103 protein-coding genes and 1 pseudogene (1 of these 104 running past the window's edge) are annotated in these 113180 nt (G+C 68.1%); 45 read left to right on the top strand and 59 right to left on the bottom strand.

Going from position 1 to position 113180, the window contains the following annotated elements:
* Positions 1-1054 carry the 5' portion of a peptide ABC transporter substrate-binding protein gene (locus C4B30_RS13420; protein WP_027781696.1) on the bottom strand. 560 nt of this gene lie to the left of the window's left edge, so 1054 of the gene's 1614 nt are visible here — the first part of the coding sequence; its start codon is at positions 1052-1054; its stop codon lies beyond the left edge, outside the window.
* A 179-nt stretch (positions 1055-1233) separates the two neighbouring features.
* Entirely contained in the window at positions 1234-1812 is a 579-nt protein-coding gene (locus C4B30_RS13415; RefSeq protein ID WP_027781697.1) for a cupin domain-containing protein, read from the bottom strand.
* 497 nt (positions 1813-2309) lie between these two features.
* Here C4B30_RS13415 and C4B30_RS13405 point away from each other — a divergent pair, with 497 nt between their 5' ends.
* On the top strand, positions 2310-3827 hold the full coding sequence (locus tag C4B30_RS13405) for a peptide MFS transporter (RefSeq protein WP_027781698.1): 1518 nt from the start codon (positions 2310-2312) through the stop codon (positions 3825-3827).
* Between the two features lie 120 nt (positions 3828-3947).
* Positions 3948-4154 (top strand): hypothetical protein, encoded by a 207-nt coding sequence (locus C4B30_RS13400; RefSeq protein WP_027781699.1) that lies wholly within the window; start codon positions 3948-3950, stop codon positions 4152-4154.
* A gap of 43 nt (positions 4155-4197) precedes the next feature.
* On the opposite strand, the gene C4B30_RS13395 is transcribed toward C4B30_RS13400, so the two are convergent.
* The 3 genes from C4B30_RS13395 to C4B30_RS13385 all read right to left on the bottom strand — a co-directional run bounded on the left by C4B30_RS13395 (position 4198) and on the right by C4B30_RS13385 (position 6944).
* Entirely contained in the window at positions 4198-5322 is a 1125-nt protein-coding gene (locus C4B30_RS13395) for an OpgC domain-containing protein (protein ID WP_027781700.1), read from the bottom strand.
* Between the two features lie 409 nt (positions 5323-5731).
* Positions 5732-6631 carry an EamA family transporter RarD gene (gene rarD / locus C4B30_RS13390; RefSeq protein ID WP_027781701.1) on the bottom strand — a complete coding sequence of 300 codons (900 nt, stop codon included), beginning with the start codon at positions 6629-6631 and terminating at the stop codon, positions 5732-5734.
* Positions 6632-6647: 16 nt separating this feature from the next.
* Complete coding sequence (locus C4B30_RS13385; RefSeq protein WP_027781702.1) at positions 6648-6944, bottom strand: acylphosphatase; 297 nt, start codon at positions 6942-6944, stop codon at positions 6648-6650.
* Between the two features lie 152 nt (positions 6945-7096).
* On the opposite strand from C4B30_RS13385, the gene hpnA reads away from it, so the two are divergent.
* Both hpnA and C4B30_RS13375 read left to right on the top strand, forming a co-directional pair.
* A complete protein-coding gene (gene hpnA / locus C4B30_RS13380) occupies positions 7097-8104 on the top strand; it encodes a hopanoid-associated sugar epimerase (protein ID WP_011659815.1) in 1008 nt (335 codons plus the stop codon).
* Positions 8105-8212: 108 nt separating this feature from the next.
* A complete protein-coding gene (locus C4B30_RS13375; RefSeq protein WP_027781703.1) occupies positions 8213-9619 on the top strand; it encodes a hypothetical protein in 1407 nt (468 codons plus the stop codon).
* A gap of 109 nt (positions 9620-9728) precedes the next feature.
* Here the strand turns inward: C4B30_RS13375 and C4B30_RS13370 are convergent, their stop codons facing one another.
* The gene (locus C4B30_RS13370; protein WP_027781704.1) at positions 9729-10916 is read right to left on the bottom strand and encodes a glycosyltransferase; all 1188 of its coding nucleotides are present in this window, start codon (positions 10914-10916) and stop codon (positions 9729-9731) included.
* Between the two features lie 401 nt (positions 10917-11317).
* Here C4B30_RS13370 and ispH point away from each other — a divergent pair, with 401 nt between their 5' ends.
* Positions 11318-12259: a 4-hydroxy-3-methylbut-2-enyl diphosphate reductase gene (gene ispH, locus C4B30_RS13365; protein ID WP_027781705.1), complete on the top strand. Its 942-nt coding sequence runs from the start codon at positions 11318-11320 to the stop codon at positions 12257-12259.
* 12 nt (positions 12260-12271) lie between these two features.
* Positions 12272-13432 carry an adenosyl-hopene transferase HpnH gene (gene hpnH, locus C4B30_RS13360; protein WP_027781706.1) on the top strand — a complete coding sequence of 387 codons (1161 nt, stop codon included), beginning with the start codon at positions 12272-12274 and terminating at the stop codon, positions 13430-13432.
* A 149-nt stretch (positions 13433-13581) separates the two neighbouring features.
* Here hpnH and C4B30_RS13355 read toward each other — a convergent pair whose 3' ends face one another.
* The 3 genes from C4B30_RS13355 to C4B30_RS13340 form a co-directional block, all read right to left on the bottom strand.
* Positions 13582-13842, bottom strand: a complete 261-nt coding sequence (locus C4B30_RS13355) for a hypothetical protein (RefSeq protein ID WP_027781707.1) — start codon at positions 13840-13842, stop codon at positions 13582-13584.
* 165 nt (positions 13843-14007) lie between these two features.
* Positions 14008-14487, bottom strand: a complete 480-nt coding sequence (locus C4B30_RS13350) for a hypothetical protein (RefSeq protein ID WP_027781708.1) — start codon at positions 14485-14487, stop codon at positions 14008-14010.
* Positions 14488-14710: 223 nt separating this feature from the next.
* Positions 14711-15088, bottom strand: a complete 378-nt coding sequence (locus tag C4B30_RS13340; RefSeq protein WP_027781709.1) for a hypothetical protein — start codon at positions 15086-15088, stop codon at positions 14711-14713.
* A 495-nt stretch (positions 15089-15583) separates the two neighbouring features.
* On the opposite strand from C4B30_RS13340, the gene C4B30_RS13335 reads away from it, so the two are divergent.
* From C4B30_RS13335 to C4B30_RS13325, 3 genes are all read left to right on the top strand, one after another.
* Positions 15584-15937 carry a DOPA 4,5-dioxygenase family protein gene (locus C4B30_RS13335; RefSeq protein ID WP_027781710.1) on the top strand — a complete coding sequence of 118 codons (354 nt, stop codon included), beginning with the start codon at positions 15584-15586 and terminating at the stop codon, positions 15935-15937.
* A 119-nt stretch (positions 15938-16056) separates the two neighbouring features.
* On the top strand, positions 16057-16500 hold the full coding sequence (locus C4B30_RS13330) for a nuclear transport factor 2 family protein (protein WP_027781711.1): 444 nt from the start codon (positions 16057-16059) through the stop codon (positions 16498-16500).
* A complete protein-coding gene (locus tag C4B30_RS13325) occupies positions 16497-17909 on the top strand; it encodes an MFS transporter (protein WP_027781712.1) in 1413 nt (470 codons plus the stop codon). The genes C4B30_RS13330 and C4B30_RS13325 overlap by 4 nt, the downstream gene beginning before the upstream one ends.
* 59 nt (positions 17910-17968) lie before the next feature.
* Here C4B30_RS13325 and trhA read toward each other — a convergent pair whose 3' ends face one another.
* From trhA to C4B30_RS35840, 4 genes are all read right to left on the bottom strand, one after another.
* The gene (trhA, locus tag C4B30_RS13320; protein ID WP_027781713.1) at positions 17969-18589 is read right to left on the bottom strand and encodes a PAQR family membrane homeostasis protein TrhA; all 621 of its coding nucleotides are present in this window, start codon (positions 18587-18589) and stop codon (positions 17969-17971) included.
* 208 nt (positions 18590-18797) lie between these two features.
* Positions 18798-19004 carry a YbdD/YjiX family protein gene (locus C4B30_RS13315; RefSeq protein ID WP_027781714.1) on the bottom strand — a complete coding sequence of 69 codons (207 nt, stop codon included), beginning with the start codon at positions 19002-19004 and terminating at the stop codon, positions 18798-18800.
* A 12-nt stretch (positions 19005-19016) separates the two neighbouring features.
* Positions 19017-21095 carry a carbon starvation CstA family protein gene (locus tag C4B30_RS13310; protein ID WP_027781715.1) on the bottom strand — a complete coding sequence of 693 codons (2079 nt, stop codon included), beginning with the start codon at positions 21093-21095 and terminating at the stop codon, positions 19017-19019.
* A gap of 133 nt (positions 21096-21228) precedes the next feature.
* The gene (locus C4B30_RS35840) at positions 21229-21492 is read right to left on the bottom strand and encodes a hypothetical protein (protein WP_230469105.1); all 264 of its coding nucleotides are present in this window, start codon (positions 21490-21492) and stop codon (positions 21229-21231) included.
* On the opposite strand from C4B30_RS35840, the gene dapF reads away from it, so the two are divergent.
* From dapF to C4B30_RS13275, 7 genes are all read left to right on the top strand, one after another.
* On the top strand, positions 21385-22176 hold the full coding sequence (gene dapF, locus C4B30_RS13305) for a diaminopimelate epimerase (protein WP_230469048.1): 792 nt from the start codon (positions 21385-21387) through the stop codon (positions 22174-22176). The two genes, C4B30_RS35840 and dapF, sit on opposite strands and share 108 nt — an antisense overlap.
* Positions 22173-23057, top strand: a complete 885-nt coding sequence (locus C4B30_RS13300) for an RNA polymerase sigma-70 factor (RefSeq protein WP_027781717.1) — start codon at positions 22173-22175, stop codon at positions 23055-23057. The genes dapF and C4B30_RS13300 overlap by 4 nt, the downstream gene beginning before the upstream one ends.
* A 191-nt stretch (positions 23058-23248) precedes the next feature.
* The gene (locus C4B30_RS13295) at positions 23249-23728 is read left to right on the top strand and encodes a carboxymuconolactone decarboxylase family protein (protein ID WP_027781718.1); all 480 of its coding nucleotides are present in this window, start codon (positions 23249-23251) and stop codon (positions 23726-23728) included.
* A gap of 64 nt (positions 23729-23792) precedes the next feature.
* A complete protein-coding gene (locus tag C4B30_RS13290; protein WP_027781719.1) occupies positions 23793-24197 on the top strand; it encodes a cupin domain-containing protein in 405 nt (134 codons plus the stop codon).
* 110 nt (positions 24198-24307) lie between these two features.
* Positions 24308-25312: a LysR family transcriptional regulator gene (locus tag C4B30_RS13285; RefSeq protein WP_027781720.1), complete on the top strand. Its 1005-nt coding sequence runs from the start codon at positions 24308-24310 to the stop codon at positions 25310-25312.
* 205 nt (positions 25313-25517) lie between these two features.
* Positions 25518-26273 (top strand): SDR family oxidoreductase, encoded by a 756-nt coding sequence (locus tag C4B30_RS13280; protein ID WP_027781721.1) that lies wholly within the window; start codon positions 25518-25520, stop codon positions 26271-26273.
* 25 nt (positions 26274-26298) lie between these two features.
* Positions 26299-26814, top strand: coding sequence for an Ohr family peroxiredoxin (locus tag C4B30_RS13275; RefSeq protein ID WP_027781722.1), 516 nt, complete (start codon positions 26299-26301; stop codon positions 26812-26814).
* 61 nt (positions 26815-26875) lie between these two features.
* On the opposite strand, the gene C4B30_RS13270 is transcribed toward C4B30_RS13275, so the two are convergent.
* From C4B30_RS13270 to C4B30_RS13255, 3 genes are all read right to left on the bottom strand, one after another.
* Positions 26876-27304: a PRC-barrel domain-containing protein gene (locus C4B30_RS13270; RefSeq protein WP_027781723.1), complete on the bottom strand. Its 429-nt coding sequence runs from the start codon at positions 27302-27304 to the stop codon at positions 26876-26878.
* Positions 27305-27747: 443 nt separating this feature from the next.
* On the bottom strand, positions 27748-28878 hold the full coding sequence (locus C4B30_RS13260) for a 3-deoxy-7-phosphoheptulonate synthase (RefSeq protein ID WP_027781724.1): 1131 nt from the start codon (positions 28876-28878) through the stop codon (positions 27748-27750).
* A gap of 194 nt (positions 28879-29072) precedes the next feature.
* Positions 29073-30389 carry a lipase family protein gene (locus C4B30_RS13255; RefSeq protein WP_027781725.1) on the bottom strand — a complete coding sequence of 439 codons (1317 nt, stop codon included), beginning with the start codon at positions 30387-30389 and terminating at the stop codon, positions 29073-29075.
* A gap of 403 nt (positions 30390-30792) precedes the next feature.
* Between C4B30_RS13255 and C4B30_RS13250 the strand changes: the two genes are divergently transcribed.
* Both C4B30_RS13250 and C4B30_RS13245 read left to right on the top strand, forming a co-directional pair.
* On the top strand, positions 30793-31347 hold the full coding sequence (locus C4B30_RS13250) for a hypothetical protein (RefSeq protein WP_027781726.1): 555 nt from the start codon (positions 30793-30795) through the stop codon (positions 31345-31347).
* Between the two features lie 31 nt (positions 31348-31378).
* Positions 31379-31801, top strand: coding sequence for a hypothetical protein (locus C4B30_RS13245; protein ID WP_027781727.1), 423 nt, complete (start codon positions 31379-31381; stop codon positions 31799-31801).
* A 77-nt stretch (positions 31802-31878) separates the two neighbouring features.
* Here C4B30_RS13245 and C4B30_RS13240 read toward each other — a convergent pair whose 3' ends face one another.
* A complete protein-coding gene (locus tag C4B30_RS13240) occupies positions 31879-32586 on the bottom strand; it encodes a YceH family protein (RefSeq protein ID WP_027781728.1) in 708 nt (235 codons plus the stop codon).
* A gap of 402 nt (positions 32587-32988) precedes the next feature.
* On the opposite strand from C4B30_RS13240, the gene C4B30_RS13235 reads away from it, so the two are divergent.
* Positions 32989-33750 carry an SDR family oxidoreductase gene (locus tag C4B30_RS13235; protein ID WP_027781729.1) on the top strand — a complete coding sequence of 254 codons (762 nt, stop codon included), beginning with the start codon at positions 32989-32991 and terminating at the stop codon, positions 33748-33750.
* 17 nt (positions 33751-33767) lie between these two features.
* Here C4B30_RS13235 and C4B30_RS13230 read toward each other — a convergent pair whose 3' ends face one another.
* The 3 genes from C4B30_RS13230 to C4B30_RS13220 are packed head-to-tail and all read right to left on the bottom strand — an operon-like array spanning position 33768 to position 36195.
* Positions 33768-34472, bottom strand: coding sequence for an MOSC domain-containing protein (locus C4B30_RS13230; protein WP_027781730.1), 705 nt, complete (start codon positions 34470-34472; stop codon positions 33768-33770).
* A complete protein-coding gene (locus C4B30_RS13225) occupies positions 34469-35365 on the bottom strand; it encodes a dihydrodipicolinate synthase family protein (protein ID WP_027781731.1) in 897 nt (298 codons plus the stop codon). Before C4B30_RS13225 ends, C4B30_RS13230 begins: the two co-directional genes overlap by 4 nt.
* A 47-nt stretch (positions 35366-35412) precedes the next feature.
* Entirely contained in the window at positions 35413-36195 is a 783-nt protein-coding gene (locus C4B30_RS13220; RefSeq protein WP_105132658.1) for an aldolase, read from the bottom strand.
* 133 nt (positions 36196-36328) lie between these two features.
* Here C4B30_RS13220 and C4B30_RS13215 point away from each other — a divergent pair, with 133 nt between their 5' ends.
* Both C4B30_RS13215 and hutC read left to right on the top strand, forming a co-directional pair.
* Positions 36329-36871 (top strand): helix-turn-helix domain-containing protein, encoded by a 543-nt coding sequence (locus tag C4B30_RS13215; RefSeq protein ID WP_027781733.1) that lies wholly within the window; start codon positions 36329-36331, stop codon positions 36869-36871.
* Positions 36872-36902: 31 nt separating this feature from the next.
* Complete coding sequence (gene hutC, locus C4B30_RS13210) at positions 36903-37640, top strand: histidine utilization repressor (protein ID WP_027781734.1); 738 nt, start codon at positions 36903-36905, stop codon at positions 37638-37640.
* Between the two features lie 78 nt (positions 37641-37718).
* Here the strand turns inward: hutC and C4B30_RS13205 are convergent, their stop codons facing one another.
* Positions 37719-38567, bottom strand: coding sequence for a phytanoyl-CoA dioxygenase family protein (locus C4B30_RS13205; RefSeq protein WP_027781735.1), 849 nt, complete (start codon positions 38565-38567; stop codon positions 37719-37721).
* A 39-nt stretch (positions 38568-38606) separates the two neighbouring features.
* Positions 38607-39410 carry an ABC transporter substrate-binding protein gene (locus tag C4B30_RS13200; RefSeq protein ID WP_027781736.1) on the bottom strand — a complete coding sequence of 268 codons (804 nt, stop codon included), beginning with the start codon at positions 39408-39410 and terminating at the stop codon, positions 38607-38609.
* A 544-nt stretch (positions 39411-39954) separates the two neighbouring features.
* Between C4B30_RS13200 and C4B30_RS13195 the strand changes: the two genes are divergently transcribed.
* Positions 39955-40818, top strand: coding sequence for a LysR family transcriptional regulator (locus C4B30_RS13195; protein WP_027781737.1), 864 nt, complete (start codon positions 39955-39957; stop codon positions 40816-40818).
* 54 nt (positions 40819-40872) lie between these two features.
* On the opposite strand, the gene C4B30_RS13190 is transcribed toward C4B30_RS13195, so the two are convergent.
* The 3 genes from C4B30_RS13190 to C4B30_RS13180 form a co-directional block, all read right to left on the bottom strand.
* A complete protein-coding gene (locus C4B30_RS13190; protein ID WP_027781738.1) occupies positions 40873-41346 on the bottom strand; it encodes a nuclear transport factor 2 family protein in 474 nt (157 codons plus the stop codon).
* Between the two features lie 56 nt (positions 41347-41402).
* Positions 41403-42587 carry an amidohydrolase family protein gene (locus C4B30_RS13185; RefSeq protein WP_027781739.1) on the bottom strand — a complete coding sequence of 395 codons (1185 nt, stop codon included), beginning with the start codon at positions 42585-42587 and terminating at the stop codon, positions 41403-41405.
* A gap of 67 nt (positions 42588-42654) precedes the next feature.
* Positions 42655-43854 (bottom strand): amidohydrolase family protein, encoded by a 1200-nt coding sequence (locus C4B30_RS13180; RefSeq protein WP_027781740.1) that lies wholly within the window; start codon positions 43852-43854, stop codon positions 42655-42657.
* A 538-nt stretch (positions 43855-44392) separates the two neighbouring features.
* On the opposite strand from C4B30_RS13180, the gene C4B30_RS13170 reads away from it, so the two are divergent.
* Positions 44393-45043 carry a glycine zipper 2TM domain-containing protein gene (locus C4B30_RS13170; protein ID WP_027781741.1) on the top strand — a complete coding sequence of 217 codons (651 nt, stop codon included), beginning with the start codon at positions 44393-44395 and terminating at the stop codon, positions 45041-45043.
* A gap of 266 nt (positions 45044-45309) precedes the next feature.
* Positions 45310-45819 carry a GNAT family N-acetyltransferase gene (locus C4B30_RS13165; RefSeq protein ID WP_027781742.1) on the top strand — a complete coding sequence of 170 codons (510 nt, stop codon included), beginning with the start codon at positions 45310-45312 and terminating at the stop codon, positions 45817-45819.
* Between the two features lie 63 nt (positions 45820-45882).
* Here C4B30_RS13165 and C4B30_RS13160 read toward each other — a convergent pair whose 3' ends face one another.
* A complete protein-coding gene (locus tag C4B30_RS13160; RefSeq protein ID WP_027781743.1) occupies positions 45883-47880 on the bottom strand; it encodes a glycoside hydrolase family 28 protein in 1998 nt (665 codons plus the stop codon).
* A gap of 357 nt (positions 47881-48237) precedes the next feature.
* Here C4B30_RS13160 and C4B30_RS13155 point away from each other — a divergent pair, with 357 nt between their 5' ends.
* Positions 48238-49596, top strand: coding sequence for an aspartate aminotransferase family protein (locus C4B30_RS13155; protein WP_027781744.1), 1359 nt, complete (start codon positions 48238-48240; stop codon positions 49594-49596).
* A 55-nt stretch (positions 49597-49651) separates the two neighbouring features.
* On the opposite strand, the gene C4B30_RS13150 is transcribed toward C4B30_RS13155, so the two are convergent.
* Complete coding sequence (locus tag C4B30_RS13150) at positions 49652-50836, bottom strand: M20 aminoacylase family protein (RefSeq protein ID WP_027781745.1); 1185 nt, start codon at positions 50834-50836, stop codon at positions 49652-49654.
* Positions 50837-50865: 29 nt separating this feature from the next.
* Positions 50866-52098: a diaminopropionate ammonia-lyase gene (locus tag C4B30_RS13145; RefSeq protein WP_027781746.1), complete on the bottom strand. Its 1233-nt coding sequence runs from the start codon at positions 52096-52098 to the stop codon at positions 50866-50868.
* A gap of 178 nt (positions 52099-52276) precedes the next feature.
* Here C4B30_RS13145 and C4B30_RS13140 point away from each other — a divergent pair, with 178 nt between their 5' ends.
* Positions 52277-52753 carry an Lrp/AsnC family transcriptional regulator gene (locus C4B30_RS13140; protein ID WP_027781747.1) on the top strand — a complete coding sequence of 159 codons (477 nt, stop codon included), beginning with the start codon at positions 52277-52279 and terminating at the stop codon, positions 52751-52753.
* Positions 52754-52816: 63 nt separating this feature from the next.
* Here C4B30_RS13140 and C4B30_RS13135 read toward each other — a convergent pair.
* The 15 genes and pseudogenes from C4B30_RS13135 to C4B30_RS13065 form a co-directional block, all read right to left on the bottom strand.
* Positions 52817-54543, bottom strand: a pseudogene (locus C4B30_RS13135) (tannase/feruloyl esterase family alpha/beta hydrolase).
* 33 nt (positions 54544-54576) lie between these two features.
* The gene (locus tag C4B30_RS13130; protein WP_027781749.1) at positions 54577-55725 is read right to left on the bottom strand and encodes a porin; all 1149 of its coding nucleotides are present in this window, start codon (positions 55723-55725) and stop codon (positions 54577-54579) included.
* Between the two features lie 61 nt (positions 55726-55786).
* Positions 55787-56992 (bottom strand): 3-(3-hydroxy-phenyl)propionate transporter MhpT, encoded by a 1206-nt coding sequence (mhpT, locus tag C4B30_RS13125; RefSeq protein ID WP_027781750.1) that lies wholly within the window; start codon positions 56990-56992, stop codon positions 55787-55789.
* A 221-nt stretch (positions 56993-57213) separates the two neighbouring features.
* Positions 57214-59133 carry a feruloyl-CoA synthase gene (locus C4B30_RS13120; protein ID WP_027781751.1) on the bottom strand — a complete coding sequence of 640 codons (1920 nt, stop codon included), beginning with the start codon at positions 59131-59133 and terminating at the stop codon, positions 57214-57216.
* The gene (locus C4B30_RS13115) at positions 59130-60578 is read right to left on the bottom strand and encodes an aldehyde dehydrogenase (RefSeq protein WP_027781752.1); all 1449 of its coding nucleotides are present in this window, start codon (positions 60576-60578) and stop codon (positions 59130-59132) included. The genes C4B30_RS13120 and C4B30_RS13115 overlap by 4 nt, the downstream gene beginning before the upstream one ends.
* A 71-nt stretch (positions 60579-60649) precedes the next feature.
* Entirely contained in the window at positions 60650-61480 is an 831-nt protein-coding gene (locus C4B30_RS13110) for a p-hydroxycinnamoyl CoA hydratase/lyase (protein ID WP_027781753.1), read from the bottom strand.
* Between the two features lie 232 nt (positions 61481-61712).
* Complete coding sequence (locus C4B30_RS13105) at positions 61713-62216, bottom strand: MarR family winged helix-turn-helix transcriptional regulator (RefSeq protein WP_105132594.1); 504 nt, start codon at positions 62214-62216, stop codon at positions 61713-61715.
* A 178-nt stretch (positions 62217-62394) separates the two neighbouring features.
* Entirely contained in the window at positions 62395-63297 is a 903-nt protein-coding gene (locus tag C4B30_RS13100; RefSeq protein ID WP_105132593.1) for an SMP-30/gluconolactonase/LRE family protein, read from the bottom strand.
* A gap of 48 nt (positions 63298-63345) precedes the next feature.
* A complete protein-coding gene (gene araH, locus C4B30_RS13095) occupies positions 63346-64365 on the bottom strand; it encodes an L-arabinose ABC transporter permease AraH (RefSeq protein ID WP_105132592.1) in 1020 nt (339 codons plus the stop codon).
* A 30-nt stretch (positions 64366-64395) separates the two neighbouring features.
* Positions 64396-65943: an L-arabinose ABC transporter ATP-binding protein AraG gene (gene araG / locus C4B30_RS13090; RefSeq protein ID WP_027781757.1), complete on the bottom strand. Its 1548-nt coding sequence runs from the start codon at positions 65941-65943 to the stop codon at positions 64396-64398.
* Positions 65944-65964: 21 nt separating this feature from the next.
* On the bottom strand, positions 65965-66969 hold the full coding sequence (locus C4B30_RS13085; RefSeq protein WP_027781758.1) for an arabinose ABC transporter substrate-binding protein: 1005 nt from the start codon (positions 66967-66969) through the stop codon (positions 65965-65967).
* A 93-nt stretch (positions 66970-67062) separates the two neighbouring features.
* Entirely contained in the window at positions 67063-67992 is a 930-nt protein-coding gene (locus C4B30_RS13080) for a Gfo/Idh/MocA family protein (RefSeq protein WP_027781759.1), read from the bottom strand.
* 25 nt (positions 67993-68017) lie between these two features.
* Positions 68018-68947 carry a dihydrodipicolinate synthase family protein gene (locus C4B30_RS13075; RefSeq protein ID WP_027781760.1) on the bottom strand — a complete coding sequence of 310 codons (930 nt, stop codon included), beginning with the start codon at positions 68945-68947 and terminating at the stop codon, positions 68018-68020.
* Positions 68948-68996: 49 nt separating this feature from the next.
* Positions 68997-70355, bottom strand: a complete 1359-nt coding sequence (locus C4B30_RS13070; protein ID WP_105132591.1) for an MFS transporter — start codon at positions 70353-70355, stop codon at positions 68997-68999.
* Between the two features lie 182 nt (positions 70356-70537).
* Positions 70538-72289: an IlvD/Edd family dehydratase gene (locus C4B30_RS13065; RefSeq protein WP_027781762.1), complete on the bottom strand. Its 1752-nt coding sequence runs from the start codon at positions 72287-72289 to the stop codon at positions 70538-70540.
* A gap of 114 nt (positions 72290-72403) precedes the next feature.
* Between C4B30_RS13065 and C4B30_RS13060 the strand changes: the two genes are divergently transcribed.
* Positions 72404-73354, top strand: a complete 951-nt coding sequence (locus tag C4B30_RS13060) for a LysR family transcriptional regulator (RefSeq protein ID WP_027781763.1) — start codon at positions 72404-72406, stop codon at positions 73352-73354.
* Positions 73355-73372: 18 nt separating this feature from the next.
* On the opposite strand, the gene C4B30_RS13055 is transcribed toward C4B30_RS13060, so the two are convergent.
* On the bottom strand, positions 73373-73849 hold the full coding sequence (locus C4B30_RS13055; protein ID WP_105132590.1) for an OsmC family protein: 477 nt from the start codon (positions 73847-73849) through the stop codon (positions 73373-73375).
* Between the two features lie 130 nt (positions 73850-73979).
* Here C4B30_RS13055 and C4B30_RS13050 point away from each other — a divergent pair, with 130 nt between their 5' ends.
* Complete coding sequence (locus tag C4B30_RS13050) at positions 73980-74621, top strand: GntR family transcriptional regulator (protein ID WP_199779069.1); 642 nt, start codon at positions 73980-73982, stop codon at positions 74619-74621.
* A gap of 108 nt (positions 74622-74729) precedes the next feature.
* Here the strand turns inward: C4B30_RS13050 and C4B30_RS13045 are convergent, their stop codons facing one another.
* The gene (locus C4B30_RS13045; protein ID WP_105132588.1) at positions 74730-75764 is read right to left on the bottom strand and encodes a LacI family DNA-binding transcriptional regulator; all 1035 of its coding nucleotides are present in this window, start codon (positions 75762-75764) and stop codon (positions 74730-74732) included.
* A gap of 189 nt (positions 75765-75953) precedes the next feature.
* Here C4B30_RS13045 and C4B30_RS13040 point away from each other — a divergent pair, with 189 nt between their 5' ends.
* The 5 genes from C4B30_RS13040 (at position 75954) to C4B30_RS13020 (ending at position 82304) form a co-directional block, all read left to right on the top strand.
* Positions 75954-77111: an ABC transporter ATP-binding protein gene (locus tag C4B30_RS13040; protein WP_089500834.1), complete on the top strand. Its 1158-nt coding sequence runs from the start codon at positions 75954-75956 to the stop codon at positions 77109-77111.
* An 8-nt stretch (positions 77112-77119) separates the two neighbouring features.
* Entirely contained in the window at positions 77120-79111 is a 1992-nt protein-coding gene (locus C4B30_RS13035) for a beta-galactosidase (protein WP_105132587.1), read from the top strand.
* A gap of 61 nt (positions 79112-79172) precedes the next feature.
* Positions 79173-80432: an ABC transporter substrate-binding protein gene (locus C4B30_RS13030; protein ID WP_027781769.1), complete on the top strand. Its 1260-nt coding sequence runs from the start codon at positions 79173-79175 to the stop codon at positions 80430-80432.
* A gap of 54 nt (positions 80433-80486) precedes the next feature.
* A complete protein-coding gene (locus tag C4B30_RS13025; RefSeq protein WP_105132586.1) occupies positions 80487-81431 on the top strand; it encodes a carbohydrate ABC transporter permease in 945 nt (314 codons plus the stop codon).
* 21 nt (positions 81432-81452) lie between these two features.
* Positions 81453-82304, top strand: coding sequence for a carbohydrate ABC transporter permease (locus C4B30_RS13020; RefSeq protein ID WP_027781771.1), 852 nt, complete (start codon positions 81453-81455; stop codon positions 82302-82304).
* A gap of 190 nt (positions 82305-82494) precedes the next feature.
* On the opposite strand, the gene C4B30_RS13015 is transcribed toward C4B30_RS13020, so the two are convergent.
* Positions 82495-82893, bottom strand: a complete 399-nt coding sequence (locus C4B30_RS13015) for a nuclear transport factor 2 family protein (RefSeq protein ID WP_199779068.1) — start codon at positions 82891-82893, stop codon at positions 82495-82497.
* An 82-nt stretch (positions 82894-82975) separates the two neighbouring features.
* Here C4B30_RS13015 and C4B30_RS13010 point away from each other — a divergent pair, with 82 nt between their 5' ends.
* Positions 82976-83917: a LysR substrate-binding domain-containing protein gene (locus C4B30_RS13010; RefSeq protein WP_105132585.1), complete on the top strand. Its 942-nt coding sequence runs from the start codon at positions 82976-82978 to the stop codon at positions 83915-83917.
* 79 nt (positions 83918-83996) lie between these two features.
* On the opposite strand, the gene C4B30_RS13005 is transcribed toward C4B30_RS13010, so the two are convergent.
* The 4 genes from C4B30_RS13005 to glcC form a co-directional block, all read right to left on the bottom strand.
* Complete coding sequence (locus C4B30_RS13005) at positions 83997-84380, bottom strand: ATP-dependent protease (protein WP_105132655.1); 384 nt, start codon at positions 84378-84380, stop codon at positions 83997-83999.
* 174 nt (positions 84381-84554) lie between these two features.
* Positions 84555-85997: a DEAD/DEAH box helicase gene (locus C4B30_RS13000; protein ID WP_105132584.1), complete on the bottom strand. Its 1443-nt coding sequence runs from the start codon at positions 85995-85997 to the stop codon at positions 84555-84557.
* Between the two features lie 35 nt (positions 85998-86032).
* Positions 86033-87535: a nitronate monooxygenase gene (locus tag C4B30_RS12995; protein WP_105132583.1), complete on the bottom strand. Its 1503-nt coding sequence runs from the start codon at positions 87533-87535 to the stop codon at positions 86033-86035.
* Between the two features lie 196 nt (positions 87536-87731).
* A complete protein-coding gene (gene glcC / locus C4B30_RS12990) occupies positions 87732-88502 on the bottom strand; it encodes a transcriptional regulator GlcC (protein ID WP_027781777.1) in 771 nt (256 codons plus the stop codon).
* A gap of 223 nt (positions 88503-88725) precedes the next feature.
* On the opposite strand from glcC, the gene glcD reads away from it, so the two are divergent.
* The 8 genes from glcD (at position 88726) to C4B30_RS12950 (ending at position 99500) form a co-directional block, all read left to right on the top strand.
* Positions 88726-90225, top strand: coding sequence for a glycolate oxidase subunit GlcD (gene glcD, locus C4B30_RS12985; protein WP_027781778.1), 1500 nt, complete (start codon positions 88726-88728; stop codon positions 90223-90225).
* Positions 90225-91301, top strand: a complete 1077-nt coding sequence (gene glcE / locus C4B30_RS12980) for a glycolate oxidase subunit GlcE (RefSeq protein ID WP_027781779.1) — start codon at positions 90225-90227, stop codon at positions 91299-91301. Before glcD ends, glcE begins: the two co-directional genes overlap by 1 nt.
* Positions 91302-91325: 24 nt before the next feature.
* Positions 91326-92546, top strand: a complete 1221-nt coding sequence (gene glcF / locus C4B30_RS12975; protein WP_027781780.1) for a glycolate oxidase subunit GlcF — start codon at positions 91326-91328, stop codon at positions 92544-92546.
* Positions 92547-92568: 22 nt separating this feature from the next.
* Complete coding sequence (locus C4B30_RS12970; protein WP_027781781.1) at positions 92569-92973, top strand: GlcG/HbpS family heme-binding protein; 405 nt, start codon at positions 92569-92571, stop codon at positions 92971-92973.
* Between the two features lie 39 nt (positions 92974-93012).
* Positions 93013-95187 (top strand): malate synthase G, encoded by a 2175-nt coding sequence (locus tag C4B30_RS12965; RefSeq protein WP_027781782.1) that lies wholly within the window; start codon positions 93013-93015, stop codon positions 95185-95187.
* A 541-nt stretch (positions 95188-95728) separates the two neighbouring features.
* On the top strand, positions 95729-97294 hold the full coding sequence (locus C4B30_RS12960) for a sensor domain-containing diguanylate cyclase (protein ID WP_027781783.1): 1566 nt from the start codon (positions 95729-95731) through the stop codon (positions 97292-97294).
* 144 nt (positions 97295-97438) lie between these two features.
* Positions 97439-98824: a cache domain-containing protein gene (locus tag C4B30_RS12955; RefSeq protein ID WP_027781784.1), complete on the top strand. Its 1386-nt coding sequence runs from the start codon at positions 97439-97441 to the stop codon at positions 98822-98824.
* Between the two features lie 31 nt (positions 98825-98855).
* Positions 98856-99500: a response regulator gene (locus C4B30_RS12950; protein ID WP_027781785.1), complete on the top strand. Its 645-nt coding sequence runs from the start codon at positions 98856-98858 to the stop codon at positions 99498-99500.
* 87 nt (positions 99501-99587) lie between these two features.
* On the opposite strand, the gene C4B30_RS12945 is transcribed toward C4B30_RS12950, so the two are convergent.
* Positions 99588-100184: an MlaC/ttg2D family ABC transporter substrate-binding protein gene (locus tag C4B30_RS12945; protein ID WP_027781786.1), complete on the bottom strand. Its 597-nt coding sequence runs from the start codon at positions 100182-100184 to the stop codon at positions 99588-99590.
* 326 nt (positions 100185-100510) lie between these two features.
* Between C4B30_RS12945 and C4B30_RS12940 the strand changes: the two genes are divergently transcribed.
* The gene (locus C4B30_RS12940; protein WP_027781787.1) at positions 100511-103144 is read left to right on the top strand and encodes an MMPL family transporter; all 2634 of its coding nucleotides are present in this window, start codon (positions 100511-100513) and stop codon (positions 103142-103144) included.
* The gene (locus C4B30_RS12935; RefSeq protein ID WP_027781788.1) at positions 103137-104141 is read left to right on the top strand and encodes an MlaA family lipoprotein; all 1005 of its coding nucleotides are present in this window, start codon (positions 103137-103139) and stop codon (positions 104139-104141) included. The genes C4B30_RS12940 and C4B30_RS12935 overlap by 8 nt, the downstream gene beginning before the upstream one ends.
* Before the next feature lie 114 nt (positions 104142-104255).
* Here the strand turns inward: C4B30_RS12935 and C4B30_RS12930 are convergent, their stop codons facing one another.
* The 5 genes from C4B30_RS12930 to C4B30_RS12905 form a co-directional block, all read right to left on the bottom strand.
* Positions 104256-104912 carry a phosphorylase gene (locus tag C4B30_RS12930; protein ID WP_051421306.1) on the bottom strand — a complete coding sequence of 219 codons (657 nt, stop codon included), beginning with the start codon at positions 104910-104912 and terminating at the stop codon, positions 104256-104258.
* Positions 104913-104966: 54 nt separating this feature from the next.
* Entirely contained in the window at positions 104967-106940 is a 1974-nt protein-coding gene (shc, locus tag C4B30_RS12925; RefSeq protein ID WP_027781790.1) for a squalene--hopene cyclase, read from the bottom strand.
* A 12-nt stretch (positions 106941-106952) separates the two neighbouring features.
* Positions 106953-108206: a hydroxysqualene dehydroxylase HpnE gene (gene hpnE, locus C4B30_RS12920; RefSeq protein WP_027781791.1), complete on the bottom strand. Its 1254-nt coding sequence runs from the start codon at positions 108204-108206 to the stop codon at positions 106953-106955.
* 12 nt (positions 108207-108218) lie between these two features.
* On the bottom strand, positions 108219-109067 hold the full coding sequence (hpnD, locus tag C4B30_RS12915; RefSeq protein ID WP_105132582.1) for a presqualene diphosphate synthase HpnD: 849 nt from the start codon (positions 109065-109067) through the stop codon (positions 108219-108221).
* A 258-nt stretch (positions 109068-109325) separates the two neighbouring features.
* Positions 109326-109658 carry a hypothetical protein gene (locus C4B30_RS12905; protein ID WP_027781793.1) on the bottom strand — a complete coding sequence of 111 codons (333 nt, stop codon included), beginning with the start codon at positions 109656-109658 and terminating at the stop codon, positions 109326-109328.
* A gap of 190 nt (positions 109659-109848) precedes the next feature.
* Between C4B30_RS12905 and C4B30_RS12900 the strand changes: the two genes are divergently transcribed.
* Complete coding sequence (locus tag C4B30_RS12900) at positions 109849-110733, top strand: alpha/beta fold hydrolase (RefSeq protein WP_105132580.1); 885 nt, start codon at positions 109849-109851, stop codon at positions 110731-110733.
* Positions 110734-110751: 18 nt separating this feature from the next.
* On the opposite strand, the gene C4B30_RS12895 is transcribed toward C4B30_RS12900, so the two are convergent.
* From C4B30_RS12895 to C4B30_RS12885, 3 genes are read right to left on the bottom strand one after another with little or no spacing between them, the layout of a single operon-like run.
* Positions 110752-111690, bottom strand: a complete 939-nt coding sequence (locus C4B30_RS12895; RefSeq protein WP_027781795.1) for a GGDEF domain-containing protein — start codon at positions 111688-111690, stop codon at positions 110752-110754.
* Positions 111687-112313: a chemotaxis protein CheC gene (locus C4B30_RS12890; RefSeq protein WP_027781796.1), complete on the bottom strand. Its 627-nt coding sequence runs from the start codon at positions 112311-112313 to the stop codon at positions 111687-111689. The genes C4B30_RS12895 and C4B30_RS12890 overlap by 4 nt, the downstream gene beginning before the upstream one ends.
* Entirely contained in the window at positions 112306-112674 is a 369-nt protein-coding gene (locus C4B30_RS12885) for a response regulator (protein ID WP_011548759.1), read from the bottom strand. The genes C4B30_RS12890 and C4B30_RS12885 overlap by 8 nt, the downstream gene beginning before the upstream one ends.
* Positions 112675-113180 lie beyond the last annotated feature (506 nt).

The raw sequence follows: 113180 nt of genomic DNA, 5'->3' as shown, positions 1-113180 counted from the left end.
ATTCCGGCGTGAACGGCTGCACGCCCTTCGTGCCGTTCGGCATCAGCCCGTACATCGGCTTCTCGCCGGCCTGCGTGAGCTTCGACGTGAGCACGTCGCGATCGATCACCATCGACAGCGCCTGGCGCACGCGCTTGTCCTTCAGCGCCGCGTCGCTGTTGTTCAGGTAGTAGTAGTAGGTCGCGAGCTGCAGGCCCGGGCGCAGTTCGCCGCCGAACTGCTTGCTCACCTGCTGGAAGATGCCCGACGGAATCGAGTAGCTGTAGTCGATCTGGCCGGCCTGGTACATGCGCATCGCGGTTTCGTCGCTTTCGATCGGCAGGTACGTGACCTTGTTGATCACGACCTTCGACGCGTTCCAGTACTTCGTGTCCTTCGTCGCCACGATGCGGTTGTTCGGCTGCCAGTCGACGAGCTGGTACGCGCCGTTGCTGACGATGTTGCCCGGGCGCGTCCATGCGTCGCCGAACTTCGCGACCACGTCCTTGTTCACCGGCGCGAGCGGCGCCATCGCGGTCAGCTCGGGGAAGAATGCGACGGGCACGTCGGTCGTCACCTCGAGCGTGTACGGATCGACGGCGCGCACGCCGAGCGTCGACGATGCGGCCTTGCCGGCGATGATGTCCTTCGAGTTCTTGATGAACTCGACGAGGATCGTGTATTTCGAGCCCGTCTTCGGATCGACGAGGCGCTGCCACGAATAGACGAAATCGGCGGCCGTCACCGGCTGGCCGTTGCTCCACTTCGCGTCGCGGCGAAGCTTGAAGATCCACGTCTGCGGCGTCTTGCGTTCCCACGACAGCGCGACGCCCGGCACGACCTGGCCGGCCGCATCAATGCGCGCGAGCCCTTCGAACAGGTCGAGGCCGATCGTGTTGCCGGTCCACGATTCGATGTGCGCCGGATCGAGCGACTCGACTTCGGCCGGCACCTGTCGCGTCAGGTCCTGTTGCGGAGCGAGCGCGACGTTCGACGGAACGGTTACGGCGTGGGCGACGGGCGTCGTCAGGGCGAGCGCGGCCAGCACGGCCGACATGGCATGCAAGGATTTCATCGTGGCAGTCTTGAGAAAGTGTGTTCGGTGAGCGTCGCGCGGCGGATGCCGCGGATTACGCGTGAGACGCTGACGGGTGCAGCGATCGAGGAGGCCCGTGGTTCTCGTATTGCATGTTAGTATTCCTTACGTTTCTTTCGACAGGCATCCCGTCGAAGAAACGAAGGAATACCCGTGCGTTAGAACAGTCGCGGCGTACCGACCCAGACCACCACCGACTCGATCTTCGCGGTGTTGACCCAGCTGTGCGGCACCGTCGACTGATAGTGCGAACTGTCGCCGGCCTGCAGGACGAACGTCTTGCCTTCCAGCGTCAGCGACACTTCCCCTTCAATCACGTACAGGAACTCCTCTCCTGCATGTGTCGTCACCTCGGACCGTTTCTGCCCCGGCGGCATCCTCACGAGGATCGCCTCCAGCTGGCGCCCTTCGGACACGTTCGTCAGCCGCGCGAACAGGTTCGCCGAATCGGCAAACCCGAAGAAGCGCAACTGATCGCCTCGGCAAACCGAGCGTTCCTCGCTCGGCGTATCCACGAAGTACTGCACCGTCACACCGAGCGCGTGTGCGATACCGGCCAGCGACGTCAGCGACGGCGACGCGAGCCCGCGCTCGACTTGAGACAGAAACGGCTTCGAAATCCCCGCGGCGGTAGCGGTGTCGTCGAGCGTGCGCTTCAAACGTTGGCGCAACGCGCGAATCTTGCCGCCAAGTGCGACAGCGTCTGCCGATCGCGAGTTTTCAGTGGGGGGAACCATAGCAGGCCGAAAAGTGGTCGTCAAAAAATGTTTGATGGAAAGTAACTAAGTTAATTCGAGATAGCTTAATCTTCGGGTTCGCACACGTCTTCGGCATTGAGCCCGGTGCACTAAACAGGGCCCGAAGCGAGCGAAACGACGCGCTATCTTGCCAGACTCGCCGGCTTCACAGGCAAGCTGCAAGCGGCTCTCCGGGAATCTGCGGAGAACGGGCGTCAAGCTTACAAGTAAATGATGAGACGAATATTCCTGAAAGCTGCTGCCATATCGGGAGTTTCCCTGAGTGGCGCGCACCTGACGCACCGGACCGGCAAACGTTACCATTCGCGCGCCGGTCGGGGCCTCGCTCCGCCTCGTAGGGCGGAGTCCGTCCCCGGCCCGGGCTAACCGCCCGACTGCTCCATCGCCGACGCAAGCCTATCCGGCCACAGTGTTCCGGCGCCAGTTCGACCCCCAAGGCGACGCGCGATCCGCGCCGTCCGTTTCAAACGAGATTGATGATGCACGCACCTGTTTCACAGACCCGATCGTTTACGACGGTCTTCCTCATCGAAATGTGGGAGCGCTTCGGCTACTACGGCATGGCCGCGCTCCTGGTCCTCTTCATGGTCGACCGGCTCGGCTTCACCGACAGCCACGCGAACCTGACCTGGGGGGCATTCACCGCACTCGTCTACGCCGCGCCGTCGATCGGCGGCTGGATCGGCGACAAGGTGCTCGGCGCGCGCCGCACGATGATCATCGGCGCGTCCGTGCTGTGCGCCGGCTACCTGATGCTCGCGGTGCCGAACGATCACCTGACGTACATGTACGCGTCGCTCGGCGTGATCGTCGTCGGCAACGGCCTGTTCAAGGCCAACGCGGCAAACCTCGTGCGCCGCATCTACGAAGGCGACGACGCGCGCATCGACAGCGCGTTCACGATCTACTACATGGCGGTCAACATCGGCTCGACGGTGTCGATGCTCGCGACGCCGTGGATCAAGGATCACTGGGGCTGGCACACCGCGTTCGCGGTCTGCTGCGGCGGCATGCTGCTCGCGATCCTCAACTTCATGCTGATGCACCGTACGCTCGCGCACGTCGGCTCGCAGCCGGATGACGAACCGATCCGCTGGAAGCGCCTCGGCGCGGTCGCGGCCGGTGGCGTCGCGCTCGCGCTGATCACGCTGTACGTGCTGCAGCACAAGCAGCTCGCGGTCGCCAGCGTGTGGACGGCCGCGTTCGCGATCCTCGCGATCTTCGCGTACATGATCGCGAAGTCGGAGCGCTCGGAGCGCGCGGGCCTGATCGCGGCGCTCGTGCTGATCGGCCAGGTGATCCTGTTCTTCATCTTCTACGTGCAGATGTCGACGTCGCTGACGCTGTTCGCGCTGCGCAACGTCGACCCGCGCTTCATGCTGTTCGGCACGACGCTGTTCACGTGGAGCGCCGCGCAGTTCCAGGCGCTGAACCCGATCTGGATCATGCTGCTGAGCCCGGTGCTCGTGTGGGTCTACAACGCCGTCGCGAAGGGCGGCCGCGACCTGCCGGTCGCCGCGAAGTACGCGCTCGGTTTCGGTGCGGTCGCCGCGGGCTACCTGGTGTTCACGATCAGCGGCCGCTACGCGGTCGACGGCCGCGTGTCGTCGTGGTTCATGGTGTGGGGCTACGGCCTGTACTCGCTCGGCGAACTGCTGGTGAGCGGCCTCGGCCTCGCGATGATCGCCCGCTACGTGCCGGCGCGCATGAGCGGCTTCATGATGGGCGCGTATTTCGTCGCGACGGGCGTGTCGCAGTATCTGGGCAGCGTCGTCGCGAACTTCGCGCAGATGCCGTCGCACGAACTGCCGGCCACCGAATCGCTGCCGCTCTACCTGTCGCTGTTCGAGAAGCTCGGCTGGCTCGCCGCGATCGGCATGCTGCTCGCGCTGCTGCTGCTGCCGCTGATGAACCGCCTGTCGCGCCAGCATCAGCGCTGCGTGGAAGAGCGCCGCGACGAAGCGCTGCAGGCGCAGGCCGCCGCCGCGCAGTAAGTACTATCCCTCGGCGTGCGGCTTGCACGCCACATTCTCCCGCCAGGCGCGCGAACGCGTCCTACACTGGTTGCAGGCAATGCATCCGCTTCGCGAGATGCGCACTGGCTGGAGAGCACGATGAAAAACAAGACGACGCGGCTTTTGAGGATCCTGTCGGACATCCGGCATGCGCAGCGCTGCACCGCGATGCGCGCCGCCCGGGCCGCGGCCGAAGCCGATGCGGTCCTCGCGGAGCGCGACGACCCGGCGCAGGACGAACGCGACGACGCCGAAGCCGACGACGCCACCGCCACGCCCCGCTCCCGTATCGGCTCACCTCACTGATGCCGCGCGGCGCCTGCCGCGCCGCCTGCCCCCTCGCGCGCGCCTATGCCGCCGCGCCGCGCCATCGCGCGAACCACGTTCCCGAACCGGCCACCGCCATCATCAGCCCGACCGCGCACGCGTCGGCCGCGAGGCCCACGCCGACATGCCGCAGATCGGCGCTGCGCACGACCGGATGCAGCAGCGAATCGATCACGAGCGAAATCGCCGCGCCCGCGACGAAGCAGATCAGCCCGCGCTGGCCGACCGCCACGATGGGCCGCACGCCCTGCGCGATCCGCGCGATCCAGCCGAAGCGCACGCAATCGGCCATCAGCCACGCAACGGCCGCGAAGCTCACGACGCGCGGCAGCGCGAGATCCCGCTTGAGCACGCCTTCCGGCACCGGCAGCCCCGAGAACAGCTTGTAGCTCGCGCAGCCGAGCACGATCGCGAACGCGAGCCCGGTCGCGGCGGCGCCCCAGCGGCCGAGCGCGATGCGCCGGTAGAACGGCTGGCAGCGTGCAAGCACGCCGGCGACGAACATCAGTTGCCACGCGAACGGGTTGAAGCTCCAGCGGAAGCCGTCGGTGTCGAGCAGCTCCGGGCCGAGCCAGCCCGCGGCGAGCCACGACGCGGCGCTGACCGCGACGAGCAGCCACGGATGGCGCCGCGCGAACGGCACCAGCACCGGCGACGCGAGCGCGAACAGCACGTACATCGGCAGCACCGACGCGAGATACGGCTGGCGCTGGAACGTCAGCAGCTCGGCCGCGCCCGTGAGCGGCGACGCGAGCATCACGCTGACGTCGTCGAGCGCGAGGTTCGGCGCATCGATTCCGTAGTGGTCGAGCACGGCCGACACGACGAGCATCAGCGTCGACGTCGCGAGAAACGCGCGGTAGATCTGCATCGCGCGCCGCACGAAACGCCGCTGCGCGGCGCGTGCGCCGTGCCGCTCGGCGATCGCGCCGTACGCGCTCGCGGTCGCGAAACCGCCGAGGAACACGAACACCTCGGCCGCATCGCACAGCGCGAACGCGTGCAGCGTCACGCGCGACAGCACGCTCGCGCCGATGTGATCGACGACGATCATCAACAGCACGAGCCCGCGGAAGAAATCGATTTCGATCAGGCGGCCGCCGCGCGACGGCGGCGCCGTGGCGGAAGGCAGCGGGCTCAACGACATGAGCGCACCTGTGCGGCGGCGGTGCGACGCGCACCGGGGAAGGAATCGGGAACAAGCAGGCGAGCGCGATCGGCGGCGATACGCGTATGCTCGCATCGCGCCAACCCGGCCGGCCCGGCACGGAGATGACCGTTCATTGAAAAGCTGCATACGAAGGGAAGTCGGTCAGCTCAGTCTAATGGCCGATCAGGGGTGACCCTAAGTAACAAAGTGCAACCGAATCTTCTCTTCGATTACAAGCGCGAGCGTTGCGCGGAGAAGCGGGCAGCGTCGCCAGATTCGCGTCAGCGCCGCGCCAGTTGGCGGTCAGTATCGAGGGATTCGGCAGAGAAACGAGCGCGGTTGGATGGTCGCTGATGCACGCGATGCGCGGCACGTTCCGCACGGCCGGCGCATCGCGATGGCGCGGCTATTTGCGCGCGGGCAGGCGCCGCATCAGCATTGCGCTGTGCCACGCGGTCAGCGCGACGGCGACCCAGATCGGTCCGTACGTCGCGAGCTGCGCGACGCTGAGCGTCTCGCCGAGCAGCAGCAGCGACACCACGACGAGCAGCACGGGCTCGACGTAGCCGAGAATTCCGAACAGCGCCATCGGCAGCATCCGGCTCGCCTTCAGGTAGCTCGCGAGCGCGAGCGTGCTGAGGATGCCGAGCCCCGGCAGCAACGCGGCCCACAGCAGCGGATGGCCGGCGACACGCGTCGTGCTCGTCGCGACCATCGCCAACGCGATCGGGCACAGCAGCACGATCTCGATCGCGAAGGCGGCCAGCGAATCGGCGTTGATGCGCCGGCGCAGCACGAAATACGGCGGATAGCCGAGCGCGACGACCAGCGTCGGCCACGCGAACGCGCGCGTCGCCCACACCTCGTGCGCGACGCCGAGCGCCGCGCACGCGACCGCAGCCCACTGAAGCGGGTCAAGCCGTTCGTGATAGTAGAAGCGGCCGACGAGCACCATCGTCAGCGGCAGCAGGAAATAGCCGAGCGACACTTCGAGCATCCGGCCGTGCAGCGGCGCCCACAGGAACAGCCACAGCTGCACGCCGAGCAGCGCCGCGCTCACCGGCAGCGCGATCAGCAGGCGCCAGTCGCGCGCGCTGCGCCGCGCAAGCTCGACGAGCGCCGGCCAGCGGCCGCGCAGCGCGATCAGCGCGAGCGCCCCCGGCGCGGTCCACACGACGCGCCACGCGAAGATGTCGAGCCCCGTGAGCGGCGCGAGCAGTTTCGCGTAAGCCGACATCAGCGCGAACAGCGTCGACGCCATCACCGACAGCATGAGGCCGCGCCCGGCTTCCGGATACCCCGTCATGATCGTTCCGTGCCGCTTACTGCTGCTGGAAGCGCTCGAAGCGCCGCTCGGTCCGGCGTTCCTCGAATGTCACCTCGGTCACGCGCGCGGCGGGCGGCCCGTGACGCAGCCACGCGAGCATCCGGTCGATCTGCGCGCCGGGGCCCTGGATCATCGCCTCGACGGTGCCGTCCTCGAGATTCGCGACCCAGCCGCGCAGCTTCAGCGCATGCGCTTCGCGCACCGTCGCATGACGAAAGCCGACGCCCTGCACGACGCCGCGCACCCGCACGTAGTAGGTCTCGATCCGTTCGTCCAGTTCATTGCGGCTCATCGCGTCGCCCTCCCGTTGCATTCAAGCCCGGCATTGTAGTCGGGTCGGCCGCTTCGCACACGCGCCGGCCGGGCGTCGCCGCGCGCGCCGACCACGTACAATCTCGCCGATGCCCAACCGCCGCGCCGCCCGCGTGGCCCCGAAGGAAACGCATGACTGATACTTCCCGCGATCTCGTTCTCGTCACCGGCGCGTCCGGTTTCGTCGGCTCGGCCGTCGCGCGCATCGCGCAGCAGAAAGGCTATGCGGTGCGCGTGCTCGTGCGCCCCACCAGCCCGCGCACGAACGTCGCGGATCTCGATGCCGAGATCGTCACCGGCGACATGCGCGACGAGGCGTCGATGCGCGCCGCGCTGCGCGGCGTGCGCTACCTGCTGCATGTGGCGGCCGACTACCGGCTGTGGGCGCCCGACCCCGACGAGATCGAGCGCGCGAACCTCGAAGGCGCGGTCGCGACGATGCGCGCCGCCCGCGCGGAAGGCGTCGAGCGGATCGTCTACACGAGCAGCGTCGCGACGCTGAAGGTGACGAGCGCCGGCGACCCGTCCGACGAGAACCGGCCGCTCACGGCCGAGCAGGCGATCGGTGTCTACAAGCGCAGCAAGGTGCTCGCGGAGCGCGCGGTCGAACGGATGATCGCCGACGAAGGGCTGCCCGCCGTGATCGTCAATCCGTCGACGCCGATCGGCCCGCGCGACGTCAAGCCGACGCCGACCGGCCGCATCATCGTCGAGGCCGCGCTCGGCAAGATTCCCGCGTTCGTCGACACGGGGCTGAACCTCGTGCACGTCGACGACGTCGCGCACGGCCACTTCCTCGCGCTCGAGCGCGGCCGGATCGGCGAGCGCTACATCCTCGGCGGCGAGAACCTGCCGCTGCAGCAGATGCTCGCGGACATCGCGCAGATGACGGGCCGCAAGGCGCCGACGATCGCGCTGCCGCGCTGGCCGCTGTATCCGCTCGCGCTCGGCGCCGAAGCGGTCGCGAAATTCACGAAGAAGGAGCCGTTCGTCACCGTGGACGGGCTGCGGATGTCGAAGAACAAGATGTATTTCACGTCGGCGAAGGCCGAGCGCGAGCTCGGCTACCGGGCGCGCCCGTATCGCGAAGGGCTGCGCGATGCGCTCGACTGGTTCGGCTCGGCGGGCTACCTGAAGTAACACAAAGCGGCGCACCTCGCGCCGCTTCGCGCACTTTGTTACACGTCGCGCACGGACCGGCATCGGCGCAGCGGTTAAAATCGCGGGTCTTACGCAGAGAAGACACGCATGAACCTGAACGATCAGATCGCTTCGCTCGCCACGGGCGTCGATCAGCTCCTCCACGATCACCACGCCGCGCAACAGGCGGCACGCAGCGCGGAAGCCTTCGCGCGCGCCGCGGCAGCGGAAGCCCGGGCCGCGGCCGAGCGTCACGCGGCGGCGGAAGCCGAAGCGCAGGCCGCCGCGCAGCGCCACACGGCTGCTGCCGTCGACGCCGAAGCCGCGCAGCGGCGCCACGCCGACGCCACCGCCGCCGCCGAAGCAGCCGCCCAACGTCATACGGATGCGGCCACGCAAGCCGAAGCCGCGTCGCAGCGCCATGCGGAAGCCACCGCGCTGACCGAAGCGCTCGCGCAACGTCACGCGGATGCCGAAGCCGCATCGCAGCGCCACGCGGCGGCGATCGCCGAAGCCGAGGCCGCCGCGCAGCGTCATCATGCCGCCGCGACCGAGGCCGAAGCGGCCGCGCAACGTCATGCCGCGGCGACCGTCGAAGCCGAAGCCGCCGCGAAGCGCCACGCGGAAGCGACCGCCGAAGCCGAAGCCGCCGCGCAACGCCACGCGGCCGCGATCGCCGAGGCCGAGGCGCTCGCCCGGCGTCACACGCAGGCGCTGGCCGACACGCAGGCCGCCGCCCAGCGCCACGCCGAAGCCACCGCGGAGGCCGAAGCCATCACGCGGCGTCACGCCGAAGCGATCGCCCAGGCCGAAGCCGCCGCGCAACGCCACGCCGAAGCCACCGCCGAGGCCGAAGCCATTACGCAGCGCCATACCGAAGCGATCGCCCAGGCCGAAGCGGCCGCGCAGCACCACGCCAAGGCCATCGCCGACGCCGAAGCGCTGGTCGAGGCCGTCGTCAAGGAAGCCGCGACGAGTGCGGCGGCGACCGCCGTGGCGGCCGAAGCCGTAGAACCGGCACCCGCGGACACGCCGGCGGTGGAGCCGGCCGTACACGCGGTCGCACCGGTTGCTGCCGAAGCAGCCGAGGTGTCGACCTCAGCCGCCGACGCCGAAACCGCGATCGTCCCGGCGGCGCGCACCGACTCCGCGGCTGAAACCGACACCGATACCGCCGCCGCGCCGGCCGACAAGGCGACGCTGCATGTCGCGCGCCCGTCCCAGAACGAACTCACGCTGACCATCAACGGTGAGTCGATCACGCTGCATCCGGAGCAACTGGGCCAACTGATCGAGGAACTCGCGCACGCGCGCGCCTCGATGCAGCCGGAGCCGCCGCCCGGCATTCCGGCCGGCTGGCGTTTCGTGACGACGAAGAACCCGATGATGGCCGTGCAGAAGCAGGCGAACGGCGACCGCCTGCTAGTCGCCCGCCATACGGGCTACGGCTGGGTGCCGTTTACGTTCTCGCCGGACGTCGTGATCCAGATGTACATGATGCTGACGCAGCGGTAAGCGCCGGCATCGGCAAACGACGCCGCCGAAAACGAAACAGCCCGATCGGTCCGCACCGATCGGGCTGTTTGCTTTCCGGCTGCCGGGAGGCACGCCTCCCGGAACACACTCAGCGCTCCACCGGCGCCTGCACGCGCGCCTTCCACTGGCCGCCCTTGCCGCGCCAGTAACGCCATGCGGAAGCGAACGTCGCGCCGACGTAGAACAGCGCGACGAGCGGCAGCGCGGGCGCCCACAGCGGCGAGCGACGGTAGTAGCGCAGCATCGGCGCATAGGCGGCGCACATCGACGCCCACGCGAGCCACGCCGGCCACGCGCGCGCGCCGTAGGCGAGCGCGGCGACGGGCGGCGCCAGGTAGATGATCGTCATCCCGAGCAGCGTGCCGGCCAGCAGCAGCGGCGAATAGTGCAGCTGGGTGAACGCGGTGCGCGCGATCATGTTCCAGATGTCGCGCCAGCTGTCGTACGGGCGCAGCGACACGCTGCGATCGGCGAGATCGAGCCGGATCGGATGGCGGCCGGTGCCGCGATGCTTGATCTGCGCGGCGAGGCTGCAGTCGTCGATCAGCGCGCCGCGAATCGATTCAATGCCGCCCGCTTCCTCGAGCGCCGTGCGCTTCACGAGCATGCAGCCGCCCGCCGCGCCGGCCGTCCGGTTGCGCGGATTGTTGATCCACGAGAACGGGTACAGCTTCGCGAAGAAGAACACGAACGCCGGGATCAACGCCTTTTCCCAGAACGAGTCGCAGCGCAGCCGCACCATCAGCGACACGAGATCGCGATTCTCGGCCTGCGCGCGCGTGACGAGCTGGGCGACGGCGTCGGGCGGATGGCCGATGTCGGCATCCGTCAGCAGCAGGTAATCGGCCGGCAGGCCGAGCGTCTGCACCGCCGCGATCCCCTGCGACTGCGCCCACACCTTGCCCGACCAGCCGGCCGGCAGCGGCTTCGCGGTCAGCACCGTCAGCCGGTCGGCGCGGTTGATCGCGAGCGCGGCCGCGCGGGCCGCGTCGGCGGTGCCGTCGTCGCTGTGGTCGTCGACGATGATCAGATGGAAGTCGCCCGGATAGTTCTGCTCGAGCAGCGAAGTCGCCGCGCGGGCGATCACGTCGGCTTCGTTGCGCGCCGGCACGACCGCCACGACGGCAGGCCAGCCGGCTTCGGCCGCGGCGCCGCGCGCATCGGGCGGCAGCGGCCGCGCGGGCTGCGCGCGCCAGAAGCCGCCGCGCGCGACGAGCAGCACGATCCAGATCACCAGCGACAGGCCGGACACCAGAAAAGCGATCGCCAGCATCATCGGCATGCCTCCTGCCGTGCGCCAGCGCATTCGGTATGAATAGGGGTCAGAAACGAAACACCCGACGCCGCATGGTCGGACGGGCAATACGCGTAAGAATCGACGGTCATCGAATGGCCTTGAAATGAGCGCGATGGCGGGCAGCCGGAGCGGCCGACCGCGAAACCGCGCAGTTTACCGGGTTCCGCGCGCGCCAGCGCCGACGCGGCTCTCCCGCAATTGCAACGATGCCGATACGGCACCGAAGCAAGGACGGCGCGATAGGGTTAAAATGCGCGATTAATTCGGGGTTCCGGGGCCTGGCCGGCCGGTTCGTTCCTGCCTTCATAACATCAAGCCGGGGCGAGCGAGCAGTGCCAGCTCCTCGAACCCCGGTATCTGTCGTCGGAGTTCGCTCACTTATGCGAGTCATCCTTGCCCAGCCCCGCGGCTTCTGTGCGGGGGTTGTCCGTGCGATCGAGATCGTCGATCGCGCGCTGCAACAGCACGGTGCGCCGGTCTATGTGCGTCATGAGATCGTGCATAACCGGCATGTCGTCGAAAATCTGCGAAATAAAGGGGCACGATTCGTTGAGGAACTCGACGAGGTGCCGCACGGCGCTGTCGCGATCTTCAGCGCGCACGGTGTCGCCCAGACGGTCGAGCACGACGCGCAAGCGCGCGGGCTCGACGTGCTCGACGCGACCTGCCCGCTCGTCACGAAAGTGCACGTGCAGGGCCGCCAGTATGTCGCGGCGGGCCGCCGGCTGATCCTGATCGGCCACGCGGGCCACCCGGAAGTCGAGGGTACGATCGGCCAGATTCCGGCCGAGGTGATCCTCGTGCAGAGCGAAGCCGAAGTCGATACGCTGACGCTGCCCGTCGATACGCCGGTCGCGTACATCACGCAGACCACGCTGTCGGTCGACGACACGCGCGGCATCATCGAAGCGCTGCAGCGCCGGTTCACCGACCTCGTCGGCCCGGACACGCGCGACATCTGCTATGCCACGCAGAATCGCCAGGCCGCCGTGCGCGAGCTGAGCGAACAGGTTGACGTGCTGCTCGTCGTCGGTGCGACGAACAGTTCGAACTCGAACCGCCTGCGCGAGATCGGCACCGAAAGCGGTGTGCCGAGCTATCTCGTCGCCGACGGCTCGGAAGTGAAGGCCGAATGGTTCGCGGGCGTGCAGACGGTCGGCCTGACCGCCGGCGCGTCGGCGCCCGAGGAAATGGTCGAGGATGTAATCGGCGCGCTGCGCGCGCTGGGGCCCGTCGATGTCGCGACGATGGCGGGCCGTGAAGAAAAAGTCGAATTCAAGTTGCCGGCGAAGCTCATGCAAGCTGTCGCCCGCGAAGTTTAAGGAGGACATACCTTGTCTATTCCGCTGCTCCAGCAAGTTCGTGTCGGCGCCTACATCGTGCGCCAGCACCTGTCCGGCAACAAACGCTATCCGCTCGCGCTGATGCTCGAGCCGCTGTTCCGCTGCAACCTCGCGTGCAACGGCTGCGGCAAGATCGATTATCCGGATCCGATCCTGAACCAGCGTCTTTCCGTCGAGGAATGCCTGCAGGCCGTCGACGAGTGCGGCGCGCCCGTCGTGTCGATCGCAGGCGGCGAGCCGCTGCTCCACAAGGAGATGCCGGAAATCGTCAAGGGCATCACGAAGCGCAAGAAGTTCGTGTACCTGTGCACGAACGCGCTGCTGATGGAAAAGAAGATGGACGACTACGCGCCGAGCCCGTATTTCGTCTGGTCGGTCCACCTCGACGGCGACAAGGAAGCACACGATCACTCGGTGTCGCAGGAAGGCGTGTACGACAAGGCCGTCGCGGCGATCAAGGAAGCGAAGCGCCGCGGCTTCCGCGTGAACATCAACTGCACGCTGTTCAACGATGCGGTGCCGGAGCGCGTCGCGAAGTTCTTCGACACGCTGGGCCCGATCGGCGTCGACGGCATCACCGTGTCGCCGGGCTACGCGTACGAGCGCGCGCCGGATCAGCAGCACTTCCTGAACCGCGACAAGACGAAGAACCTGTTCCGCGAAATCCTGAAGCGCGGCGAAGGCGGCAAGCGCTGGTCGTTCAGCCAGTCGTCGCTGTTCCTCGACTTCCTGGCCGGCAACCAGACGTACAAGTGCACGCCGTGGGGCAACCCGGCGCGTACGGTGTTCGGCTGGCAGAAGCCGTGCTACCTGGTCGGCGAAGGTTACGTGAAGACCTTCAAGGAACTGATGGAAACGACGGAGTGGGACAACTACGGCGTCGGCAACTACGAGAAGTGCGCCGACTGCATGGTCCACTGCGGCTTCGAGGCCACGGCCGTGATGGACACGATCTCGAACCCGCTGAAGGCGCTGCGCGTGAGCCGCAAGGGCATCAAGACCGACGGCCCGTTCGCACCGGACATCTCGATCGCGAAGCAGCGTCCGGCCGAGTACGTGTTCTCGCGCCACGTCGAGATCAAGCTCGAGGAAATCCAGCGCGCCGGCAAGGGCAAGCTGCAGAAGCCGGCGAAGTCGGCGACGGCGGCTTAAGCGCGTTTCGCCGCGCGAAGGTTCACGCCTTCAGCGGCCACGCATCGAAAAAGCGCCACGGGGTTCGCTCCGCGGCGCTTTTTGTTTTGATGGACGCCGTGTGACGCATCGCGCTTGCGCGCCTGCGTGCGGGGGCGGCCGTCGGTTGCCTAGCTTCGCGATTCCGCCGCGGCAATGAGTTGCCAGGCAGTCGGCCCCCGATCGAGCAGCGGGTCGGACGGCGGATCGAGATCGTGCGGATGCGCTTCCTCGGCCGGCAACGTCTGCGATTTCGCAATACCGATTTCGTCGCCGCACACGGTGCATCGATAGATGCCCGCCACCGTCACCTTGCTGCCCGGCGGCAGGTTCTCGCTGAATGCGCGGCCACTTCCGCACGTGAAGTAGCCACCGCTCCTGTATAGCGCCATCGCTCCTCCTGACTGAAATGCGCTCGCGTCGACATGCACGTTCGCCGCCAACGCGACGATGGATCGTCGTCGCCCGGACTCGCCGGGTTCCAGTCATGTCATTAGACGGTGCACGGCCGCGCGATGGAATGGGACGCGTACGAAACACGGCCCACCGGCAGCCATTCAGTGCAGAACGGCCGGCTCTTGCATCTTCGCCGCGGCCTGCGCGACCAGCCCCGGCTGTTCGGCGCAAGCAAACGTGCAGACATGACGCCACAATTCCGCCAGCCGATGCCGCGTGAGCGTCGCGACGCATGCGTCGTGCGCGGCGAGCACGCGTTCGAGCACCGCGCATTCGTCGTCGTGCAGCGTCCAGGCACCGGTTTGCGCGGCGCGCGCCACGCTCGCGTCCAGCACGCGCTCCGCGTCGACGCACAGGTCGATGGTCGCGTCGGGGGAGACCGCATCGTCGAGCGCGAGGAACACCAGATACGCGCTCGTGCGCAGCCGCATCAGCAAGGTTTCGCTACCGTGCCCGCCGCGCAGCGCGACCAGCGCCATATGGCATTTCAGCGAGATGTCGCGTGCATGCGCGGGCGGCAGCGGCAGCAGCCATTCGCGTGTCAACGGCGGATGGCGACGTCCTTTTCGGGTAGCTTTCATGATTCGCCCTCGTTCGCGGACGCGTCGTCCTCCGCCGCCCCGGGCCACCCACCGCGGCACATGACGGCGCTGCGGCCCGCGTCGCTCAATGTGTTCGCCCGGCGTCGCATGCCGTGCACATCAGCGCGCCGTCGCGCCGCACACGTCTCGGGCAGCCTGCGTATCGGCGACGCACGTAACACGCGGGACCATCGGTCGGGGCATGCCATGTTCGTCTCCTGCATCAAAACGTGTTCTCGCCCTTCAGGTAGTACGCGGTTTTCACGAAGAACGCCTTCACCGGATGGCCGCTCCGCGCGTCGCGGGCCGCCCGCGCTTGCATCGCGGCCTTGTCGTCGCGCCACCGGTCGGGTATCGGGTTGTTCACGCGCTCGAGCGCCCGCTGCATCGCGAGCGGATAGTTCTGGTTGCCGGCCGTCGTCGCGCGATAGCCGGCACGCGTCATCTGCATCAGTTGCACATTGGTTTCGGCACGCGCCGCCGCCCAGGTCAACGACGCGGCATGCGGCGTGCCGCCGGCACCGCTCGACTGCGCGAAGCTGACGGCCGGCAGCGCAGCGAGTGTGCAGGAAAGAACGGCAACGGGAACGAGGGATCGCATAATGGCCTCCAGATGGTTGTCCCCGCATCGATCCATCATCGATGCGTTGAAATCATCGTATGTCGCGCCACATGCCGCTTGAATAGCCGAATCCGCAATTATTATTTTCAGCCGCGCATTCGGTGTGCGAACGGCGCCATTCGCGAATCCCTTCGCAATGGAATTTCTTTATTTCATTCAACGATCTGATCGGATTTTTACCAGCGATCCGGTGAGATGCTCACCCCGCTCTTTCAATTTCCGAAACGACGTGTTGCCTGTTCGGTTCCGGTCAGCGCACCTGCCCACAAGGCGCCGACGTGATATCGCGCACGCGGATACCGGAATACCGCCGAAACGGCTTCATCGGATCGGCCGATTCTTCCGATATAGGACAAGTCATCGCATCGGCTTGCCGGATTGAGACACGACGCAATCGGCAAGGACGCGCGATAATCAAGCATCGGCCGTTTCGCACGGCATCTCAGGCATTCCCCTTTTTAATCGAGTCTTCCCATGGCCGCCCTCGACACTACCTCCATCGACAGCTGGCACGCGCACGTCTATTTCGATGCGGCGAGCCGCGACGCGGCCTGGGCGTTTCGCCAGGTCGTCGACGCGCGGTTCGGCGCGGTCATCGCACTCGGCCGCTTTCACGAACGCCTCGTCGGCCCGCATCCGGCCTGGTCGTACCAGATCGCGTTCGACGCCGCGCGATTCGACGACATCGTGCCGTGGCTCGTGCTGAACCACGGCGCGCTCGACATCTTCCTGCATCCGAATACCGGCGACGACCTGCGCGATCATCGCGATTCGGCGGTGTGGATCGGCAAGTCGTATGTGCTGAATCTCGACGCGCTGGCCGGCTGAGGGGCGAACGCCCGAACGCCCTTGCCGCGACGAGGCATCCACGTTTCGGGTCGACGTGAAACGTCTCGCGGCGGCGCGCCCCTACAGTGGTTTCCGTGATCCCCCTCCGGAAACCCGCCATGACACCCGCAGATACCGACGCCGACGCCGACGCCCGGCGCGTCCATCAAGACTGGCACGCGGCCGTCGGCGCGCGCGACCTCGACGCACTGATGGCGCTGTATGCCGACGACGCGGTGCTCGAAACGCCGCTCCTCGTCGCCACGCTGCCCAAGCACGGCTCGGGCGTGCTGCACGGCAAGGCCGCGATCGGCGCATTCTTCGCGGCCGGCTTGCGCAATCCGCAAAACAGGCTCGGGCGCTGGTACCGGACCGGGCTGTTCTTCTCGAACGGCCGCCAGCTCGCCTGGGAATACCCTCGCGAGACGCCGGACGGCGATCAGGTGGATCTCGTCGAAGTAATGGATCTCCGCGACGGGTTGATCGCGCATCATCGTGTGTATTGGGGATGGGTCGGCTTTCTCGCGCTGCAGGCCGCCGCGTCGGCGTCCGACCACACATGACAGCCGCCGCGCCGAACCGGTCGGCGGGCCGCCGCGTGCTCGCCACGACCTGCGTGAGCTACACGCTCGTGCTGCTCGACGCGTCCATCGTCAACGTCGCGCTCACCGACATCGCGCACACGTTCGGCAGCCACGTGGCCGGCTTGCAATGGATCGTGAACGCGTACACGCTGGCGTTCGCGAGCCTGCTGATGACGGGCGGCACGCTCGGTGACCGGCTCGGCGACCGCACCGTCTATGTCGCGGGGCTGGCGGTGTTCGTCGCCGCGTCGACGCTGTGCGGCGTCGCGCCGACTCTCGCGGCGCTTGCCGCCGCCCGTGCACTGCAAGGCGTCGGCAGCGCGATGCTGGTGCCCTGCTCGCTCGCGCTGATCAACCGCACCTTCCCCGAACCGGCCGCGCGCGCGTCGGCGATCAGCGTGTGGATGGGTTGCGGCGGCATTGCGATGGCGTCGGGCCCGCTGATCGGCGGCCTGCTGATCCATCTGTTCGGGTGGCGGAGCCTCTTCTTCGTGAACCTGCCGCTCGGGCTCGCCGGCATCTGGCTCGGCCGCACGGTCGCACGCGCCGCCGTCGACGTCGACGCATCGCGGCATGTCGATTGGGGCGGTCAGGCGGCGGCCATCGTCGCGATCGCGGCGCTGATCGGCACGCTGATCGAAGGCCCGTCGCTCGGCTGGCGCTCGGCGCCGATCGTCGGCGGCGCGGTGACGAGCGTCGTCGCGTGGATCGCGTTCATCGCGATCGAAGCGCGGCGCCGCGAGCCGATGCTGCCGCTCGCATTCTTCCGCAATCGGCTGTTCGCGGGATCGACGTTCGTGTCGATGGCATCGGCATTCGTGTTCTACGGATTGCTGTTCGTGCTCAGCCTGTTCTATCGGCAGATTCGCGGCGCCAGCCCGCTCGACACGGGGCTCGCGTTCCTGCCGATGACCGCGATGGTCGCGCTCGGCGGGCTGTGCTCGGGGCGGGTCGTGGCGCGCTTCGGCGCGCGCGGAACGATGTGTGCGGCGTTCGGGCTCTATGCGGCCGGCGCGCTCGGCATGACGAGCATGGGTGCGACGACACCCGCGTGGCTCGCCGTCGCGCCGATGCTCGCGATCGGCTTCGCATCGGGGTTCATCTCGCCGGCCGCGACGTCGCCGGCGCTCGGGACGGTCGACCGGCGCCGCGCCGGCGTGGCGGCGGCCGCGCTGAACGCAGCGCGGCAGAGCGGGTCGGCGCTCGGGGTGGCGATCTTCGGTGCGTGCATCGCGACGCTGCAGCCGTTTCCGGCCGCCATGCGGGCGGCGCTGGGCATGGCGACCGGCGTGTCCGCGCTCGCCGCGGCGACGTGGTGGATCACGGCTCGGGCGACATCGGCAACCGGCGACCCGGACGCGCACCTGCAGGCCGCCACGCGCCGGTAGCGAATGCGTCGGCAGACGCGCGCATGGCGCGTCGTCAGAGGGTCAACGCCGCATTCCCTTCACGCGACATACATCGCCACACTGACGAACTGGCACAGGCTGCCGGCCAGCACGAACAGATGCCAGATGCCGTGCCCGTGGCGAATGCGTTCGTCGTTGATGAAGAAGTAGATCCCCGCGCTGTAGATCACGCCGCCGGCCACGAGCCATGCGGTGCCGGTCGGGGGCAGCGCATGGATCAGCGGCCGCACGGCGACGAGCGCGAGCCAGCCCATCAGCACGTACAGGATCATCGACAGCAGGCGCGTACGGCGCCCGAGCGTGAGCTCCTGCACGATGCCGAACACGGCGAGCCCCCAGCTCACGCCGAACAGCGACCAGCCCCACGGGCCGCGCAGCGTGACCAGCGTGAACGGCGTGTAGCTGCCGGCGATCAGCAGGTAGATCGCCGAATGGTCGCATTTTTGCAGGATCGCCTTCAGGCGCGGGTTGCGCACGCTGTGATACGCCGTCGAGATCGCGTAGAGCAGGATCAGCATCGCGCCGTACACGCTGAAGCTCACCACCTTGTACGGATCGCCTTCGAGCGCGCCCATCGTCACGAGCGCGACGAGACCTGCCACCGACAGCACCGCGCCGACGAGATGGGAAATGCTGTTGAAACGCTCACCGACATGCACGACGTGTTCTCCTGCGGTCCATCGGGAAAAGAAATAGCCCTCATGATACCGGCGGCCGGATGCGGCCGTGCCGCGCCTGGGCAAACGGCGCGCGGGCGCCGCGCGATGCGCGCGGCCGGCCCGCCAAAGAAAAAGCGCCGCGATGGCCATCGCGGCGCTTTCCGTTTCGATACCGAACCGATTCGTCAGTTCATTGCGACGGCCCGGTTCAGCAACACTTCCCTGCTCCCGACCCGTACCGCGCATTCTGACGCTCGCGGAAGAATTCCTCGTACGTCATCGGCTCGCGGTCCGGATGGGTTTCGCGCATGTGCGCGACGTAGGTATCGTAGTCGGGCAGGCCGACCATCAGCCGCAACGCCTGCCCGAGGTAACGCCCCGCGCTGCGCAGGTCGCTGCCAAGATCGGTGAACATCGCGGCCTCCCCTTAACGTCCGCTGCCGAGCGCCTGCGCGGCCGGCATCGCTTCGTACGGCGTCTCGCGCACGGTCGGCTTCGACTCGCGGCGCGCGCGCAGCACGGCGATCACGCCGTACACCGCGATCGCCACGACGACGAAGATAAACAGCCCGGCCAGCGCCGCATCGATGTAGTCGTTGAAGATGATGCGCTTCATCTGCGCGATCGACTTCGCCGGCGCGAGCACCTTGCCTTCGTCCACCGCGGCCTGCAGCTTCGCGGCATGCGCGAGGAAGCTGACCTTCGGGTTCGCGTCGAAAATCTTCTGCCAGCCGGCCGTCAGCGTGCAGATCAGCAGCCACACGGTCGGCACGATCGTCACCCACGCATAGCGCTCGCGCTTCATCTTGAACAGCACGACGGTGCCGAGCACCAGCGCGATCGCGGCGAGCATCTGGTTCGAGATGCCGAACAGCGGCCACAGCGTGTTGATGCCACCGAGCGGATCGACCACGCCCTGGTACAGGAAGTAGCCCCACGCGGCCACGCACAGCGCGGTGGCGACGAGGTTCGCGGGCAGCGACTCGGTGCGCTTGAGCGCCGGGTGGAACGTGCCGAGCAGATCCTGCAGCATGAAGCGGCCCGCGCGCGTGCCTGCATCGACGGCCGTCAGGATGAACAGCGCCTCGAACAGGATCGCGAAGTGATACCAGAACGCCATCATCGCTTCGCCGCCGATCACCTGATGCAGGATGTGCGCCATGCCGACGGCCAGCGTCGGCGCGCCGCCCGCGCGCGCGATGATCGTCGTTTCGCCGACGGCCTTCGCGGTCTGCGTGAGCATGTCGGGCGTCAGCACGAAGCCCCATTGCGTGACGGTGTTCGCGACGGCTTCCGGCGTCGAGCCGAGCACGGCGGCCGGTGCGTTCATCGCGAAGTAGATGCCCGGCTCGATCACGCACGCGGCGACCAGCGCCATGATCGCGACGAACGATTCCATCAGCATCGCCCCATAACCGATGAAGCGCGCGTTGGTTTCGTTGTCGATCAGTTTCGGCGTCGTGCCCGACGAGATCAGCGCGTGGAAGCCCGACACCGCGCCGCACGCGATCGTGATGAACAGGAACGGGAACAGGTTGCCCGACCACACCGGACCCGTGCCGTCAACGAACTTCGTCAGCGCGGGCATCTTCAGTTCCGGCGCGACGACCAGGATGCCGATCGCGAGGCCGAGGATCGTGCCGATCTTCAGGAACGTCGACAGATAGTCGCGCGGCGCGAGCAGCAGCCACACCGGCAGCACCGACGCGACGAAGCCGTAGCCGATCAGGATCCACGTGAGCTGCGTGCCGTTGAACGTGAACCATGCGGCGAGCGCCGGCGAGTCGTGCACGGTCTGGCCGAACGCGATCGACGCCATCAGCAGCACGAAGCCGATGATCGATACTTCGCCGATGCGGCCCGGGCGGATGTAGCGCGTATAGATGCCCATGAACAGCGCGATCGGAATCGTCGCGGCGACGGTGAACGTGCCCCACGGCGAATTGGTCAGCGCCTTCACGACGATCAGCGCGAGCACCGCGAGGATGATCACCATGATCAGGAACGCGCCGAACAGTGCGATCACGCCGGGCACCGTGCCGAGCTCCATCTTGACGAGGTCGCCGAGCGAACGGCCGTCGCGGCGCGTCGAGATGAACAGCACGATGAAGTCCTGCACCGCGCCGGCGAACACGACGCCGGCCAGGATCCACAGCATGCCGGGCGTGTAGCCCATCTGCGCGGCGAGCACGGGGCCGACGAGCGGCCCGGCGCCGGCGATCGCGGCGAAGTGATGGCCGAACAGCACGTACTTGTTGGTCGGCACGTAGTCGAGGCCGTCGTTGTACTTGACCGCCGGCGTCATCCGCAGCCCGTCGAGCTGCATGACCTTGCTGGCGATGAAACGGCTGTAGAAGCGATACGCGATCAGATACACGCAGACTGCGGCGATCACGATCCAGAGGGCACTGACGCGCTCGCCGTGCGCGAGTGCGATCGTGCCGAATGCGAACGCGCCGAGCAGCGCGACCGCGATCCAGAGCAGGGTACTGGAAGCCCGATTCATGGCGTCTCCTGGTCTCCAATGTGTTTTTGAGTGGATGCGGCGAAGGGCCGAACCCGCGTGACGTCGATGCGTCGAACCGCGTCTCGTGGAAGCCGCGGCGGTGGGCCGTAGTATTCCGCGCGACGGGGGAGGCTTACAAGCGCACAACTACGTACGATGAGCTACGTAGAATTACGTAGATGCCTGTCGCCTGCACGCCATCAGGCCGCGATTGCTCGCGATCGGCGAGCCACGTACAGTATTCGCCTGCCTCCATTCCGGAACCGCCATGCCGATCGGATTTCAAAAGATGAACGCGAATGGCGATGACTTCGTCATCGTCGACCTGCGCGGTCGGGAAAGCGATCCAGCGTTGCGCATCGATCGCGATCTCGTGCGGCGCATGGGCGATCGGCATCGCGGCATCGGCTTCAACCAGCTCGCGGTTGTGTCGGACTGTGACGAGGCAGCCGCGCGCGTCGCGTTCTGGAATCCCGACGGCTCGGCGCTCGATACCTGCGGCAGCGCGACGCGCGGCGTCGCATGGAAGCTGATGCGGGAAACCGGTGCGGCGTCGGTCGTGCTGCGCACGAATCGCGGGCGGCTGCACTGTGCGCAGCAGGCGGACGGGCTGATCACCGTCGAGATGGGCGCGCCGGGGCTCGACTGGCAGGACGTGCCGGTCGCGGAAGCCGTCGACACGCTCGCGCTGCCGCTGCCCGGTGCGCCGGCCGCATGCAGCATGGGCAATCCGCACTGCACGTTCTTCGTCGACGATGTCGCCGCGCTCGACATCGAAGCGCTCGGCCCGGCGATCGAAGCGCATCCGCTGTTTCCGCTGAAGACCAACGTCCATTTCGTGCAGGTCGTCAGCCGCACGCACATTCGTCTACGTATCTGGGAACGCGGCGGCGGCGTGCCGCTCGGCTCCGGCTCGTGTTCGTGCGGCGCGGTGGTCAACGGCATCGGGCGCGGGCTGCTCGACGACACCGTGCGGGTGACGTGCGATGGCGGCGACGTCATCGTTCGATGGGACGGCGCCGGCAGCGCGTTCCTGAGCGGGCCCGTGACGTTCGGGTTCAGCGGAGTATGGCTGCGATGACCAACGACGCACAAATTTTCCACGCGCTGCGCCCGCGCCTGCAGAAGATCGCGTACCGGATGCTCGGCTCCGTCGCGGATGCCGAGGACATCGTGCAGGACGTGTGGCTGCGCTGGCACGACGCGGCGCGCGACAGCATCGAGAACGCCGAGGCGTGGCTCGTCGCGGTCACGACGCGGACGTCGATCGATCGCCTGCGCGCGGCGAAGCTCCGGCGCGAGCACTATGCGGGTATCTGGCTGCCCGAACCGGAGCTCGGCGAATCGCCCGCGACGCCCGAGGAAATGACGGAGCGCGCGAACGACGTGTCGGTTGCGTACCTGCTGTTGCTCGAACGGCTGACGCCGGAAGCGCGCGCGGCGTTCCTGCTGCATGAAGTCTTCGAGTTCGACTACGACCGGATCGCCGACGCGATCGGCAAGACCGAAGCCGCGTGCCGGCAGCTCGTCAGCCGGGCCCGGGCGCGGCTGCGCGACGATACCCTGCCGCGGCACGCGGTGCCGCACGAAACGCATCGCCGGCTGCTGAAGACGTTCACGCAGGCGCTGGCGCAAGGCGACTTCCCGTCGATCCAGGCGCTGCTCGCCGAAGACGCAATACTGATCGGCGACGGCGGCGGTCACGTCCAGAGCTTCCCGAAACCGATGGTCGGCGGCCGGCGGATCGCTCAACTGTTCTATGCGACGTGGTTGCGGTGCGGCAGCGGTGTCGAGATGCGGCCGGTCGTGCTGAACGGCCAGTGGGCGATGCTGCGCTTCATCGGCGGACAACTCGAAGCGGCGATGTCGTTCGAGACCGACGGTACGTGCATCGGCCGGATTCTCGTGCAGCGCAACCCCGACAAGCTCGCCCGGATCGCGACCGCCTGCGCGGCCGGCTGACGCGCGCATCGCACGCCGGCGCCGGCCGCGGCCGCGGTCGGGCGCGGATTGGTGCAGCGCGCGCAACACGATGCGTCCCTGTGCGTGGCTACCGCGCACCGGCGCACACTCCTAAGATGATTTCGCGCGGCGCCCTGCCGCCCACGACACCCGCGCAGCGCGGGCCAGCCTCTTCGTCGCCAGGAGAAATCATGACGCAGCGTATCAACTACATTCAACAGTCGCCCGAGCTGTTCCGGAAATTCCTCGAACTCAGCAACCAGCTGCGCAGCAGCGCGATCGAGGAATCGATCCGGGATCTCGTGTCGCTCCGGGCGTCCCAGATCAACGGCTGCGCGTTCTGCGTCGACATGCACGTGAAGGAAGCGCGCATCCACGGCGAGCGCGAGCTGCGCCTGCACCATCTGGCGGCGTGGCGCGAATCGACGCTCTTCTCGCCGCGCGAGCGGGCCGCGCTCGCATGGACCGAAGCGCTGACGACACTGGCCGCGCACGGCGTGCCGGACGATCTCTACGACCGCGTGCGCGGCCAGTTCTCCGAAAAGGAATTGTCGGACCTGACGTTCGAAGTGATGGCGATCAACGGCTGGAACCGCGCGAACGTCGCGTTCCGGACCGTGCCGGGGTCGTCCGACAAGGCGTTCGGCCTCGACAAGGCGAACCTCGCCTGACGACCGCCCACCGCCCTCCCTTCGCTGCCGGCCGTCGGCCGGCGGCCCACCGGAAGCCACCACCATGATTCGCATGAAACACGTGATCGCGTCCGCGCTCGTCGTCGCGGGCGCCGCGATCGGCGCCGTTCGCGCGGCGCCCTCGGCCGTCGTCACGCCGCTGATGACGAAGCCGCTCGACGCATACCCGGGCAAGGAAGCGCTGATGATCTCGGTCGAGTATCCGCCCGGCGCGGTCGACCCCGTCCACCGCCACCACGCCGAAGCGTTCGTCTACGTGGTCGAGGGTTCGATCGTGATGCAGGTGAAGGGCGGCGAGCCCGTCACGCTGAAGCCGGGCGAGACCTTCTACGAGGGCCCGAACGACCTGCACACGGTTGGACGCAACGCGAGCCGGACCCGGCCCGCGAAGTTCATCGTGCTGCTGTTGAAGGACAAGGGCGCGCCCGTGCTCGTGCCGGAAAAATAGCCGGCCCGCACGCCGCCCACGCCTTTTTTGAAAAAATGCGGCGGGCGGTGTCACAGGCGGCAGCGCTGAAACGTCTAGTCGCATACGGACACTACGATTCCAGCGCCCCCATGCCCGACACCTCCATTCGCCGCCCCGATGCCGACGATCCGTTCGCGCGCAGTTTTTCGACCTGCTATGCCGGCGTGGTCACCTTTCTGGCCGTCGTCACCGAGGGCAGCTTCGCGCGCGCCGCCGATCGCCTCGGCGTCGGACGCTCGTCCGTCAGCCGCCACGTGCAACGGCTCGAGGACCGGCTCGACGCACGCCTGTTCCAGCGCACGACCCGCAGCATGTCGCTGACGCGCGAGGGCGAGCTCTTCTACGAAAACTGCCGGCCCGGCATCGAGCATCTGGCGCAGGCGCTCGACGACATGCGCGAGCTGCGCAGCGGGCCGCCGAGCGGGCACCTGCGCATCGGCTCGACGCCGGGCTTCGGCCGCAAGGTCATCGCGCCGCTGCTGCGCGATTTCCATGCGCAATATCCGGACATCACGCTCGACCTGCTGTTGAACGACCGGCCGGCCGACTTCTCCGCCGATCGCATCGACGTCGCGTTTCGCGACGGCCGCATGGAGGACAGCGCGATCGTCGCGCGCCGGCTGATTCCGATGCAGATGATCGTCTGTGCGTCGCCGTCGTACGCGCACCGGTACGGCTTGCCGCGCCACGTCGACGACCTCGCCCGGCATCGCTGCATCAACCTGTGCACCGCGTCGGGCCGCGTGACGGAATGGGAATTCAGGATCGACGGACTGACGCAGCAGCGCCAGCTCGCCGCGCATCACACGTTCAACGACATCGATCTCGTCGTGCGCGCGGCGCTCGACGGGCTCGGCATCGCGCAACTGCCCGCGTACCAGGTGTGCGACCTGCTCGCCGACGGTCGGCTGGTGAGCTGTCTCGGCCAGCACGCGCCGGACGACGGCGGCCACTATCTCTGCTACCTGAGCCGCAAGCACCTGCCCACGCGCATCCGCGTGTTCATCGACTACATGATCGAACAGACGCGTGCGCGCGACCTGCAGTGCCTGACCACGATGACGACGATGGCGCCGCTGGAGACGGTCGATTGATGCATTCGCGGCAACATGGTGAGGGCTTGCAGGCCTCTACCGGATCACGCGACGCACGCCTACGATGCGGGCTGTTCGATAGACACGCGAATACGGCGCCGTTCGGCAAGGTACGGGCCCGATCGCGCGAGCGCGATGAGCGCCGGTTTCGGCAGGTTCAGTTAAAGCGGCGCGCATGTCGCGCGCCCGTTCAAGGAGAGCAATCGTGAAGATCGTCGTGATTGGTGGTACCGGCCTGATCGGCAGCAAGGTCGTCAGGAACCTGATCGCACGCGGCCACGACGCGGTGGCGGCCGCGCCGTCGACCGGCGTCGATACGATCACGGGCAAGGGACTGGACGACGCGCTCGCCGGCGCGGACGTCGTCGTCGATCTCGCGAATTCCCCGTCGTTCGAGGAAGCGGCCGTGAAGGCATTCTTCGAGGCGTCGGGGCGCAACCTGTTCGCCGCGGAGCGCGCGGCCGGCGTGCGCCATCACGTCGCGCTGTCGGTGGTCGGCACCGACCGGCTGCAGCAGAGCGCGTATTTCCGCGGCAAGATCATTCAGGAAAACCTGATCCGCGAAGCAGGCGTGCCGTACACGATCGTGCGCTCGACGCAGTTCTTCGAATTCGTCGGGGCGATCGCGCAGGCCGGCGCGCAAGGCGATACGATCCGGTTGAGCACCGCGCACTTCCAGCCGATCGCATCGGACGACGTCGCGGCCGCCGTGACCGACTTCGCGCTCGACGCGCCGCGCAACGGCATCGCCGAAATCGGCGGCCCCGAGCGCGTGCGGATCGCGGATCTGGTCGAGCGGTTCCTGTCGGCCACGCACGACGCGCGTACGGTGACGCCCGATGCGGGCGCCGACTACTTCGGCGCGGTGCTGCAGGACGACACGCTCGTGCCGGCGCCCGGTGCACGGCTCGGCGCGACGACCTTCGACGCGTGGTTCCGGCAGAACGCGCTCGTGCGCTGAACGCCGCAGCCGGATCACGCACGCCATGACGCCGCTGCACCCGCCGCCGCTGTCGCTGCTCGACCGGTATCGCGGCCGGGAACCGCAGACGCTGTACTCGACGACCGTGACCGTCACGGGCGGGGCGGCGGAGCACGGCCGCGCATCGGGCGTCGCGCGTTCCGACGACGGGTGCCTGGATGTCGAGCTCCGCCTGCCCGCCGCGCTGGGCGGGCCCGGCGACGGCCCGAACCCGGAGCAGTTGTTCGCCGCCAGCTATGCGGCGTGCTTTCACGGCGCGCTGAGCCTGCTGGCTGCACGGGCGGGCGTGTCGGTCGCCGGCGCGTCGGTAGCCGCATCGATCGACTTCTGTCGCGATCCGGTGGACGGGCTGTTCATGCTGAACGCGAACATTCGCGTACGGCTGCCGGGCGTCGAACGCGCGGTGGCGGAAGAGCTCGTTCGCAATACGGAGCGTTTCTGTCCGTATACGAAGATGGCGCATGAAGGGATTCGCCACATCGTCGCGCTCGCGCCGGCGGACGACACATCGAAGCGTTGAGCGAAAATGACAATGCGGCGCCCGCCGCATCGCGCAACGGGCGCCGCATCGATACGACGGATCAGTGCTTTTCGTCGAGCTTCTTCGGCTTCGGCGGCGACGGCACCTTCGCGTACTGGAACGCCGGCGTGGCCTTCAGCGCATCCTTGGTCGCACCGGGCAAATAGATGTTGCCGTTGCGCACGTCGAGCGATGCGATCGGCACCGCGACGTCGTGCGCGGCCACGCCGAGGAAGCCGCCGGCCGACACGATCGCGGCCGACACCGAGCCGTCCGGCGCGACGATCAGGTCGCGCACCTTGCCGACTTTCTGGTTCTCGTCGTTGTACACGGTCTTGCCGAGCACGCTCTTCTTCACGCTCCAGCCTTCGAGCAGCGCCTGCGATTGCTCGACGGTCACGCTGATCGGCTGCGCGCCCGCGATCTGCGCGTGCGCGCTGACGCTCGAGGCGAGAACGGTTGCTGCGAGAAGGGTCTTGTAGAACTTCATGTGGAATGCACTCCGGTTCGGTTGTTGTTGATTTCGGGAGCGAAGCGACGCAGGCGCAACGGCTGATCGGTGAGCGCCCCGCGGATGGCCGCCCCGCGGATGGCCGCCCCGCGGATGGCCGCCCCACGGATGGCCGCCCCGCGCTTCGTCGGTCGCGTGGCGGACGGCCGCGCCGCCACGGCGTGTATGCGTGGCGGACCGGCGTGGCCGGGCCGCGGCGAGCAACACGTGTTCATGGTAGCGGCATTCGCCGGATCGTGCGTTGAGCGTGCGACGTGGCAACCGGGGCGACCCGATCGGGATCAATGATCGTGCAGACGGTTGGGGCGCGCGGCGCGAAAAAAATGGCGCCGCCGACCATCGATCAGGACAACCTCACGGACGAGCACCCGATCTTCTCGGTACATCGAACGATGCGGCGAGCTGCGTGCCGCCCCGCCGCGTCATGCATTCCGCGAATACACCCTGCGATGCCGCACCGCTTCCGCCAGCACGTCGAGCACGGGCTCCGTCTGCGTCCAGCTCAGACACGCATCGGTAATCGACACGCCGTACTGCAACGGCACGCCCGGCTTCAGATCCTGGCGCCCGGCCTCGAGATGGCTCTCCACCATCACGCCGACGATCCGGTGCTCGCCCTGCGACAGTTGCCGTGCGAGATCCTGCGCCACTTCGATCTGCCGCTCGTGCGACTTGTTCGAGTTCGCATGCGAGCAGTCGACCATCACCTGCTCGCGCAAGCCGGCCTTGCGCAGCACCGCGCAGCTCGCTTCGACGTGCTCCGCATCGTAGTTCGGCCCGTTCTTGCCGCCGCGCAGGATCACGTGCGCATCGTCGTTGCCGCGCGTCTCGAAGATCGCGGCCATCCCCATCTTCGTCATCCCCATGAAGGCATGGCTCGCGGCCGCGGCGACGATCGCGTCCGACGCGACCTGCACGCCGCCGTCGGTGCCGTTCTTGAAGCCGATCGGGCAGCTCAGGCCCGACGCGAGCTGGCGATGGCTCTGGCTCTCGGTCGTGCGCGCGCCGATCGCGCCCCACGCGATCAGATCGGCGATGTACTGCGGGCTCAGCAGGTCGAGGAATTCGGTCGACGCCGGCAGACCGAGCGCGTTGATGTCGAGCAGCAGTTGCCGCGCGGCGCGCAGCCCTTCGTTGATGCGGAAGCTGCCGTCGAGGCGCGGATCGTTGATGTAGCCCTTCCAGCCGACCGTCGTGCGCGGCTTCTCGAAGTAGACGCGCATCGTGATCAGCAGGTCGTCCTTCAGCGCATCGGCCGCAACTTTCAGGCGGCGCGCGTAATCGAGCGCCTGGTCGTGATCGTGGATCGAGCACGGGCCGACGACGAGCAGCAGCCGGTCGTCGCGGCCGTGCAGGATATCGCCGATCGCGCGGCGCGTATCCTCGACGAGCGTCTGCGTGCCGGCCGGCACCGGCAGTTCGTCGAGCAGCAACGCCGGCGAAATCAGCGGACGCACGGCGCCGATGCGGACGTCGTCGATGCGCGCGGTGTCCTGCGTCGCGTCGGCGCTGCCTACCTCGCGATCGTGGGAAGGATTGTCGAGGTTCTGCATGGTGATTCTCCGGGGGACGTCTATCTGGAATGATGGCCAGGCTCGATTATGGCACCGGGGAGAGGTGGTAGCCGGGTACGGCGGGGATGCGGGGCGACTGCGGTCAGGTAAATCCGACAGACGGAGAAACGCGGGATGAAAAAAGGGCGATCCGCGGCGGATCGCCCTGCCCTCCATTGCGCCGCCCGGCGCGTCTAGTGCGGCGTCTCGGGCGCCAGCGAATTGCTCGGCAGCAGCGCCGTCAGCCAGCAATTGCTCGGCGCGGCTTTCCCGTTGAAGCGGTCGTAGAGCCACGGCAGCATGCCGGCCACCCAAGGCGCGATCGCGCCCACATGTTCGAGCGGATACTCGGTGTACGTGACCGGCGTGCCGCTGGCGCAGAACTTCTGCGCCAGCGCGCGCACGTCGTACGCCAGCATCACGCCGTCGCCCACCTGGCTGCCGAACGTGCCGTCGAGCGCGCCCGCCGTGCCCTGGCCGATGAACATCGGGATCGTCGGCGACGCGGCCAGCCCCGCATTCACCTTGTTCGCGTACGTCACATACACCGGAATGCCGTTGATGTCGTTCGCGTATTGCGGCTTGAACAGCGTCGCCCAGTGCAGGCCCGTGTACTTCGGCAGGATGTACGCGAGCGACTGGCTCTGGATGTCCTTGAACACGGCAACGCCGGTGTCGCTGAGATAGGGTGTCAGGTCGAAGCCGTAGCCGCGCGACAGCCCGGCGAGCGCGGCCGCGGCGACGCCGCCCCAGACGATACTGCCGTCCACATAGCGCAGATTGTGTGCGGGGTCGACCAGCACGCCGCCTTCCGCCGCGCCGACGAGTTGCCTGTTGACGTCGGGCGCATAGCTCGGCGCGAGTTGCGCGGCCCAGTTCGTCGCGATCGCACCGCCGGAATAGCCGATCATCGCGATCTTGCTCGACGGATTCAGGCCGGTCGATGGCGTATTGAGCGCCGCGCGGATCGAATCGAGCGTCGTCATCCCGTATTCGGGGCCGGCGGCGAAGTCTGCCGTCTGGCCTTCCGTATCGGGCACGATGATGTTGTAGCCCAGCAGCAGCAGTGTCGACAGCGGAACCGATTCCGCGCTGTAGAGCAACGTGCCGACGTTGACGACCTTGGTCACGTTGCGGTCGCCGGCGATCACCTGCGACGGTTCGTCGTACGGGTTCAGCGAATCGTAGGCCGACTGGTACGAGATGGCCTGGCCGTTGCTGACCTGACTCCGGATCACGGACGTCACGTTGACGACGGGCTGGTTCCGCGCGTCGTTGGTGCGATACAGCAGTTGCTGCGCGGTCAGCGCGGTCGGAATGCCGGCCACGTGATAGGTGACATTGCGCGTCTTCAGCACCGTGCCCGGTGAAATCGATGCCAATGGCGTGGCGCCGGTGTACGTATAGAACGGATCGGACACGGCCGGCGCGCCGGCGCTGGCCGGCGGAGCAACGATGCCCAGCGCGGCGGACACGGCAGCCGCGGCAATCATCGAACGTCTGGAGGACATGGGTGGGGGCCCCTTGGATAACCTGCTTTCATCGAAGGAAGTTCGGCGGTGTTTCAGACCATCGCGATTGCCACTTCAAAAGCGTTTCCGTGCCATCGACTGTCTCCTGTGAATGAATGATCCGGCTTGTTCTGAATCTGTAATTTAGTAGGAGTACAAACCGGATGAATTGAAGCACAACGAGAACGCGTTCGATGCACGTTTTCCGTTGTTTGAAGGTAAACGTCTAAAGCCGCCGCAACGCGATGCGGCCGCCCCGGCCGTTCGGCCGACTGCCCGCCTCCGGATGAAGTACCGTACGATCACGGCTGTCCGTTACCGAAGCGGCCCGTCTTGCGAGGCGGGCCGCGCGGCCCACCGCCTGCCTGCGACCGATCGTTTCCTGCTCAACCGACACGCCACGATGACCGTATCCGAACTGCTCCGTGCCATCCGCCAACCCTATATCGACCTGCTCGCGCAAGCGGCAGCGCAACCGGCGGTGACCGTCGAACCGGCCTACCGGCAGGCCGACGGCGCGCTGGCCGCCGAAGGGCCGCTCGCGCTGCCGTGCCGGGCCGACACGATCCCGGCCGAAGGCGACGCGGCGGGCCAGCCGTCGATGGTCGATTCGACCTCGCAACTGGATTTCGAATCGTTCGCGTTCGACCTCGAAACGGCGGCCGTGTCGATCCGCCCGTTCGTGTGGGACTGGGCCGCGATCGAGGCCGACGGTCTCGACGAAAGCGCAGCGGTCGACGCTTTCAAGACGTGGTTCCTCGCGTGGTTCGATGTGGACGACGAGAATACGCCGGCCGAAGACGGGCTGCATGGCGTCGTCCACTACCTGTCGGAACCGGTTCGCACGGAACAAGGGTGGCGCGTCAATGCCGACCTCGGCTCCGCGCCCGAGACGGCCGTCGAGGATCTGCTGTTCCGGCTCGTCGATGCGGGGGCTACGCGGATCAGTGTCGGTTGAAATGTCGCTTTATCTCTTGCACACCACCCTCATGAAAAAAGCACTTGCCGTGGTACTGCTCTGTATTTCGTTGCCGGCGCTCGCCAAGGTTTCCACCGACGTGTTCTGCTTCAGATCGGATGGCGACAAACCCGTGCGCTTCGAGATGCGCACCTACTACGACGATGCGGTCGATTGGACGGGCGGCATGGTCCGGTATGCGAAATCGAAAACGGCCCTCCCGCTGGTGATCGAACACGAAGAGGACGAAGTGCTCGCCGAAGATCGTCCGCATCAGTTCACGACGACCTGGGTCGAAATGGTCGACGGCAAGATCAACGGGAGATACGAAATGATGTCCCAGGGCGCCAACGTCTATTCGATGACGTACACCAATGCGCGCACCGGCAAGAAAACCGCGTTCGGCAGGGCGGTGGATGTCGACGTTTCGCCGCAATCGGGGTGCCGCTGGTAGCGATGACGTCGCGGCGCCCGATGCCCGCTGCGCTGCGCGCGTGCACGCGTCGGCACCGCGTCGCATCGCCCCGTGGATCAGCCCGCGTCGCCCGGCACGTCGACGTCGATCCCCAGTTCGCTGGCCATCCGCTGAACCAGCGCATTCAGCCGCGCCACTTCATCCGCGAGGCGCTTCTGTTCTGCCTTCAGCGCTTCGAATTCGGAAGGCGGCACCGAATCCGCGCCGCCGGCATCCGCGCTCGCGAAGTCGGCCAGGTTCACCTCGCCGCACATCAGGTGCATCCAGCGATTCTCGCGCGCGCCCGGTGCACGCGGCAGCCGGACGACGAGCGGCTGTGCGCGCGCCGCGAGTTCGTCGAGAAACGCCTCGACCGACGAGATATCCGCGAAACCATGCAGGCGCGCGCTGTTCAGGCGCAGCTCGGCGGCCGTCTGCGGGCCGCGCAGCAACAGGATCGTCAGCAGCGCGATTGCCTGGCTCGGGATGCCGAGCACGCGGTTCATGTTGTGCTCGAAGCGCGGCACGCGGCTGCTGCTGCCCTCCATCACGAGACTCAAGTGCTTCAGCCCGTCGAGCGCGGTCGTGACTTCGTCCTCGCTGACGTTCATCACCGGCGCGCGCGCGGTTTTCTGGTTGCAGCCCGCGGTCAGCGCGTTCAGCGACAGCGGGTAGGTATCCGGCACCGTGTGCTGTTTCTCGACGAGCACACCGAGAATGCGGGCCTCGAGGGGCGTGAGTTCGCGAAGGGTGCGGGGCGTGGGCGTATCCGGCGTGGTGTTCATGATGGCTTCGCAGCGTGCAGCAAATGAGGGGAAACGGTCGCGGCCCGTCCGGCGTCGCGAACGGGGGAGCCATATGATAGCTCGCGAAGCATGGCCCGGCGCCGCTCGCCGCACCGAAGTGCGCACTTGTCGCAGCGGGCTTTCGTCCGACGTAGCAGCGCGCCCGGCAGCACGCGGCGCAACGCGGCGATGCATGCACGCGCTGCGAATTCCTCCCGCACGCACGCCCCGGCGTTTGCGCGATGCACATGCCAGCGCTACGATATACGTTCGTCCCGATATCCGCGGCGCCGCGTGCGACCTCTTCGCACGTCGATACCACGCATCACCCGCCCTGAATGCGCTGCCGCCGTGCGTGCGCGCCGCTCGTCAACTCCGTTCACTCCTCATCGGTTCACCACCATGACTGCATCTTCTACCGCACCCGTGCGCGCCATCGTCACCGGACACACGCGCGGCGTCGGCGCGGCGCTCGCCGAACACCTGCTGCAGGAAGGCATCGCCGTGCTCGGCGTGTCGCGCAGCCGTCATCCGTCGCTCGGGTCGCAGGCCGGCGAACGCTTCGCCGAAGTCGAACTCGACCTGTCGGACTCCACGGCCGTCGCCGCCTGGCTGGCCGGCGACACGCTGCGCCGCTTCGTCGACGGCGCGTCCCTCGTGCTGCTGTTCAACAACGCGGGTATCGTCGATCCGATCGGCCCGCTCACCGCGCAGGATCCGGCGATCGTCGCCCGCGCGGTCGGCCTGAACGTCGCCGCGCCGCTGATGCTGTCGGCCGCGCTCGCACAGGCCGCCTCGGCCGCGACCGAATGCCGGATCGTGCACCTGTCGAGCGGCGCTGCCCGCAACGCGTATGCGGGCTGGAGCATCTACTGCGCGACCAAGGCCGCGCTCGATCACCACGCGCGCGCCGTCGCGCTCGACGCGAACGGCGCGCTGCGCATCTGCAGCGTCGCGCCGGGCGTCGTCGATACGGGCATGCAGGCCACGATCCGCGCGACCGACGAAGACAATTTCCCGATGCGCGAGAAGTTCGACCAGTTGAAGTCGAGCGGCGCACTCGCCACGCCCGAGGCAACCGCCCGACTACTGATCGGCTATACGCTGAGCGACGCGTTCGGCACCGAGCCGACGGCCGACGTGCGCAACCTGCCGACGAAGTAAGCGTCGGACGCGGCCCGTCATCCTTCGAGCCGCTTCGTCAAGTCTTCGACCTGCCGCTCCGTCCGGCGCTTTTCGAGCATCTTGCGCCAGGCGGGCGGCAGCACCGGCACGTCGCACAGCGCATCGAGCGCGGCCATGTCGAGCGTGCGTCGATACAGCACGTCGAGCACCGTCGACAGCGGCCATTGCGGGTGGCGGCGCTCATGCAGCGCGAGCACGTCGCCCGCCCCCACCCAGCCTTCCTGCAGCACGCGGTAGTACCAGCCGGTCCGGCCGCTTTGCTGCACGAGCGCCGCCATCCGCGGATGATCGAAACGCGCGTTGAGCTTCCAGCACGGCTGCCGCGACTGCGAGACCTGGAGCACCGCACCGCCCAGCGTGAACACGTCGCCGAGACACACGTCGTGTTCGGTGATGCCGCGTGTCGACAGGTTCTCGCCGAACGCGCCCGGTTGGGCGAGCACGTCGCGCGCGCCGATCTGCGCGGCCCACCATGCATAGTGATCGTGTGCATAGTGGTGAACGGCCTTGTCGGGACCGCCGTGATGCCGCGCATCGGCCTGGGCGTCGCCGGCAAAGCCGAGCGCGCCCAGCCACAGGCGTGTATCCACCGGCTGCTTGTCGATCGCGCTTGCGTGCGGCGTGCCGGCGAGCGGCCGGCTCGTGCCGATCCGCACCGCGCTGATGGCAGCCGCGATCGCAGGCCGGGCGTCGTCGCTCATGCGGCCACACCGTCCGGCAGCGCCGCGAGCAGTTGCTCGAGTTCGCGCGTGCGTGCATCGCCGAGCGGCAGCAGAGGCCGCCTCGGTTCGCCGGCGTCGAAGCCGCGCAGTCTCAGCCCGGCCTTCACGGTCACCGGCAACCCGCCGTTGACGATGAACTGCAGCAACGGCAACTGCGCGTGAAAGACCGATCTGGCGCGTGCGAGGTCGCCGGTGCGCATCGCGTCGAACAACGCGAGCGGCAACGCGGCGTTCAGGTTCGGCGCGGCCGTGCACCATCCGGACGCGCCCGCGGCCAGCGCGGCGAGCGCCATCGGATTGCTGCCGTTGTAGAACGGGATCGTCCCGTCGCTCAATTGCGCGAGCCGGTGCATCCGGCCGATGTCGCCGGTGCTCTCCTTGACCATCGTCACGTTGTCGACTGCGCGGCAGATCGTCGCGATCAGGTCCGGCGACATGTCGACGCCGCTCGTCGCCGGATTGTTGTACAGCATGATCGGGATGCCAATGGCGTCGCCGATCGCGCGATAGTGCGCGACGATCTCGTCGTGGCCGAGCTTCCAGTACGACACCGGCAGCACCATCACCGCATCGGCGCCGGCCTGCTCGGCGAAGCGGGCACGGCGCACCGCGCCCGCCGTGGTGAGATCGGAAATCCCGACGACGGTCGGCACGCGCCGGCGCACCGCGCGAATCGATGCGGTGGCGACGGCCTCCCATTCGGCGTCGGACAGGTAGGCGCTTTCGCCGGTACTGCCCAGCGGCGCGATCGCGTGAACGCCGCCGGCGATCAGGCGCTCGATCAGCGCATCGAGCGCTTTCAGGTCGACGCCGCCGTCGACGGAGAACGGCGTGACGGGGTAGGCAATGATGCCCTTCAGAAGGATGGACACGATTTGTATTCCTCAATGATTGTCCGACAACATCGGAACGGCACGACTTATGCGACGCAGTCCCGATGCGTGCGCAACGCGCGGCGCGCGTAGTAGTCGAACGTCACTGCATCGCGCTTCGGTTTCGAGATCCAGTCGTGCGCTTCTCGCGCGAGCGCCGGCGGCACCGGCTTGATCTCGCCGGCCGACATCGCGAGCAGTTGCAGCTTCGCGGCGCGCTCGATCAACAGCGCGAGAATGCAAGCCTCCTCGATCGTCTTGCCGACCACGAGCTGGCCGTGATGCGACAGCAGGATCGCGCGCTTGCTGCCGAGCGCCTTCGAGATGATCTCGCCCTCCTCGTTGCCGACCGGCACGCCCGGCCAGTCCTTCAGGAACGCGCAATCGTCGTACAGCGGGCAGATGTCCATGTGCGACACGACGAGCGGCTGCTCGAGCATCGACAGCGCCGCGACATGCGCCGGATGCGTGTGGATGATGCAGTTCACGTCCGGGCGCTCGCAATAGATCCACGTATGGAACCGGTTGGCCGGGTTCGGAATGCCTTCGCCATCGACGACGTCGAGATCCTCGTTGACGCGCAGCAGGTTCGCGGCCGAGATCTCGTCGAAGCCGAGCCCGAGCCGCTGCGTGTAGTACGTGCCGGCCGCATCCGCGCGGCAGGTGATCTGCCCGGCCAGGCCCGAGTCGTGGCCGGCGTCGAACAGGATCCGGCACGTCAGCGCGAGCTTTTGCCGCGCGGACCAGCCGCTGTCGCCCACTTCGTTTTCAAGACGCCGCTCCGCCAGCGCGACCAGCGCTTCCTTCGTCAAATTCAGCGTTTCCGCCATGTTCGCCTCCTGAATGAACCGGGCCTGCCGCGCCGTCCGCAGCCGTTTGCCCGTCGCACGTGACACACGATACACCGAATGACACTTTGTGTCATGCGTTACAATCGGTTTTTCGAAGGACACCCGGCGCCCCATGACGATTCGCCTGAAGCTGCTCAGAAAACAGAAAGGCTGGACGCTCGACGTGCTGGCCGGCGAGACCGGCCTCACCAAGAGCTATCTGTCGAAAGTCGAGCGCGGCCTGAGCGTGCCGTCGATCGCGGTCGCGCTGAAGCTGTCGAAGGCGCTGAACGTCGACGTCGAGCAACTGTTCTCGGAAAGCCGCAACCGCGAGCTGATCGCGATCACGCGCGCCGGCGAGCGCACGGCGATGGGCGGGGCGGCCGACAGCCACGCGCACCGTTTCGAAAGCATCGCGGCCGGCGTCGCGCCGAAGAAGATGCTGCCGTTCGTCGTGCATCCGCCGCACGAATTCGTCGCGTCGACGTTCCGCGAGCACGAAGGCGAGGAATTCCTGTTCGTGCACAAGGGGCGCGTGGAAATCGAATTTCCGAACGAGACGGTGCAACTCAGGGCCGGCGATTCAGTCTATTTCAACGCACTCATCCCCCACCGCACGCGCAGCCTCGGCACCGCGCAGGCGGAGATCCTGGTCATCGTCAGCCACGACGACTAGCCTCGTCACTTCTTCGCGCAAGGATCTTCCGATGGTCACCAAGGCCACCGCACCGTTCCAGCAGATCAAGACGCTCGTTCGCCAGAACGTCGAATCCGGCGACTGGCGCCCCGGCGACCGCATCCCGTCCGAACTCGATCTCGCCGCCCGGTTCGGCGTCGCGCGCATGACGGTCAACCGCGCACTGCGCGAGCTGACCGAGGAAGGCGTGCTGAAGCGCATCGCGGGCGTCGGCACCTTCGTCGCGGAGGTCAAGCCGCAGTCGAACCTGCTGATGATCGCGCATATTCGCGACGAGATCCGTGCGCGCGGGCACGAGTACCGCTGCCGCGTGCTCAGCCGGTCGCGCGAGCCCGCGTCGTTCGACGTCGCGGCCGCGTTCGGCCTGCCGGTCAACACGCCGGTCTTTCACGTGGTGTGCGTGCACGAGGAAAACGGCCGCCCGATCCAGCTAGAGGATCGCTACGTGAACCCGGCGGCCGCGCCCGGCTTCATCGATCAGGATTTCCAGACCGAACCGCCGTCCGAGTACCTGTACAACAACGTGTCGCACTACGAACTGGAAATCGAGCACGTCGTCGACGCGTCGCTGCCGACCGGCGAGCAGGCGCGGCTGCTCGACATGCGCGCCGACGAGCCGTGCCTCACGCTCACGCGCCGCACGTGGACGGACGGGCTGCCCGTCACGTTCGTGCACTTCCTGCACCCGGGCAACCGCTACCGGCTCGGCTCGCGCTTCAAGCCGGGCGCGGGGCGCCACCCGACCTGATCGTTCGTCGCACGCCCCCGACACGCACGGCGGCCGTTTCGTCATGAAACGGCCGCCGTGTTCATTCGTTACGTCGGGTCAGATCGCCCCAACCTGCCCCGCGTCGCGCGACCATACGACCGGAAACAGCGGGTGATCGAGCGGCGCGCCGTCGGCGAGCTGTTCCGCGAGCCCGGGAAAATCGGGCGACGTTTTCCAGCGGCGCGGCGCGTGACGGACATCGTCGCCGACGAAGCGGATCGAGAACGCGCGCCGGCGGTTCTGTGTGCCGCCCGACGCGTGCAGCGTAAGCATCCGGAAGCACACCATGTCGCCGGGTTCGAGCGCCCAGTGGCGGATCGGGAAGGCCGTGCGGTCGGCTTCGATGTCGGGCAGATCGGCGAGGCTGCCTTCCGGAAACCACTTCGCCTCCTTGTCCATGAACGTGCGCGGCATCAGCCACGGCCCGCGATGCGAGCCGGCGACGAATTCGAGCGTCGATTCGAGCGGCACCGGATCGACCGGAATCCACATGCTGACGTTGTCGTCGCCTTCGATGTTGTAGTACGGCTGGTCCTGGTGCCACGGCGTACGCTGCCGCGTGCCGGGCTCCTTCACGAGCAGGTGGTCGTGATGCAGCCGCACGTTGTCCGTGCCCATCAGCGCGGCGGCGACCGACGGCGCCGGCGAGCGCACGATGAAGTCGCGATACGCGTCGTTGTGCTGCCAGTTGCAGAAATCCTCGAAGAACCAGCCCGGATCGTCGGGCCGACTCGCGACTTTCGCGCGTTCGCTCGGCTGCGCGAGGTTCGCGTCGATGCCGGCCCGCAGCGCGGCCACTTCGTCGGGCGAAAAGATGCCCTTGATGCAGACCGCACCTTCCTCGCGGAACGCGGCGATCAGTTCGGGCGTCACGGCTTGCGCGACGCGCTCGTGGATACTCGTCATGGTGTGCCTGTCGATCGAATGAGTCACGGAATCACGGAATCACGGCGCCGAAGTCAGTTGCTGCTTCGCGCCGTAGATGTCGAAGTCGAAGTACTTCGCGGCGATCTTCTGGTACGTGCCGTTCGCGCGAATCGCGACGATCGCGTCGTTCAGCCGCTTCTTCATGTCGGCGTCGCCCTTGCGCAACCCCATCGCGACGCCGTAGCCGGTGATCCGCACATCGGTCACGTCCGGGCCCGCGAACGCGTAGCCCTTGCCGCGCGGCGTCTTCAGGAACGAGTAGCCGGCCTGCGTCTTGTCCTGGAAGGTCGCGTCGAGGCGACCGTTGACGAGATCCTGATACACCTGGTCCTGATTCTGGTACGAGACGATCGTCACGCCCTTGGTCGCCCATTCGGCCTTCGCGTACGCCTCCTGCGTCGTGCCCTGGTCGATCCCGACGCGCTTGCCGGCCAGCGACGCCGCGGTCGGCAGCAGCTTCGAGCCGACCGGCGCGACGAGCGCGCCCGGCGACGCATACAGCTTGTTCGAGAAGTCGATCTGCTTGAGCCGCTCGTCGGTGGCCGTCATCGCGGACATGATCACGTCGAACTTGCGCGCGCGCAGCGCCGGAATCATCCCGTCGAAGCCCTGCTCGACCCACACGCACTTCGCACGCAGTTGCTCGCAGATCGCATTGCGCAGGTCGATGTCGAAGCCGGCGAGCGAGCCGTCGGGCTGCTTCGCCTCGAACGGCGGATACGTCGGATCGATACCCCAGCGGATCGTCGACGTGTCCTGCGCGAACGATGCGAGCGGCGCGAACGCCAGCGCGGTAACGAGGAACTTGGCAGTACGGTTCATGGCGTGTCCTTGTGGTCTCGACGCGGCGGGGAAGCGCCGGCGTCCGGTGGGGAGCGTCGTGCCGGCATGCCCGGCGCGGTACGCGAAAGACGGGACTTCGATGAAACTGCGGTGCAGTCTAGACCGCTAGATTTTCGAGCGCAAGCGGGGGTATGACGGAGTGCGGCGGATTGAAGAGAGGCGGGAGACGGGAGGGCGGGCAGATGCCTGATCCACGGCCTTTTTACGGGGTTTTCAGGTGTTTACCCTGCGCGACGCACGTTTGCCACAGAGCGTGTTTTTCCGGATGTTCGTGAAATGTAGAGGTCTATACCGGAAGCTACGGCGACGTGTCGCCCGATCTTCCACCGACCGTACGGTAATGCGCCCCTGGCGTGCCCGCGCTCGCCGCTGCGCGGCCGATAAGATGCGTCACGCGCTTCAAAGGCGCCGCGCGACGCCGCGCCGAATCCGGCGAAACCGCGATTGCCCGCGGCGTCCGGCCATGTTAAAAGTCGCCGCACGCATTTGGAAATGAAATGATCGAATCCACAGAAGTGCAGAAATGAATAGACCCCTGTTCGACATCGACCTGCTGCGCGCGCTGGTGATGGTCGCCGACTGCGGCAGTTTCACGACGGCTTCCGCGCGCCTGCATTCGACGCAGTCGACCGTCAGCCAGAAGGTGCGCCGGCTCGAGGAAATCGCCGGCCACCGCCTGCTCGACCGCGGCGCGCGCGACGTGCGGCCGACCGACGCGGGCGTGACGGTGCTCAGCTATGCGCGGCGCATGCTCGCGCTCAACGACGAGATGCTGGAGGCGCTGTCGGGCGCGACGGTCGCGCTGACGATCCGGCTCGGCGTGCCCGACGATTTCGCGGCGGGTCGCACGACGCACGCGCTCGCGGCGTTCAAGCGCGAGCATCCGCAGGTGAAGCTCGAAGTGACGTGCGGGCTGAGCCGCGACATCAGCGCCGCGTACGATCGCGGCGAACTCGACCTCGTGCTGATCAAGCAGCGACGCGACAGCCGCGAGGCGGTCGTGCGCTGGCCCGAGAAGCTGCGCTGGATCGACAGCGCGAAGCATCCGTCGATCGATCTCGACCCGGTGCCGATCGTCGTGTTCCCGCCGCGCGGGCTCTACCGCGACGACATGATCAAGGCGATCGAGGAGCGCGGCCGCCGCTGGCGGATCAGCTTCACGACGTCTAGCCTGAGCGGGATCCAGGCGGCCGTCGCGGACGGGCTCGGCATCAGCGTGCTGCCCGCGCGCGTGGTGACGGACGAGCATGTGGTGCTGACCGCGAAGCAGGGCTTCGCGCCGATCGAGCACATGGACATCGCGATCCTGCACCGGCCGACGGCCGACCCGATGGTCAGCGAACTGACGAAGACGCTCGCGGCGATGCTGGAACTCGAAGGGCGGTAAGCGAAGCGGGTTTCATCCGCAGCAGGGAACGGGGCACGGCGTGCCGCGCATGCGTCAGAACATCGTGTTGCCGTTCGCCGCCTGCTCGGGCACCGGCTGGTTGACGTCCCAGTGTTCGACGATCTTGCCGTGCTCGAGCCGGAAGATGTCCATGATCGCGCTGCCGCGCGTACCGGGTTCGCGCACCGCGTGCACGTGCAGGATCACGTAGTCGCCGTCGACGAACGAGCGTTTGATCTCGCTGTGCGATTGCGGATATGTGTCGCGCAGGAACGCGACGAACTTGCGGAAGCCGTCGCGCCCGTCGGCCGCGTTCGGGTTGTGCTGCACGTAGCGATCGCCGACATACGCGAGCGCAGCGTCCGCATCCTTCTCGTTCAAGCCTTTTTCGTAGAACGCCAGCACCGTGCGCCGGTTGGCCTCCTGCCGCGCGTCGGCCGGGCCGGCCGCCCCCGCATGCGTGGCGGTCACGGCGAACAGGGCCACCGCCATCCATCGTGCGGCCCGTGCCGCGGTCGTGCGTCGCATCGTCGTCTCCTCGGAAATCCGGCCGAAAACCGGATCATACCGGCGCGACGCGGCGTTCAGACCAGTGCGCCGTCGCGCGCGACGACCTTCCCGGACGACACGACGAGACGCCGCACCGGCCGCGCGACGACGGCCTCGGCGAACGTCAGCGCATCGACGAGCACCACGTCCGCGCGGTGACCCGGCTGCAGGCCGTAATCCGCGAAACCGCAGCCGCGCGCCGCGCCGTGCGTCACGCAGTCGAGCGCGACTTCGAGTGCATCGTCGCGGCGGAAATCGTTGCGCATGGCGATCAGCATCGCGCGCTCGAGCATGTCGGGCGAGCCGTACGGCGTCCACGTATCGCGCACGCCGTCGTTGCCGCCGACCACGGTCACGCCCGCCGCACGGCACGCGGCCACCGGCGGCACCGGCACCGCGGCCGTCGCGGTCGTGACGATCGCGACGCCGAGCTCGGCCATCCGCGCGAGCAGCGCATCGCGCTCGCGTTCGGCGATATCGCCGAGGCAGAAACCATGGCTGATCGTGACCTTTCCCTGCATGCCGAGCGCCGCCGTGCGCTGCAGGATCAGGTCGAGCGAGTACGCACCCATCGACCCGCGCTCGTGCAGATGGATATCGAGCCCGCGGCCGTGGCGCCCGGCGATCGCGAACAGCACGTCCACCGCCTCGACCGGATCGCCTTCGATCGCGCACGGATCGAGCCCGCCGAGCAGGTCGGCGCCGGCGCCGAGCGCGTCGGACAGCAGCGCATCGGTGCCCGGCCGCTTGAGCACGCCCGATTGCGGAAACGCGACGATCTGGATCTCGACCTGCCCGCGCAGCGTCTCGCGCGTGGCCAGCACGCCGTGCAGGTGGCGCAGCCCGGCTTCGGTATCGACGTCGACGTGCGTCCGGATGCGCGTCGTGCCGGCCGCGAGGAAGGCACGCGCCAGCGCGAGCGAGGCGGCGCCCGCGTCATGGCCGCTCGTCGCGCGATAGTGGCGTTCGTTCTCGATGCGGTCGACGAGGCGCGGCCCGACCTGGTTGCGATACCACGGCATCCCCCAGTGGGTCTTGTCGAGATGCGTATGGCCTTCGACGAGGCCGGGCAGCGCCAACGCGCCCGCGCCGTCCTCGATCGCGCAGCCGGCGGGCGCGTCGAGCGACGGGCCGACGCGCGCGATGCGATCGCCTTCGATCAGGATATCGAGCGCAGCGTCGGCGTTCGTGCGGACATTGCGGATCAGCAGGTTCGTCATGTCGGGTCCGGTCGGGTCGGTCGGTGCAAGGCGGGCACGGCGCGTGCCGTGCCGCCGGTCATGTGGTTCAGCGCGTAAAGCGCAGCGACGGGGCGAACGGTGCGTCCGTATCGCTTTCGCCGCGGCGAAATACCCAGCGCTCGGCCGGCACGCCCGCGACAGCCGCCGCCGCATTCGGCGCGCGCACCGCGACGAAGCTTGCGTCGCATCCGACCGCGATTCCGTAGTTATCCTTGCCGATTGCGCGCGCGCCGGCGTGCGTCGCCATGTCGAGCGCGATGCCGAGCGCTTCGTCGGTGTAGAAGCCCGACCGGTAGCCGATCATCATCGCGCGCTGCAACATGTCGCCGTTGCCGTACGGCCACCACGCGTCGCGGATGTTGTCGTTGCCCGCGAACACGTGCACGCCCGCGTCGCGCAGCCGTCGCACCGGCGGGAACGCGCAGTCGCCCGGCGCATTCGTCAGGATCGATACGCCGGCTTCGGCCAAAGCCGCGGCCGTACGCTGCACGTCGTCATCGCTCACCTGGCCGAGCGCGTACGCATGGCTCACGTTCACGCGCCCGCCGAGTCCGACCGCGCGCGTGCGCGCCGCGATCCGCAGCAGTTGCGCAATGCCCGTTGCCCCCGGCTCGTGCAGGTGGATGTCGATTTTCGCGCCGCGCTTCTCGGCAATGCCGAACACGATGTCGAGCTGGCCGTCCGCGTCGCCGTCGAGCGTCGTCGGGTCGATCCCGCCGACCACGTCCGCGCCTTCGCGCACGGCGGCATCGAGTATCTCGGCGGTGCCCGGGCACGTGATCACGCCGGCCTGCGGAAACGCGACCAGTTCGATGTCGACGATCCCGCGCCATCGTTCGCGCGCGGCCATCACGGCGTGCAGGTTCGACAGGCCCGTCGTCGCATCGACGTCGACGTGGCTGCGCATCGCGATCGTGCCGAACGCGGCGGCCTGCGCGATCAGCGCGTCCGCGCGCTCGACGATCGACGGCGCGGCCGCGAGCTGGCGCTTCTCGACCGCGAGCCGCTCGCGCAGCGAGCCGACCGGTTCGTGCGGCACCCAGCGATCGCCGACGAAGCTCTTGTCGAGATGGATATGGCCGTCGACGAAACCGGGCAGCACGACACGGCCGTCGAGGTCGATCGTCTGCGCGCCCGGCGCGGCTGCGCAATCGGCGCCAATCGCGGCGAAGCGGCCGTCGCGGACGACGAGGTTGACGGGCTGGCCGCCGGCGTCGACGGCGTTGATGAAGAGTCGTTCGGTCATGGCTCGGAATGTGGGGCGGTCGCGGCGCGACACCGGCGCGGACAGGGGAAGGAACCGCGGCCGGCGCGGCGCGGCGACCATTGGCAGGGAATCCGGCCACGATATCGGACGCCGCCGGCCGAGGCCAATTAAATGTCGCGATGCCGTGCATTCGATTTCGCGATGTGCGGCGCAGACGCCACGCCAGCAAGATGCGACGGCGGGGTCCGATCTCGTCGGAGACGGCCTGCCTGCATTGGCCCGTCGGGCGACGTCGCGGAAGCCGAGGTTTCGGGCGCCTGCATCGAGGCGCCGACTGCCTCGGAAGACACTCCGCCGGACCGCTATCGATGCGCGCCGTCGACACTGCCGAACGGCCGCCGCCCTTCCCGGCCATTGCGCGATCGCCCCGCGCAAGCCGCGATTTACGCGGCAACAGACTTTACACGTTGTTACCCGGCCGCACCGGACGCGCATCCGGCCATTCCTTATACTCACGCCGAGTTCGCCACCCGTGTCGGGAATCCATCGGCGAACACGTTGCCGATGCAGGAAACACATGATGCGCATGCCTTCCACGAAGACCGTTCTGTTCGCCTCGCTCGTCGCCGTGGCGGCGCTTCCGCTCACCGCGTGCGTCGCGCCCGGCTACTACGGCGCGCAGCCGGGTTATCCGCAGCAGCAGCAATACGCGACGCCCGGCTATGCGCAGCCCGCGTATTCGCAACCGGGCTACGTGCAGCAGCAACCGGCGTATCCGAACCAGGCGCCGCAACCGTACGATCAATACGGCAACCCGACGCAATACGGCTCGCAGCCGTATGACCAGTACGGCAATCAGCAACAGCAATACGCGACCCCGTACGGCACGCAATACGGCACCGTCTCGAACATCCAGCCGGTCAACGGCTCGGTCGGCCCGTCGGGTGTCGCCGGCACCGTCGTCGGTGCGCTGGTCGGCGGCCTGGTGGGCAACCAGTTCGGCCGCGGTCATGGCCGCGATGCGGCGACGGTGATCGGCGCGCTCGGCGGCGCGGTGGCGGGCAACCAGATCGGCCAGCAGATGGGCGCCGCACAAGGCCCCAGCAGCTACCGGATCGACGTGCAGGTCAGCGACGGCTCGATGCGCTCGTTCGACGTGCAGTCGCCGGGCAACCTGCGTCCGGGCGACCGCGTGCAGATCAACGGCAACCAACTGTCGCGCTATTGATTCCAGTGGCGTGCGCGTGAGCCGATCTCGCGCATGTCGAGCATTCGACGACGGGTGCCGGTTCGACGCAACGGCACACGCGCCTGGCGTCCCCTCGTCGATGGCGGCACGACCCGCCGCCATCATCGTCTTCTCCGTTCACGATCGTGCCCGCACCGGGCATTGCCCCGCGACATCCGGATTCCCATTAGGATAAGGACGATGCATCCCGCGCCCGCGGCAGCGGCGCGCGCCGGCATGCACGCCCCTCGACCGGAATGCCCCCGATGACGATCACGATCCGCCTGCTCGACGCGGCCGACGCCGCCTGTTTCCGCACCGTCCGCCTGCGTGCGGTCGACACCGCGCCCCTATCCTTCCTGCCGACGCTCGACGAAGAATCCCAGGTGCCGGTCGACGAATTCGCGAAGCGCCTCACGCCGACGCAGGTACAGGCCGTGTTCGGCGCGTTCGACGGCGAGACGCTCGTCGGCATCACCGGCGTGCGCCGCGATGCGCGCACGAAGATCGCGCACAAGGCGACGATCTGGGGCGTGTACGTCGACGCCGCGTATCGCGGGCAACGCATCGCGCAAGCGCTGCTCGACAGCGCGACCGGGCATGCGGCGAACGCGTGGGGATGCAGCCAACTGATGCTGTCCGTGAACGAGGTCAACCACACCGCCGAGCGGCTGTATGCATCGCAGGGGTTCGTGCGGTTCGGCACGGAGCCGCGCTCGCTGTTCGTCGATGGCCGCTTCTACGACGAGCACTACATGATCAAGACGCTGGCATGACGCGTCGGCGTTCGCGTGCAGGCACCGACCGGCTGCACGCGAACGCCGTGGCGTTACGTCATCTCACCGCTTGTCGGTGATCGTCGCGTTGACGACCTGCCCGGCGATCGTCACGTTCGTCAGCGTCATCGCGCTCACGTTGAACGCATAGATCGGCCCCGGCGACGTGACCGTCGGCGTGCCCGACGCCACCGGCGTGCCGAAGTCGCAATCGGTGATCGTCACGCCGGAGATCGGCTGCACCGCGGGCGTGGGCGGCGTGCCGTTGTAGTCGAACGCGACCGGCCCCTGCGCGACGATCGCCTGGAAGCACGATGCGGTCACGCCGTTCAGCGTCACGTTGCTCGCTTTCACGTCGGCGATCGTCACGTTCTGCACGACCGGCGCGCGCGTGCGCACCGCATCGTTCGCCGGCTGATAGTCGCAGTCGAACGTGACGATGCCGCCCTGCGCCGCCGATGGATTGCCTGCCGACGGCGTGACGACGCCGAGCGGCACGCTCGCATTGACCGGGCTGCCCGCGAGCAACGCACTGCCGTAGCCGCCGCCCTTCAGCGTCACACCGTTCGGCAGCGTGACGCCCTTCACGTGGAAATCCTTCACGTAGCCGCCACGGTTCATGTTGGTCTTCACGCGAATCGCGATGTTCAGCGGGTTGGTCTGCCAGTTCGCGTTCAGCATCGACAGGTTCGTCGCATAGATCTGCTCGACGCCGCCGCCCATCTCGCTGCCGAGCGTGATCCCGCCGTGCCCGCTGTTCATCGTGCAGTTGCGGATCAGGTGCCGTTTCGCGGGCCCGTATTCGGTGTCGCGGTCCTTGCCCGACTTGATCGCGATGCAGTCGTCGCCGGTGTTGAACGTGCAGTCCTCGCACAGCACGTCGGTGCACGCGTCCGGATCGAAGCCGTCGTTGTTCGGGCCGATGCTGTTGGTCGTCACGCCGCGGATCACGACGTTGCGGCTCGCGGTCGGATGGTGCTGCCAGAACGGCGTGTTCTGGGTCTGGTAGTTCGCCATCAGCACGTTCGTGCAGCCGATGAATTCGACCATGCATGGCCGCAGATAGTGACCAAGGCCGAAGATGCGCTTCTCCACCGGCACACCGGCCTCGGACAGCGCGGGCAGGTAGTTCTGATCCTGCTGCCACGGCGTGACGGGCGACGTCAGCAGCGCATAGAGCGCGTCGGAAATCGCGGGCGCGACGATCCGCAGATCGACGTTGTTCGGGTTCGCGTAGTTCTGGGCCGGCACCGTCGCGCCCGCGCCGTACGCGCCCGACGAGCCCTTGTAGGTCCACCAGCAGACGCTGTTCGCGCCGCTGCCGGAGAACGGCGTCATCGCCTGCCCGTTGAGCACCGACGTCGGGCCTTCGCCGGTCAGCGCGATGTTCGTCGCGTTGCGCGCGTAGACGGGCGCGCCGTAGTTCAGGCAATCGTTCGCCTGCCAGCGGCTGTAGTACAGCCGGCCGTTCGCGCCGCAATCGACCGGGCCGTCCTTCGCGTAATCGGCCGGGTTCGGGCTGAAGTAGATCGTGCAGTTCGCGCTCAGGTGGAACGTGACGTTGCTCTGCAGCACGATCGGCCCCGCGCAGTACCAGGTGCCGGACGGCACGACGACCCGGCCGCCGCCTTCACGCCGGCATGCGTCGATCGCCGCGAGAAACGCCGGGCGCGAATCGAACGCGCCGGGCGCGGCTGTCATATCGGAACCGGGGCTGACGGGCGATTTCGCTGTCGGGTACGGCGACGTCTGCGCGACCGTCGCGCACCGGCGCGCGCCGTAGTGCGTCACGTCGAGGTCGCGCCCGCGCCGCGCGAGCCGCGACACGTGCGCGAGCGATGCGGCGATGCGCGCCGCCGCGCCGTGCTCGCCCCACACGAGATCGACCGCCGACGCATTGGGCGTCGCGGCCGCCGCCAGCGCCCGGGTGGCCGCGAACGGACCGCCGAGCATCGCGCCGCCGGCGAGCGCGCCGGTCCAGCCGATGAAAGCGCGGCGCGATACCCGTTTCGATGCGGACGATCGGGCGGACGAAGACGAACGGCGGCGATGGGCGGCCATGGGCACTCCTTCAGGGTAGGGATATCGATGCGCCGAGCGGCGCAGCGTTATTTATACGTCGTCGTACTACATTGCAAAGTCTAGACGCGATTGGAGCAACGCATGTATTTGTCGTTTACCCTGTTTTCTCCGACTTCATGTGGCGTATGTGTGCACACACTCACATCGACGAATGCGCTTTCAGAGATATGTTGTCGTATGTTTATGCGCAAAAACTTCGACTCAATCCCGCAATCTGTCCATCGAAAACGGGTTCCCAGCGCGTCCACTGCCAGCCCGCTTCGGTAATTCCGCCTCTGGTCAGCCCCGCGCCGCCCGCGCTATCGTTTCGCCATCCCCACAGCCCAGGAGCTGCCTTTGCCTACCCGCCACGGAGTCGACCTCATCCGCGCCCGCGCGCTGTTCGATCGCGAGCGCCAGACGTTCACCGAAGCCATGCCGGTGTCCCGTGCGCTGTCCGCGGAAGCGTCCGAGCACTTGATGTTCGGCGTGCCGTTGCACTGGATGCAGGACTGGTCGACCCCGTTCTCGCTATACGTGAAGGAAGCCCGCGGCGCGACGTTCACCGACGTCGACGGTCATCGCTACGTCGATTTCTGCCTCGGCGATACGGGCGCGATGTTCGGCCATGCGCCCGAACCCGTCGCCCGCGCGCTCGTCGAGCAGGCCACGCGCGGCTACACGACGATGCTGCCGAGCGAGGACGCCGCCTGGGTGTCGCGCGAACTCGCGCGGCGCTTCCGGTTGCCGGTCTGGCAATTCGCATTGAGCGCGAGCGACGCGAACCGCTTCGTGCTGCGCTGGGCGCGCGCGGCCACCGGCCGCAACACGATCGTCGTGTTCAACGGCTGCTATCACGGCACGGTCGACGACGTATTCGTCGATCTCGTCGACGGCCGACCGGTGCAGCGCGACAGCCTGCTCGGGCAGTCGTACGACCTGCTCGCGAACACACGCGTCGTCGAATTCAACGATCTCGACGCGCTCGAAGCGGCGCTGAAGGATGGGGATGTCGCGTGCGTGCTCGCCGAGCCCGCGATGACGAACATCGGCATGGTGCTGCCCGACCCGGGCTTTTGGGAGGCCGCGCGCGAACTGACGCGCCGCACCGGCACGCTGCTCGTGATCGACGAGACGCACACGATCAGCAGCGGCCCCGGCGGCTACGCGGTCGCGCACGGTCTCGAACCGGACATGCTGGTGGTCGGCAAGCCGATCGCGGGCGGCGTGCCGTGCGCGGTGTACGGGTTCAGCGCCGAATTCGCGGAACGCGCGAAGCAGGCGAAGCTGAACGCGCCGCCCGGCCACTCGGGCATCGGCACGACGCTCACCGCGAACATGCTTGCGATGCATGCGATGCGCGCGACGCTCGCCGAAGTCGCGACCGACGCCGCGTATGCGCACATGTTCGCACTCGCCGCGCGGCTCGCGACGGGCCTCGAACACGCGATCGCGAAACACGGGCTGCCGTGGTGCGTGACGCGCATCGGCGCGCGCACCGAGTTTCAGTTCGCGCCCGTCCCGCCGCGCAACGGCACGCTGGCCGGCGCGCAGCTCGACAGTGAACTCGAGCACATCGTGCACCTGTACCTGCTGAATCGCGGCGTGCTGATCACGCCGTTCCACAACATGATGCTCGTGTGCCCGCAAACGACCGCCGACGATGTCGACCGGCTCGTCGCGCAGTTCGATGCGTGTCTGGGCGAACTGGTGTGAGGCGCTGATGCAAGGCCCGGTACTCGCGCAAGCGCGTGCCGGGCCCTCCCGCCCGCTACGCGGCCCGCAACGCGCGCCGCGCCACTTCCGCGAAATACCGCGCGCCGATCGGCAAAATCTCGTCGTTGAAATCGTACGTCGCGTTGTGCAGCGGCACGCCGCCCCGCCCGGCCGCTTCGCCGTTGCCGATGAACACGAAATTGCCCGGCACCGCCTGCAGGAACGCGCCGAAATCCTCCGAGATCATCATCGGCTGCACGTCGGCGTTCACCGCGTCGGCGCCCGCGACCTGCGCGGCGGCCTGCACGGCCGTCTCCACCCATTCCGGTGAATTCACCGTCGGCGCGAACTCGTGCGTGTACTCGAACGTGCAGGTCGCGCCATGCGTGCGGCAGATCCCTTCGCCGATTTCGCGCATTCGCGTGGCCAGCAACGTCTGCACGTCGCGCGAATAGCTGCGCGTGTCGCCCTTGATCGTCACGGTCGACGGCAGCACGTTGCGCAGCCCGTCGGTGATGAATTCCGTGCACGAGATCACCGCCTGTTGGCCCGGGTCGAGATTGCGGGACACGATCGTCTGCAGCGCGAGCACGATCTGCGAGCCGATCACGATCGGATCGATGCCCATGTGCGGCCGCGCCGCGTGCGTGCCGCGCCCGTCGATCCGGATCACGAAATTGTCTTCGCTCGCCATGATGCCGCCCGCACGCGTCGAGAACGTGCCCGCGCGCATGCCCGGCATGTTGTGCGCGCCGAAGATCGCGTCGACCGGAAAGCGCTCGAACAGCCCGTCGGCCATCATCGCCTTCGCGCCGCGGCCGTGCTCTTCCGCCGGCTGGAAAATGAAGCGCACGGTGCCGTCGAAATCCTTGCGCTCGGCCAGCAATTGCGCGGCGCCGAGCACCATCGACATGTGGCCGTCGTGCCCGCACGCATGCATCTTGCCCGGCGTGCGCGACACGTGTTCGCGGCCCGGCGCGTGCTCGGCGATGTTCAGCGCGTCCATGTCCGCGCGAATGCCGATCGCGCGCCGGCCCGTGCCGGCCGTCAGATTCGCGACGAGCCCGGTGCCGCCGATGCCGCGATGCACGTCGAGCCCGAGCGTGGTCAGGATGCGCGCGACGTAGTCCGACGTGCTCACCTCTTCGAAACCCGTCTCCGGATACCGGTGCAGATGGCGGCGCCAGGTCTTCAGTTGCCCGTGCAGCGGGCTTGCTTCGATTGCGTCGGTTTCGTCCATCGCGTTCGCCTCGTCGGTCGTCATGTCGTTCAGGCCGCCACCGCCGCGCGGCTCAGCCACTCACGCTGGCGCGCGAGCACCGCGTCGGACGTCTCGCCGACGCAATTCCGGTACACGGACGGCGCGGTCGCCCCTTCCGTGTTGATCGCCAGCACGCGCGCATTCGCATCGAGCCCGACCCGCCGCGCGAGCGCCGGGTCGCGCATCAGCACGTCCAGCCCCGCCACGCCGGCCGCACCCGATTCGCCGGCGACGAGCGGCACGTCGCGTTCGCTGCCGGCCGCGAGGCCGCGCATCGCCTGCACCGCGTCTTCGTCGTCGATCAGCATGAAGTGATCGATGCACGTCTCGAGGAAATCCCACGCGAGCGGCGACGCCTCGCCGCACGCCAGGCCGGCCATCACCGAATCGACGCTGCCGGTGGCCTTCGTCGCGCGCCCGGCCAGCGCGCTCTGATACAGACAATCGGCCTGGCGCGGCTCGACGACGACGAAGTGCGGCCGCTGCACGCCGCCGCGCTCCCACAGGTAGCTCGCGACGCCCGCGGCGAGGCCGCCCACGCCGCCCTGCAGGAATACGTGCGTGAACGGTTGCCCGTCGTCCGCTGCCGCCTGCGCGGCCGCTTCGGCGGCGATCACGCCGTAGCCCTGCATCACGTCGCGCGGAATCGTTTCGTAGCCGTCGTACGACGTATCCGACACGACGTACCAGCCGTTCGCCTGCGCGAGCTGCGCCGCGCAGACGACCGATTCGTCGTAGTTCCCCGCGATGCGCACGATCCGCGCGCCGTACGCCGAGATCGCGCGTTCGCGCTCGGCGTCGACGTTCGCGTGCAGCACGATCACGCACCCGCAGCCGATCGCGCGCGCGGCGGCGGCCAGCGCGCGGCCGTGATTGCCGTCGGTCGCGCTGATCACCGTCAGGTCGGCCAGCTCCGCCGCATGGCGGCCGGTGACGAGCTCCCGCGGATCGAGTTCCTGCTTGCGCCGCAGCCGCTTCACGAGCCGCACCAGCGCGATCGGCGCGCCGAGCGCCTTGAAGCTGCCGAGCGGCGAGCGGCACGATTCGTCCTTCACGCTGACGCTCGCGACACCGAGCCGTGCGGCCAGATCGGGCAGCGCACGCAGCGGCGTGCGCGCATGGCCGACGAGCGGCCAGTGCGACAGCCACGCGCCGCTTTCGTCGGCCGATGCGACGTTCATCACGCGGCGCAGTGCGTCGGGATAGGGCGTGCGCGACGCGCGCGGGTTGGCGATCAGCATGACCAAGGCTCCGGTGGGGGACGGCGCGGGCAGTCCGTCAAGTGGGTCGGATCGGGCAGGCGCGGGTTGCGCTCGCCGTCGAATGGAAAATAATATTGCGCATGCCGGTCTAAAAAATCGCCAAATTGCCGGCGTAGACGCAAAAATTTCTCATTCTTTCGAGGTTTGACACGCCATCATGACGTCCCCTCTCGATGCGTTCGATCGCAAGCTGTTGATGGAAGTCCAGCGCGACGCGCAGACCCCGCAGGCCGAACTCGGCGCACGCGTCAACCTGTCGACCGCCGCCGTGAACCGGCGGCTGCGGCGCCTCGCGGAAGACGGCGTGATCGAGCGCTATACGGCCGTCGTCGCGCCGGACAAGGTCGACCATCCGCTGACGATCGTCGTGAACGTCGAGGTCGAAAGCGAGCAGATCGACCAGCTCGACGCGATGAAGCGCACGTTCGAGCGCTGCCCGCAGATCCAGCAGTGCTACTACGTGACCGGGGAATGGGATTTCGTGCTGATCCTCGCGGTGCGCAACATGGATCAGTACAACGCGCTCACGCGCGAGCTGTTCTTCGCGAACAACAACGTGAAGCGGTTCAAGACGCTGGTGAGCATGAGCCGCGTGAAGGTCGGGCTCGACGTGCCGGTCGATTCCGGCGAGTGAACGCAGCGATGAGGCGGCCGGCGCACGACTGCCCGCGCCGGCCGCTTCCCATCGACGGCTACGTCAGCGGCAACTGAAGCTCGCCGCCGAATTCAGGTCGCCCGAGCCGTTGTAGCGCGCGATCTGCGGATACGGGCACAGCGGCCGCGTGCGCCCCGCGCCCCACGACGCGGGCACGTCCGCGTTCGGCACCGCGTTCGTCGTGTCGCGCGCGGCAGCAACGACCGCCGTCGGCGCCTGCCCCTGCTCGACCCACGCCACGAGCGGCGTCAGCATGTCGAACTGGTCGGCGGCCGGCCCGCCCGCGCAGTGATTCATGCCGGGCACCGGATAGAAGCGTGCAAAGCTCGACGCATCGCCGCCGTTCGCCTGCGCGACCTGCGCGTACCAGTCGCGCGTGTCGTTGAACGAGAACACCGGGTCGCCCGTGCCGTGATAGACGAGCAGCTTCGCGCCGCGCGTCTTCAGCGCGGACAGGTTCGTCTCGTCGGGCGGCGTCATGAACGACCACGACGATTGCGTGTACACGCCGTTCGTCGCGAAGATCGCCGGCGCATCGTTGTCCATGTCGAAGCCGAGTGCGAACCCGGGCAGGTTCGCGAGCGCTGCGGCAGTTTTCGGCGGCGTCATGAAGGTGAACGCCATCGCGGCCGGATCGAGCGTGATCGACGCCGATTGCTTCCACGACGCCCAGCCGCCGGCAGCCACGCCCGGATCGTACGGAAAGCTCGCGTACAGCGCCGTGCCCGCGCTGTTGCGTGCACCGGCGAACACGTTCTCCAGCGCGGTTTTCTGCGCGGGCGTCAGGCAGGCGCCCGTGCGCGCGCCGTTCGCGCAGGTCGGGATATCGGCATCGACGCTGAAGTGCGCCTGGCACGCGGCGACGTCCTGCACCATCCCGTCGGCCGCGCCGTCGAGCGCATCGCATTTGTCGAGGATCCTCGCGCCGACGAGCTGGCGCTCCGCATCGTTGAAGCCGCTGCGGATATCCGGCAACCCGTTCGATCCGGTGGCCGACGCGATCTTCGCGAACTGCTGCGCGCCATACATCTCGCCGATCGCCGCCTTCGGCAGATGGAAGCCCGGGTCGCCCGCGATGATGCCGTCGTAGTCGGCCGGGTTGCGCACCGCCGTGACCATCGCGTGACGGCCGCCGTTCGAGCAGCCGCCGAAATAGCTGCGATCGGGCGCCTTGCCGTACGCGAGCCGGATCACCTGCTTCGCCATCGGCGTCAGCGCATCGACGGCGCCGTAGCCGTAGTCGATCCGCGCCTGCGGATCGAGGCCGAACAGCGGATTCTGCGCGGCGCCGTGCCCGGAATCCGAGCTGATCACCGCGAAACCCTGGTTCAGCGCGTTGGTCTGCGGCCCGCCGCCGCCGATCTCGCCGGTCGCGGTCACGACGTTGCCGTCGAGCCCCCGCCGTTCGCCTGGTAGAAGAAGCGGCCGTTCCACGCTTTCGGCAAGCGCATCTCGAAGCCGATCGCATAGGTCTTGCCGTCCACCGCGCTCACGCGCTCGTTCATCTTCCCCGTGATCACGCAGTGCTCGGCGACCGGCTTGCCGGCCACCGTCAGCGCGCCGGCAGCCGCGGTCGTCACCGACGTGAACGACGTGTTCGCATACGCGAGCTTCGCGGCGAGCGCGTCGCAGGTCTGCGCCATCGCGGCCGGCGTCGCGGCGCTCAGGTGAGTGGGCGCGGCACTGATCGAATCGTCGCCGCCGCAACCGGCGAGCATGGCGGCGGCGGACAGCGGCGCAATACAGAGGATTGCAGATTTCCTGTTCAAGATAACTCCCGTTCGGTTCGTCACGTCGGTGAATCAGAACATGTGCCGCACGCCGACCATCGCGCCGAGTTGCCCCATCCCTGCGCCGGGCGTCGTGCCTGGCCCGCCGCCGCTGACCGAGTAGCGTGCATGCGCGCTGTTCCACAGATACGACGACTGCGCGTAGACGGCCGTGCGCTTGCTCAGCAGATAGGTCGCGCGCAGCGTCGCCATCGTCGCGCGCGTGTCGTGCGCGCTGTTGACGATCCGGTAGCCTTCGCCGTCGACGACGAAATCGGGCTTCACCGCATACGACGCACCGAGGAAGAACAGGTCCGAATGCGCGCCGGCCGCGGCCGGCGAACCGGTCGACACGCGCCGCCCGATCCAGCCCGCGCCGATCCGTGCGCCGGCCGCCTGCGCATACGCGCTCACATGCGTGCGCGCGTCCTTGCCGCCGCTGCTCGTGAAGGGAACGGGCGCGACGCCGTCGAAGAAGTTCGCGGCCGCGCCGGTGCCGCCGCGCTGCTCCTCGTACGACGCCGCCGCACCGAAATACGCGCTGTCGTACTTGAGCATCACCGACCAGTTGCGGCACTGCACCGCGTCGCCCGGCACCTGCCCCGCGCACGTGCCCTGCCCCGGCGAGTTGCCGGTGCCCGCGCCGTCGCGGCCAAACGAATACGCGGCGCCGAGCGTCACGCCGCGATACGTGCCGACGTAGGTCACCGCGTTGTCGGCGCGTCCGTTCGGCACGTACGCGTCGAACGAGCCGAGCCCGTAGATGTCGGGGCCGATGATGTCCGCGCCCTGCAGCGCGAGATAGGTCATCGTGTACTGACGGCCGAACGCGAGCGTGCCGAAGCCGCTCTTCAGGCCGACGAACGCCTGCCGCCCGAACAGCCGGCCGCCCTGCCCGAGATCGCCGCCGCGCACGTTGAAGCCGCTTTCGAGCGTGAACACCGCCTGGTAGCCGCCGCCGAGATCCTCGGTGCCGCGCAGGCCCCAGCGCGACGGCAACTCGCCCGTCACGCCCGGCATCCGCACCACGTGGTCGCCGGCCGCGTTCGCGTGCGACACGAATTCGACGCCCGTATCGATGATCCCGTACAGCGTCACGCTCGACTGGGCGTGTGCGCCCGGCGCGGCGAGCGCGCAGCACGCGCCGGCGGCCAGCAGGCCGTTCCTTGTCTTCGTTTTCATGTCGTCTCCAGACCTTGTTGAATCGCGCGCTCTGACGGCGCGCATTGAAAAAATCGAACCGTCAGTCGCCGGCTTGCGGGCGGCGAATCAGCACGAATGCAGCGAAGGCCGCGACGAGCGTGACGGGGATGCTCGCGCCGATCACGACGGGCGCGCTGCGGCCGGCGGCCAGCAGCGTCGCGGCCGCGAGCGGCCCGACGACGGAGCCGAGCCGGCCGACCGCCACCGCCGCGCCGACGCCGGTTCCGCGCATCGCGGTCGGGTAGTAGATCGCCGCGAGCGCATACAGCACCGACTGCCCGCCGACCACGAACATCCCCGCCGCGAACGCGGCCGCCGCGAGCGACGCGAAACCGGGCGCGGCCGCGAGCGCGGCGAGCGACAGCACGATCCCGACATACATGCCGCCGACCACGCGCGACGCGCGCATCCGGTCGAGCGCCGCACCGATGCCGAGCGCGCCGAGCCCCGCGCCCACGTTGAACGCGATCTGCACGAGGCCGACGTGGGCGCGATCGAGCCCGCGCGCGGCCATCAGCGACGGCAGCCAGTTCAGCAGGAAGTAGAGGACGATCAGCGTGCAGAAGTAGCTGACCCACAGTGCGACCGTCGACGTCGTGCGGCCGTCGCCGAACAGCGTCCGGGCGACACTGGACCGCGCGGCAGGCGTGCCCGCGACGTCGAGATACGCGCGCGATTCGGGCAGGAACCACACGAGCAGCGGCACGAGCAGCAGCGGCCCCACGCCGCCGACGTAGAAGATGTGCCGCCATTCGGTATCGCCGGCGAGCAGCACGCCGATCACCGACGCGATCACGCCGCCGAACGGGATCCCGCAGTACATCGTCGCGACCGCGCTGCTGCGCGAGCGCGGCTCGACCGCTTCGGACGACAGCGCGATCAGGTTCGGCATCGCGCCGCCAAGGCCGATGCCGGTCAGCACGCGCACGACGACGAGCATCGCGAAGCTCGAGACCTGCGCGGTCGCGATCGACAGCAGCCCGAACAGCACGGTCGATGCGATCAGCACGCGCTTGCGGCCGATCCGGTCGGCGAGCCGCCCGCCGAGCATCGCGCCCGGCAGCAGCCCGAAGGTGCCCGCGCTGAACGCGATGCCCATCTGCGACACGGACAGCCCGAATTCGCGCGCCATCCGCGGCGCGGCGACGCCGACCGACTGCAGGTCGAGCCCTTCGAGGAGTGCGATCGCGAAACACAGCGCGAGCGTGGTCGCGACCGTGGGTTTTTCGGCAACGTAGGTGTTCATTCTGTCTCCAGTCCCATGTCTTGTAGTCGGTCGGCCGTGCAACGACCGCCGCGCGCCGCCGCCGGCCAGGGGCGGTTCGGCGCGCGAGGTATCGCATGAACCGGCGCCTTTATCAGGCAACCTGATTCACTGGCCGCAAGCGTGCCTGCCGGTGTCGCGGCCGGCCGGTCGTTGTGTCTGCTCGTTGCTGCTCGTTGCTGCTTACTGCTAGCGCGTACTGCTTACGCGTAAATCACGTCGGGATCGCGCCGCGCCGGGTCGTACAGCGCGTCGATCATCGCCGCGCGATGCTTCTGCACGGCCGCCTGGTTCAGCGAACCCTTGTCGGTCGCTTCGCCGAGATCGAGCGACGGCGGCGTGTCGACCAGCCGGATCCGCGCGACGAACGTCGAGCCGCCGCTCGCGTTCCGGTTCAGCACGGCGAGCCACGCCGCGAACGCCGCGCGCACGGCCGGCGCGCGCAGCACGTCGGTCACGGATGCATCGGCGGCGAGCCCCGCGAGCGCACGGCATGCATCGACGCGCGGGAACACCAGCAAGCCGATATCGTCGCGATCGATCCCGGTCACGACCACGTCCTGCACGTACGGGGCCCCCGTCGACACCGCATTCGCGCGCAACGGCCCGACGCTGACGAACGTGCCGCTGCTCAGCTTGAAGTCCTCGGTCAGCCGCCCGTCGAACAGCAGCCCGAGTTCCGGCCGTTCCGGGTCGGCGAACGCGGCCGCGTCGCCGCTGCGGTAATAGCCTTCTTCGTCGAACACGTCGCGCGGATCGACGTCCGCATGCCAGTAGCCGCGCATCACGTTCGGCCCCTTGAAGCGCACTTCGAGCTTGCCGCCGCACGGCACGAGCTTCGCGTCGCAGCCGGGCGCGGGCAGGCCGATATAGCCGGCGCGCATCAGCGGCCCGGTCGTGAACAGGCACGACGGCGACGCCTCCGTCATCCCGAGGCCGGCCATGATCCGGATGCGCTCGCCGCAATGCGCTTCGGTCACGCGGTCGAGCCGGTCCCACGCGGCTTGCGACAGCCCCGCGCCGCCGAAGAAATACAGCTTCACGCGCGAGAAGAACGTGTCGCGCAGCTCGGCATCGCGTTCGAGCGCGGCGGCCAGCTCCTCCCAGCCCTTCGGCACGTTGAAGTAGATCGTCGGTGCGATCTCGCGCAGGTTGCGCACGGTTTCGTCGAAGCGGCCGGGCATCGGGCGGCCGTCGTCGATATACAGCGTGCCGCCGTTGTACAGCGCGATGCCGAGGTTGTGACTGCCGCCGAACGTGTGATTCCACGGCAGCCAGTCGACTAGCACCGGCGGTTCGCGCGTGAGTTCGGGCATCGTCTGGCGCAGCATCTGCTGGTTGCTGCACAGCATCCGGTGCGTGGTCGGCACGGCCTTCGGCTGCTTCGTCGAACCGGACGTAAACAGGATCTTCGCGAGATGGTCGGGGCCGACCGCGTCGTGGATGGCGTCGATCGTGCGCGGGACGGTAGCGAGCAAACGCGACAGCGGCACCGCGCGCCCGTTGCCGCCGGTGCCGTCATCCTCCTGGGCATCGGCATCGCGGGCGACGATCAGCGTCGCATCGGCCGGCAGCGTCGCGTCGAGCGCACGCGCGAACGGCGCGCGCTCCGCGACGAACACCGCACCCGGCCGCAGCACGCCGAGCGTGTGACGCAGCTTGCCGTAGTCGGTCGACACCAGCGAATACGCGGGCGAGATCGGCGAGTACGGCACGCCGGCCAGCATCGCCGCGAACATCAGCTGCAGATGCTCGAGATCGTTGCCGGACAGCACCGCGAGCGGACGCTCGGCCGACAGCCCGAGATCGACGAGCCCCTGGCCGAGCGCGCGCGCGCGTTCGAGCATCCGCGCGTACGTGATCTCGATCCAGCGACCATCGGCGCCGCGCCGCGCGGCGAGTACGCGGTCCGGATGCGCTTGCGCGCCGCGTACCAGGCAGTCGGTGATGCGCGTCGGATAATCGCCGAGCGGCTCGCGCGAGCGCAGGTACCAGGTACCGTCGTCCGCGCGGCGAATCTCGGCCGCGCCGACCGCGACGGCGGCCGCGCGATAGCGCACGGCGTCGGCGTGTTGGCCGACCTGAAGCGGCGCCTTCTCTGCATTCATCGTCGGCTCGCTCATATCGGGTAATGGCGCGGCGTGGTCTGCACGGTGATCCAGCGCAGCTCGGTGAATTCGGCGATCGACGCGCGGCTGCCGAAGCGGCCGTAGCCGCTCGCCTTCGTGCCGCCGAACGGCATCTGCGCTTCGTCGTGCACGGTCGGCCCGTTGATGTGGCAAATCCCCGATTCGATCCGCCGTGCAACCGCCATCGCACGTGCGACGTCGCGGCTGAACACGCTCGCCGACAGCCCGAATTCGCTGTCGTTCGCGAGCGCGACCGCTTCGTCGTCGCTATCCGCGCGCAGGATGGCGACGACCGGCGCGAAGGACTCCTCGCGATAGAGCCGCATGTCGCGCGTGACGCCGTCGACGATCGCGGGCTGCATCGTCGCGCCTTCCACACGGCATCCGAGCGGCAGGTGCGCGCCATGCGCACGCGCATCCTCGACCAGCGACGCCGCGCGCGCGGCGGCCGACGCATCGACCATCGTGCCGAGCGGATGGCCGGCCAGCGGATCGCCCGCGACCAGCGTGCGCGCCTTCGCGGCGAGCCGCTCGACGAGCGCATCGGCGATCGGCCGCGCGGCGATCACGCGCTCGGTCGACATGCAGATCTGCCCCTGGTTGAAGAATGCACCGAACGCGATCGCGTCGACGGCCGCATCGAGATCCGCGTCGTCGAGCACCAGCACCGGCGCCTTGCCGCCGAGTTCGAGCAGCACGGGCTTCAGGTGCGTGGCCGCGTGGCGCGCGATGATGCGGCCGACGTGCGTCGACCCGGTGAAGTTGATCCGCTTCACGTGCGGATGCGCGATCATCCGCTCGACGAGTTCGGGTGCGTCGGCCGCCGCGTGCGTGATCACGTTCACCACGCCCGCACCGAGCCCTGCTTCGTCCAGCACCGCGCCGATCAGCGCATGCACGCCCGGGCATGCCTCGGACGCCTTCAGCACGACCGTGTTGCCGCACGCGAGCGGCATCGCCAGCGCACGCGTGCCGAGGATCACCGGCGCGTTCCACGGCGCGATGCCGAGCACCACGCCGCACGGCACGCGCATCGCGAGCGCGAGATTGCCCGGTACGTCGGACGGGATCACGTCGCCGGCGATCTGCGTCGTCATCGACGCGGCCTCGCGCAGCATGTTCGCCGCGAGCGTCACGTTGAAGCCGAGCCAGCCGGGCGTCGCGCCCGTTTCGGCGACACCGGTCGCGACGATCTCGTCGATACGCGCATCCATCTGGTCGGCCGCCTTCAGCAGCCGGCGGCGCCGCTCGGTCGGCGCGAGCGCTGCCCAGGCGGGGAACGCGCGGTGCGCGGCGTCGATGGCCGCGTCGGCGTCGGCCGTACCGGCCGCCGGCGCGCGCGACGCGAGCGCGCCCGTCGCGGGGTTGAAGCGGTCGAAGGTTCGCCCGTCGCGGGCGGTGCACCACTCGCCGCCGATCAGCATCCGTCTGTCGGTCATGTCGTCTCCTGCCTTGCCTGTCTCTTGCGATTACGCCGGCGGTAATGCCGGCGGCTGCGTCGGCGCTCGTATCAGCGCTTGTATGCCTGCAGGCCCGGCTTGATCGTCTTGTCGTCGAGGAACTGCTTCAGCCCCTGCTCGCGGCCGCGCTCCGGGTCGCGCAGCTGCGCCTGGTCGAGCTTCGCATACAGGTAATCCTCGCACTGTTCCCACGTGAGCTCGCGCGAACGCTTGAAGCCGTGCTTCGCCGCGCGCAGCACGACCGGGTTCTTGTCCATCAGCCGCGCGGCGAGCGCGATCGTCGCGTCGCGCAGCTCGGCGAGCGGCACGCTGCTGTTCACGAGGCCCATTTCCGCCGCTTGCGCGCCGGTGAACGTATCGCCGGTCATGATGTAGTGCAGCGCGCGGCGATGCCCGACCGTGTCCGCCATCGCCTTGCTGACGAGGTTGCCCGGCGGGATGCCCCAGTTGATTTCCGACAGCCCGAACACCGCGTCGTCCGCCGCGATCGCGAGGTCGCACGCGACGAGCGGCGAGAATCCGCCGCCGAAACACCAGCCGTTCACCATCGCGATGGTCGGCTTGTTGTACATCCGCAGGCGGCGCCACTGCCAATCCGATGCGTCGCGGCGCACCTTTTCCTGCAGCGCGTCGGAGCCGCCGTCGATCTCGCGGAAATATTCCTTCAGATCCATGCCGGCCGTCCACGCGGCGCCCGCGCCGGTCAGCACCAGCACCTTCGCCTCGTCGTCGAACTCGACCGCGTCGAGGACGTCCAGCATCTCCCGGTTCAGCGTCGGGCTCATGGCGTTGCGCTTCTCGGGGCGATTCAGCGTCACCCACGCGATGCCGGCCTCCACTTTCACTTCAACGGTCTGCCAGCGGTTGTCGTACTTGCTCATGTCTGTTCCTGTCGTTCGTTCCAGTGCGATTCGGTGCGCAGCATCCCTGCTGCGGACGACCTCATTTAATATCAGGCTACCTGATATTGCAAGCGGCACGAGCGCCGGTGTAAACCCGGAGCGGAAGGCGAGAAAGCACCGAAAAATCAGGGAGCGGTCGGACGAGTGCCGAAGGCGCGTACGAAGCGAGCGCGGGCCTGGCGGGCCCGCGTCGTGAAAATCGCGGAAGCGGTCAGCCGCGCAGGTTGCGCGAGAACAGTTCGAGCGCGCGCTGCACGTGCGCGGCGTCGTCGGCCGAGATGTCGCCGAGCATGCGTGCCTCGAGCGGGCGCAGCACGGTTTCGCATTCGCGCAGCATCGCCGCCCCTGCGTCGGTCAGCGTCAGCAGGATGATGCGGCCGTGCGACGGGTCGGCTTCGCGCGTGACGAAACCGCGGGCGGCCATCACGCTCATCACCTCGTTCGCCGATTGCGGCGTGATCCACGAGCGCTCGGCCAACTGCGCGTTCGACGATGCGCCGCGCGCCTCGAGCACCGACAGCGCCGTGTATTGCGCGAGCGTGATGCCGAGCGGCGCGAGCGCGTCGGTCATGTGACGGCGCAGCAGCCGGTCGAGACCGCCGATCACGTAGGTCAGGCGTTGTTGCACGCGCGCTTTCGGCTTGTCGCCCGTCGCGCGGGCGGCGCTTTTCGCGGCGTTCTTCGGATTCGCGGGCTTGGTCGGTGCGGAACTCATGGTGCGGACAGGATGGAATTGCGGGCCATCTTACCAGCAGGTCGGGAGATGAACGGATGTTTGGGGAAGACGGACGGCCGCCGTGCGCTCGCGCACGTGCGGCGGCTCGCGAGCCTGACCGCGAAGTCCGCCGCGTCAGCCCGATCCCATGAACGGGAACCCGTATGCAACGACGCGATCAACCGCGCGGCGTGCCCGCGAATCGTGCGGTCGGCAGCCCCGCATGCCGCGTCCGCGCGACGAACACGCCGCCGGCGTGCGGGTCGCCGGCCAGCGCGTCGTCGCTCAACCCGACACGCGCACTCGTCACGTACAACCGGCCGTCACCGTCGATCGCGACGCAACTCGGCTGCGCGGTCGGCACCTCGACGCGGTCCGTCTCGATCCCGTCCGGCCCATAACGCACCACGCGGCGGCCGCCCCATTGCGCGTTCCACAGCCCGCCGTCGCGATCGACGGTCGAGCCGTCCGGGTCGCCGTCCACATCCGTCAGCCGCGCGAACGGCCGCACGTTCGCGACGTCGCCGCCCGCACGGTAATCGCACACGAAAATCTCGCGCACCAGCGAATCGCAGAAATACAGCTTCGTGCCGTCCGGCGAGAACGCGATGCTGTTCGCGATCGCGGCCGCCGGCAATGCAAGCCGTTCGAGCGCGAGATCGCGATTGAGTCGATAAAACCCGCCAATCGCACGCGGCGGCTCGGCGCCTTCGTCCTTCATCCCGAACACGAAAGCACCGAACGGATCGCAGCGCCCGTCGTTCAGCCGCGTGGGCAGATCGGGTTCGACGTCGACGATCCGCGTGAACGCACCGCGGCTCAGGTCGAAGAACGCGAGATGCGTCGCGAGCCCGACGAGCAGCACGTCCGGATCGTCGGTCAGCGCGAAGCACGCGAGCCGTTCGGGCATCGCCCATTGCGCGAGGTCCGAACCGTCCGCGCGGCAGCGCCACAGCTGCGCGCCCTCGATGTCCACCCAGTACAGCGCGTGCGTCCTGTCGCACCACGTCGCGCCTTCGCCGAGCGTGTTGCGGCTGTCGGCCAGCAGCGTCGCCGACGCGGCCGGAGGAGTCTGTTGCATGCCGTCTCCCGATATTCGTCGTATTTGCAGGCGGCCGCGCGATCGAAATCAGATCTTCATCGCGCGCCGCTGGTTGCGACGATACTGGTCGAACAGCACCGCGAGCAACAGAATTCCGCCGCGTATCAGATATTGGTAAAAGGTCGGCACGTTCAGCAGGCTCATCGCGTCCTGCACGGAGCCCATGATCAGCACGCCGACCAGCACGCCGGAGATCGTCGCGACGCCGCCCGTCAGCGACACGCCGCCGAGCACGCACGCGGAAATCACGCCGAGCTCGAGGCCGACCGACGTCTTCGGATCGCCGAGGCTCATCCGCGACGCGAGCATCACGCCGGCAAAGCCCGTCACGAGCCCCTGCAGCACGAACACGGCGATCTTGATGCGCATCACCGGCAGCCCCGCGAGCAGCGCGGCCTCGCCGTTGCCGCCGACCGCCAGCACGTTCTTGCCGAACACCGTCTTGCGCAGCAGGAAGCCGAACACGACGAAGCCGATGATGTTGCTCCAGATCGGATACGAGATGCCGAGGAACGACCCGCCGCCGAGATCGAAGAAGCGTTCCTCGGAGATCATCACCGCGTCGCCGTTCGACGTGATGAACGCGAGCCCGCGCACGACTTCCATCATCGCGAGCGTGACGATCAGCGAGTTGATCCGGTAGCGCGCGATCAGCACGCCGTTCACGAGCCCGACCGCGCCGCCCGCGAGCACGCCGCCCGCGATACCGAGCACGACGCTGTGCGTCGCGGTGATCAGCGTCGACGCGACGACGCCCGAGAACGCGACAATCGACGCGACCGACAGGTCGACCTCGCCGAGCGCGAGCACGAACATCATCGTCACCGCGATCGAGCCGATCAGCGTGACCGACAGCAGCAGGCCCTGGATGTTGCGCGACGTGAGGAAGTCCGGCACCGTCAGCGACAGCGTCGCGAACAGCACGAGAAACACCATCACGATGCCGGAGCGGTTGATCATCTGCCACACGCCGCCGCGCGCACGGGCGGGCATGGCGGGGGTATCCGGGGATGGGGACGTACGTTGGGGTTGCATTGCCTGGCTCATAACGTTTGCTTTCCGGTTGACTGCGGGCCGCTAGCGCGGCAGCGCGAGCTTGATCAGCGCGTCGGGCGTCGCGTGCGCCTTCGCGACCTCGCCCGCGATCCGTCCTTCCTTCATCACGATGATGCGGTCCGACACGCCGATCACCTCGGCCAGATCGCTCGACACGAGGATCACCGTGCGGCCCGCTTCCGCGAGTTCGTAGAACAGGTTGTAGATTTCCGCGCGCGCGCCGACGTCGATGCCGCGCGTCGGCTCGTCCATCAGGAACACGTCGATGCGCTCGGCCAGCCAGCGCGCGAGCACGACCTTCTGCTGGTTGCCGCCCGACAGCGCGCCGATCGGCGTTTCGCCGTCGCGGGTCTTGATCGCGAGCCGCTCGATGTATTTTTGCGCGAGCTCGCGTTCGCGCCGCCCGTCGAGCAACACGCGCGCCGGGCTGAAATGACGGCGCGCGCTGATGTTCAGGTTGTCGGCCACCGACGCGATCGCGACGATGCCTTCCTGCTTGCGGTCTTCCGGGCACAGCGCGATGCCGGCGCGCACCGCGTCGCGCGGGCTGCCGAACGCCACCCGCTTGCCGTTCAGCTCGACGTGCCCGGCGCTCGGCCGCACCGCGCCGTACAGCAGCTTCATCAGCTCCGAGCGGCCCGCGCCGACGAGCCCGAAGAAGCCGACGATCTCGCCGCGCCGCGCGGTAAACGACACGGGCTCGGCCAGCCCCGGCCCCGTCAGTCCCTTCGCTTCGATCAGCACGTCGCCGGCCGGGCGCGACCGATAGCCGTACACGTCCTCGATCGAACGGCCGACCATGCAGCCGATCAGCCGGTCGCGATCGAGATCGGCGACGGAATCGAACGTGTCGATGCGGCGGCCGTCGCGAAACACCGTCACGCGGTCGCACAGTTCGTAGACTTCCTCCATCCGGTGCGTGACGTAGATGATCGCGCGGCCTTCCGCGCGCAGCGCGCGGATGATCCGGAACAGTTGCGTGGTTTCGCGCGCGGACAGCGAACTCGTCGGTTCGTCGAACGCGATCACGCGCGCGTCGCGCATCAGCGCCTTGCCGATCTCGATCATCTGGCGCTGGCCGATCGACAGGTATTTCACCGGGATGCCCGGATCGATGTGCTCGCCGAGCCGCTCCAGCGCATCGAGCGCGCGCGCGGCGAGCGTACGCTCGTCGACCACGCCGAGCCGGCTGGGCAATTGCCCGAGCATCAGGTTTTCCGCGACCGTCAGCTCGGGCACCAGATGCAGCTCCTGGTAGATGATCGCGATGCCGGCCTCGAGCGCCGCGCGCGTCGACGCGAAGCGCTGCACCGTGCCGTTCAGCGTCAGCGTGCCGGCCTGCGGCTGGTTCACGCCGGACAGCACCTTCAGCAGCGTCGACTTCCCCGCGCCGTTCTCGCCCATCAGCCCGTGCACTTCGCCCGCGCGCACCGACAGCGACACCGCGTCGAGTGCACGCACGCCGGGAAACGTCACGGTGATGCCGTCGAGCGCGAGCAGTGCGCCATCCGGCGGCGCGCCCGCTTCGGCGTCGTGGCCGGACACGGCCGTCATCGTCTGCATCGTCATTACGTTCTCGCCTCGCCCCGCTCAGATACCGAGTTCGGCGCGCACGGCCTGCCAGTTCGCGCGCGTCATCAGCTTGCCGCTCGTCTGCGTGTCGGCCGGCGGCGTCTTGCCGTTGCGGATCCAGTCGACGAGGTTCTGCGTGCTGTCCTTGCCGTGGTTCGTCGAGCTGACCGCGATCGTCCCGTAGAAGCCGGTCGGCTCCTTCTTCTGGAACTCGGCGAACGCCTCGCCCGCACCGTTGATGCCGACGCCGATCACGTCCGCCGCCGGGATGTGCAGCTGCTCCGTCGCGCGTACCGCGCCGAGCACCGTTTCCTCGTTCAGCGCGTACACCACCCATTTCTTCACGTTCGGATGGCGCGCGAGCACCGGCGCCGCGGCGCTGAAGCCGCCTTCGTCGTCGGTCGTCTTCTGCGGCGCGTCGAAGATGTTTTCCTTGCGGAAGCCGTTCGCGAGCAGCGCCTGCGTCGCGCCGTCGGTGCGCAGCTTCGCGGTCGGCAGCTCGTTGTTCGTGATCCGCAGCGCGCCGACTTCTTCCGGCTTCCAGCCGCGCCGCTTCATCTCGTCGGAGATCGCCTGGCCGACCTGGTTGCCGATCTTGGTCGCCGACATCCCGAGGTGCGGCACGTTCGGCAGCGGCTTGCCGGTCGAGTCGACGAGCTGGTCGTCGACCGTCACGAACTTCATGTTGTAGCGCTTCGCGCGCGACGCGATCGCCGGCCCGAGGCGCACGTCCGGCGCGCAGATCACGAAGCCCTGCGCGCCCTGCGAGCCGAGGTTGTCGATCGCGGCCAGCACCTTCTCGCCGTCCGGCGTGCCGATCTTCACGACCGAGAAGTTCTCCTTCTGGCCGAGCGCGGACGCAGCGTTCTGCTCGTTGATGAACCACGCCTGCTCCGGCATCTTCACGAGGAAACCGATCTTCAGCGGCGTATCGGCGCGTGCGGCGCCCTGCATGCCGAGCGGCGCGATGCAGAGCGCGGCCAGCAGCGCGCGCAGGGTATGTCGACGAATCGTGCGGTTCATGGGTGTCTCCTTTGTATCGGCTGATGCCGTGATGTGTGTCGTAGTCAATCAATCACGCGTCGCGCGCTTCGGGCCGAAGCGCGCGACGCAGGTTCAGCGGCCGAACGCGTCGGTCTGCACGCGTCGGCCGAACAGGAAGGCATCGGCGACGAGCCGCAGCGGCCGCGCGTCGACGTCGCTTTCGCCACGCGCGATCAGCGCATGGAAGTGCGCATACAGCGCCGGATACTCGCGTTCGGGCCCGATCTCGACCGGCTCGCCCGCGATCGACAGTTGCGCGCCGCCGCGGCTGATCGCGAGCACGCCGTCGGCCGTGTCGACCGCGATCTCCCATTGCTCGACCGGGCCGTGCCGCCAGTCGAACTCCGCGTGCACCGGCACGCCGTCGGTATCCGCGCAATCGAGTTCGGCCGCGATCGGCATCTGTGCGTCGCTCGGCACGAACAGCGTCGCCTCGCGCAGCACGAGCTCGCGCGGCAGGATTCGCGTGACGATCGACAGCGCGTTGATGCCCGGATCGAACACGCCGAGGCCGCCCGGCTCCCAGATCCACTGCTGCCCCGGATGCCAGCGCCGCACGTCTTCCTTCCAGCGCACCTGCACCGCCCGGATCGTGCGCTGCGCGAGCCACGCGCGCGCCGGCTCGACCGCGCTCGCGCAACGCGAATGCCAGGTCGCGAACAGCGTGAGGCCGCGCTCGCGCGCCAGCGCGTCCAGCGCGGCCACTTCGCCGAGCGTCGCGCCCGGCGGCTTCTCGAGCATCACGTGCTTGCCGGCTTCGAGCGCGGCGCGCGCCTGCGCGTAGCGCACCTGCGGCGGCGCGCACAACGATACCGCATCGAGCTCGCGCTCGGCGGCCAGCAGCGCGTTCAGATCAGGATAATTGCGCACGCCGTTGACTTCCGCATGACGGCTCGCACAGGCGGTCAACGCGAAACCCGGTTCGGCGGCGATCGCCGGCAAATGCTGGTCGCGCGCGATCTTGCCGATCCCGACGACGCCCAACGAAATCACATCGCTCATCGTGCTTTCCTCCTTCGCCACTCGTTCAGTGCGCCCAGCGCAGCACGAGCGGATCGAGCCGGCGCGCGATCGCGAGCAATTCCGCGCGCGTGTCCGGGTGCAGTTCCGGCATCGGATGCCGCGGCCGCTCGCACGCGATCACGCCGCCGGCGCGCATCAGCGCCTTCGCGGTGAGGATCCCGGACTGGCGGTTCTCGTGATTGATCAGCGGCAGCCACGTCTGGTAATGCGCGAACGCATCGTCGTGCCGGCCTTCGCGGAACGCTTCGAGGATCGGCCGGATGCCGTCCGGAAAGCCGCCGCCCGTCATCGCGCCGGTCGCGCCCGCATGGAGATCGGCGAGCAGCGTGATCGCCTCCTCGCCGTCCCACGGCCCCTCGATCGCGTCGCCGCCGAGCCGGATCAGCTCGCGCAGCTTGTTCGCGGCGCCGGGCGTCTCGATCTTGAAGTACGCGACCTGCTCGATCTCGCGCGCCATCCGCGCGAGGAACGGCGCGGACAGCGCGGTGCCGCTCGCGGGCGCGTCCTGGATCATGATCGGGATGTCGATCGCATCCGACACGCGCGCAAAGAAATCGAAGATTTGCGCTTCCGGCACACGGAACGTCGCGCCATGATACGGCGGCATCGCCATCACCATCGCCGCGCCGAGCTGCTGCGCGCGCAGGCTGCGCGCGGCACACACCTGCGTGCTGTAGTGCGACGTCGTGACGATCACCGGCACACGGCCCGCGACGTGTTCGAGGATCGTGCGCGTGAGTACGTCGCGTTCGTCGTCGGTGATCGCGAACTGCTCGGAGAAATTCGCGAGGATGCACAGCCCGTCCGAGCCGGCGTCGATCATGAAATCGACCGCGCGCTTCTGGCTCGCGAGGTCGAGCTCGCCGGTCTCGGCAAAGGTCGTCGGGACGACCGGGAAAATGCCGCGATAGCGCGGCGTGCTGCTCGATGTCATGGTGGGTCCTGCGTCAGTCGAATCGGCGTTCAGCCGGAAAACAAGGCGTTCAGGATTCGCCGGCGAATGTGCCGGCGGCCGGCTCGGGCGCGCGCAGCGCGGCCCGGACCACGAACGTCATCAGCACGGCGAACAGCAGCGTCGCCGCGAGGAAATACAGGCCGGCCGCGAGACTGCCGGTCGATGCCTTGATCAGGCCGATCCCGTACGGCCCGAAGTAGCCGCCGAGATTCGCGAGCGAATTGATCGCGGCGATGCCGACCGCGGCGCTCGTGCCGGTCAGGAATTCGCCGGGCAGCGCCCACACGACGGCCTGGATCGAATAGAGCGAAAACGCGGTGAGGCAGATGAACATGAATTGCAGCGCGGGCTGCCGTACCCACGCGCTCGCGGCCATCGTCACGGCGGCCGCCGCCGACACGACGACGATGTGCCAGTAGCGCTCGCGCTTGCGGTCCGAGTGGCGCGGCACGACGAGCAGGCCGACCACCGCGAACAGGTATGGCACGGCGGACAGCAGACCGGTCGTCGCATCGCCGGTACCGAACGCGTGAATGATCGTCGGCAGCCACAACGACAATCCGTAGATGCACAGCGGGAACGGCAGGAACAGCGCGGCGAGCAGCAGCACGCGGCGGTCGCGCAACGTGGCGAGCGGATTGCCGTGCGAATCGGGGCGATAGGTGTCGCGATCGGCGGCGAGTTGCCGGGCGATCCAGCGGCGTTGGCCGTCGTTCAGCCAGCGCGCATGCGCGGGCGACTCGGGCAACAGCCGCAGCGTCGGCCACGCGAGCAGCACGGCCGGCAAGCCGCTGACGACGAACAGCGTCTGCCAGTCCGACAGGCCGAACCATCCGTGCGTCGACAGCAGCCATCCGGCGAGCGGCCCGGTCACGATACCGGCGAGCGGTTGCGCGAGCACGAGCAGGCCGATCACGCGCGCGCGGTCGCGCATCGGGAACCATTGCGTGAGGAAGTACAGGATGCCGGGATAGAGGCCGGCTTCGGCCGCGCCGAGCAGGAAGCGCAGCACGTAGAAGCTGGTCGGCCCCTGTACGAGCGCCATGGCCATCGTGATCGCGCCCCAGGTCGCGAGGATGCGCGCGAACCACACGCGTGCGCCGAAGCGGCCGAGTGCGAGGTTGCTCGGCACCTCGCACGGGAAGTAGCCGATGAAGAACAGTCCCGCGCCGAGCCCGTACGCGGCGTCGCCGAGGCCGATCGCCGCGTTCATGTGAAGCTTCGCGAAGCCGACGACGGTACGGTCGACGTAGGCGACCACGTAGATCAGCGCGAGGAACGGCACCAGCTTGCGCGTGAGCAGGCGGGTCAGTTGCCGTTCGTCGACGGCTGCCGTCGAATCGGACTGTTCCGCCGCGGCGTGCGCGCTCGTGTACTGCGTCGTCATCTTGTCTCCTGTCGATCCCACGTTAGCGCTTTAGCGCTTACGTGGGTCCCATGCACCGCGGTCGATCCCACGTTGGCGCTTCAGCGCTTACGTGGGTCCCATGCTTCGCGGTCGATCCACGTTGGCGCTTCAGCGCTTACGCGGGCCGTGTCTCTGCACAACCGCCCATTACCGCCCGCCGCTCAATGCGAATGACTCGGCACGTCCGCGCCGCGCATGCCGACCAGGAAGTCGAGGTCGCACCCCTCGTCGGCCTGCAGCACGTGATCGATGTACAGCCGTGCGTAGCCGCCCTTGCCGAGCTGGCCGGCCACGCCCGGTGCCGCGGTCGGATCGACGTCCGACAGGCGGCGCTGCAGCTCTTCGTCCGTAATGTCGAGATGCAGCGTGCCGGCCTCGCAGTCGAGCTCGATCCAGTCGCCGTTGCGCACGGCCGCGAGCGGCCCGCCGGCCGCGGCTTCCGGCGCGACGTGCAGCACGACCGTGCCGTACGCGGTGCCGCTCATCCGCGCGTCGGAAATCCGCACCATGTCCTTCACGCCCTGGCGCAGCAACTTCGGCGGCAGCCCCATGTTGCCGACCTCGGCCATGCCCGGATAACCGCGCGGCCCGCAGTTCTTCAGCACCATCACCGAGCTGGCGTCGATGTCGAGCGCTTCGTCGTTGATCGTCGCCTTGTAGTGGTCGAGATTCTCGAACACCACTGCGCGGCCGCGATGCTTGAGCAGTTCGGGGCTCGCCGCCGACGGTTTCAGCACCGCGCCGCGCGGCGCGAGATTGCCGCGCAGGATGCAGATCCCGCCGTCCGCGATCAGCGGCCGGTCGAGCGGGCGAATCACCTCTTCGTCGTAGTTCGGCGCTTCGCGCACGTTGTCCCACAGCGACTTGCCGTTGACCGTCAGCGCATCCGGGTGCGGCAGCAGCCCGCCTTCGCCGAGCCGGCGCAGCACGGCCGGCAACCCGCCCGCGTAATAGAACTCCTCCATCAGGAAGCGCCCCGACGGCATCAGGTCGACGATCGTCGGCGTGTCGCGGCCGATGCGCATCCAGTCTTCCAGTTCGAGCGGCACGCCGATGCGGCCGGCGATCGCCTTCAGGTGAATCACGGCATTCGTCGAGCCGCCGATCGCCGCGTTCGCGCGGATCGCGTTCTCGAACGCCGCGCGCGTCAGGATCTTCGACAGCACGAGCCCTTCGAGCGCCATCTCGACGATCCGGATGCCCGACATGTGCGCGAGCACGTAGCGGCGCGAATCGACGGCCGGAATCGCCGCGTTGTGCGGCAGCGCGACGCCGAGCGCCTCGGCCATGCACGCCATCGTCGATGCGGTGCCCATCGTGTTGCAGGTGCCGGCCGAGCGCGACATGCCGGCTTCGGCCGACAGGAAGTGATGCACGTCGATCTCGCCGGCCTTCAACGCTTCGTGCAACTGCCACACGGCCGTGCCCGAGCCGATGTTCTTGCCTTCGAGCTTGCCGTTCAGCATCGGGCCGCCCGACACGACGATCGCCGGCACGTCGCAGCTTGCCGCGCCCATCAGCAGCGCGGGCGTCGTCTTGTCGCAGCCGGCGAGCAGCACGACCGCGTCGATCGGGTTACCGCGGATCGCTTCCTCGACGTCCATCGACGCGAGGTTGCGCGTGAGCATCGCCGACGGCCGCAGGTTCGATTCGCCGTTCGAGAACACCGGGAACTCGACCGGGAAGCCGCCCGCCTCGGAGATCCCGCGCTTCACGTGCTCGGCGAGCTTGCGGAAGTGCGCGTTGCACGGCGTCAGTTCGGACCACGTGTTGCAGATGCCGATGATCGGCCGGCCGTCGAATTCGTGATCGGGAATGCCTTGGTTCTTCATCCAGCTCCGGTACATGAAGCCGTTCTTGTCGTTCGTGCCGAACCATTGGGCAGAGCGCAGCCTGGGTTTTGTTGCCGACATCGTCAGTCCTGTGGTGACGGGATACCGGCGCAGTCTAGGCAGAATTTTGATAACTGGCTAATGACGATTTAGGCGATTACGATATCCATTCCGATATCGATATAAACCCGTACGATGCCCGAAGCCAGTCCATGGGGAAACCGCGCCCGCCTGAAGACGCGCCAGTTGCTGCTGCTCGTCGCGCTCGCCGACGAAGGCAGCATTCACCGCGCGGCGGCCGCGCTGAACATGACGCAGCCGGCTGCGTCGAAGCTGCTGCGCGAACTCGAGGAATCGATCGGCGCGGTGCTGTTCGAGCGCCTGCCGCGCGGGATGCGGCCGACTCTGTACGGCGACGCGCTGATCCGCCACGCGCGCGCGGCGCTCGGCAGCCTCGACCAGGCGCGCGAGGAGCTGGCCGCGTTGAAGGCCGGGCATCTCGGCCACGTGGCGGTCGGTGCGATCACGTCGCCGGCCCTGCGGCTCGTGCCGCCTGCCGTCGCCGCCGTGAAAGGCACGCATGCGGGCCTGCACGTATCGGTCGAGATCGATACCAGCAACGTGCTGCTCGAACACCTCGCGCAGGAAAAGATCGACATCGTGCTCGGCCGGCTGTCCGCCGAGCACGACAAGCTGCGCCTGCGCTACGAGCCGCTGATCGGCGAAACGGTGGCGGCGGTCGTGCGGCCCGGCCATCCGCTGCTCGCGCATGCGCCGCTGTCGCTCGCGGACGTGCAGCGCGCGGCGTGGGTCGTGCCGCCGGCCGGCAGCGTGCTGCGCCATCGCTTCGAACTCGTGTTCCAGCGCGCAAGCCTCGCGCCGCCGGCGAACCTGGTCGAGACGTCCGCGCTGCTGTTCATCACGCAGTTGCTCGAACAGAGCGACATGATCGCGGTGCTGGCCGAGGACGTCGCGCGCTACTACGCACGACACGGGATCGTCACGGTGCTGCCGCTGGAGATGGATTGCCGGATGGACGATTTCGGGATCATCACGCGCACCGACCGGCTGCATTCGCCGGCCGTCACGGTGATGGTCGATGCGATTCGGGCGGCCGCGCGGGGGGTGTACGACGTGGTGCTGTGACGACGCAGCCGCGGTTTCTTACTCCGCTGCAAACTCGATCACCGGCTCACAGCGAATCGGGAAGTTGACCGAATTCGCGATATAGCATTTCGCATGCGCGTCGTGATGCAGATGCGCCGCCCGCTCACGATCGTCGCCGGCCCGGATCGTCACCTGCGGACGCAGCACGATTTCGGTGAAGCGCCCCGCTTCGGCGCCGTCGAGCATCGTGCCTTCCGCGTGGTCGACGTAGGCCAGCACGCGAATGCCGGCCTCGGAACACAGGTGCAGATACCAGAGCTTGTGGCATGCCGACGCCGAGGCGAGCAGCAGATCCTCGGGGTTCCAGCGCGCCGCGTCGCCGCGGAACGCCGGGTCCGACGAACCGGGAATATCCGGCTTGGCCCCCGCCCGGATCACATGTTCCCGCCCATATTCGCGATATCCCGACGTGCCGGTTCCCCGGTTACCCGTCCACTCCACCGCGACGCGATACGTGTGTTCGCCCGATGCCATCTCGCCCTCCGTTGATGTCCGTGTCTCGACCGGCCCGAGCGCCGTTGCGTGACGCCCGCCGGTGGCTGCCATTGTGGCACCGGATTTCCATTTGGTATACCATTATTCCAAAATGACGGAACAGGCAGGCATGGAAACCAGACTCGACTCCACGGCGGACGCGGTCGCCGCATCGCTGCGCGACATGATCATCAACGGCGAGCTGGCGGCCGGCGAGCGGCTCGTCGAGCGCGATCTGGCCGATCGGTTCGGCGTCAGCCGGATTCCGATGCGCGAAGCCATCCAGCGCCTGGAACGCGAAGGGCTGCTCGATATCTTCAGGAATCGCGGCGCCGTCGTGCGCATGCTGAGCGCGTCGGACGTGCAGGAAATCTACGACTTGCGCGTACTGCTCGAAGGCGATGCGATCTACCGCAGCGTGAAGCGGCTCGACGACGAAACGCTCGCGCGCGCCGAACTCGTGCATCGGCTGCTCGGCGACGCAACCACGCCGCGCCGGCAAGGTGAGCTGAACCGCGAATTCCACGCGCTGCTGTATTCGTGCTGCGGCAACGCGCGGCAGTTGAAGTCGATCGCCGAACTGCGCGGCCAGGTCGAGCGCTACGAGCGCCTGCAGGCCACGCTGCTCGCGGATACGCCGTCGTTCCAGGTCGAGCACGACGCTATCCTGAACGCGTGTCGCGAGCGCAATGCGCGCGTCGCCCGTTCGATGACGGTCGCCCATCTCGAATCGGCCAGACGCATCGTCATGCGGCGCGTCGAAGGCGGCTGAGGCCGGCGCCGCACTTGCCGGCTTCCACATCGCACGCGGCTGCGCGCGGGGCCGCGCCGAGTGCGTCGGCGAATAACCCGAAGCACTCGGCGCCGCCCCGCGCGATCTTTACCGCGGCGCGCGCGCGCTCGGCACGCGGCCGGTCGTCCCGCGCACCACCAGCCGCGGCAGCGACGCCGTCCGCACGCGCGACGCATCGTCGAAATGGCCTCCCGCCTCGCGCAGCGCGTTGAGCAATTCGACCGCGATTCCGGCCGCTTCGGCGGTGGGGATCGCGACGGTCGTCAGCGTGGGCCGCGTGTCGCGGGCGAGATGGATGTCGGTGATGCCGACGATCGACAGATCGTCGGGCACGCGCCTGCCGCGATCGGCTGCCGCGTGCATGGCGCCGATCGCCGGCAGGTCGTTGGTGGCGACCAGCGCGGTCAGCCGCGGATGCGCGTCGAGCAGCCGGCCCGCCGCGCGCACGCCGCCCTCGATCGAATCGTGATCGGCCGCGACGATCGACGCGTCGAGCCCCGCTTCGCGCATCACGTCGACGAAGCCGTCATAGCGCGCCGCCTGCACGCCGCTCGCCGCCCCGCCGACGATCACACCGATGCGCTCGTGTCCGAGTTCGAGCAGATGCCGCGTCGCGATCCGCCCCGCTTCGCGCAAATCGATGGCCACGCATGGCAATCCGTCGGGCGGCGCGTCGGGCCGCTCCCACAGGCACAGCACGACCGGCACGCCGCGCCGCGCGACGTCGAGCAGATCGGGCAGGTGCAGGTTCGCGTTGGTCACGAGAATGCCCTCGGAAATCGTGCCGGCGATCTGGTCGAGATACGCGCGCCCCTGCAGCGGATCCTCGTTCGTATTGCAGACGATCAGGAACTGCCCGTTGCGGCGCACCGCACGCTCGACCGCCAGCGCGAACTCCGGATAGAACGGGTTCGCGATGCTCGACACCATCAGCGCGATCGTCGGCGCACGCCCTTCCGCCAGCGCCCGCGCGGCGAGATGCGGCCGGTACCCGAGCGCGTCGACCGCTTCGAGCACCCGGGCCCGCGTCGCGTCGCCGACCCGGCCGCGGTCGCGCAGCACATTCGATACCGTCGCGGCCGTCACGCCGGCGCGGCGCGCCACTTCATCCAGTGTTGCCATCGCTTGCTCACTATATGAGACGTCGATCCAGTATTTGCTTCGCTCACCGAAGCGGCGCACTATCGCCGCACACCTTGCCGCCCGACCGACGGGTGCGACTCGGCCGCGATCGCATCGCTTCTTTTTTTGATCGCGGTGATTAAGCGCTTAATCACGCAGTATGGCGCATTAAAACATGGAGCGGAGACAATGGCGAGCATCTCGATGCGACGCGTGCAAAAAGCCTATGGCGAGCACGCGCCGGTCATTCGCGACGTCGATCTGGAGATCGGCGCGCACGAGTTCTGCGTGTTTCTCGGGCCGTCCGGATGCGGGAAATCGACGCTGCTGCGCATGATCGCCGGGCTCGAGGATCTGAGCGCGGGCGAGCTGTCGATCGATGGCCGCCGGGTCGACGACGTGCCGGCCGCCGAGCGCGGCGTCGCGATGGTGTTCCAGAGCTACGCGCTGTTTCCGCACATGACGGTGTACGAGAACATGGCGTTCGGGCTGAAGATCGCGCGCGTGCCGAAGGCCGAGATCGACCGGAAGGTGCGCGATGCCGCGCGGATCCTGCAGCTCGACACGCTGCTCGAACGCAAGCCGAAGGCGCTGTCGGGCGGCCAGCGGCAGCGCGTCGCGATCGGCCGCGCGATCGTGCGCGAGCCCGGCGTGTTCCTGTTCGACGAACCGCTGTCGAATCTCGACGCGGCGCTGCGCGGCCAGACCCGCATCGAGATCGCGCGGCTGCACCGGCAGTTCGAACGCGCGAGCGTCGTCTACGTGACGCACGACCAGACCGAGGCGATGACGCTCGCCGACAAGATCGTGCTGCTGCACGCCGGCGCGGATACCGCGCAGCACGGCAGCATCGCGCAGGTCGGCGCGCCGCTCGACCTCTACCATCACCCCGCCAGCCGCTTCGTCGCGGGCTTCATCGGCTCGCCGCGCATGAACTTCCTGCCGGCCGTCGTGACCGCGTGCGACGCGCATCGCACGACCGTCTCGCTCGTGCCGTCCGGCGAAATCTTCGTGCTGCCGCGCGACGGCTCGGCGCTCGGCGCCGGCGCCGCCGTGACGCTCGGCATCCGCCCCGAACACCTGACGCTCGGCGCCGCGCCCGACGCGACGACGCTCGCGCGCGACGTCGCGCTCGTCGAACGCCTGGGCGAGCAGACCTACGTGCACCTCGATCCGTGCGGCCAGCCCGACGCGACGCCGCTGATCGCGAAGGTGCCGGGCGACGCGCAGGTGCACAGCGGCGAACGCGTGCACGTGCACGCGCCGGCCGCGGCCTGCCATCTGTTCACCGAAGACGGCCGCGCGGTGCCCGCGTGCGCCGACGTCCACGTTCACCACTACGCATAAGGATCGGCATGCGCCTCGGAGTCTGCTACTACCCGGAACACTGGCCGGAATCGATGTGGGCCGACGACGCCCGCCGGATGAAAGCGCTCGGCATCGCGCAGGTGCGGATCGCCGAATTCGCGTGGAGCCGCATCGAGCCGTCGCCGGGCGAATACGACTGGGGCTGGCTCGACCGTGCGGTCGACGTGCTCGGCGCGGCCGGCCTCGAGATCGTGATGTGCACGCCGACCGCCACGCCGCCGAAATGGCTGGTCGACCGCCATCCCGACATCCTCGCGATCGGTGCCGACGGCCGGCCGCGCGCGTTCGGTTCGCGCCGCCACTACGATTTCTCGTCGCCGACCTATCTCGAAGCGTCGCGCCAGATCTGCACGGCGGTCGCCGAACGCTACGGCCGCCACCCGGCCGTGCGCTACTGGCAGACCGACAACGAGCTGGGCTGCCACCAGACCGTCGTCAGCTACTCGCCGGCCGCGCTCGTGCGCTTCCGTGCGTGGCTGCAGACGCGCTACGGCACGATCGACGCGCTGAACCGCGCGTGGGGCACCGTGTTCTGGAGCATGGAGTATCGTCATTTCGACGAAGTGGATGCGCCCGTGGGCACCGTGACCGAAGCCCATCCGTCGCATCGCCTCGACTACCGGCGCTTCGCGTCCGACGAGCTCGCGCGCTATCACCGGATGCAGGTCGACGTGATCCGTGCGCACTCGCCGGGCCGGCCGGTCGCGCACAACTTCATGCAGCTGTTCACCGAGTTCGATCACTACGAAGTCGCGCGCGACCTCGACGTCGCGACGTGGGACAGCTACCCGCTCGGCGCGCTCGAGGAGCTGTGGTTCGCGCCCGACGTGAAGGCGCGCTGGCTGCGCACCGGCCATCCCGATTTCGCGTCGCTCAATCACGACCTGTACCGCGGCATGTCGAAGCTGCCGTTCTGGGTGATGGAACAGCAGCCGGGCCCCGTGAACTGGGCGCACTGGAACCCCGCGCCGCTGCCGGGCATGGTGCGGCTGTGGAGCTGGGAAGCGTTCGCGCACGGCGCCGGCTGCGTGTCGTACTTCCGCTGGCGGCAGGCGCCGTTCGCGCAGGAACAGATGCACGCGGGCCTGCACACCCCCGACGACAAGCTCGACGAAGGCGGCCGTGAAGCGCAGCGCGTCGCGCGCGAGATCGCGGCCGTGCACGACGCCGGCGCGGACGCGGACGCAGACGGCCCGGTGCGCGCACCGGTCGCGCTGATCTTCGACTACGAGGCGAAGTGGCTGCTCGAAGTGCAGCCGCAGGGCGCCGATTTCCACTACCCGCGTTTCGCGTTCGAGTACTACTCGGCGCTGCGCTCGCTCGGCCTCGACGTCGACATCGTGTCGGCACACGCGCCGCTCGACGGCTACCGCCTCGTCGTCGTGCCGCCGCTGCCGATCGTGCCGGACGATTTCGCGTCGCGGCTCGCCGCGTCGGGTGCGCATGCGGTGTTCGGGCCGCGCACCGGCTCCAAGACCGCCGACCTGCAGATCCCGCCGGCGCTGCCGCCCGGCCCGCTCGCGTCGATCCTGCCGGTGCGTGTGTGGCGCGCCGAATCGCTGCGGCCGAACGTGACCGAACGGATCGACGGCACGTTGCGCGACGGCGCTCCGCTCGCGGGCGAAGCGCGTCACTGGCGCGATCTCGTCGAGCTGCAGGACGACACGCGCAGCGTCGTGCACGCGCGCTTCGCCGACGGTCATCCGGCCTGCATCTCGCACGGTACGCTGCACTACTGGGCCGCGCTGTTCGACGATGCGACCACCGTGCGCCTGTTCGCCGACGTCGCGGCCGAAGCGGGCCTCGCGCCGACGCCGCTCGCCGACGGCGTACGCGTGAGCCGGCGCGGCGGCCTGACCTACGTGTTCAACTACGCGAGCACACCGCACACGATCGACGCGGTGCCGCCGTCCGCGTTCGTGGTCGGCGCCGCGCAGGTCGAGCCGCAAGGCGTCGCCGTGTATCGAAGCCGTTCGTAACCCCTCCACCGGCGCCGCGACGCGCCGGTCACGCACAACGACACACAGGACTGGAGACACCATGACACATCGCCCCCTTCGCGCCGCCGCCCGGCTCGCCACGGCCGCCGCCGTCGCCTTCGCATCGCTCGGCATGACGGCGCCCGCCGATGCCGGCACGCTGACGATCAACATCGCGTTCAAGGGCGCGAGCCAGCGCGCCGTGTGGCAGTCGACGATCGAAGCGTTCCACAAGGCCCATCCCGACATCGACGTGAAGCCGACTTTCGTCGACGAGGAAGCGTACAAGGTGCAGCTCCCCGCCTGGCTCACGACCGTCGCGCCGGACGTCGTGAACTGGCACGCGGGCGAGCGGATGGCGTACTACGCGAAGCGCGGGCTGTTCGAGGACCTGAGCGGCGACTGGGCGAAGAACGGCTGGGACGCGATGTATGCGTCGACGCGCAGCGCATCGTCGTACAACGGCAAGCAGTACGCGGCGCCGACCGTCTACTACTCGTGGGGGCTGTTCTACCGCAAGGACCTGTTCCGCAAGGTCGGCATCGCCGACGAACCGAAGACGTGGGACCAGTTTCTCGATGCGTGCAAGAAGCTGAAGGCCGCCGGCATCACGCCGGTCGCGATCGGCGGCCGCGACGCATGGACGCTCGCCGGCTGGTTCGACTATCTCGACCTGCGGCTGAACGGCAATGCGTTCCACCAGCAACTGATGGCCGGCGACGTGTCGTACACCGACCCGCGCGTGAAGAAGGTCTACACGACGTGGAAGTCGCTGATCGATTCTGGCTACTTCATCGACAACGCACTGTCCTACGATCTCGACGGCGCGCAGCCGTTCCTGTTCCAGGGCAAGGCCGCGATGATGCTGATGGGCACCTTCATCGCGGCGGGTTTCCCGCCGAACGTGAAGCAGGAAATGGGCTACTACCGTTTCCCGATCATCGACCCGAAGGTGCCGACCGCGGAGGACGGCCCGGTCGAATCGCTGCACATCCCGGCCAAGGCGAAGAACAAGGCCGACGCGCACACGTTCCTCGCATTCGTCGAAACGCCCGAGATGGGCGCGAAGCTCGCCGAAGGGCTCGGCTCGCTGTCGGCCAACAGCAAGTCGCCGGAGCCGGCCGATCCGATCTCGCGCATCGGCTTCCGGATCCTCGCCGACACGAAGGGCGGCGTCGCGCAGTTCTACGATCGCGACATGACCAAGGAAATGGCCGACGAAGGGATGAAGGGCATGCAGCAGTTCCTCGCGAATCCCGCGCAGCTCGATACGGTGCTCGCGCAGCTCGAACAGACCCGCAAGCGGATCTACAAGAAGTGACCGCGTGACCCCACCGGCGGCCGCGCGCCGCCGTGTCCGTTCAGGAGGCTTGCCGTGTCCAGTCCGATCGCGTCCCCCCCGCCCGCCGGCACCGCGCCGCCGCCGCGCGGCCCGTCCGCCACCGTGCTGCCCGCGCGCCGCCCGTCGCCCGCCGTGCGGCGGCAACGGCGCGCCGCGTGGCTCTTTCTCGCGCCGGCCTGCGCGATGGTTGCCGTCTATGTGATCTGGCCGATCCTGTCGACGCTGTGGCTGAGCCTGTACAACTGGGACGGGATGACCGAGCGCACCTTCGTCGGTCTCGCGAACTACGCGGAGCTGCTGCACGCGCCGACGTTCTACACGGCGCTGCGCAACAACGTGATCTGGCTCGTGCTGTTCATGCTCGCGCCGCCGCTCGGCCTCGCGCTCGCGCTGTACCTGAACCAGGCGGTCGGCGGCATCCGGCTCGTGAAGTCGCTGTTCTTCGCGCCGTTCGTGCTGTCGGGCGTGGTCGTCGGGCTGATCTTCTCGTGGTTCTACGATCCGACCTTCGGGTTGCTTGCGCTGCTCGCCGGGCATGGCATCCCGGTGCTCGGCGACGCGCGCTATGCGACGTTCGGCATCGTGTTCGCCGCGCTGTGGCCGCAAACGGCGTACTGCATGATCCTGTACCTGACCGGCCTCACGTCGGTCAATCCGGAACAGATCGAGGCCGCGCGAATGGAAGGCGCACGCGGCTTCGCGCTGCTGTGGCACGTCGTGCTGCCGCAACTGCGGCCGACCACCTTCATGGCGATCGTCGTCACGGTGATCGGCGCGCTGCGCAGCTTCGACCTGATCTCGGTGATGACGGGCGGCGGCCCGTTCGAAAGCTCGACCGTGCTCGCGTATTACATGTACGACCAGGCGATCAAGTACTACCGGCTCGGCTATTCCGCGTCGATCGCGGTCGTGCTGTTCGCGATCATGCTCGTCTACATCGTGTTCCAGTTGCGCCGCATGCTGCGCAACGAGCAGTGACCTTTCGGGAGTTCATTCATCATGTTTCCGACACCCGTTGCCCACTGGAAGCCGGTATCGCGCCGGCTGTACAAGCTGTCGCTACCCGTCGCGCTGCTCGTCTGGCTGCTGCCGATGATCGCGGTGTTCGTCACGTCGGTGCGCTCGACCGAGGAACTCGTCGAAGGTCACTACTGGGGCTGGCCGCGCCGCTTCGCGATGATTGAGAACTATCGCGACGCGCTGACCACGTCACCGATGCTGCATTACTTCTGGAACAGCGTGCAGATCACCGTGCCCTCTGTCATCGGCTCGATCGCGCTGGCGGCAATGGCCGGCTTCGCGCTCGCGACCTACCGGTTTCGCGGCAATACCGCGCTGTTCGGCACGTTCGTCGCCGGCAACTTCGTGCCGGTGCAGGTGCTGATGATTCCGGTGCGCGACCTGTCGCTGCGGCTCGGCGTGTTCAATACCGTCGAAGCGCTGATCCTGTTCCATGTCGCGTTCCAGACCGGCTTCTGCACGCTGTTCCTGCGCAACTTCATCAAGCAGTTGCCGTTCGAGCTGATCGAGGCCGCGCGCATCGAAGGCGCGGGCGAATGGACGGTGTTCTGGCGAATCGTGCTGCCGCTGATCCGGCCGGCGCTGGCCGCGCTCGCGATTCTCGTGTTCACGTTCGTGTGGAACGATTACTTCTGGGCGCTGTGTCTCACGCAAGGCGACGAGGCGGCGCCGATCACGGCGGGTGTCGCGGCGCTGAAGGGGCAATGGACGACGTCGTGGAACCTCGTATCGGCCGGGTCGATTCTCGCCGCGCTGCCGTCGGTCGCGATGTTCTTCGCGATGCAGAAGCATTTCGTCGCGGGGCTCACGTTCGGCGCGACGAAAGGCTGAACGCGCGCCGGCTGCGTCATCGTATCTCCCCCTCCGCATCGTGAGGTTGCCCGCTTCGGCGGGCTTTTTTCATGCTTCGCGGGGTTGGGTGGATGTCGGTTGGCAAGCCTGGGCGTGCGCGGAAGTTTGGCGTCATGCGCAGCCGCCCTCAGCAAACGCCAGCCTTCGGTATCGAACGACAGCGATTCGGCTACGCGTACTTGTCGCCGACGGTACTGCGAATGGGATGGGTGTCGTAGACGATGATCATCCGTTCGATGAGCCCCGCGGCGTCGAACTCGAACACGTCGACGCACTCGAAGCGCGCCACCGAACCGTCTTTCAGGCCCCAGTCGTAGATGAAGTAACCTGTCGCACGTCGAGCCCCACTCGTGCTGACGCAGATGTCGATCGGTGTAATCTTGCTTTCTCCCGATGCGGCAGCGACCTTCGAAAAGAAGGGCCCCGGATGCATCCAGCCAAGAAATGGCGAGAAAATCTGCGCGTCCGGCGTAAATAGCGCGCAGATCGCGCCGACATCGCCTCGCTCCAGCTCCCGAAGGTAAGCGCGAACCTGTTCCGTGTAGAGTGATTCCGACGTTGAGCCCAAAATTATCCTCCGATCATTCGTTGACAACTCCGTTCATTCGCAAGAACAGGGCATCCGGCAGACGCACGATAGCGAGGCACCGATGACCGGACAATCGAAAAATTTGCAACCCGGGTATGCGGCGCATGCATATCCGCTGGCTGACCTGACGCGGCCGCTGCCGCCGCTGGCCGCGATTCAGTCGTTCGTCGCGGCGGCGCAGCTGGGTAGCGTCAGCAAGGCCGCGGATCATCTATGCCGCACGCAAGGTGCGGTGAGCCGCCAGATACAGCAGTTGGAAACGCATTATCGATGCGCACTGTTTGTGCGCCATGTATCGGGGCTGACGTTGACGCCAGAAGGCAATGCACTGCTGATGGTCGCGGTCAACGTGCTCACGCAATTGGCCCAGCACGCGGATTCCCATGCACGGGCGACCTCGGTGCTCACATTGAAGTTGCCGTCCACGTTCGCCGTTCGCTGGTTGCTCCCGCGGCTGCCGGACATTCATCGCGCGATGAGCGGGACGGAGCTGCGTATTTCCACATCCGCGGACGACACGCCGGATTTCACGACATCCGACGTCGACGCCATCATCGTGCGAGGCACGGGACAGTGGACCGGTATGGAAGCAGTACGGCTGTTTCCCGAGAGGCTCACGCCGATGTGCGCGCCGGCATTGGCGACATCGCTGCGATCCGTAGCCGACCTTGCGCATGTCGATTTGCTCCATCCCGGGCCCAGCCGCGCAGAGTGGCGATGCTGGCTCGATCACGTTGGGGCACGCCAGATCGATGCGGGACGTGGGCTCGTATTCGATACCCTCGAATTGACGCTCGCGGCATCGATGGAAGGACACGGAATTGCAATCGGCGACCCGCGAATGGCGAGAGACCGACTCCGTGCCGGATCGCTCGTGACACCGTTCGAGGATGTGGCGGAAGACGGCCTTTCCTACTTCCTCGTCTATCCGCCCCAACGTGCGGCACAACCGAAAATTCGGACCCTCGCCGATATCTTGCTACGACTTGCGCGAGAAGATTGAGTGACAGGTGTGTCCGATACCTGTTGCGGAGCCGACGTTCAAATGGCGCACCCAACCTACCGACGAATGACGGGCCTGGTCAGAGATCTCCGCGCACTTCACCGGTTCCCAGCGCGCTGCGCTGCCGATTGACTTCCGCCCAGAGCGCATCGCTATCGTCATGGCGCAGCACGACCATGCAGTCCAGCTGATCGTCGGTCACCTCGAAGTATTCCAGGATTTCGCGCCGGACCCCATCGATGAACTCCGCGTATTCCGGGGTGGCCTCTGCCCGCGCGTGCAAGGCGTCGTATTCTGCATCGTCCGCGCCGCCGCCGTGCTCGTCGATATAGCGCGAGATCCACTTGTCTCGTTCATGGTCGTAATCAGCCTCGGCGCGCATTGCCTGCACAGCGGTGTAGAAATCCAGTTGGGCAAACGCGGCGATCGCCGCCGTTGTCGTCTCGTCGAATGTCGTCGTCATTCCAGCTCTCACTTCAGTCATCGCATATCGTCGGTCGCGCCGCGAAACCTCTATCGCGGGCGGTTTCATTAGGTCGTTGACGAGAAAACGGCAGCGCTGTTCCGAACCGCCCGTATTCGTTCACTCGTCGGACGGTTCAATCGTATCGGGTACGTTGAACCGGAAGGATTCAGTCTATCTCGACGGTTTGCCGGGTTTGCCGCGACCGCCGGCGGATTTGCCGGCAGCCTTCCCCGCAGCCGGCTTGCCACGCGGCTTCTGCGCGCTGAACGGGCTACCGATGGTGTAGTCCGGGCCCTTACCGGCACCCGTGGCCGCCGCATGCGGCGCCGCAGCCTTGCGCTTGCCTTCGCCACCTTGCGTATGCGGCTTCTTGCCCGGCCCTTGTTTGGCGACCGGCACGGCTTGCTGCACCTTGGGCTTCTTCGGCTTTTTCGGCTTCTTGATGATCTGACCCGTCGCGCTGGTTTCCGGCACGCGGTGTTCGGCTTCGAAACCCGGCTCTTCTTCCCGCCGCAGCGTCTGCCGGATCAGTGCCTCGATCGCGGCCAGTTGCGGCGCTTCATCGGCGCACACGAGCGACACCGCCACACCGCTGGCGCCCGCGCGGCCGGTGCGCCCGATACGGTGCACGTAGTCTTGCGCGACGATCGGCAGATCGACGTTGATCACCAGCGGCAAATCGTCGATATCCAGCCCGCGCGCCGCCACATCGGTGGCGACCAGCATCTGCACTTCACCTGCCTTGAAACGCTCCAGCGCGCGCATACGCGCGGGTTGCGGCTTGTCGCCGTGGATCGTATCGACCGCATAGCCCGCTTTCTCCAGCATGACCGCCAGATAATCGACGCCATTGCGGGTCTTGACGAATACCAGCGCGTGCTCCCACTTGTTCCGGGCCACCAGGTGAAGGAAGAGATCGGGCTTGTTCCGCTTGTCGACCGGCACCACCCATTGCTTGATCTTGCTCGCGGTGGCGTTGGGCGCGCTGACGCTGATATCGATCGGGCTGCGCAGGATGCCCGCCGCCATCGTGCGGATTTCATCGGAGAACGTGGCCGAGAACAGCAGCGTCTGCCGCTTGGTAGGCAACGCGGCAAAGACCGCATCGAGTTCGCGCGCAAAGCCGAGATCCAGCATGCGGTCGGCTTCATCGAGCACCAGCGTCTGCACCTGATCGAACTGCACGGCGTTCTGGCGATTGAGGTCGAGCAAACGGCCCGGCGTGGCAACGAGCACGTCCACGCCCTTGCGCAGCTTCATCATCTGAGGATTGATGCTCACCCCGCCGTAGGCGGCCAGAAATCGCAGATCGAGCCCTTTGCCGTACTCGACGAAGCTTTGCAGCACCTGTTCGGCCAGTTCTCGCGTGGGCACCAGCACCAGCACGCGCGCGCGGTTGCTGGACACCGCCGGGCCGTGTTGCACTAGCCGTTGCAACAGCGGCAGCGCGAAGCCGGCCGTCTTGCCGGTGCCGGTCTGCGCCGCGGCCATGACGTCCTTGCCGCCGAGCACGGCGGGAATCGCCTTGGCCTGCACCGGCGTGGGTGTCTGGTAATTGAGGCCCTGCACATTACGCAGCAACGGCTCGATCAGGCCAAGCGAGGCAAAAGACATGGACGTATTCCGGACGAAAACCGCAATTCTAGCGGCTAGCGCGCCGGTTGCGCCCCATCCGCGCCGCCGCGCAACCGCCCATCCACCGTCCCGATATTCTTCTCGTGCGCCACCAGCATCAGCGACAGCGCATGATGCATATCCCGATCGGCGAGCGTCGGCAGCAAGGTCTGCAGCTTGCGCACGACCCAGCGCTGGCCGCGATTCAGGAACGCCATGCGCTCCGCGAGATCGTCGATCGCCATCGCCTTCTCGTAAAACGCGCCGGTCGCCCGCGTCGGGACCGCGCCGAGCGAGCGGATCGCATCGACGAGCACACTGCACCAATGCGCCTCGTCCTGGCGGATATGGGCGATCAGCCGATGCAGTTCGGGATCGTCGGTCACCTCGGCCGCCGTCTCGGACGCGACGCGCGCGCCCGCGCGCTCGGCTTCCAGCAATTCGTCGAGCGCAGCCAGCAACGCGGCGCGGCGTTCATGTTCGCGTTCGTCGACAGCAGCGGCCGACGGCGCCGTGCCGCCTTTGTCGAGCATCGCGGCCGCACCGGCGACGATCCGATGCAGCACGTCGCCGGCCATCTCGATCGCATCGATTCGCCCCGCACCCGTGCCCGCATACAGCGCCATCGCCTCGAAATCGCCGGTCATCGTGCGCAGCGGCGAATCGGTGCTGAACAGGTAGATCGGCCGCCCTTCCTCGTCGCCGATCACGGTGCGCGCGTCGCCGAACGGATCGCCGCGTTCGCCGCGCGTCACGCTCGACGGCAGCACGCGCACCATCGCGCCGCGCGGCCAGTTGATGTGGAAGATGTCGGTCAGCAGCGTATCGCCTTCGCGCGCCTCGACGATGCGCTGCTTGTGATACGCATGCGCGAACGATTCGTGCGTCGCGATGAAGGCCGTGCCGATCACCGCGCCCTGCGCGCCGAGCGCCATCGCGGCCGCCACGCCCGCACCGTCGACGATCCCGCCCGCCGCCAGTACCGGCACGTTCGCTGCGCCGATCACGTCCGGCAGCAACGCGGCAAGCGGCCGGTCGCCGCGTACGTGGCCGCCCGCCTCCCGTCCCTGCACGATCAGCGCCTGCGCGCCGGCCGCCTCGGCCGCGCGCGCATCGTCGAGCGAGCCGACCTGATGCACCACGCACACGCCTGCGTCGCGCAGGCGCCGCACGACGGCCGGCATCACGTCCCAGAACAGCGCGACGACGGGCACACGCAGCTCGATGCATGCGTCGAGCTGGGCATCGAGCAGATCGAGCGGCGTCGACGCGGGAATCAGGTTGATGCCGAACGGGCGATCCGTCGCCGCGCGTACTTGCTGAACCTCGCTGCGCATCAGCGCGACCGGCTCGCGCACCATGCCGAGAAAACCGAAGCCGCCGGCCGCGCTCACGGCGCTCGCAAGCTCCGCACGCGCGACCCCGCCCATACCCGCGAGGACGATCGGCCACGTGCAACCGAGCAGGTCGCAGATGGGGCGATGCAGAATCTGGACGGCGCGGGCGTCGTGCCCGTCGCCACGCGTCGGAATCGACATGCAGCATCCTCCTGTCAGAATCGGGACCGGTGACGTATCACGCTCGACGGTACACGGCGCGTGTTGCATTCACATGCACGAGCGATGACAAGCCATCCGTTCCAATAGATCACATTGCGATATATTCGATCGTGGCGCCGCATCTTCGGCGCAATCTGCATGACTTACGTCAACGTGCAAGCGAACTGCCGCCCGCTCACGTCCACCCTTCGAGCCGCAACGTCGAACGCACGAGCCGCTGTTCCTCCTGCTCGATCTCGCGCAGATAGTCTACGCACTGACGGATATGTTCGCTCGCGGCCTTGCGCGCCTGATCGGGCAGCCGCCCCGTGACCGCGTTGTAGAGCCGCGCATGCTGGCGATCGATCTGCTTCTTCAGCGGTTCGCGGTGATAGAGGTTGTTCACCGACGCGAACACCGAACTGAGCAGCAGATCGGTCAGCGACTGCAGCGTATTGACGAGCACGGGGTTGTGCGAGGCCTCGCAGATCGCGAGATGAAACGCGTGGTCGAGCTTCGCGCGCGCGGCGGGGTCGAGATCCTGCGCGTCGGCCGCCGTCATTTCCTCGTAGCGGCGCCGGATCAGGATGAAATCGGCCGGCGTGCCACGCAGCGCCGCGAGCCGGGCGGCCTCGGCCTCGAGCATCCCGCGCACCTCGAACAGGTCGTACAGCGTGCGCGGCTGCGAGCCGAGCAGATGCATCATCGGCGTGATCGCGCGCTGCGGGGTCAGGCTCGCGACGAACGAACCCTTGCCGTGCGCGGTGTCGATGATCCCGCGCGCGTGCAGTAGCTTCATGCCTTCGCGCACGGCCGTGCGCGACACGCCGAGCTTTTCGGTCAGCCGCCGCTCGGACGGCAGCGCCTGACCGGCCTTCAGCACGCCGTCGACGATCAACTGCTCGATCCGCTCGGCGACGACGTCGGCCACGCGCCGCGCCGGCCCCTCTCGATTCTGCATTTCCATACTGGTATGACCACTTTGGATGGATGCCGTCGATTTTCGCACAAAGCCTTGTGGAGACTAGGTTTTATCGAACCTCCGAGCATGCGTGATCAGCAGCATCGAAAAAACTGGTACGACCACCTTCGCGACGTCTGGACAGGCCCGCGCGCCCCGCCAAGAATGCGTGCCATCCGGCGTGCCGCGCGTCGCGCGGCCGCCTGCATGGTGGAGACGGAGACACACGATGAGTTTCATCTACGACGAACGGATCGACGGCCCGCTGGCGACCGTCGACCGCGCCACGCTCGTCGCCGCGCTGCACGCGGCGGCGCCCGGCCTCGACGTGCTGCACGAACGCGAGGCGCTCAAGCCGTTCGAATGCGACGGGCTGGCCGCGTACCGCACGGTGCCGCTCGCGGTCGTGCTGCCCGATACGGTCGAGCAGGTGCGCGCGGTGCTGCGCGTCGCGGCCGCGCACGGCGTGCCGGTCGTCGCGCGCGGCGCGGGCACCGGGCTGTCGGGCGGCGCGATGCCGCTCGAAAAAGGCATCCTGCTGGTGATGGCGAAGTTCAACCGGATTCTCGACATCGACCCCGATGCCGGCATCGCGCGCGTGCAGCCCGGCGTGCGCAACCTCGCAATCTCGCAGGCCGCCGCGCCATACGGCCTCTACTACGCGCCCGATCCGTCGTCGCAGATCGCGTGCTCGATCGGCGGCAACGTCGCCGAGAACGCGGGCGGCGTGCACTGCCTGAAATACGGGCTCACGGTCCACAACATCCTGAAGGTCGAGATCCTGACGATCGACGGCGACACGCTCATGCTCGGCGCCGACGCGCTCGATGCACCGGGCTTCGACCTGCTCGCGCTGTTCACCGGCTCCGAAGGGATGCTCGGCATCGTGACCGAAGTGACCGTGAAGCTGCTGCCCAAGCCGCCGAGCGTGAAGGTGCTGATGGCGAGCTTCGACGACGTCGCCGAGGCGGGCGCCGCGGTCGCGCGGATCATCGGCGCGGGCGTGATCCCCGGCGGCCTCGAGATGATGGACAACCTCGCGATCCGCGCGGCCGAGGATTTCATCCACGCGGGCTATCCGGTCGACGCGCAGGCAATCCTGCTGTGCGAACTCGACGGTGCGGCGAGCGACGTCGACGAGGACGCCGACCGCGTCGCCGCGCTGCTGCGCGACGCGGGCGCGAGCGAGATTCGCGTCGCGCGCGACGAGGCCGAGCGCCAGCGCTTCTGGGCCGGCCGCAAGAATGCGTTCCCGGCGGTCGGCCGGATGTCGGCCGACTACTACTGCATGGACGGCACGATCCCGCGCCGCGAACTGCCGCGCGTGCTCGAAGGGATCGCCGCGCTGTCCGCCGAATACGGGCTGCCGGTCGCGAACGTGTTCCACGCGGGCGACGGCAACATGCATCCGCTGATCCTGTTCGATGCGAACCGGCCCGGCGAACTCGACCGCGCGGAAGCGCTCGGCGGCAGGATCCTCGAGCTGTGCGTCGCGGCGGGCGGCAGCATCACCGGCGAGCACGGCGTCGGGCGCGAGAAGATCAACCAGATGTGCGTGCAGTTCAACGCCGACGAAATCACGTTCTTCCACGCTGTGAAGGCCGCGTTCGATCCGCAGCGCCTGCTCAATCCCGGCAAGAACATCCCGACGCTGCACCGCTGCGCCGAATTCGGCGCGATGCACGTTCATCACGGCAAGCTGCCGTTTCCCGAACTGGAGCGCTTCTGATGCGACGCGACATCGAATCGATCGACGACAGCGCGGCGCTCGTCGCACAGGTCGACGCCGCGATCCACGATCGCCAGCCGCTGCACATCCGCGGCGCCGGTACGAAGGCGTTCGTCGGCCGCCCGGTCGAAGGCCGGACGCTCGACGTGCGCACACATCGCGGCGTCGTGTCGTACGACCCGACCGAGCTCGTCATCACCGCGCGCGCGGGCACGCCGCTCGCCGATCTCGACGCGATGCTCGACGCGGCCGGCCAGATGCTGCCGTGCGAGCCGCCGTCGTTCGGCGGCGCGGCGACGGTCGGCGGCATGTTCGCGGCGGCGCTGTCGGGCCCGCGCCGGCCTTGGGCCGGTGCGGTGCGCGACTTCGTGCTCGGCTGCCGCGTGATCACCGGCCATGCGAAACATCTGCGCTTCGGCGGCGTGGTGATGAAGAACGTTGCGGGCTACGACGTGTCGCGGCTGCTCGCGGGCAGTTTCGGCTGCCTTGGCGTCGTGACCGAGGTGTCGCTGAAGGTGCTGCCGAAGCCGCGCTCGACTGGCGATCTCGCGTTGACGCTCACGGCGAGCGAAGCCGTGCAGCGCGTCGCCGCGTGGCGTCGCGCGGGGCTGCCGCTCGCGGGTGCGTGCCACGGGGATGGCGTGCTGCGCGTGCGGATCGAAGGCGGAGAAGGCTCGGTGAAGGCCGCGCGCGACACGATCGGCGGCGAACGGATGGACGAGCGCGACGACGCGTTCTGGGCACGTCTGCGCGACCTGTCGCTGCCGTTCTTCGACGATCCGCGCCCGCTCTGGCGCGTGTCGGTGCCGGCCGCCGCGCCGCTCGACGCATGGCCCGGCGCGCAACTCGTCGACTGGGGCGGCGCACAGCGCTGGCTGAAGACCGACGCCGCGCCGGCCGACGTGCAGCGCATCGCCGCGCAGTGCGGCGGCCATGCGACCTGCCTCACGCCGGGCACGACACGGGAGCCGTTCCAGCCGCTGCCGCCTGCGCTGTTGCGCGTGCATCGGCAGCTCAAGGCGCAGCTCGACCCGCACGCGATTTTCAATCCCGGCCGGCTCTACGCCGATTTCTGACGCGAACCCGATCCCGATCCGCCGATGCAAACCAATCTCAGCGAAGCAAGCAAGGCCCTCGCCCGGGCCGACGAAGCGGAAGCGATCCTGCGCGCGTGCGTGCACTGCGGCTTCTGCAATGCGACCTGCCCGACCTACCAGGTGGTCGGCAACGAGCTCGACGGGCCGCGCGGGCGCATCTACCTGATCAAGCAACTGCTCGAAGGCGAGCCATGCGGCGAACGCACGCAGCAACATCTCGACCGCTGCCTGACATGCCGCAACTGCGAGACGACCTGCCCGTCCGGCGTGCGCTATCACACGCTGCTCGACATCGGCCGCGCGGAAGCCGAGAAGCGCGTGCAGCGGCCGGCGCGCGAGCGCCTGCTGCGCGCGGGGTTGCGTCACGTGGTGCCGCGCCCGGCGACGTTCGCCGCGCTGCTGAAGGTCGGCCGCGCGCTGCGACCGCTGCTGCCCGGCACGCTGCAGGACAAGATCCCGGCCGCCGTTCCCGCGGCCGCGCCGCGCCCGGCCGTGCGTCATGTGCGACGCGTGCTGATGCTCGAAGGCTGCGTGCAGCCGTCGCTGTCGCCGAACACCAATGCGGCCGCCGCGCGCGTGCTCGACCGGCTCGGCATCAGCGTGAGCCCGGCGCGCGAAGCCGGCTGCTGCGGCGCGACCGAATACCACCTGAACGCGCAGGACGCGGGCCTTCATCGCGCGCGCCGCAACATCGACGCGTGGTGGCCCGCGATCGAGGCCGGTGCGGAAGCGATCGTGCTGACCGCGAGCGGCTGCGGCGCGTTCGTGAAGGAGTACGGCGACCTGCTGCGCTCCGACCCCGTCTATGCGGACAAGGCGCGGCGCGTCAGCGCGCTCGCGCGCGATCTTGCCGAAGTGATCGCGGCCGAGCCGCTCGACGCGCTCATCGATGCGACGCCACGGCGCGTCGCGGTCCACTGCCCGTGCACGCTGCAACACGCGCAGCGCCTCGGCGGCGCGGTCGAAAGCATCCTGACGCGGCTCGGCTTCGATCTGACGAATGTCGCCGACGGCCATCTGTGCTGCGGCTCGGCGGGCACCTATTCGCTGACGCAGCCCGAACTCGCGACGACCCTGCGCGACAACAAGCTCGATGCGCTCGAAGCCGCGCAGCCGGACCTGATTGTCACCGCCAACGTCGGCTGCCAGACTCATCTGAACGGCGCGGGCCGCACGCCCGTGCGCCACTGGATCGAGCTCGTCGACAACCGGCTGGTCAACTGACCGCCGATTCCGGAGGAAAGCCATGCAAACGAAACCCGAACTCGAACTGGCCGATGCCGAGCGCATGCTCGCCGCCGCCCGCGCGGAAGCGGAACGCCACGGCTGGGCCGTGTCGATCGCCGTCGTCGACGACGGCGGCCACCTGCTCGCGTTCGCGCGGCTGAACGGCGCATCGCCGGCCAGCAGCACCATCGCGCAGGACAAGGCCCGCGCGGCGGCGCTCGGCCGTCGCGAGACGAAGGCGTATGAGGATATGATCAACGGTGGCCGCACGGCGTTTCTGAGCGCGCCGCTGACGGGATTGCTCGAAGGCGGCGTGCCGGTCACGGTCGGCGGCCGGATAGCGGGCGCGATCGGTGTGTCTGGCGTAAAGTCCGAACAGGACGCGCAGATCGCCCGCGCCGGCACACGAAGCGTCGCGGAATAACCAGCCAAGCCGCACGCATTTTTCCCGGGAGGATTCACGATGATCGACCAAGCAGGACTGCAAGTCGCGCCAGCGCTGAGCCAGTTCATTGAAAACGAAGCGCTGCCGGGCACCGGCATCGACAAGGCCGCGTTCTGGAGCGGTTTCTCGGCCCTGGTGCACGACCTCGCGCCGCGCAACCGCGAGCTGCTCGCCGAACGCGACCGCCTGCAGCAGGAACTCGACGCGTGGCATCGCGCGCACCCCGGCCCGGTACGCGACCACGCCGCGTATCGCGCATTCCTCGAACGAATCGGCTACCTCGTGCCGGTCCCGTCGAACGTCGCGGCAGCCACCGCGAACGTCGACAGCGAGATCGCCACGCAGGCCGGCCCGCAGCTCGTCGTGCCGCTGTCGAACGCGCGCTATGCGCTGAACGCCGCGAACGCGCGCTGGGGCAGCCTGTACGACGCGCTGTACGGCACCGACGCGCTGCCGGAAGACGGCGGCGCCGAACGCACCGCGGCCTACAACCCCACGCGCGGTCAGCGCGTGATCGACTACGCGCGCAACGTGCTCGACAACGCGGCGCCGCTCGCGAGCGGCTCGCACCGCGATGCGCTGCGCTACCGCGTGCAGGACGGCCAGCTTGCGGTCGAAACCGCGAAGGGCGTCGTGCATCTCGCGCAGCCGGCGCAGTTCGTCGGCTACCAGGGCGCGGCCGGTGCGCCGTCCGCGATCCTGCTGAAGCACAACGGCCTGCATCTCGAGATCCAGATCGATGCGTCGACGCCGATCGGCCGCGCCGATCTCGCGAACGTGAAGGACGTCGTGCTCGAAGCCGCGGTCAGCACGATCATCGACTGCGAGGATTCGGTCGCGGCGGTCGACGCCGACGACAAGGTCCAGCTCTACCGCAACTGGCTCGGCCTGATGCAGGGCACGCTGGTCGAGGAAGTCGCGAAGGGCGGCAAGATCTTCACGCGCCGCCTGAACGCCGATCGCGAGTACACGACGCCGGCCGGCGGCACGCTGTCGCTGCACGGCCGCTCGCTGCTGTTCGTGCGCAACGTCGGCCACCTGATGAACAACGGCGCGGTGCTCGACCGCGACGGCAACGAAATCCCGGAAGGGATCCTCGACGGCGTCGTCACGACGCTGTGCGCGCTGCACGACCTGAAGGCCAAGCGCAATTCGCGCACGGGCTCGATCTACATCGTGAAGCCGAAGATGCACGGGCCGGCCGAAGTCGCGTTCGCCGACACGCTGTTCGCGCGCATCGAAGATCTGCTCGGCCTGCCGCGCAACACGCTGAAGATGGGCATCATGGACGAGGAGCGCCGCACCAGCGTGAACCTCGCCGCGTGTATCGCCTCCGCTGCCGCGCGCGTCGCGTTCATCAACACCGGCTTCCTCGACCGCACCGGCGACGAGATGCACACTGCGATGGAAGCGGGCCCGATGATCCGCAAGGGCGACATGAAGTCGTCGGCGTGGATCCAGTCGTACGAGCGCAACAACGTGCTCGCGGGCCTGTCGGCCGGCCTGCGCGGCCGCGCGCAGATCGGCAAGGGCATGTGGGCGATGCCGGACCTGATGCACGCGATGCTCGAGCAGAAGATCGCGCATCCGCGCGCCGGCGCGAACACCGCATGGGTGCCGTCGCCGACCGCCGCGACGCTGCACGCGCTGCACTACCACCTCGTCGACGTGCAGGCCGTCCAGCAGGAACTCGAGAAGACGCCGTACGCGAGCGAGCGCGACGCGCTGCTCGAAGGGCTGCTGACCGTGCCAGTCGTCGAGCGCGCCGCGTGGAGCGAGGCCGAGATCCTGAGCGAGGTCGAGAACAACGCGCAGGGCATACTCGGCTACGTCGTGCGCTGGGTCGAACAGGGCGTCGGCTGCTCGAAGGTGCCGGACATCCACGACGTCGGCCTGATGGAAGATCGCGCGACGCTGCGCATTTCGAGCCAGCACATCGCGAACTGGCTGCGCCACGGCGTGATCACCGAGGCGTTCGTGCTCGACGTGTTCAAGCGGATGGCCCGCGTCGTCGACCAGCAGAACGCCGGCGACCCGAACTATCGCCCGATGGCGCCCGGCTACGACCAGTCGACCGCGTTCCAGGCCGCTTGCGCGCTCGCGCTGCAAGGCACGTCGCAGCCGAGCGGCTATACCGAGCCGCTGCTGCATCGGTTCCGGCTCGCGTTCAAGGCGCAACGGCACGGCGCATGAAGCTGCGCATGCGGGCGCGCCCCGCATGCCGTGAAACGGGCGGCCATTGCGGCTGCCCGTTTTCATATTCACGTTTATCCGACCGTTGAAACCGATAATCGGTGCATATCGCGCGCTTTCGCGTGCGACGCCCAGCCGCCGTCGATTCGCCGGTATCCGCCGCCGTATACCGTGCGATCCTGCCACCGCCCCGCAAAGCCTTTCGCCGTAACGCTTCGCCCGATATTGGCAAGCCCGGGATTACACGATAATTTGACCCCGATCAACGGTTTGCAACATTTTCCGCACACGCAAACACGCGCGTTATACTCCGTGGCATTCGCGTCGCGCGATTCGTCAGATCGTCGAATTGCAGCAGAAGTTACCTGTGAATACAGGCTTCATCGGTTTATCTGGCCGCGCTTGTCGATAACCCGAGCCCGTTTTCTCCGCTGAACGCAACGCGTGCACGGGAAGGGCTGCGCACCGGATCGCCACCGGTAGTTATACGAACAATCGCATCGGCCCGCGGCACGGCGGCGATGCCCCCGATCCACCGACCATGGCAGAAACCGACTACGCAATGCCCAGCGAATCCGGCCTGACGAGCCGTGTCGCCGCTCATCTGCGCCGGTTCCTGCTGCCGCACCTGATCTTCTATGCGGGGCTGCTGATCGCGCTGATCCTGCTGCTCCTGTGCGGGATCGTGCTGTACGAAGGCCGCATCGACGCACGCGACCGCTCGCGCAGCATGCAGCAGAATCTCGCGCTGATGGCGTCGTGGGACATCGAACGCAACATCGAGATCTATTCGCTGTCGCTGCAGGCCGTCGTCGAAGGCATGAACGACCCCGCAGTCGTCGCGTTGCCGATGTCGCTGCGCCGCCAGGTGCTGTTCGATCGCGCGACGACGGCCAAGTACCTCGGCGGCATCTACGTGCTCGACGCAAAGGGCGACATCGAGGTCGACGGCAAGAGCGACGTGCCGCGCAAGGCCAACTTCGCCAACGAGCCGTACTTCACCGTGCACCGTGATCATCCCGACGTCGGCCTGTACGTCAGCGATCCGTATCATTCGCGCCTGCGCGGCGGCTCGCCGAGCATCGCGCTCAGCCGGCGGATCACGCGGCCCGACGGCTCGTTCGGCGGCGTTGCGGTCATGTCGATCCGGCTCGAATATTTCCAGAACCTGTTCTCGCGCCTGTCGCTCGGCGATCGCGGCTCGGTTGCGCTGATCAACACGCACGGCCTGATGCTCGCGCGCGAGCCGTACGACCCCAAAACCGTCGGCCGGGATATCAGCCGCGCGAGCACGTTCCGGCAATTCATGACCGCCAGCGAAGGCAGCTTCGCCGATACCGCGTCGATCGACGGCGTGCGGCGCCTGTACGTGTTCCGGCACCTCGACAGCCTGCCGCTCATCGTCATGGTCGCGCGCTCGGAAACGGACACCTACGCCGCGTGGTACGACCGCGCGATCCCGATCGGCTCCGCGATGGCCGTGCTCGCGATCGGCTTCGTCGGCCTGTCGCTGCTGCTCGACGTGCAGTTGCGCAAGCGCCATCGCGCGGAAACCGAGCTGCAGGCGCTCGCGCGCACCGACGGCCTGACGGGCCTCGACAACCGCCGGATGCTCGACGTCACGCTGGCGCGCGAATGGCGCCGCGCCGCGCGCTCGCAACATGCGCTGTCGCTGCTGTTCATCGACGTCGATTACTTCAAGCGCTACAACGACACGCAGGGCCATCAGGCCGGCGACGACGCACTCGCCGCGGTCGGCCATTGCATCGCCGGTTGCCTGCGCCGCCCGGCCGACTATGCGGCGCGCTACGGCGGCGAGGAATTCGTCGTGGTGCTGCCGGACATCGACACGGACGGCGCGGTGACGATCGCCGAAACGATCCGTGCGGGCGTCCTCGATCTCGGCATCCGGCACGACGCCGGCACGGTCGGCCGCCTCACGGTGAGCATCGGCGTGACGACCAGCTATCCCGAACTCGACGACAACATCCAGGCCGCGCTGAAGCGGGCCGACGATGCGCTGTATCGGGCGAAGGAAGGCGGGCGCAACCGCATCGTCGTGCAGGCGGCCACGCCGGTCGACGATCTCCAATCGCGGCGGGCCTGAGCGTACGGGCAGCGGGGCGGCCGCCGGCCGCATGCAAAATCGCCGACAATGTCGGCTCGATACGCCGCCGCGCCGCCGCACGGCCGATGCGGCCGGCCGCACCTCGCCGGCCGCACCTGGCCGGCCGCACCGTTTCGCACCACCATGAGACTCAAGGCAAAGATCTTCCTTCTGGCCATCGTGCCGTTCCTGCTCGCGATCGCCGGCATCGGCTTCGGCGTGCGCCAGCAGGCGACGTCGCTCGCACGCACGCAGCACGCGACGATCCAGGCCGCATACCTGTCGAGCAAGGAAGTCGAGCTGAAACACTACGTCGAGCTCGCGACGAGCGCGATCATGCCGATCTACGACGCGAGCGGCCGCAATGGGCGCGACGACGCGCTGCTGCGCACGCAGGCGCTCGCGGTGCTGCAGAAGATGGATTTCGGGCCCGACGGCTATTTCTTCGTCTACGACCTGCACGGCAATTCGCTGATGCATCCGCGCGAGCCCGAGCGCGTCGGCCACAACTTCTGGTCGATGCGCGACCCGCAAGGCGCGCTGACCATCCAGAAGCTGATCGGCGCGGCGTCGCAGGGCGGCGGCTACGTGCGCTATGCATGGCAGCGGCCGTCGACGGGCCGCGTCGCGCCGAAGCTCGGCTACGTCGTCGCGCTCGAGCGCTGGGGCTGGATGGTCGGCACCGGCATCTATCTCGACGACGTCGACAACGCGCTGCAGCGCATCGACGCACGGGCGTCCGCGAACATCGAGCGCACGATGAGCTGGCTCACCGCGATCGCGCTCACCGGCGCGGCGGCGATCGCCGTATGCGCGCTGGTGCTGAACGTCAGCGAGTCGCGCAGCGCCGACGCGAAGCTCAAGCTGCTCGCGCAACGCGTCGTCGAGTCGCAGGAGCAGGAGCGCGCGCGGCTGTCGCGCGAACTGCACGACGGGATCAGCCAGATGATGGTGTCCGCGAAGCTGATGCTCGAATCCGCGCTCGCGCGCTTCGAACGCGGCACGTCGCGCGTGCCCGAAGCCGAGCAGGCGCTCGCGTCGGGCGTCGGGCGGCTCGGCGACACGCTGCGCGAAGTCCGGCGCATCTCGCATGCGCTGCGTCCGTCGATGCTCGACGATCTCGGCCTCGCGGCCGCGCTCGAGCAACTCGTGCGCGAGCTGGGCGCCGAAAGCGGCGTCGACATCGGCTATACGCAGGTCGCGCACAGCGGCACGCGGCCGCTGCCCGAAGCCGTCAATACCGCGCTGTTCCGGATCGCGCAGGAAGCGCTGAGCAACATCGTGCATCATGCCCGGGCGTCGCGCGCGGCCGTCACGCTCGACGTCGGCGCGCAAGCCGTCACGCTGACGATCGCCGACAACGGCTGCGGCTTCGACGCCGAACGCTCGCAGGCCGACGCACGCCGCGGCATCGGCCTGCGCAACATGCGCGAGCGCCTCGACGCGCTCGGCGGCACGCTGTCGATCACGTCGCAGGTCGGCCACACCGTCGTGGCCGCGCGCGTGCCGCTGCGGCGCGCCGCCGCCTGAACACGCGCCCCCCAACCCGAGACCTTTGCCCATGAGCACCCCCGACACCGCCCGGCCCGCCGCCCGACTGCTGCTCGTCGACGATCACCCGCTCGTGCGCGACGGCTTGCGGATGCGGCTCGAAGCGGCCGACCTGTCGGTGGTCGGCGAAGCCGGCAACGCGGACGAGGCGCTCGCGCTCGCCGCATCGCTCGAACCCGATCTCGCGCTGATGGACGTCGGGATGAACGGCATGAACGGCATCACGCTCGCCGGCGTGTTCCATGAGCGTTTTCCGGGCATTCGCGTGCTGATGCTGTCGATGCACGACAACGTCGAGTACGTGACGCAGGCGGTGCGCGCCGGCGCGAGCGGCTACCTGCTGAAGGATTCGCCCGCGAGCGAGATCGTCCGTGCGATCGGCGCGGTGCTGGCCGGGCAGACGTTCTTCAGCGAAGGGCTGGCCGCGCGGATGATCCAGGCCAGCGCGACCGCGTCGCCGCTGGACCGGTTGACGCCGCGCGAACGCGATATTCTCGACGCGCTTGCCGAAGGGCTGTCGAGCAAGCAGATCGCGCAACAGACGGGGCTGTCGGTGCGCACGGTCGAGACGCACCGACTCAACCTGAAACGCAAGCTGGAGATCGAAGGGCAGGCCGAGCTGATCAAGTTCGCGGTCGAGCATCGACGGCGGTAGGCGCGAACGCGTGCGCAGTCCACGCGCCGCCATGAAAAAAGGCGCCCGAGGGCGCCTTCCATGCATCCGGACCCCGCGCAGCGGCGCTCAGTTCGTCCGCGAATTGTGCTTCTGCAGATACGCGATCAGCCCGTCGATCCCGCCCGTCGCGAGCTGGCTCTTGAACTGGCCCTGGTAGACCTGGATCAGCCACGCACCCGACATGTCGATGTCGTAGATCTTCCAGTCGTTGCCGACCTTGCCGAGACGATAGCCGACCGACTGGCTGTCGCCCGGCGTCGTCACCGTCGACTGGACGAGCGCGTCGGCGCCCGACGCGCCGCCGGCCTTGAACGAGAACTTCGCGTCCTGGTTGCCGAGCTGCGCGAGCGACGCGGCGTAGGTGCGCGTCATCAGCAACCGGAACTGCTTGTACAGCTCCTGCTGCTGTTGCGGCGTGGCCTGCTTCCACGCGTCGCCCACCGCGATGCGGGTCGTGCGCTCGAAGTTGGTCGCGGGCAGGAAGCGCTGCTCGACGACCTGCGTGACCTTCGCCATGTCACCGCCACGCGCGGCCGGATCGGCCTTCATCGCATTGACGGTGCCCTCGACCGCGGTGCGGACGATATCGACCGGCGCGCTCTGCGCGAAAGCGGAAACCGACACGGCGGCCGCCGCGACGAAAGCAAACAGATGACGTTTCATACGAATTTCGCACTCGATGGAAAAAAACGGCCGGCACTTTGCATCCGCCGGTGGAGCAAAGTATACCGGCCCCGACGCCGCATTGCCGCCCGGTGACCGACTGTTACCTTTCAGCGGCGTTTGTCACAGGCGCGCAGCGGGGCGCCGACGCATCGGCGCGCGGATTATGTAAATATCCCCATACAAATGAACCGGCCGCGCGATCCGATTGCAACGCTCGGAGCAAATATCCTTCCCGCCCCGAATCTCCGCGACGTCACGACCGTCGCCACGCCGCGCCGGTATACTTGGCTACTTTGCCCTAGCCAGCCGCTCCCCACCGCCACATGGTGACATCTCTCATCGTCCGACTCGTTGCGTGGTCGGTGCGCCGCCCCGTCTGGGTCGTCGTCCTGTCGCTCGTAATCGCCGCCTTCAGCGGCGTCTACGTCGCGCAGCATTTCAAGATCAACACCGACATCAGCAAGCTCGTCGATGCGGAGCCTCAATGGGCCGCGCTCGGGCAGGCCGTCGACAAGGCGTTCCCGCAACGCAACGGCACGATCCTCGCGGTCGTCGAGGCGCCCGCGCCTGAATTCGCGACCGCCGCCGCGCATGCGCTGACCGAAGCGCTGCAGAAGGACGCCGACGCCGGCCGCATCGGCCAGGTCGCCGAACCGGGCGGCGGGCCGTTCTTCGAGCACAACGGGCTGCTGTTCCTGTCGACGCAGGACGTCTCCGATACGACCGCGCAACTCGCGAGCGCGCGCCCGCTCGTCAATGAACTCGCGAAGAACCCGAGCCTCACCGGGCTCGCCACCACGCTGTCCACCACGCTCGGCCAGCCGCTCCTGACCGGCCAGGTGAAGCTGCCCGCGATGGCGAAGCTGCTCGCGCGCAGCGCGGCGACGGTCGACGACGTGCTGGCCGGCAAGCCGGCCGCGTTCTCGTGGCGCGCGCTGGTCGACAACGATGCCGCGCGGCAGCCCGCGCGCGCGTTCGTCACCGTGCAGCCGGTGGTCAACTACGGCGCGCTGAAGGCCGGCGCGGCAACGAGCCAGGTGATCCGCGACGCGGCCCGTTCGCTCGACCTCGAAAAGCGCTACGGCGCGGCCGTGCGCCTGACCGGCGAACAACCGCTCGCCGACGACGAATTCGCGTCGGTCGAAGACGGTGCCGCGCTCAACGGCGCGCTCACGCTGCTCGCCGTGCTCGTCATCCTGTGGCTTGCGCTGCGCTCGAAGCGGATGATCGGCTCGGTGCTCGTCACGCTGTTCGTCGGCCTCGTCGTGACGGCCGCGCTCGGCCTCGCAATGGTCGGCTCGCTGAACATGATCTCGGTTGCGTTCATGGTGCTGTTCGTCGGCCTCGGCGTCGACTTCTCGATCCAGTACGGCGTGAAATACCGCGAGGAACGCTTCCGCGACTCGCGCATCGATCACGCGCTGATCGGCGCCGCGCACTCGATGGGCATGCCGCTCGCGCTGGCCACCGCGGCCGTCGCGGCGAGCTTCTTCTCGTTCATCCCCACCGCCTATCGCGGCGTATCCGAGCTCGGCCTGATCGCGGGCGTCGGGATGTTCGTCGCACTGCTGACCACGCTCACGCTGCTGCCGGCGTTGCTGCGCCTGTTCGCGCCGCCGGGCGAATCGAAGACGCCGGGCTTTCCGTGGCTCGCGCCGGTCGACGATTACCTCGATCGCCATCGCAAGCCGATCCTGATCGGCACGCTCGCGGTCGTGATCGGCGGGCTGCCACTGCTCGCGTTCCTGCATTTCGACTTCAACCCGCTGCACCTGAAGGACCCGCACAGCGAATCGATGGCGACGCTGCTCGCGCTGAAGGATTCGCCGGAAGCCGCCGTCAACGACGTCACGCTGCTCGCGCCGTCGCTCGCGCAAGCCGATGCGGCCGCGAAGCGCCTCGACGCGCTGCCCGAAGTCGGCCGCACGACCACGCTGTCGACCTTCATCCCCGCCGACCAGCCGGCCAAGCGCGCGGCGATCGCCGCGGCCGCGAGCGAGCTGCTGCCCGCGCTGACGCAGCCGGCCGCGCCGGCCGCGACCGACGCGCAACGCGTGGCCGCGCTCAAGCGCGTGTCCGACCTGCTGAGCTATGCGGCCGAAGATCACCCCGGCCCGGGCGCCGCGGCTGCGCAGCACCTGTCCGCATCGCTCGCGAAGCTCGCCGCCGCCGACAGCGCGACGCGCGACCGTGCCGAACGTGCGTTCTCCGATACGCTGCGCATCGCGCTCAACCAGCTCGCGTCGCTGCTGCAGCCGCAGGACATCACGCGCGAATCGCTGCCGCCGCCAGTCGTGCGCGACTGGGTCGCGCCGGACGGCCACGCGCTCGTGCAGATCTCGCCGAAGGTGCCGAAGGGCGTCGACCCGAACGACGACACGATGCTGCGCCGTTTCGCCAAGGCCGTGAAGGCCGCGGAACCGGGCGCGACCGGCGGGCCGATCTCGATCCTGCATTCGGCCGACACGATCATCAACGCGTTCCTGCACGCGGCGCTGTGGTCGATCATCGCGATCACGATCCTGCTGTGGGTCACGCTGCGCCGCTTCGGCGACGTGCTGCGCACGCTGGTGCCGCTGCTCGTGTCGGGCATCGTGACGCTCGAGATGTGCGTCGTGCTCGGCATGTCGCTGAACTTCGCGAACATCATCGCGCTGCCGCTGATGCTCGGCGTCGGCGTCGCGTTCAAGGTGTATTTCGTGATGGCGTGGCGCGCGGGGCAGACGGGGCTGCTGCATTCGAGCCTCACGCACGCCGTGCTGTTCAGCGCCGCGACGACGGCGACCGCCTTCGGCAGCCTGTGGCTGTCGCACCATCCGGGCACCTCGAGCATGGGCAAGCTGCTCGCGCTGGCCCTGACCTGTACGCTGATCGGCGCCGTGGTGTTCCAGCCCGTCCTGATGGGCAAACCGCGCGTCAAACGCGCCAAGAACCAATCGCAAGGAATCAATGAATAAGGTGCGAATCATTGCGGCGACCGTCGCCGCCAGCGCGATGCTGACCGGCTGCGCGACGGGACCGAACCGCAATCCCAACGACCCGCTCGAGCCGATGAACCGGGCGATGTACAAGTTCAACGACACGGTCGATTCGAACATCGCGGTGCCGATCGCGAAGGGTTACCAGAAGATCACGCCGACGCCGGTGCGCACCGCGATCAGCAACTTCTTCTCGAACCTCGGCGATCTCGGCAACATGGCGAACAACCTGCTGCAGTTGCGCATCACCGATGCGACGCAGGATCTGATGCGCGTGGCGATGAACTCGCTGTTCGGCGTCGCCGGCCTGATCGACATCGCGACGCCGGCCGGGCTGCCGAAGCATCACCAGGATTTCGGGCTGACGATGGCGCGCTGGGGCATGCCGTCGGGCCCGTACCTCGTGCTGCCCGTGTTCGGGCCGAGCACGATTCGCGACGGCGTCGGCCGCGCGGTGGACGTGCGCTTCAACCTGCTGAACTACATCGAGCCGGCCGCGCGCAATCCGATGTACATCGCGCAGTTCATCAGCGCGCGCTCGGACCTGCTCGGCGCGACCGACCTGCTGAAGCAGGCCGCGCTCGATCCGTATTCGTTCGTGCGCGACGCGTATCTGCAGCAGCGCAAGTCGTTGACGTACCGGAGCCAGTCGGCGTCGGCCGCGCTGCCGAGCTACAACGAACCGGGTGAATCGGGTGCCGTGCCGGCGGCCGCGCCGGGCGTGCCGGGGCTGCCGAACTACGAGGATCCGGGCGACGCGGGCGGCGCATCGGGCGCCGCGCCGAACAACGCACCCGCCGCGCCGGGATTGCCGCAGTACGACGATCCGGGTGCGGACAACGCGATGCCCGCGAGCGCACCGGCTGCCGCACCGGCTGCCGCTTCGGCCGGAGCGACGACGGCGCCGGCCGCCAACGGCGCGCCGATCGCGCCGGCGATGCCGACGCTGCCCGCGAGCAGCCCGGCCGCGCAGTAACGCCGCAACGGCGGCCGCGCAAAAGCAAAGAGCGCTGCATCATGCAGCGCTCTTTTTTTGTCCGCGCGAAACGGCGAACCGGAAAGCGGGGAGAGGGGCAGCGGCGCGTGCCGCTCAGACGATCCGCATCGCGCCCGCCCGCTCGAACGCGTGCCGCGCCTGGATCAGGGTCGTGCGCGCCGCGCGCGCGTCGCTGGCGACCTGCAGCAGCGGGCCGAGCTGCGACGGCTGCTTCAGCAGTTCGCGCAGGATCGGCAGGATCGCCGTGCTGCCGTCGTCGCGCAGGCCGGCCGTTGCCGCACGCGGCAGCGTGCGCCACGCCGGATCGACGATCGCGCGGCACACGGCGAACGGCACGCCGCGCGCGGCCGCGAAGGCGGCGGCGATGTGCGACTCCATGTCGACGGCCAGGGCGCCCTTCGCGTGATGCAGCGACGCCTTGTCCTGTTCGCTGACGACCGGCGCCCCGACGGCCGCGATCGTGCCGCGCGTGACGCGCGCCCACACCGGCGTGTCGTGCAGCGCGGCGACGAGCCGCGTGCTCCAGCCCGCATCGGTCTCCACGTGGCCGAACGGCCCGTCGATCGCGCTCGCGATCACGAGCGCGCCGGGCGCCAGATCCGGCGCGAGCCCGCCCGCGGTGCCGAAGCTGACGATGCCCGCACAACCGCGCGCGGTCGCATCGATCAGCGCGCGCTCGAGCCGGTCGGCCCGCGCGGCGAACACGGCCTCGACGCCGTCGCCGCGCGCGATGCGCGCCTCGAACGCCATCCCCGTCACCGCGATGACGGGCAATGCGCCGTTGTGCCGTGACAGGCCCACGCGTTACATCCCGACCGTGACGCGTGTCGCGTTCGCGCGCTTCAGGCTGCGATAGCGCGCGAGCGCCCACAGCGGGAAGAACTTGCGATAGCCGTGGTAGCGCAGGTAGAACACGCGCGGAAAGCCCGTCGCCGTGAAGCGCGTCTCGTCCCACAGACCTTCTTCGTTCTGCTGCGCGACCAGGTAGTCGACCCCGCGCGCCACGGCCGGGTTGTTCACTTCGCCTGCCGCCATCAGGCCGAGCAGCGCCCAGGCCGTCTGCGACGCCGTGCTCGGCGCCTGCTCGAATCCGCGGTAGTTCAGCTTGTAGCTGTCGCCGTCCTCGCCCCAGCCGCCGTCCTTGTTCTGGATCGACAGCAGCCACTGCGCACCGCGCTTCATGCGCGGATCGTCCGGCGTCAGGCCGGCCGCGTTCAGCGAGCACAGCGCGGTCCACGTGCCGTACACGTAGTTCATCCCCCAGCGGCCGTACCAGCTGCCGTCCGGCTCCTGTTCCTTCAGCATGTAATCGAGCGCGCGGCGCGCCGGCTCGCTGTTCAGCGGCGTCTCGCCGAGCTGCGACAGCATCGACAGGCAGCGGCCCGATACGTCGGCCGTCGGCGGATCGAGCAGCGCGCCGTGATCGGAGAACGGAATGTTGTTCAGGTAGTACTGCGTGTTTTCCGGTTCGAACGCGCCCCAGCCGCCGTCGCTGCTTTGCATGCCGACGACCCATTCGCGCGCACGCGCCATCGATTCGCGGTACGTGTCCGACTGCGTGAGCTTCTGCGCGCGATCCATCGCCATCACCACCACGGCCGTATCGTCGACGTCCGGGTAGTGCGCGTTCGCGTACTGGAACGCCCAGCCGCCGGGCCGAACGTTCGGGCGGCGCGAGATCCAGTCGCCGCGCACGTCGAGAATCTGCAGCGGGCGCAGCCATTCGAGGCCGCGCAGCACGGCGGCCTCCGCACGCGCATCGCCGGTTTCGAGCAACGCATGCGCGGCGAGCGACGTGTCCCAGACCGGCGACAGGCACGGCTGGCAATACGCTTCGTCGTCGTGCACGACGAGCAGCTTCTCGACCGACTTGCGCGCGAGCGCGCGGTTCGGATGGTCTTCCGCATAGCCGAGCACGTCGTACATCATCACCGCGTTGGCCATCGCCGGATAGATCGCGCCGAGGCCATCCTCGCCGTTCAGGCGCTCGTCGACGAACGACACGGCCTGACGGATCGCGCGTTCGCGCGTATAGCTCGGGAACAGGCCGTCGACCGCGCGCAGCGCATGGTCGACCACGCGGAAGAACGCGAACCAGCCGGCGCTCTGGTGCCCCTGGCGCGGCAGCAGCCCGGCGTTGACGGGCGGATCGATGAACAGCTCGTCGATGCGCACGCCGCGCGGGTTCTTCGCGAGCGGACGCTTCGCGTTCAGCACCAGCAGCGGCACGATCACGGTGCGCGCCCAGTACGACACCTTCGACAGATGGAACGGGAACCACTGCGGCAGCAGCATGATCTCGACCGGCATCATCGGCACCGCGCGCCACGGAATCGCACCGTACAGCGCGAGCTGGATGCGCGTGAACACGTTCGACATCTCGGCGCCGCCCATCGCATGGATGGCCTTGCGCGCGCGCTGCATGTGCTCGGCGTTCTCGTCGTCGCCGATCACCTTCAGCGCGAAATACGCCTTCACGCTCGCGCTGATGTTCGGCGCGCCATCGGTGAACAGCGGCCAGCCGCCGTCGGCCTGCTGGATGCGGCGCAGATACTTGCCGATCTTCTGTTCGAGCTCGAGGTTCGGCGTCTCGCCAAGATAGTGGACGAGCAACACGTATTCGGCGGGAATCGTCGAATCGGCTTCGAGTTCGTAGACCCAGTGTCCATCCGGTTGCTGCGCGGCCAGCAGCGCGTCGGTCGCACGCGCGACAGCCGCGTCGACGTCGGCCGGCACGGCGCCGGCGGACAAGGTAGCCATTTCGGTGAGATCGTTCATCGGTCCCTCTCTTTATTGCGTCTGGAGCACGTCCGCGGCCAGCTGGCCGGAACGGATCGCGCCCTCGATCGTGGCGGGCAAACCGGTGGCAATCCAGTCGCCCGCGAGTACAAGATTGGTCCAGCGCGTACGCACGGCCGGACGTTTCATTTCCTGCGACGGCACCGCCGCAAAGCCCGCGCGCGGCTCGACCACGAGCTGCCACGCGGGGATGGTTTCCGGGTTCGCGCCGCTCACGCGCGCGACGTCTTCCCAGATGCGCCGCGCGAGCGTGTCGCGCGGCATGTCGAGCCAGCGGCCCGCATCGCGGATCGTCGCCGCGAGCAGACCGTCGCCGGTCCGCACCGCATCGACGACGCCGTTGACGACGCTCGTCTGCAGCGGAGCGCCGGCCGGCTTTTCGACCGCGAAATACGCGGTGGCGACCGCGCTGAACGTGTCGGGCGCGACGAGTTCGGGCACGAGCGGCTGCGCGACTTCGGGCGGCACGGCCAGCACGACCGCGTCGCCCGGCGCGAGATCGATGCGCTCGCCGCCGACCGACACCGCATCCACCGCATTGCCGTGCGCGCCGAATTCGAACGCGTCGAGCCGCGAATTCAGGCAGATCTGCGCGCCGCCGTACTGCAGCATCCGCAGCGCCGGTTCGACGAACGCGCTGCCGAGCCCGCGGCGCGCGACGAGCGGACGGCAACCGGGGCCGCCCGCGGCAAACGTGCCGCACAGCGCGGCGCGCGCGAGCTCGGCGCTCGCATGGCGCGGCTCGATGTTCAGCACCCCGAGGAAAAACGGTCGCAGCCAGCGATCCCACAGCACGCCGTCGCATCGCATCGTCTGCGCGAGCGAGCGGCCCGTGCGCGCGAACGCGAGCGGGGCGAGCGCGAGGTAGTCGAGCGGCGTCGTGCCCGGCGCGCGCGACGCGGCATCGAACAGCCACGACGGCCAGCGGCCGTTGCCGAAACGCAGCGTCCAGCGCTGCTGCGACGCGACGTCCACGACCGGGAATTCAGCCAGCGCGGGCCCCGCGAGCTGATCGGCCGCGCCGATCGCGCGCAGGTAGCGCTGCGTCGCGGGCTGTCCCGCGAAAACCGTGTGCAGCCCGCTGTCGAGCGTCGTGTTCAGCGTCCCGTCGAACCACGAGCGGCAGCGGCCGCCCGCGTGTGCGTGCGCGTCGTGCAGCACGATGCGCCGCCCGCGGCGTTGCAGCTCGACCGCGGCCGACAGGCCCGCGAGTCCTGCGCCGATCACGTGGACGGTTCTGGGCATCGCGTCGGTGACTCAGAACAGCGCGTAGCGCGCGGCGATCATCAGCATGCGCGCCTTCGGCTTACGCAGCGGCGCGCGCGGCGCGGCAAAGCCGCGTGCGATCGCGGCCTCGAGAATGCAGCGATACGCGCCCGACATGATGCGCGGCGCCTTCACCTGCGCACGCGGGCAGGTGTCCATCACCGCGTCGGCCTGACGGAAGTGCTCGAGCGCGCGCTCGACGAGCGTCGCGCACACGCGCGGCAGCGCCGGATCGCGCACGATCGTCGCGGGATCGGTAATCGCGATGCCTTCGCGCGCGAGCAGTTCGCGCGGCAGGTAGCACCGGTTGATCGCCGCGTCGTCGTCGATGTCGCGCAGGATGTTCGTCAGTTGCAGCGCGCGGCCGAGGTGGTGCGACAGCGTGATCCCTTCGGCTTCCGGCATCCCGAAAATCCTCACCGACAGCCGGCCGGCCGCGCTCGCCACGCGATCGCAGAAGAGGTCGAGCGTCGGCTCGTCGGGCGCGCAGATGTCTTCCGCCGCGTCCATCGCCATCCCGTCGATCATCGCGTGGAAATCGGCGCGCTGCAGGTCGAACGCGCGGATCTCGCGATCGAGCGCGGCCAGGTGGCGCGGCGGGCGGCCGGCGAAGCATGCGTCGATGTCCGCGCGCCAGCGATCGAGGCCCGCGTTACGCTCGGCGCGCGGCAGGTCGCTGTCGGCGATGTCGTCGACCGCGCGGCAAAACGCGTAGACCTGGAACATCGCCTCGCGCTGCGCGGCCGGCAGGATGCGCATCGCCAGATAGAAGGAGCTGCCCGATGTGACGGCAGCGGCGTCGGTTTCTTGTTCGTCCACGACGGAATGGGAAACGGCCAAGACGAGCTCCACGGAGACACCCACGCGGGGCGATTGAAGAAGCCATGCCCGGCTGGGATGGTCAGGGCGTCAAATGCGTGCGAGATATGCGAACGATCGACGCAGACAGGCACAAATTACCGGCCGGAAGCCGGAATTGGGCGAAAGTATAGCAATCTTTGAAGTTCGATGGCGGACACGCGCCATGTGCGGCGGGGCATCGGGCGCCACCGGGAGGCTGATACGGCCGGCCTGCGCGCACGGCCGCCCGAAAGCGCGTCAGCCGTAGACGATGTCGCGCTGCAGATCGAGCGCGATGAGCCCCATTTCGCGCGTGAGCTGCAGCATCGAGCGGCGCTCGAGGCGCGAGCCCATGAAGCTCGTCACGCGGCCGTCGGGCTCGGCGGTGAACTGGAAAACCGCGCCGCCCGTACCGAACCACGCGCCCGGCACGTCGGGCGATTCCTGCCAGTCGATCTGTTCGAACACGCGCGCGATGCCCGCGCGCACCTGGGCGCCCGGGCCGATCGGCGGCGCGACGTCGCCCAGGTCGTCGAGCGAATAGGGGCCGGGTTTATTCGGCTTCCGGTAGAAGAGATAGTCGACGTTCATGGACGCAATCGCAGGCAAAACAACAAATTAGCGCGCTTCGGCACAAATTCAAATCGGATCCGGACGAAATGTGGCCTGCGCGACACAAAGGGGCCGTTCGTTGCAGGTCGAGAAACGCGCGGCGCGATCGCGTCTCGCGGCCGGCGGGTTCGTCTAAGATGACACCTTTCTCGAAAAAAATACGGACACCATGGAGACGAACGACACCGCCACCCCGCAGCCGGATCATCCCGTTTTCGTGCTCGTGCACGGCGCGTGGCATGGCGCGTGGTGCTACGCGCACGTGGCGGCCGCGCTCGCCGCGCGCGGCTACCTGTCGATCGCGCGCGACCTGCCCGCGCATGGCATCCATGCCCGCTTTCCCGCGTCGTATCTCGCCCGGCCGCTCGACAAGGACGCGTTCGGCGCCGAGCCGTCGCCGGTCGCGAACACGACGCTCGACGACTACGCGACGCAGGTGATGCAGGCCGTCGACGACGCGTACGCGCTCGGCCGCGGCAAGGTCGTGCTGGTCGGGCACAGCATGGGCGGCCTTGCGATCACGGCGGCCGCCGAACGCGCGCCGGAGAAGATCGCGAAGCTCGTCTATCTCGCGGCCTTCATGCCCGCGTCGGGCGTGCCGGGCCTCGACTACGTGCGCGCGCCGGAAAACAAGGGCGAGCTGCTCGGCCCGCTGATGCTCGCGAGCCCGCGCGTGGCCGGTGCGCTGCGCATCGATCCGCACAGCGGCGACGCCGCCTATCGCGAACTGATGAAGCGCGCGCTGTATGAAGACGTGCCGCAGGCCGACTTCGACGCGGTCGCCAACCTGATGAGCTGCGACGTGCCGGCCACGCCGTTCGCGACCGCGATCCCGACGACCGCCGCACGCTGGGGCGCGATCGACCGTCACTACATCAAGTGCCTGCAGGATCGCGTGATCCTGCCCGCGCTGCAGCAGCGCTTCATCGACGAAGCCGACGCGCTCGCGCCCGGCAACCCGACCCACGTGCATCAGCTCGACAGCAGCCACTCGCCGTTCGTGTCGCAGCCGGCCGTGCTGGCCGGCGTGCTCGCCGACATCGCGAAAAGCTGAACGCGGCGGCGCGGTCGGTCAGTCGGACGCGACCGACCGATCGCGCCCGAGCCGCTTCGCACGATAGAGCGCGGCGTCGGCCTCGTTGACGAGCACGTCGCAGGTCAGCGCGCCGGCTTTCGCGCACGCGCCGCCGACGCTCGCCGTGACCGGCACGCTGACGCCTTCGGCATCGACCGGCACGCTGCCGATCGCCTCGCGCACCTTGTCGGCCACCCGCATCGCCTCGTCGAGATTCGTGCACGGCAGCAGCAGCGCGAATTCCTCGCCGCCGAAACGGCCGAACGTATCCTGCGCGCGCACGATCGACGCGACCCGGCGCGCCGTCTCGCGCAGCACCGCGTCGCCGGCCGCATGCCCGAAGCGGTCGTTGATCGTCTTGAAGTGGTCGAGATCGAACAGCAGCACCGACAGGTCGCCGCCGTAGCGCTGCCAGCGCGAGAATTCGTCGCCGAGGCGCGCCTCGAAGAAGCGCCGGTTCGCGATGCCGGTCAGCCCGTCGCGATTCGCGTGTTCGCGCAGCTTCGCGACCGCTTCCTCGCGCTCTCTTTGCATCACGCTCACATGCGTGACGTCCGAGATCGTCACGCACACGGCCTCGACGTCGCGGCCGCGCGTGAGCGGCATGAACGTGCAGTCCTGCTGCATGTAGTCGACGCCGCCCGTGATCGGCCGGTCGTGCTCGAAGCGGAACAGGTAGGGCCGCTGCTCCCACGAGCTGAACGCGAAGCTGCCGAGCTGAAACACGCTCTCGAGCTTGCGCGACAGCCACGCGCGCGGCAGGTCCGGAAAGCGGTCGAACAGGTTGCGGCCGATCACGTCGGCGGCCGGGATGCCGCTGTGGTCCTGCATGAAGCGGTTCCACATCAGTACGGTCATCGAACGGTCGAGCACGAACAGGCCGAAGCCGACCCGCTCGATCACGAGGTCGCTCAGCGACGGAGCGGCGGCCGTCATAGCGCGGACAGCAACGCGTCGAGCGCGTCGCCCATCAGCCGGATCGAGTCCTCGGCCATCAACATCACGAAATGCGCGCGGAACGTGTGGTCCTCGAGCCCGAAGTTCACCTCGAGCAGCAGCGCGACGCTCCACCCCAGTTCGTTCGGCTGGAAGACGTCGTCGAACGACACGTTCGCGCCGAGCAGCCCCGGCGGAAAGAACACGGGCTTGCGGCCGAGCTCGTCGAGGATCGACGCGACGCAGGCGCCCATCAGCACGTTAGCGACGTCGAACACGAGCTCGTCCGGCGTCGCCATCCCGGCGTACACGCCGTCGCCGAACGTGCGGTCGACGACCGACATGAGCCGCGCGACGCCGGCCGTGCGGCACAGCACGATCGCCTCGCCCTTGATGTCGGAACGGAAGCCCTGGCGCACGGCGGTCACGTTGTCGTGGATACCCGTCATCTCGCGCATCGCGTCGCCCGCGTCGGCCGCTTTCACGACGCGCACGCGCGGCACCGACAGCTCGATGAAGTGCCCGAGCAGCAACGCAAGCCGCGCGGCGGCGCGGCCCATTGCAAGGTTGGCGATTTCCTGCAACGCGTCGCGTTGCTCCGCCGTGAACACCGATTCAGGCATACAACCCATACTCCTTGAGAATGGGCAGCAATGCCTCCGACGTCACGGGCTTGGCAACGAATGCGATCGCGCCCAATTCGCGCACGCGTGCTTGCGCCTGCGGCTGGATATCGGCGGATACCACGATCACGAACGTGTTCAGATCTTCGTGGCGCAGTGTTTCCAGGACCTGATATCCGCTCATGTCGGGCATCGTCAGGTCCAGAAACATCACGGAAGCTTTGCCGTCACGATAGAGCGCCAAGGCCTCGCGACCATTCGCTGCATACGCGACGTCAACGTCCCAATCTCCCGGCAGCGCCTTTGTCAGAAGTTTGCGAGCGAGCAGCGAATCGTCGGCAATTACAATCGGCAAAGGCATGGGGCGATGCTGTATACGGAATGGTCTCTCTCGCGTTAACGACCGCGCGGCGCATTTCTTTAGTGCCATGCGTTTCGGGCGCGGGGCAACCGCCTTGCAGCCGCGCACGGGCGCCGCGACGCAGGTGCGCGCGACGCACCGCGCGGCAATCGCCGGCGGGCGCATGTATCTGTCATAGGGAAAGCAAGGCGCGATTCTCGGAGTAAACCGGAGGCGATGCAACTCGCCATTTTCACCATTTCGAACAGAATCGATTCGATCGCGGGCCATTCCGAAAACAGTCGCGACCATTTTCGAGATAAGTACGCAAAATTTTTCCTTGTGTACGTTTGCGCTGCCGGATTCGTCGCGTTTTCAATCTGACGGTTTCCGTCGGCTGGATTCGACGGAATCGCGTGCGTACGGCGCCGCACGGCGGGCCGCCGCAACTCGTTTATGATGGCAGGCACCTCTGCTTCACCCCGTATTCCTCGATGACGTCCGAACGGCCTGACGCCCCCCAAGCC

The organism is Burkholderia sp. BE12 (assembly GCF_002959955.1).
Taxonomy (GTDB): domain Bacteria; phylum Pseudomonadota; class Gammaproteobacteria; order Burkholderiales; family Burkholderiaceae; genus Burkholderia.
The sequence above is the reverse complement of the archived record's forward strand: the minus strand, read 5'-3'. Positions and strand labels throughout refer to the sequence as shown.

Coding starts and splice junctions, on each gene's coding strand:
- C4B30_RS13045 (WP_105132588.1), bottom strand. CDS start 75,764: ATGGCAACACTGGATGAAGTGGCGCGCCGCGCCGGCGTGACGGCCGCG.
- mhpT (WP_027781750.1), bottom strand. CDS start 56,992: ATGAACACCTACGTTGCCGAAAAACCCACGGTCGCGACCACGCTCGCG.
- glcC (WP_027781777.1), bottom strand. CDS start 88,502: ATGGAAATGCAGAATCGAGAGGGGCCGGCGCGGCGCGTGGCCGACGTC.
- C4B30_RS13170 (WP_027781741.1), top strand. CDS start 44,393: ATGATGCGCATGCCTTCCACGAAGACCGTTCTGTTCGCCTCGCTCGTC.
- C4B30_RS13250 (WP_027781726.1), top strand. CDS start 30,793: ATGACCGTATCCGAACTGCTCCGTGCCATCCGCCAACCCTATATCGAC.
- C4B30_RS12890 (WP_027781796.1), bottom strand. CDS start 112,313: ATGCCTGAATCGGTGTTCACGGCGGAGCAACGCGACGCGTTGCAGGAA.
- C4B30_RS13300 (WP_027781717.1), top strand. CDS start 22,173: ATGACCAACGACGCACAAATTTTCCACGCGCTGCGCCCGCGCCTGCAG.
- C4B30_RS13200 (WP_027781736.1), bottom strand. CDS start 39,410: ATGAACCGTACTGCCAAGTTCCTCGTTACCGCGCTGGCGTTCGCGCCG.
- C4B30_RS13010 (WP_105132585.1), top strand. CDS start 82,976: ATGACCGGACAATCGAAAAATTTGCAACCCGGGTATGCGGCGCATGCA.
- hpnA (WP_011659815.1), top strand. CDS start 7,097: ATGACTGATACTTCCCGCGATCTCGTTCTCGTCACCGGCGCGTCCGGT.
- C4B30_RS13275 (WP_027781722.1), top strand. CDS start 26,299: ATGACGCCGCTGCACCCGCCGCCGCTGTCGCTGCTCGACCGGTATCGC.
- araG (WP_027781757.1), bottom strand. CDS start 65,943: ATGACGATGCAGACGATGACGGCCGTGTCCGGCCACGACGCCGAAGCG.
- C4B30_RS12930 (WP_051421306.1), bottom strand. CDS start 104,912: ATGGCGTTCGAGGCGCGCATCGCGCGCGGCGACGGCGTCGAGGCCGTG.
- C4B30_RS13190 (WP_027781738.1), bottom strand. CDS start 41,346: ATGCGACGCACGACCGCGGCACGGGCCGCACGATGGATGGCGGTGGCC.
- C4B30_RS13310 (WP_027781715.1), bottom strand. CDS start 21,095: ATGAATCGGGCTTCCAGTACCCTGCTCTGGATCGCGGTCGCGCTGCTC.
- C4B30_RS13185 (WP_027781739.1), bottom strand. CDS start 42,587: ATGACGAACCTGCTGATCCGCAATGTCCGCACGAACGCCGACGCTGCG.
- C4B30_RS13270 (WP_027781723.1), bottom strand. CDS start 27,304: ATGAAGTTCTACAAGACCCTTCTCGCAGCAACCGTTCTCGCCTCGAGC.
- araH (WP_105132592.1), bottom strand. CDS start 64,365: ATGAGCCAGGCAATGCAACCCCAACGTACGTCCCCATCCCCGGATACC.
- C4B30_RS13285 (WP_027781720.1), top strand. CDS start 24,308: ATGCCCGACACCTCCATTCGCCGCCCCGATGCCGACGATCCGTTCGCG.
- C4B30_RS12905 (WP_027781793.1), bottom strand. CDS start 109,658: ATGAACGTCGACTATCTCTTCTACCGGAAGCCGAATAAACCCGGCCCC.
- C4B30_RS13235 (WP_027781729.1), top strand. CDS start 32,989: ATGACTGCATCTTCTACCGCACCCGTGCGCGCCATCGTCACCGGACAC.
- C4B30_RS13070 (WP_105132591.1), bottom strand. CDS start 70,355: ATGACGACGCAGTACACGAGCGCGCACGCCGCGGCGGAACAGTCCGAT.
- C4B30_RS13220 (WP_105132658.1), bottom strand. CDS start 36,195: ATGGCGGAAACGCTGAATTTGACGAAGGAAGCGCTGGTCGCGCTGGCG.
- shc (WP_027781790.1), bottom strand. CDS start 106,940: ATGAACGATCTCACCGAAATGGCTACCTTGTCCGCCGGCGCCGTGCCG.
- C4B30_RS13245 (WP_027781727.1), top strand. CDS start 31,379: ATGAAAAAAGCACTTGCCGTGGTACTGCTCTGTATTTCGTTGCCGGCG.
- ispH (WP_027781705.1), top strand. CDS start 11,318: ATGCGAGTCATCCTTGCCCAGCCCCGCGGCTTCTGTGCGGGGGTTGTC.
- C4B30_RS13130 (WP_027781749.1), bottom strand. CDS start 55,725: ATGAAAACGAAGACAAGGAACGGCCTGCTGGCCGCCGGCGCGTGCTGC.
- C4B30_RS13165 (WP_027781742.1), top strand. CDS start 45,310: ATGACGATCACGATCCGCCTGCTCGACGCGGCCGACGCCGCCTGTTTC.
- C4B30_RS13405 (WP_027781698.1), top strand. CDS start 2,310: ATGATGCACGCACCTGTTTCACAGACCCGATCGTTTACGACGGTCTTC.
- C4B30_RS13415 (WP_027781697.1), bottom strand. CDS start 1,812: ATGGTTCCCCCCACTGAAAACTCGCGATCGGCAGACGCTGTCGCACTT.
- C4B30_RS13060 (WP_027781763.1), top strand. CDS start 72,404: ATGCCCGAAGCCAGTCCATGGGGAAACCGCGCCCGCCTGAAGACGCGC.
- C4B30_RS12900 (WP_105132580.1), top strand. CDS start 109,849: ATGGAGACGAACGACACCGCCACCCCGCAGCCGGATCATCCCGTTTTC.
- C4B30_RS13105 (WP_105132594.1), bottom strand. CDS start 62,216: ATGAGTTCCGCACCGACCAAGCCCGCGAATCCGAAGAACGCCGCGAAA.
- C4B30_RS13075 (WP_027781760.1), bottom strand. CDS start 68,947: ATGACATCGAGCAGCACGCCGCGCTATCGCGGCATTTTCCCGGTCGTC.
- C4B30_RS35840 (WP_230469105.1), bottom strand. CDS start 21,492: ATGCCGATCGCCCATGCGCCGCACGAGATCGCGATCGATGCGCAACGC.
- C4B30_RS13115 (WP_027781752.1), bottom strand. CDS start 60,578: ATGACCGACAGACGGATGCTGATCGGCGGCGAGTGGTGCACCGCCCGC.
- hutC (WP_027781734.1), top strand. CDS start 36,903: ATGGTCACCAAGGCCACCGCACCGTTCCAGCAGATCAAGACGCTCGTT.
- C4B30_RS13340 (WP_027781709.1), bottom strand. CDS start 15,088: ATGCGATCCCTCGTTCCCGTTGCCGTTCTTTCCTGCACACTCGCTGCG.
- C4B30_RS13255 (WP_027781725.1), bottom strand. CDS start 30,389: ATGTCCTCCAGACGTTCGATGATTGCCGCGGCTGCCGTGTCCGCCGCG.
- C4B30_RS12960 (WP_027781783.1), top strand. CDS start 95,729: ATGGCAGAAACCGACTACGCAATGCCCAGCGAATCCGGCCTGACGAGC.
- C4B30_RS13000 (WP_105132584.1), bottom strand. CDS start 85,997: ATGTCTTTTGCCTCGCTTGGCCTGATCGAGCCGTTGCTGCGTAATGTG.
- C4B30_RS12895 (WP_027781795.1), bottom strand. CDS start 111,690: ATGACGGCCGCCGCTCCGTCGCTGAGCGACCTCGTGATCGAGCGGGTC.
- C4B30_RS13350 (WP_027781708.1), bottom strand. CDS start 14,487: ATGAAAGCTACCCGAAAAGGACGTCGCCATCCGCCGTTGACACGCGAA.
- glcF (WP_027781780.1), top strand. CDS start 91,326: ATGCAAACCAATCTCAGCGAAGCAAGCAAGGCCCTCGCCCGGGCCGAC.
- C4B30_RS13160 (WP_027781743.1), bottom strand. CDS start 47,880: ATGGCCGCCCATCGCCGCCGTTCGTCTTCGTCCGCCCGATCGTCCGCA.
- C4B30_RS13370 (WP_027781704.1), bottom strand. CDS start 10,916: ATGATGCTGGCGATCGCTTTTCTGGTGTCCGGCCTGTCGCTGGTGATC.
- C4B30_RS13050 (WP_199779069.1), top strand. CDS start 73,980: ATGGAAACCAGACTCGACTCCACGGCGGACGCGGTCGCCGCATCGCTG.
- C4B30_RS13100 (WP_105132593.1), bottom strand. CDS start 63,297: ATGCAACAGACTCCTCCGGCCGCGTCGGCGACGCTGCTGGCCGACAGC.
- C4B30_RS13375 (WP_027781703.1), top strand. CDS start 8,213: ATGAACCTGAACGATCAGATCGCTTCGCTCGCCACGGGCGTCGATCAG.
- C4B30_RS13180 (WP_027781740.1), bottom strand. CDS start 43,854: ATGACCGAACGACTCTTCATCAACGCCGTCGACGCCGGCGGCCAGCCC.
- C4B30_RS12935 (WP_027781788.1), top strand. CDS start 103,137: ATGAATAAGGTGCGAATCATTGCGGCGACCGTCGCCGCCAGCGCGATG.
- C4B30_RS13035 (WP_105132587.1), top strand. CDS start 77,120: ATGCGCCTCGGAGTCTGCTACTACCCGGAACACTGGCCGGAATCGATG.
- C4B30_RS13260 (WP_027781724.1), bottom strand. CDS start 28,878: ATGCAGAACCTCGACAATCCTTCCCACGATCGCGAGGTAGGCAGCGCC.
- C4B30_RS13315 (WP_027781714.1), bottom strand. CDS start 19,004: ATGTTCACCGATCTTGGCAGCGACCTGCGCAGCGCGGGGCGTTACCTC.
- C4B30_RS13080 (WP_027781759.1), bottom strand. CDS start 67,992: ATGAGCGATGTGATTTCGTTGGGCGTCGTCGGGATCGGCAAGATCGCG.
- C4B30_RS13195 (WP_027781737.1), top strand. CDS start 39,955: ATGAATAGACCCCTGTTCGACATCGACCTGCTGCGCGCGCTGGTGATG.
- C4B30_RS13030 (WP_027781769.1), top strand. CDS start 79,173: ATGACACATCGCCCCCTTCGCGCCGCCGCCCGGCTCGCCACGGCCGCC.
- C4B30_RS13150 (WP_027781745.1), bottom strand. CDS start 50,836: ATGGACGAAACCGACGCAATCGAAGCAAGCCCGCTGCACGGGCAACTG.
- C4B30_RS13290 (WP_027781719.1), top strand. CDS start 23,793: ATGATTCGCATGAAACACGTGATCGCGTCCGCGCTCGTCGTCGCGGGC.
- C4B30_RS13205 (WP_027781735.1), bottom strand. CDS start 38,567: ATGACGAGTATCCACGAGCGCGTCGCGCAAGCCGTGACGCCCGAACTG.
- C4B30_RS13325 (WP_027781712.1), top strand. CDS start 16,497: ATGACAGCCGCCGCGCCGAACCGGTCGGCGGGCCGCCGCGTGCTCGCC.
- glcE (WP_027781779.1), top strand. CDS start 90,225: ATGCGACGCGACATCGAATCGATCGACGACAGCGCGGCGCTCGTCGCA.
- C4B30_RS13330 (WP_027781711.1), top strand. CDS start 16,057: ATGACACCCGCAGATACCGACGCCGACGCCGACGCCCGGCGCGTCCAT.
- C4B30_RS13395 (WP_027781700.1), bottom strand. CDS start 5,322: ATGTCGTTGAGCCCGCTGCCTTCCGCCACGGCGCCGCCGTCGCGCGGC.
- C4B30_RS13065 (WP_027781762.1), bottom strand. CDS start 72,289: ATGTCGGCAACAAAACCCAGGCTGCGCTCTGCCCAATGGTTCGGCACG.
- C4B30_RS13385 (WP_027781702.1), bottom strand. CDS start 6,944: ATGAGCCGCAATGAACTGGACGAACGGATCGAGACCTACTACGTGCGG.
- C4B30_RS13145 (WP_027781746.1), bottom strand. CDS start 52,098: ATGCTGATCGCCAACCCGCGCGCGTCGCGCACGCCCTATCCCGACGCA.
- C4B30_RS13005 (WP_105132655.1), bottom strand. CDS start 84,380: ATGACGACGACATTCGACGAGACGACAACGGCGGCGATCGCCGCGTTT.
- C4B30_RS13020 (WP_027781771.1), top strand. CDS start 81,453: ATGTTTCCGACACCCGTTGCCCACTGGAAGCCGGTATCGCGCCGGCTG.
- C4B30_RS12965 (WP_027781782.1), top strand. CDS start 93,013: ATGATCGACCAAGCAGGACTGCAAGTCGCGCCAGCGCTGAGCCAGTTC.
- C4B30_RS13295 (WP_027781718.1), top strand. CDS start 23,249: ATGACGCAGCGTATCAACTACATTCAACAGTCGCCCGAGCTGTTCCGG.
- dapF (WP_230469048.1), top strand. CDS start 21,385: ATGAACGCGAATGGCGATGACTTCGTCATCGTCGACCTGCGCGGTCGG.
- C4B30_RS12945 (WP_027781786.1), bottom strand. CDS start 100,184: ATGAAACGTCATCTGTTTGCTTTCGTCGCGGCGGCCGCCGTGTCGGTT.
- C4B30_RS13085 (WP_027781758.1), bottom strand. CDS start 66,969: ATGAACCGCACGATTCGTCGACATACCCTGCGCGCGCTGCTGGCCGCG.
- C4B30_RS13215 (WP_027781733.1), top strand. CDS start 36,329: ATGACGATTCGCCTGAAGCTGCTCAGAAAACAGAAAGGCTGGACGCTC.
- C4B30_RS12885 (WP_011548759.1), bottom strand. CDS start 112,674: ATGCCTTTGCCGATTGTAATTGCCGACGATTCGCTGCTCGCTCGCAAA.
- C4B30_RS13140 (WP_027781747.1), top strand. CDS start 52,277: ATGACGTCCCCTCTCGATGCGTTCGATCGCAAGCTGTTGATGGAAGTC.
- C4B30_RS12940 (WP_027781787.1), top strand. CDS start 100,511: ATGGTGACATCTCTCATCGTCCGACTCGTTGCGTGGTCGGTGCGCCGC.
- C4B30_RS13400 (WP_027781699.1), top strand. CDS start 3,948: ATGAAAAACAAGACGACGCGGCTTTTGAGGATCCTGTCGGACATCCGG.
- C4B30_RS12970 (WP_027781781.1), top strand. CDS start 92,569: ATGCAAACGAAACCCGAACTCGAACTGGCCGATGCCGAGCGCATGCTC.
- C4B30_RS13040 (WP_089500834.1), top strand. CDS start 75,954: ATGGCGAGCATCTCGATGCGACGCGTGCAAAAAGCCTATGGCGAGCAC.
- C4B30_RS13230 (WP_027781730.1), bottom strand. CDS start 34,472: ATGAGCGACGACGCCCGGCCTGCGATCGCGGCTGCCATCAGCGCGGTG.
- C4B30_RS13120 (WP_027781751.1), bottom strand. CDS start 59,133: ATGAGCGAGCCGACGATGAATGCAGAGAAGGCGCCGCTTCAGGTCGGC.
- hpnE (WP_027781791.1), bottom strand. CDS start 108,206: ATGCCCAGAACCGTCCACGTGATCGGCGCAGGACTCGCGGGCCTGTCG.
- C4B30_RS13055 (WP_105132590.1), bottom strand. CDS start 73,849: ATGGCATCGGGCGAACACACGTATCGCGTCGCGGTGGAGTGGACGGGT.
- C4B30_RS13355 (WP_027781707.1), bottom strand. CDS start 13,842: ATGGCGCTATACAGGAGCGGTGGCTACTTCACGTGCGGAAGTGGCCGC.
- C4B30_RS13110 (WP_027781753.1), bottom strand. CDS start 61,480: ATGAGCAAGTACGACAACCGCTGGCAGACCGTTGAAGTGAAAGTGGAG.
- C4B30_RS13240 (WP_027781728.1), bottom strand. CDS start 32,586: ATGAACACCACGCCGGATACGCCCACGCCCCGCACCCTTCGCGAACTC.
- C4B30_RS12955 (WP_027781784.1), top strand. CDS start 97,439: ATGAGACTCAAGGCAAAGATCTTCCTTCTGGCCATCGTGCCGTTCCTG.
- C4B30_RS12995 (WP_105132583.1), bottom strand. CDS start 87,535: ATGTCGATTCCGACGCGTGGCGACGGGCACGACGCCCGCGCCGTCCAG.
- glcD (WP_027781778.1), top strand. CDS start 88,726: ATGAGTTTCATCTACGACGAACGGATCGACGGCCCGCTGGCGACCGTC.
- C4B30_RS12950 (WP_027781785.1), top strand. CDS start 98,856: ATGAGCACCCCCGACACCGCCCGGCCCGCCGCCCGACTGCTGCTCGTC.
- rarD (WP_027781701.1), bottom strand. CDS start 6,631: ATGACGGGGTATCCGGAAGCCGGGCGCGGCCTCATGCTGTCGGTGATG.
- C4B30_RS13335 (WP_027781710.1), top strand. CDS start 15,584: ATGGCCGCCCTCGACACTACCTCCATCGACAGCTGGCACGCGCACGTC.